The 115,343-nt window shown below is 43.7% G+C and carries 102 protein-coding genes and 2 pseudogenes (1 of these 104 running past the window's edge); 45 read left to right on the top strand and 59 right to left on the bottom strand.

All coding sequences use genetic code 11. The features are described 5' to 3' along the window. Both WIG73_RS07605 and WIG73_RS07600 read right to left on the bottom strand, forming a co-directional pair. Window positions 1–462 carry the 5' portion of a branched-chain amino acid ABC transporter permease gene (locus tag WIG73_RS07605; protein ID WP_337399972.1) on the bottom strand. 423 nt of this gene lie to the left of the window's left edge, so 462 of the gene's 885 nt are visible here — the first part of the coding sequence; the start codon lies at window positions 460–462; the stop codon falls past the left edge of the window. 19 nt (window positions 463–481) lie between these two features. Continuing rightward, window positions 482–1,645 (bottom strand): ABC transporter substrate-binding protein, encoded by a 1,164-nt coding sequence (locus WIG73_RS07600; protein ID WP_337399971.1) that lies wholly within the window; start codon window positions 1,643–1,645, stop codon window positions 482–484. A 124-nt stretch (window positions 1,646–1,769) separates the two neighbouring features. On the opposite strand from WIG73_RS07600, the gene WIG73_RS07595 reads away from it, so the two are divergent. Next, window positions 1,770–2,687: a nucleoside hydrolase gene (locus tag WIG73_RS07595; RefSeq protein WP_337399970.1), complete on the top strand. Its 918-nt coding sequence runs from the start codon at window positions 1,770–1,772 to the stop codon at window positions 2,685–2,687. 98 nt (window positions 2,688–2,785) lie between these two features. Beyond that, window positions 2,786–6,103: a DUF6273 domain-containing protein gene (locus WIG73_RS07590; RefSeq protein WP_337399969.1), complete on the top strand. Its 3,318-nt coding sequence runs from the start codon at window positions 2,786–2,788 to the stop codon at window positions 6,101–6,103. A gap of 67 nt (window positions 6,104–6,170) precedes the next feature. Here WIG73_RS07590 and WIG73_RS07585 read toward each other — a convergent pair whose 3' ends face one another. After that, window positions 6,171–6,473, bottom strand: coding sequence for a hypothetical protein (locus WIG73_RS07585; protein ID WP_337399968.1), 303 nt, complete (start codon window positions 6,471–6,473; stop codon window positions 6,171–6,173). Window positions 6,474–6,646: 173 nt separating this feature from the next. On the opposite strand from WIG73_RS07585, the gene WIG73_RS07580 reads away from it, so the two are divergent. Beyond that, window positions 6,647–7,408 (top strand): putative ABC transporter permease, encoded by a 762-nt coding sequence (locus tag WIG73_RS07580; RefSeq protein ID WP_177680358.1) that lies wholly within the window; start codon window positions 6,647–6,649, stop codon window positions 7,406–7,408. A 4-nt stretch (window positions 7,409–7,412) separates the two neighbouring features. Here WIG73_RS07580 and WIG73_RS07575 read toward each other — a convergent pair whose 3' ends face one another. Next, complete coding sequence (locus WIG73_RS07575) at window positions 7,413–8,234, bottom strand: AraC family transcriptional regulator (RefSeq protein WP_337399967.1); 822 nt, start codon at window positions 8,232–8,234, stop codon at window positions 7,413–7,415. Window positions 8,235–8,349: 115 nt separating this feature from the next. Here WIG73_RS07575 and WIG73_RS07570 point away from each other — a divergent pair, with 115 nt between their 5' ends. Both WIG73_RS07570 and WIG73_RS07565 read left to right on the top strand, forming a co-directional pair. Beyond that, window positions 8,350–9,156 carry a sugar phosphate isomerase/epimerase gene (locus WIG73_RS07570; RefSeq protein ID WP_337399966.1) on the top strand — a complete coding sequence of 269 codons (807 nt, stop codon included), beginning with the start codon at window positions 8,350–8,352 and terminating at the stop codon, window positions 9,154–9,156. A gap of 11 nt (window positions 9,157–9,167) precedes the next feature. After that, window positions 9,168–9,875, top strand: a complete 708-nt coding sequence (locus WIG73_RS07565) for a histidine phosphatase family protein (RefSeq protein ID WP_249311719.1) — start codon at window positions 9,168–9,170, stop codon at window positions 9,873–9,875. A gap of 336 nt (window positions 9,876–10,211) precedes the next feature. Here the strand turns inward: WIG73_RS07565 and WIG73_RS07560 are convergent, their stop codons facing one another. Further along, on the bottom strand, window positions 10,212–11,675 hold the full coding sequence (locus WIG73_RS07560) for a GntR family transcriptional regulator (RefSeq protein WP_337399964.1): 1,464 nt from the start codon (window positions 11,673–11,675) through the stop codon (window positions 10,212–10,214). 159 nt (window positions 11,676–11,834) lie between these two features. Here WIG73_RS07560 and WIG73_RS07555 point away from each other — a divergent pair. The 3 genes and pseudogenes from WIG73_RS07555 to WIG73_RS07545 all read left to right on the top strand — a co-directional run. Beyond that, window positions 11,835–12,948 (top strand): annotated as a pseudogene (locus WIG73_RS07555) (HD domain-containing phosphohydrolase); the annotation flags it as partial. 107 nt (window positions 12,949–13,055) lie between these two features. Continuing rightward, entirely contained in the window at window positions 13,056–13,418 is a 363-nt protein-coding gene (locus WIG73_RS07550) for an Hpt domain-containing protein (protein WP_177680364.1), read from the top strand. 5 nt (window positions 13,419–13,423) lie between these two features. Next, window positions 13,424–15,979: a response regulator gene (locus WIG73_RS07545; protein ID WP_337399962.1), complete on the top strand. Its 2,556-nt coding sequence runs from the start codon at window positions 13,424–13,426 to the stop codon at window positions 15,977–15,979. An 89-nt stretch (window positions 15,980–16,068) separates the two neighbouring features. On the opposite strand, the gene WIG73_RS07540 is transcribed toward WIG73_RS07545, so the two are convergent. Then, window positions 16,069–17,331 carry an L-rhamnose isomerase gene (locus tag WIG73_RS07540; RefSeq protein WP_337399961.1) on the bottom strand — a complete coding sequence of 421 codons (1,263 nt, stop codon included), beginning with the start codon at window positions 17,329–17,331 and terminating at the stop codon, window positions 16,069–16,071. Between the two features lie 146 nt (window positions 17,332–17,477). Between WIG73_RS07540 and WIG73_RS07535 the strand changes: the two genes are divergently transcribed. The 3 genes from WIG73_RS07535 (at window position 17,478) to WIG73_RS07525 (ending at window position 20,780) form a co-directional block, all read left to right on the top strand. Then, window positions 17,478–18,653, top strand: a complete 1,176-nt coding sequence (locus WIG73_RS07535) for a cation diffusion facilitator family transporter (RefSeq protein ID WP_337399960.1) — start codon at window positions 17,478–17,480, stop codon at window positions 18,651–18,653. A gap of 85 nt (window positions 18,654–18,738) precedes the next feature. After that, window positions 18,739–20,418, top strand: coding sequence for an ABC transporter ATP-binding protein (locus tag WIG73_RS07530; RefSeq protein ID WP_337400001.1), 1,680 nt, complete (start codon window positions 18,739–18,741; stop codon window positions 20,416–20,418). A gap of 122 nt (window positions 20,419–20,540) precedes the next feature. Then, window positions 20,541–20,780, top strand: coding sequence for an AbrB/MazE/SpoVT family DNA-binding domain-containing protein (locus WIG73_RS07525; RefSeq protein ID WP_337399959.1), 240 nt, complete (start codon window positions 20,541–20,543; stop codon window positions 20,778–20,780). Window positions 20,781–20,838: 58 nt separating this feature from the next. Here the strand turns inward: WIG73_RS07525 and rpsR are convergent, their stop codons facing one another. The 8 genes from rpsR to WIG73_RS07485 all read right to left on the bottom strand — a co-directional run bounded on the left by rpsR (window position 20,839) and on the right by WIG73_RS07485 (window position 31,290). Beyond that, a complete protein-coding gene (gene rpsR, locus WIG73_RS07520; protein WP_249311724.1) occupies window positions 20,839–21,078 on the bottom strand; it encodes a 30S ribosomal protein S18 in 240 nt (79 codons plus the stop codon). 40 nt (window positions 21,079–21,118) lie between these two features. Next, entirely contained in the window at window positions 21,119–21,568 is a 450-nt protein-coding gene (ssb, locus tag WIG73_RS07515) for a single-stranded DNA-binding protein (RefSeq protein ID WP_337399958.1), read from the bottom strand. A 29-nt stretch (window positions 21,569–21,597) separates the two neighbouring features. Then, complete coding sequence (gene rpsF / locus WIG73_RS07510) at window positions 21,598–21,909, bottom strand: 30S ribosomal protein S6 (RefSeq protein ID WP_249311726.1); 312 nt, start codon at window positions 21,907–21,909, stop codon at window positions 21,598–21,600. Window positions 21,910–22,061: 152 nt separating this feature from the next. After that, window positions 22,062–25,526 (bottom strand): hypothetical protein, encoded by a 3,465-nt coding sequence (locus tag WIG73_RS07505; RefSeq protein ID WP_337399957.1) that lies wholly within the window; start codon window positions 25,524–25,526, stop codon window positions 22,062–22,064. 146 nt (window positions 25,527–25,672) lie between these two features. Beyond that, entirely contained in the window at window positions 25,673–28,315 is a 2,643-nt protein-coding gene (gene alaS, locus WIG73_RS07500; RefSeq protein WP_337399956.1) for an alanine--tRNA ligase, read from the bottom strand. Window positions 28,316–28,332: 17 nt separating this feature from the next. After that, complete coding sequence (locus WIG73_RS07495) at window positions 28,333–29,127, bottom strand: endonuclease/exonuclease/phosphatase family protein (protein ID WP_337399955.1); 795 nt, start codon at window positions 29,125–29,127, stop codon at window positions 28,333–28,335. A gap of 78 nt (window positions 29,128–29,205) precedes the next feature. Next, window positions 29,206–30,156: a TIGR01212 family radical SAM protein gene (locus tag WIG73_RS07490; RefSeq protein ID WP_177679065.1), complete on the bottom strand. Its 951-nt coding sequence runs from the start codon at window positions 30,154–30,156 to the stop codon at window positions 29,206–29,208. Between the two features lie 81 nt (window positions 30,157–30,237). Then, window positions 30,238–31,290 (bottom strand): nucleoside recognition domain-containing protein, encoded by a 1,053-nt coding sequence (locus tag WIG73_RS07485; protein WP_337399954.1) that lies wholly within the window; start codon window positions 31,288–31,290, stop codon window positions 30,238–30,240. A 64-nt stretch (window positions 31,291–31,354) separates the two neighbouring features. Between WIG73_RS07485 and yqfC the strand changes: the two genes are divergently transcribed. Genes yqfC through fabG form a run of 3 tightly spaced genes read left to right on the top strand, consistent with a single transcriptional unit; the run spans window position 31,355 to window position 33,689 of the window. Beyond that, window positions 31,355–31,639, top strand: a complete 285-nt coding sequence (gene yqfC, locus WIG73_RS07480) for a sporulation protein YqfC (protein ID WP_177679069.1) — start codon at window positions 31,355–31,357, stop codon at window positions 31,637–31,639. Window positions 31,640–31,648: 9 nt separating this feature from the next. Then, the gene (gene yqfD / locus WIG73_RS07475) at window positions 31,649–32,893 is read left to right on the top strand and encodes a sporulation protein YqfD (RefSeq protein ID WP_337399953.1); all 1,245 of its coding nucleotides are present in this window, start codon (window positions 31,649–31,651) and stop codon (window positions 32,891–32,893) included. Between the two features lie 58 nt (window positions 32,894–32,951). Beyond that, on the top strand, window positions 32,952–33,689 hold the full coding sequence (fabG, locus tag WIG73_RS07470; protein ID WP_337399952.1) for a 3-oxoacyl-ACP reductase FabG: 738 nt from the start codon (window positions 32,952–32,954) through the stop codon (window positions 33,687–33,689). A gap of 160 nt (window positions 33,690–33,849) precedes the next feature. Here the strand turns inward: fabG and uvrB are convergent, their stop codons facing one another. Then, window positions 33,850–35,814, bottom strand: a complete 1,965-nt coding sequence (uvrB, locus tag WIG73_RS07465; RefSeq protein WP_337399951.1) for an excinuclease ABC subunit UvrB — start codon at window positions 35,812–35,814, stop codon at window positions 33,850–33,852. A gap of 25 nt (window positions 35,815–35,839) precedes the next feature. Then, entirely contained in the window at window positions 35,840–36,619 is a 780-nt protein-coding gene (locus WIG73_RS07460; RefSeq protein WP_249311734.1) for an AraC family transcriptional regulator, read from the bottom strand. A gap of 98 nt (window positions 36,620–36,717) precedes the next feature. Here WIG73_RS07460 and WIG73_RS07455 point away from each other — a divergent pair, with 98 nt between their 5' ends. Together WIG73_RS07455 and WIG73_RS07450 are read left to right on the top strand one after the other, a co-directional pair. Continuing rightward, entirely contained in the window at window positions 36,718–37,566 is an 849-nt protein-coding gene (locus WIG73_RS07455) for a glycyl-radical enzyme activating protein (RefSeq protein WP_337399950.1), read from the top strand. 13 nt (window positions 37,567–37,579) lie between these two features. After that, window positions 37,580–39,562: a pyruvate formate lyase family protein gene (locus tag WIG73_RS07450; RefSeq protein ID WP_337399949.1), complete on the top strand. Its 1,983-nt coding sequence runs from the start codon at window positions 37,580–37,582 to the stop codon at window positions 39,560–39,562. Window positions 39,563–39,669: 107 nt separating this feature from the next. On the opposite strand, the gene WIG73_RS07445 is transcribed toward WIG73_RS07450, so the two are convergent. Beyond that, a complete protein-coding gene (locus WIG73_RS07445; RefSeq protein ID WP_337399948.1) occupies window positions 39,670–41,034 on the bottom strand; it encodes a citrate/2-methylcitrate synthase in 1,365 nt (454 codons plus the stop codon). A gap of 377 nt (window positions 41,035–41,411) precedes the next feature. Between WIG73_RS07445 and WIG73_RS07440 the strand changes: the two genes are divergently transcribed. From WIG73_RS07440 to WIG73_RS07415, 6 genes are all read left to right on the top strand, one after another. After that, window positions 41,412–43,115: a proline--tRNA ligase gene (locus tag WIG73_RS07440; RefSeq protein WP_337399947.1), complete on the top strand. Its 1,704-nt coding sequence runs from the start codon at window positions 41,412–41,414 to the stop codon at window positions 43,113–43,115. A 17-nt stretch (window positions 43,116–43,132) separates the two neighbouring features. Next, a complete protein-coding gene (locus tag WIG73_RS07435) occupies window positions 43,133–43,585 on the top strand; it encodes a hypothetical protein (protein ID WP_337399946.1) in 453 nt (150 codons plus the stop codon). A 39-nt stretch (window positions 43,586–43,624) separates the two neighbouring features. Then, complete coding sequence (locus tag WIG73_RS07430; RefSeq protein ID WP_337399945.1) at window positions 43,625–45,229, top strand: ABC transporter substrate-binding protein; 1,605 nt, start codon at window positions 43,625–43,627, stop codon at window positions 45,227–45,229. Window positions 45,230–45,519: 290 nt separating this feature from the next. Continuing rightward, on the top strand, window positions 45,520–46,377 hold the full coding sequence (locus WIG73_RS07425; RefSeq protein ID WP_337399944.1) for an AraC family transcriptional regulator: 858 nt from the start codon (window positions 45,520–45,522) through the stop codon (window positions 46,375–46,377). A gap of 116 nt (window positions 46,378–46,493) precedes the next feature. Beyond that, complete coding sequence (locus tag WIG73_RS07420) at window positions 46,494–47,417, top strand: stalk domain-containing protein (protein ID WP_337399943.1); 924 nt, start codon at window positions 46,494–46,496, stop codon at window positions 47,415–47,417. 66 nt (window positions 47,418–47,483) lie between these two features. After that, window positions 47,484–49,295 (top strand): L-fucose isomerase, encoded by a 1,812-nt coding sequence (locus WIG73_RS07415; protein WP_337399942.1) that lies wholly within the window; start codon window positions 47,484–47,486, stop codon window positions 49,293–49,295. Between the two features lie 51 nt (window positions 49,296–49,346). Here WIG73_RS07415 and WIG73_RS07410 read toward each other — a convergent pair whose 3' ends face one another. The 7 genes from WIG73_RS07410 to WIG73_RS07380 all read right to left on the bottom strand — a co-directional run bounded on the left by WIG73_RS07410 (window position 49,347) and on the right by WIG73_RS07380 (window position 56,863). Further along, window positions 49,347–50,021 (bottom strand): CPBP family glutamic-type intramembrane protease, encoded by a 675-nt coding sequence (locus WIG73_RS07410; RefSeq protein WP_337399941.1) that lies wholly within the window; start codon window positions 50,019–50,021, stop codon window positions 49,347–49,349. Between the two features lie 95 nt (window positions 50,022–50,116). Beyond that, window positions 50,117–50,761, bottom strand: a complete 645-nt coding sequence (locus tag WIG73_RS07405) for a single-stranded DNA-binding protein (RefSeq protein WP_337399940.1) — start codon at window positions 50,759–50,761, stop codon at window positions 50,117–50,119. Window positions 50,762–50,846: 85 nt separating this feature from the next. Then, window positions 50,847–53,444, bottom strand: coding sequence for a DNA mismatch repair protein MutS (gene mutS / locus WIG73_RS07400; protein ID WP_337399939.1), 2,598 nt, complete (start codon window positions 53,442–53,444; stop codon window positions 50,847–50,849). A 20-nt stretch (window positions 53,445–53,464) separates the two neighbouring features. Next, entirely contained in the window at window positions 53,465–53,869 is a 405-nt protein-coding gene (locus WIG73_RS07395) for a YlbF family regulator (RefSeq protein ID WP_177680492.1), read from the bottom strand. 25 nt (window positions 53,870–53,894) lie between these two features. Next, window positions 53,895–55,310, bottom strand: a complete 1,416-nt coding sequence (miaB, locus tag WIG73_RS07390; protein WP_337399938.1) for a tRNA (N6-isopentenyl adenosine(37)-C2)-methylthiotransferase MiaB — start codon at window positions 55,308–55,310, stop codon at window positions 53,895–53,897. A 24-nt stretch (window positions 55,311–55,334) separates the two neighbouring features. Further along, window positions 55,335–56,276 carry an AEC family transporter gene (locus WIG73_RS07385; protein ID WP_337399937.1) on the bottom strand — a complete coding sequence of 314 codons (942 nt, stop codon included), beginning with the start codon at window positions 56,274–56,276 and terminating at the stop codon, window positions 55,335–55,337. 11 nt (window positions 56,277–56,287) lie between these two features. Continuing rightward, complete coding sequence (locus WIG73_RS07380; RefSeq protein WP_177680489.1) at window positions 56,288–56,863, bottom strand: hydrolase; 576 nt, start codon at window positions 56,861–56,863, stop codon at window positions 56,288–56,290. A 152-nt stretch (window positions 56,864–57,015) separates the two neighbouring features. Here WIG73_RS07380 and WIG73_RS07375 point away from each other — a divergent pair, with 152 nt between their 5' ends. From WIG73_RS07375 to WIG73_RS07365, 3 genes are read left to right on the top strand one after another with little or no spacing between them, the layout of a single operon-like run. Next, entirely contained in the window at window positions 57,016–57,738 is a 723-nt protein-coding gene (locus WIG73_RS07375) for a PrsW family intramembrane metalloprotease (RefSeq protein ID WP_337399936.1), read from the top strand. Further along, entirely contained in the window at window positions 57,725–58,945 is a 1,221-nt protein-coding gene (locus WIG73_RS07370) for a DUF1887 family CARF protein (RefSeq protein ID WP_337399935.1), read from the top strand. The genes WIG73_RS07375 and WIG73_RS07370 overlap by 14 nt, the downstream gene beginning before the upstream one ends. Before the next feature lie 17 nt (window positions 58,946–58,962). After that, window positions 58,963–59,625: a DUF2628 domain-containing protein gene (locus tag WIG73_RS07365; RefSeq protein WP_337399934.1), complete on the top strand. Its 663-nt coding sequence runs from the start codon at window positions 58,963–58,965 to the stop codon at window positions 59,623–59,625. Window positions 59,626–59,686: 61 nt separating this feature from the next. On the opposite strand, the gene WIG73_RS07360 is transcribed toward WIG73_RS07365, so the two are convergent. Together WIG73_RS07360 and kduI are read right to left on the bottom strand one after the other, a co-directional pair. Continuing rightward, complete coding sequence (locus WIG73_RS07360; protein WP_283245407.1) at window positions 59,687–60,472, bottom strand: gluconate 5-dehydrogenase; 786 nt, start codon at window positions 60,470–60,472, stop codon at window positions 59,687–59,689. Window positions 60,473–60,483: 11 nt separating this feature from the next. Continuing rightward, entirely contained in the window at window positions 60,484–61,314 is an 831-nt protein-coding gene (kduI, locus tag WIG73_RS07355; protein ID WP_337400000.1) for a 5-dehydro-4-deoxy-D-glucuronate isomerase, read from the bottom strand. 938 nt (window positions 61,315–62,252) lie between these two features. Here kduI and WIG73_RS07350 point away from each other — a divergent pair. Beyond that, window positions 62,253–63,143, top strand: a complete 891-nt coding sequence (locus WIG73_RS07350; protein ID WP_177678697.1) for a helix-turn-helix domain-containing protein — start codon at window positions 62,253–62,255, stop codon at window positions 63,141–63,143. Here the strand turns inward: WIG73_RS07350 and WIG73_RS07345 are convergent. From WIG73_RS07345 to putP, 3 genes are all read right to left on the bottom strand, one after another. Continuing rightward, window positions 63,138–63,299, bottom strand: coding sequence for a hypothetical protein (locus WIG73_RS07345; RefSeq protein WP_177678665.1), 162 nt, complete (start codon window positions 63,297–63,299; stop codon window positions 63,138–63,140). The two genes, WIG73_RS07350 and WIG73_RS07345, sit on opposite strands and share 6 nt — an antisense overlap. Window positions 63,300–63,401: 102 nt before the next feature. Continuing rightward, the gene (locus tag WIG73_RS07340) at window positions 63,402–64,574 is read right to left on the bottom strand and encodes a malic enzyme-like NAD(P)-binding protein (protein WP_337399933.1); all 1,173 of its coding nucleotides are present in this window, start codon (window positions 64,572–64,574) and stop codon (window positions 63,402–63,404) included. Between the two features lie 67 nt (window positions 64,575–64,641). After that, the gene (gene putP / locus WIG73_RS07335) at window positions 64,642–66,201 is read right to left on the bottom strand and encodes a sodium/proline symporter PutP (RefSeq protein WP_337399932.1); all 1,560 of its coding nucleotides are present in this window, start codon (window positions 66,199–66,201) and stop codon (window positions 64,642–64,644) included. 229 nt (window positions 66,202–66,430) lie between these two features. Here putP and ligA point away from each other — a divergent pair, with 229 nt between their 5' ends. Then, the gene (ligA, locus tag WIG73_RS07330; RefSeq protein WP_337399931.1) at window positions 66,431–68,419 is read left to right on the top strand and encodes an NAD-dependent DNA ligase LigA; all 1,989 of its coding nucleotides are present in this window, start codon (window positions 66,431–66,433) and stop codon (window positions 68,417–68,419) included. Window positions 68,420–68,460: 41 nt separating this feature from the next. On the opposite strand, the gene WIG73_RS07325 is transcribed toward ligA, so the two are convergent. From WIG73_RS07325 to WIG73_RS07305, 5 genes are all read right to left on the bottom strand, one after another. After that, window positions 68,461–70,194: a DUF6056 family protein gene (locus WIG73_RS07325; RefSeq protein WP_337399930.1), complete on the bottom strand. Its 1,734-nt coding sequence runs from the start codon at window positions 70,192–70,194 to the stop codon at window positions 68,461–68,463. Next, window positions 70,191–71,150 (bottom strand): glycosyltransferase family 2 protein, encoded by a 960-nt coding sequence (locus WIG73_RS07320; RefSeq protein ID WP_337399929.1) that lies wholly within the window; start codon window positions 71,148–71,150, stop codon window positions 70,191–70,193. Before WIG73_RS07320 ends, WIG73_RS07325 begins: the two co-directional genes overlap by 4 nt. A gap of 108 nt (window positions 71,151–71,258) precedes the next feature. After that, window positions 71,259–72,308, bottom strand: coding sequence for a site-specific integrase (locus WIG73_RS07315; RefSeq protein WP_337399928.1), 1,050 nt, complete (start codon window positions 72,306–72,308; stop codon window positions 71,259–71,261). Between the two features lie 211 nt (window positions 72,309–72,519). After that, window positions 72,520–73,857, bottom strand: a complete 1,338-nt coding sequence (locus WIG73_RS07310; protein WP_337399927.1) for a HAMP domain-containing sensor histidine kinase — start codon at window positions 73,855–73,857, stop codon at window positions 72,520–72,522. Next, window positions 73,850–74,554 (bottom strand): response regulator transcription factor, encoded by a 705-nt coding sequence (locus tag WIG73_RS07305; protein ID WP_337399926.1) that lies wholly within the window; start codon window positions 74,552–74,554, stop codon window positions 73,850–73,852. Before WIG73_RS07305 ends, WIG73_RS07310 begins: the two co-directional genes overlap by 8 nt. Before the next feature lie 155 nt (window positions 74,555–74,709). Between WIG73_RS07305 and WIG73_RS07300 the strand changes: the two genes are divergently transcribed. The 8 genes from WIG73_RS07300 (at window position 74,710) to WIG73_RS07265 (ending at window position 84,735) form a co-directional block, all read left to right on the top strand. Further along, on the top strand, window positions 74,710–75,372 hold the full coding sequence (locus tag WIG73_RS07300; RefSeq protein ID WP_337399925.1) for a response regulator transcription factor: 663 nt from the start codon (window positions 74,710–74,712) through the stop codon (window positions 75,370–75,372). After that, the gene (locus WIG73_RS07295; RefSeq protein WP_337399924.1) at window positions 75,360–76,283 is read left to right on the top strand and encodes a HAMP domain-containing sensor histidine kinase; all 924 of its coding nucleotides are present in this window, start codon (window positions 75,360–75,362) and stop codon (window positions 76,281–76,283) included. Before WIG73_RS07300 ends, WIG73_RS07295 begins: the two co-directional genes overlap by 13 nt. A gap of 10 nt (window positions 76,284–76,293) precedes the next feature. Beyond that, the gene (locus WIG73_RS07290) at window positions 76,294–76,986 is read left to right on the top strand and encodes a response regulator transcription factor (protein ID WP_337399923.1); all 693 of its coding nucleotides are present in this window, start codon (window positions 76,294–76,296) and stop codon (window positions 76,984–76,986) included. Then, window positions 76,983–78,209: a HAMP domain-containing sensor histidine kinase gene (locus tag WIG73_RS07285; protein ID WP_337399922.1), complete on the top strand. Its 1,227-nt coding sequence runs from the start codon at window positions 76,983–76,985 to the stop codon at window positions 78,207–78,209. Before WIG73_RS07290 ends, WIG73_RS07285 begins: the two co-directional genes overlap by 4 nt. A gap of 76 nt (window positions 78,210–78,285) precedes the next feature. Further along, window positions 78,286–78,954, top strand: a complete 669-nt coding sequence (locus WIG73_RS07280) for an ABC transporter ATP-binding protein (protein ID WP_337399920.1) — start codon at window positions 78,286–78,288, stop codon at window positions 78,952–78,954. A gap of 1 nt (window position 78,955) precedes the next feature. Further along, entirely contained in the window at window positions 78,956–81,412 is a 2,457-nt protein-coding gene (locus tag WIG73_RS07275; protein ID WP_337399919.1) for an FtsX-like permease family protein, read from the top strand. A 118-nt stretch (window positions 81,413–81,530) separates the two neighbouring features. Beyond that, window positions 81,531–82,208 carry an ABC transporter ATP-binding protein gene (locus WIG73_RS07270; RefSeq protein WP_337399917.1) on the top strand — a complete coding sequence of 226 codons (678 nt, stop codon included), beginning with the start codon at window positions 81,531–81,533 and terminating at the stop codon, window positions 82,206–82,208. Next, on the top strand, window positions 82,201–84,735 hold the full coding sequence (locus tag WIG73_RS07265; protein WP_337399915.1) for an FtsX-like permease family protein: 2,535 nt from the start codon (window positions 82,201–82,203) through the stop codon (window positions 84,733–84,735). The genes WIG73_RS07270 and WIG73_RS07265 overlap by 8 nt, the downstream gene beginning before the upstream one ends. 36 nt (window positions 84,736–84,771) lie before the next feature. On the opposite strand, the gene WIG73_RS07260 is transcribed toward WIG73_RS07265, so the two are convergent. Genes WIG73_RS07260 through WIG73_RS07250 form a run of 3 tightly spaced genes read right to left on the bottom strand, consistent with a single transcriptional unit; the run spans window position 84,772 to window position 89,490 of the window. Next, window positions 84,772–88,200, bottom strand: a complete 3,429-nt coding sequence (locus WIG73_RS07260; RefSeq protein ID WP_337399914.1) for an S-layer homology domain-containing protein — start codon at window positions 88,198–88,200, stop codon at window positions 84,772–84,774. Window positions 88,201–88,204: 4 nt separating this feature from the next. Continuing rightward, complete coding sequence (locus WIG73_RS07255) at window positions 88,205–88,936, bottom strand: hypothetical protein (RefSeq protein ID WP_337399913.1); 732 nt, start codon at window positions 88,934–88,936, stop codon at window positions 88,205–88,207. Then, the gene (locus WIG73_RS07250; protein WP_337399912.1) at window positions 88,933–89,490 is read right to left on the bottom strand and encodes a sigma-70 family RNA polymerase sigma factor; all 558 of its coding nucleotides are present in this window, start codon (window positions 89,488–89,490) and stop codon (window positions 88,933–88,935) included. Before WIG73_RS07250 ends, WIG73_RS07255 begins: the two co-directional genes overlap by 4 nt. Window positions 89,491–89,675: 185 nt before the next feature. On the opposite strand from WIG73_RS07250, the gene WIG73_RS07245 reads away from it, so the two are divergent. The 4 genes from WIG73_RS07245 to WIG73_RS07230 all read left to right on the top strand — a co-directional run bounded on the left by WIG73_RS07245 (window position 89,676) and on the right by WIG73_RS07230 (window position 93,148). After that, window positions 89,676–90,407 (top strand): ATP-binding cassette domain-containing protein, encoded by a 732-nt coding sequence (locus tag WIG73_RS07245; RefSeq protein ID WP_337399911.1) that lies wholly within the window; start codon window positions 89,676–89,678, stop codon window positions 90,405–90,407. Continuing rightward, window positions 90,404–91,156, top strand: coding sequence for an ABC transporter permease (locus WIG73_RS07240; protein ID WP_337399910.1), 753 nt, complete (start codon window positions 90,404–90,406; stop codon window positions 91,154–91,156). The genes WIG73_RS07245 and WIG73_RS07240 overlap by 4 nt, the downstream gene beginning before the upstream one ends. Before the next feature lie 3 nt (window positions 91,157–91,159). Next, the gene (locus WIG73_RS07235) at window positions 91,160–91,885 is read left to right on the top strand and encodes an ABC transporter permease (protein ID WP_337399909.1); all 726 of its coding nucleotides are present in this window, start codon (window positions 91,160–91,162) and stop codon (window positions 91,883–91,885) included. A 69-nt stretch (window positions 91,886–91,954) separates the two neighbouring features. Beyond that, complete coding sequence (locus WIG73_RS07230) at window positions 91,955–93,148, top strand: pyridoxal phosphate-dependent aminotransferase (RefSeq protein ID WP_337399908.1); 1,194 nt, start codon at window positions 91,955–91,957, stop codon at window positions 93,146–93,148. A 27-nt stretch (window positions 93,149–93,175) separates the two neighbouring features. On the opposite strand, the gene WIG73_RS07225 is transcribed toward WIG73_RS07230, so the two are convergent. Next, window positions 93,176–94,042, bottom strand: a complete 867-nt coding sequence (locus tag WIG73_RS07225; protein ID WP_337399907.1) for a DMT family transporter — start codon at window positions 94,040–94,042, stop codon at window positions 93,176–93,178. 124 nt (window positions 94,043–94,166) lie between these two features. Here WIG73_RS07225 and WIG73_RS07220 point away from each other — a divergent pair, with 124 nt between their 5' ends. Next, window positions 94,167–95,033 carry a LysR family transcriptional regulator gene (locus tag WIG73_RS07220; protein ID WP_337399906.1) on the top strand — a complete coding sequence of 289 codons (867 nt, stop codon included), beginning with the start codon at window positions 94,167–94,169 and terminating at the stop codon, window positions 95,031–95,033. A gap of 3 nt (window positions 95,034–95,036) precedes the next feature. On the opposite strand, the gene WIG73_RS07215 is transcribed toward WIG73_RS07220, so the two are convergent. Then, window positions 95,037–95,459: a hypothetical protein gene (locus tag WIG73_RS07215; protein ID WP_337399905.1), complete on the bottom strand. Its 423-nt coding sequence runs from the start codon at window positions 95,457–95,459 to the stop codon at window positions 95,037–95,039. A gap of 85 nt (window positions 95,460–95,544) precedes the next feature. Here WIG73_RS07215 and WIG73_RS07210 point away from each other — a divergent pair, with 85 nt between their 5' ends. Further along, window positions 95,545–96,648 carry a protein kinase gene (locus tag WIG73_RS07210; protein WP_337399904.1) on the top strand — a complete coding sequence of 368 codons (1,104 nt, stop codon included), beginning with the start codon at window positions 95,545–95,547 and terminating at the stop codon, window positions 96,646–96,648. 109 nt (window positions 96,649–96,757) lie between these two features. Next, window positions 96,758–97,183 (top strand): hypothetical protein, encoded by a 426-nt coding sequence (locus WIG73_RS07205; RefSeq protein WP_337399903.1) that lies wholly within the window; start codon window positions 96,758–96,760, stop codon window positions 97,181–97,183. Window positions 97,184–97,268: 85 nt separating this feature from the next. Here the strand turns inward: WIG73_RS07205 and WIG73_RS07200 are convergent, their stop codons facing one another. The 4 genes from WIG73_RS07200 to WIG73_RS07185 all read right to left on the bottom strand — a co-directional run bounded on the left by WIG73_RS07200 (window position 97,269) and on the right by WIG73_RS07185 (window position 99,889). Continuing rightward, the gene (locus WIG73_RS07200) at window positions 97,269–98,477 is read right to left on the bottom strand and encodes a DUF3578 domain-containing protein (RefSeq protein ID WP_337399902.1); all 1,209 of its coding nucleotides are present in this window, start codon (window positions 98,475–98,477) and stop codon (window positions 97,269–97,271) included. 199 nt (window positions 98,478–98,676) lie between these two features. Beyond that, complete coding sequence (locus WIG73_RS07195; RefSeq protein WP_177680513.1) at window positions 98,677–98,898, bottom strand: hypothetical protein; 222 nt, start codon at window positions 98,896–98,898, stop codon at window positions 98,677–98,679. Beyond that, on the bottom strand, window positions 98,891–99,520 hold the full coding sequence (locus WIG73_RS07190; protein WP_337399901.1) for a hypothetical protein: 630 nt from the start codon (window positions 99,518–99,520) through the stop codon (window positions 98,891–98,893). The genes WIG73_RS07195 and WIG73_RS07190 overlap by 8 nt, the downstream gene beginning before the upstream one ends. Continuing rightward, window positions 99,521–99,889, bottom strand: coding sequence for a hypothetical protein (locus tag WIG73_RS07185; protein ID WP_337399900.1), 369 nt, complete (start codon window positions 99,887–99,889; stop codon window positions 99,521–99,523). 131 nt (window positions 99,890–100,020) lie between these two features. Between WIG73_RS07185 and WIG73_RS07180 the strand changes: the two genes are divergently transcribed. Next, on the top strand, window positions 100,021–100,542 hold the full coding sequence (locus WIG73_RS07180) for a TetR-like C-terminal domain-containing protein (protein WP_177679498.1): 522 nt from the start codon (window positions 100,021–100,023) through the stop codon (window positions 100,540–100,542). Window positions 100,543–100,876: 334 nt separating this feature from the next. Here the strand turns inward: WIG73_RS07180 and WIG73_RS07175 are convergent, their stop codons facing one another. The 3 genes and pseudogenes from WIG73_RS07175 to WIG73_RS07165 form a co-directional block, all read right to left on the bottom strand. Beyond that, window positions 100,877–101,419 carry a GNAT family N-acetyltransferase gene (locus tag WIG73_RS07175; protein WP_337399898.1) on the bottom strand — a complete coding sequence of 181 codons (543 nt, stop codon included), beginning with the start codon at window positions 101,417–101,419 and terminating at the stop codon, window positions 100,877–100,879. A 269-nt stretch (window positions 101,420–101,688) separates the two neighbouring features. Further along, window positions 101,689–102,048, bottom strand: a complete 360-nt coding sequence (locus tag WIG73_RS07170; protein WP_337399897.1) for a hypothetical protein — start codon at window positions 102,046–102,048, stop codon at window positions 101,689–101,691. A 129-nt stretch (window positions 102,049–102,177) separates the two neighbouring features. Continuing rightward, window positions 102,178–102,264 (bottom strand): annotated as a pseudogene (locus WIG73_RS07165) (complexin-2); the annotation flags it as partial. A 115-nt stretch (window positions 102,265–102,379) separates the two neighbouring features. Between WIG73_RS07165 and WIG73_RS07160 the strand changes: the two are divergent. Continuing rightward, a complete protein-coding gene (locus tag WIG73_RS07160; RefSeq protein ID WP_337399998.1) occupies window positions 102,380–102,700 on the top strand; it encodes a tyrosine-type recombinase/integrase in 321 nt (106 codons plus the stop codon). 195 nt (window positions 102,701–102,895) lie between these two features. Here the strand turns inward: WIG73_RS07160 and rpsI are convergent, their stop codons facing one another. The 11 genes from rpsI to tig form a co-directional block, all read right to left on the bottom strand. Continuing rightward, a complete protein-coding gene (gene rpsI / locus WIG73_RS07155; protein WP_177679500.1) occupies window positions 102,896–103,288 on the bottom strand; it encodes a 30S ribosomal protein S9 in 393 nt (130 codons plus the stop codon). Between the two features lie 13 nt (window positions 103,289–103,301). Then, entirely contained in the window at window positions 103,302–103,742 is a 441-nt protein-coding gene (rplM, locus tag WIG73_RS07150) for a 50S ribosomal protein L13 (protein ID WP_177679502.1), read from the bottom strand. Window positions 103,743–103,917: 175 nt separating this feature from the next. Beyond that, complete coding sequence (locus WIG73_RS07145; RefSeq protein ID WP_337399896.1) at window positions 103,918–104,586, bottom strand: thymidylate kinase; 669 nt, start codon at window positions 104,584–104,586, stop codon at window positions 103,918–103,920. Next, entirely contained in the window at window positions 104,586–105,350 is a 765-nt protein-coding gene (thyX, locus tag WIG73_RS07140; RefSeq protein WP_337399895.1) for an FAD-dependent thymidylate synthase, read from the bottom strand. Before thyX ends, WIG73_RS07145 begins: the two co-directional genes overlap by 1 nt. Then, a complete protein-coding gene (locus WIG73_RS07135; protein WP_337399894.1) occupies window positions 105,347–106,246 on the bottom strand; it encodes a bifunctional riboflavin kinase/FAD synthetase in 900 nt (299 codons plus the stop codon). Before WIG73_RS07135 ends, thyX begins: the two co-directional genes overlap by 4 nt. A gap of 13 nt (window positions 106,247–106,259) precedes the next feature. Further along, window positions 106,260–107,153, bottom strand: coding sequence for a tRNA pseudouridine(55) synthase TruB (gene truB, locus WIG73_RS07130; RefSeq protein WP_337399893.1), 894 nt, complete (start codon window positions 107,151–107,153; stop codon window positions 106,260–106,262). A gap of 16 nt (window positions 107,154–107,169) precedes the next feature. Beyond that, window positions 107,170–108,447 (bottom strand): tRNA (guanosine(37)-N1)-methyltransferase TrmD, encoded by a 1,278-nt coding sequence (trmD, locus tag WIG73_RS07125; protein WP_337399892.1) that lies wholly within the window; start codon window positions 108,445–108,447, stop codon window positions 107,170–107,172. A 4-nt stretch (window positions 108,448–108,451) separates the two neighbouring features. Then, window positions 108,452–108,937: a ribosome maturation factor RimM gene (gene rimM / locus WIG73_RS07120; protein WP_337399891.1), complete on the bottom strand. Its 486-nt coding sequence runs from the start codon at window positions 108,935–108,937 to the stop codon at window positions 108,452–108,454. A gap of 54 nt (window positions 108,938–108,991) precedes the next feature. Continuing rightward, window positions 108,992–110,257 carry an ATP-dependent Clp protease ATP-binding subunit ClpX gene (clpX, locus tag WIG73_RS07115; RefSeq protein ID WP_337399890.1) on the bottom strand — a complete coding sequence of 422 codons (1,266 nt, stop codon included), beginning with the start codon at window positions 110,255–110,257 and terminating at the stop codon, window positions 108,992–108,994. Between the two features lie 181 nt (window positions 110,258–110,438). Then, on the bottom strand, window positions 110,439–111,035 hold the full coding sequence (gene clpP / locus WIG73_RS07110) for an ATP-dependent Clp endopeptidase proteolytic subunit ClpP (protein ID WP_177680182.1): 597 nt from the start codon (window positions 111,033–111,035) through the stop codon (window positions 110,439–110,441). A gap of 26 nt (window positions 111,036–111,061) precedes the next feature. Next, window positions 111,062–112,474 carry a trigger factor gene (gene tig / locus WIG73_RS07105; RefSeq protein WP_337399889.1) on the bottom strand — a complete coding sequence of 471 codons (1,413 nt, stop codon included), beginning with the start codon at window positions 112,472–112,474 and terminating at the stop codon, window positions 111,062–111,064. 388 nt (window positions 112,475–112,862) lie between these two features. Between tig and spoVAC the strand changes: the two genes are divergently transcribed. Further along, a complete protein-coding gene (gene spoVAC, locus WIG73_RS07100) occupies window positions 112,863–113,312 on the top strand; it encodes a stage V sporulation protein AC (RefSeq protein WP_337399888.1) in 450 nt (149 codons plus the stop codon). Between the two features lie 79 nt (window positions 113,313–113,391). On the opposite strand, the gene murA is transcribed toward spoVAC, so the two are convergent. Together murA and WIG73_RS07090 are read right to left on the bottom strand one after the other, a co-directional pair. Then, window positions 113,392–114,657, bottom strand: a complete 1,266-nt coding sequence (gene murA, locus WIG73_RS07095; RefSeq protein ID WP_337399887.1) for a UDP-N-acetylglucosamine 1-carboxyvinyltransferase — start codon at window positions 114,655–114,657, stop codon at window positions 113,392–113,394. 220 nt (window positions 114,658–114,877) lie between these two features. Next, the coding region (locus WIG73_RS07090) for a hypothetical protein (protein ID WP_337399886.1) at window positions 114,878–115,343 on the bottom strand (466 nt) is incomplete at its 5' end.

Here is a 115,343-nt window from a genome sequence, read left to right as displayed (position 1 = left end):
AGTCAGCAAAGCGGTCAGCACAGGCGTGATAACTGTCACCCGCTTTGTTACAACCCCGAAAACCGATATGGTGTCGCTGACCCAGGGAATCGCCGGATAGGTTTGGTTCAGTCCGCCAGTTGCGTAAAGCGCGACATTTTGCAGCAAGTAGCTGACACCGATTGCCGAAATCATAACGGACATACGGGGCGCTGACCTAAGCGGCCGGTAAGCGGCCTTTTCAATCAAAAATCCCAAAACCACCGTGGCGGCGGCCACCAGCGGCATCGCAATCCACATGGGCAGAACGGATGCAGCATAAACCATCATCAGGCCAGACGCCATGAACACGTCGCCGTGGGCGAAATTAATCAGCCTTAAAATGCCATATACCATGGTGTAGCCAATGGCAATGAGCGCATATTGGCCCCCCACTGATATTCCGGCGAAAAAATACGGCAAATTTTGTGTGACACCTCTCATACGCGGCCTCCCATTTCACTTATCTTACCGTCTGTTCGGCAACAAATTTCCAGTTTCCGGACACAGTATCCGCTGTTTTCACATATGCCCTGTCCCGAATTGCGTCGCCGTTTTCATCAAAGGCAATACTGCCCGAAACCCCTTCATACTCCACTGTTCCCAGTGCGTTTAAAATATCGCCGGGCTTGATTGAGTCTGCTTTTTTCATAGCCTCCAGCGCAACATAATATGCATCATAGCCCATTGCTGTCATGGCGGCAAGGCCAACATCTCCGCCGTTGTTTTTTATATACCTGGGGTCAGACTGCATCCACGCTTTCACCCCTGCGTCAAACTCCGGGTTTGCACCCTCCTGATAAAAGGTAGTTACATATATTTGAACGTTTTTGCCTTTGGCCGCATTTAAAATAACGTTGCTGTCCCAGGTATCGCCGGCCAAGATGGGAACCGCTAATCCCTGGGAGGAGGCCTGATCTACAAGCAGCGCCGCGGCCTCTGTGGAAACCGGGGCATAAAAAATGTCGGCGCATTCATTTTTCGCTTTTGTGATGTAGGAGGTAAAGTCGCTGTTACCCTCCTGAAAGGCCTCTGAAACCACTTCTCCGCCGGCTTTCTGAAAAGCATCAACAAAATAGTTTACCAGACCGCCTGAATAGTCATCCCCCAGTTTTGATAGGCAATATGCTTTTTCTGCTTTTAAATAGTCCCGGGCAAAATTTGCCAGCACCGTTCCCTGAAAGGGGTCTAAAAAGCAAATTCTGAAATAAGTTTCGTTCCCCGCCGTCACCTGGGGATTGGTGCAAGAAATACCGATTGCCGGAACGCCGCCTCTTGCAAAAATATCGGCCGCCGCAATGGACACGCCTGAGCCATAAGACCCCAACACCACCGAAACACCCCTGCTCAATAAATTCTGCGCCGCAGTAGGCGCTTTGTCTGTTGCAGACTCGTTATCCACGGTTTCCAGCTCCACACGATATGGTTCTCCGCCAATTTCAACGGTTTTTGTCTGGCTGTTGGCATATAAAATTCCCAGCGTTTCCTGTTTGCCCCCTGCGCCATTATCGCCGGAAGCAGGCTCAAACACGCCGATTTTCACAGTTTTTTCCGTTTTCTCTGCCGAACATCCCAAACAGGCAGCTGGAAAAAGAAGGGCCAACACACAAATTAAAAGCTTTTTCATTTTTTATGCCCGCCTTTTCAAGTCTTGCAATATATATTTGTTATCTCCAAAAAATCGTTATTTTATCTATTTACTTCTGAAATTATTTACTATATAATGAAAAAAAAAGAAAAGGAGCAGAACAATGACGTTTGAACAGTATGTAAAAAATTTAGAGGTTCCGCAAAATAATATTGACGTGGTATTAGACACTGACGCATATAACGAGGTAGACGACCAGTTTGCTCTGGCATACCTTTTAAAGTCGCCGGAAAAGCTTGCGGTAAAAGCAGTTTATGCCGCGCCATTTTTTAATGAAAACTCAACTTCGCCGGAAGACGGCATGGAAAAAAGCTATGATGAAATTTTAAAAATTATAAAACTTGCAGGCGCCGCACTGCCTGACGGTTGCGTGTTAAAGGGTTCCCGTAAATATCTGCAGGACGAACATACCCCGGTTCATTCACCGGCAGCACAGGATTTGGCGTTAAGAGCCACTGGTTATTCGCCGCAGAATCCGCTCTATGTTGTGGCAATCGGTGCAATTACGAATGTCGCTTCTGCCCTATTAATTTCCCCTGAAATTAAGGAAAACATAGTTGTTGTCTGGCTGGGCGGCCACGCTTTGGATTTTGGCAATTCCAACGAGTTTAACATGGCTCAGGACGTGGCTGCGGCCCGTGTTGTTTTTGGCTGCGGCGTTCCTCTGGTTCAGCTTCCCTGTATGGGAGTTGTTGATAAATTTTATCTTTCAGAGGCTGAACTTCGCTATTGGATTGACGGCAAGAACGCACTGTGCTCATATCTTACGGAAACGGTAGTTGAAGCCGCCGAGCGGTATGCAAAAGGCCGCGTTTGGTCCCGGGTGATATGGGACGTAACTGCGGTGGCCTGGCTGCTGAATGACAGCAACCGCTTTATGAGTTCCCGTTTAATTGCAAGCCCTATCCCAGAATATGACCACCACTATGGTTTTGACCCTAACCGTCACTTCATCCGCTATGTTTTCGAAATTTACCGCGACGCGCTTTTTGAAGACCTGTTTGCTAAACTGGTGAAATAAAAATGTTTTGTATTGATACTTGACATTTGATGTTTAATATCATATAATCAACGAGTAAGCAAACGCAATTTTCGTCGAATAATGGAGGATGATGACAAATGAAAAGAAAATTAATCAGCTTGTTTGCGTCATTTGCACTGATAATTTCACTGCTTGGGTCTGCGCCAATATATGCAAATGCCTGGGGAAACATTAAAATTGGCGACTACATTGAAATGGGTTCCTATTATGGCGAACGGATACTTTGGCGCTGTGTAGATATTGATGAAAACGGCCCGCTGATGCTCAGCGACAAAATTTTGTGTCTCAAGCCATTTGACGTACCAGGAAGCGTAACAACCGGATCCCACGGCAGAGGTTATGACAACGCTATGTGGCGTAAAGAAAACGGTTCAAATTATTGGGGCGATTCTAATATACGTTCGTGGTTGAATTCTAATGAACCGGCAGGAGCGGTCACCTGGCTGTGCGGAAATCCGCCTGCAAAAGAAAATATTGAATCAGGTTATAATGCCTATGCCGATGAAGCTGGCTTTTTAACAGGCTTTTCACAAACTGAATTAAATGCTATGAAAACAGTTACACAAAAATCTATCTTATATGGATTTGAATATGCAAAAGACAATTTCTCAATGGCCGGAACTTGCCATACCCCTAAAGCTGATATATCAAAAGTGCTCGCAAATTATGAACATGCATATTCTGAAAATATTGCCGATAAAATGTTTTTGTTAGACGTGAAGCAAATCTCTGCTGTATATAATAACAGCGATGTCTTAGGCGAAAACTATTACATCGGAACGCTCACAAACCAATGTGTTAAAAACAACGATGACAAAAGTAATCCATTAAAAGCTGGTCAAAAATATGGATCATGGCTAAGAACTCCTAAGGCATTTAATCATGGTGATAGTATGCGTTTTGTTAGTTCCGATGGTCAAGTGGGAGCTGTCGAGGGCGACGGGGCTAATACATATGCCTCAAGTGGCATACGGCCTGCGTTTTATTTTGACGAAATTACAACCATAGTCATATCCGGACAGGGATCGGCAAACGATCCGTATTTCATTGGTGAAGCTGAAACATTTGATGTAATCTTTAATGCAAACGGTGTTATTATTGACACGATAACAAAATTTGTCGGTCAAACGTTGACACCTGCAGATTTTCCATCTCCTCCTAAAAAAAATGGATTTGTCAGTAGATGGAGTGTCTCATCTGACATTAGCAGTGCCACGACAGTGACTGCCGTTTATGACAAAATAACAGCAAAATTAAATATCGGCGATTATGTGCAATTAGGCACCTATTATGAAGATCCGATTCTATGGCGCTGTGTTGATATTGACGAGAACGGTCCATTGATGCTCAGTGACAAGATACTCTGCCTGAAAGCATTTGACTCAGCAGGCAGCATGTCTTTAGGGTCACATCGTAAAGGTTATCATTATTCAAATGAAGAAGGCTATTACCGTATTTATTACGGTTCAGATTACTGGGCAGATTCAAATATACGCACCTGGTTAAATTCTGATAAATCTCCTGGAGATATTACTTGGCCATGCGGCAATGCCCCGGAATCTGACAGAATTTATCTAAGTTACAACAGTTATGACAATGAGGCAGGTTTTTTGACTGGCTTTACTGAGATGGAAATGAAAGCCATTAAAGAAGTTACTCAAAAAACAATTTTAAATGGTTATGATATGTCAATTGCAGGTAATATTCTAAACGACAATTATCATAAATATAATGATAATATATCTGATGTGGTTCAAAATTATGACACTTGCTGTTCTGAAAAAGTAACAGACAAAATATTTTTACCTGATGTAAAGCAAATCAATGCAGTTTACCGCAACAGCGAAACCTTAGGAAATAACTATTATATCGGTATTCCCACCGAACAATGTGTGGAGAACAGCGATTATAAAAATACCGAACTTTCTGCCGATCAAACATGGTATTCTTGGCTACGAACCCCAAAAGCAGATGGTTTTGGCTGCGATGTTCGATATATTGATAAAAACGGATCTATAAACATATACAACGCATATAAAGGTACCTGTGGTATCCGTCCCGCTTTTTATTTGAACCAAAGTACTATAAGCTTTACGACCGGAACAGGAACAGCAGTTGAGCCGTATGCGAGCACCAGTATTCCCGTTTCATTTGACAATGAGCAAGCAAAAATCATTGGCTCTGAAACAGCCCGTGTTGGCGACATATTCACATGTAATCTGTATTATATGGCTAACACAGCTGCAAACGCTGCTCTTTTCGAAATTCAATACCCTTTAGGTTTTAAGTTAAATTCAGTGCAGCCAATTGGGTTTAAATATGCATCAGTCAATGAAACAAAAACAATGGACGGCATGTCTGTTTCAACGGTTGTTTGTCAATATAGCACCGATACTGCAAATACTCTGCCAGGCAAAACTTATGTTCCATTTTCAATGGAATTCCAAGTATCGGAGCAAACAGCCCCCAGTATAAAACGTGTTGATATAAAATCTGCTGAAATTTATACTGATACCGGCTCAGTTTATCCTATTTCCGAAAAAACGGCATTCAATATAGAAATTATACCACGTGAAGTAGATGCAATTAAAATTGAAGGAGACGATAATATTATAGACTCCGCACAATATTCGGTTACAGTCACACCGGATTTTGCACAAAATAAAAATATAATTTGGTCTGTAAACGACGAAACTGTCGCGACCATTTCACAAACAGGTTATTTAACAGCGTTAAAAAACGGTAAGGTTGATATCACTGCAACAGCAGCAGATGGAAGCGGTGTTATAGATACCAAATCAGTTAAAGTTACCGCTCATGCTAAAATTAAAGAGCTAAAATCAGATATTGGTGCATGGTTCAACACATTTAATCCGCTTGAAAACAGCTATAAAATTTATGTACCGATAGAGGCAGCTTCCATTGGATTAACACCAACCTTCAGCGGCGGGACATTAACGTGCAATTCATCTAAATTAATGATTAATAATGTTAAAACAAAGATAGATTTAACTGAGGATATTACTACGATTGAATTAAGCAGAACAGGTGTAACAGATACATTAGACAATACTTATACAATTACTTTCATAAAAAGTGATTCTTCAGAATGTTTCAGTGTAATTGATGAAGTTAGGGCTGTAGACGATCATGTAATTATAACTATTTCAGCTTTGCAACCAACAGTTGGTTCGGTATTTGTTCCAATGTATTTTGATGGTCAACTAATCGATATTAGCGAAAGTAATATTCAATTAGCCGCTGGTGAAAAAACGGAATTAACATTTACCATTGAATCGAAAAATATTACAGATATTAAAGTATTAATATGGAATTCTTTTGATAAAATGGTCCCATTAACAAAACCATATAATAAAAGTATTACTGTAAAATGACATTCTTGCATAATAACAAAAAAAACAGACCCTGCAGTCAGGGTCTGTTTTTCCTTTAGTTTTTTAACTAGCAATCAAAATCGCGGTCCCAGTCACGTCTGCCGTCGCAGGGCCGCTTGTGTTCACAACCGCAGGGGCGTTTATGCTCACAGTCGCAGTCATGCTTGTGGTTACATCCGCAGTCCCAGTCGTCATCCATTCCGCACGGATGTGCTGCTTCGGTTCCCAAGCCGCTTGCACAATGAATCTTCATGCGAGGCTCTCTCCAGGTTGCGCGGCGGTCACATTCATTTTCATATGTTCTGCACCCACAGCCGCAGCCGTTTCTTCTGCCTGTTATGCACCTAACAATGTTACAGATTCCACACATAAAAAATACCTCCAATAAAAATTTTAAGATGCTTTTCATTCCATCTCACAACATTATATGTCGGGCGCTGTCGCATTGTGCGGAAGCAGGCAGATTATTGCAAAAAGAAATTGCATTTTTGCCATTCTTGTGATAAAATGGATAAAATAATCTTTTTTCTGGTGGTGTATGGTATGAACAAGTTTTTAATTCTTGCCTTTTTATTCTCTATTGGCTGTGTCATTGGCTGGGGACTTGAGGTTTTGTTCCGTCACTTTTTTACCAAGGAGGGCAAAAACCACTGGATTAACCCCGGATTTTTAGCAGGGCCCTGTCTTCCCCTTTATGGGTTCGGGCTTTGTGCATTGTACCTCCTGGCCGGCTTAGAGCCGTATATCGTGATGCAAAACCAAACGGCCGCCAAACTTGTTTTGTTTGTGGTTATGGCCGCGTGTATGACGCTGATTGAGTATATTGCAGGTGTTATCTTTATTAAAAGAATGCACGTCAAACTTTGGGACTATACCAATAATTGGGGTAATTTTCAAGGCATTATCTGCCCGCTTTACTCCTTTTTCTGGGCAGTTTTGGGAGCGGTTTACTACTTTTTTGTTCACCCCCATATTCTTTCTGCATTAAACTGGTTTTCACAAAATCTGGCGTTTTCCTTTGTCATTGGCATGTTTTATGGCATATTTGCAATTGATTTGTGCTATTCTTTCCGTGTTGTGAGCAAAATCAAGAAATTTGCAGACGAAAACGAAATTTTAGTCCGCTATGAAGAACTGAAAAGGCAAATAAAACAGGGGGCGGAAAGCAGAATGATAAAACCGAGGTTCTTGTTGGCGTTCCATTCTGATATTTCCTTACAGGAAAACCTGAAAAACTATTTGGAAAAACAGCGTGCCGCAGGCTCTGAGGCACTGCGGCAGCTGGTGAAAAAACGGAAAAAATAAAGAATTAAAACGTGGCTTTTTCCCGGAATTGTCTTGGAGAAAGCCCCGTGTGTTTTTTAAACATATTTGAAAAATAATAGACATTGTCAAATTTGAGCATGGCGGCAATTTCGTTAATTGCAAGGTCGGTATTTAATAAGTACCACTGCGCATCTTTTATAATAATATTGTTTTTATACCGCATGGGCGTCATTCCCGTATAATCGGTAAAGCTCCGGATAAACTGCGATTTGCTTAAGCCGCAGAGACTGGCATATTCCATAAGCGTCATTTTATTGTTTTCTAAACTGTGCATAAGGGAAATGACATAATCGAATTTTGCTTCTCCCTCTGTTTTCTTCTCCAATGCCCTTGAAATTGCAATTAAAATGGAAGCCAAATTGTTTGCTGCGGCGCCAAAATAAAGTTTCTTTTTAAAGGTGAGTTCATTTAGAATGTTTTCGAAATAAATGCTGATATTTGCCTCCGTGTGAATTTTCATGCTTTTTGTCAGTTTTAGTTCCTGTAGAAAGGGAGCCGCTTCAAGGCCGTTAAAATGTGCCCAATAAATTTGGGAGTGATACTGACACAAATGGGAATAGCTTTGTGAATCGTAAATATTATAAAAAACCACGTCGCCGGCTTCGGCAAAGCATTCCTCACCGTTCATAACATAGCGGCTTTTACCTTTTAACACATAGTAAAGAAAATAGTCGCTTCTCCCGTTTGGCCGGGTACAGGATAGGTTTTTTGTTTTTAAATTATAATATCCACTTGAAACAACAAACATATTTTCGTCAAAGGTCGTTTGGTCCGACATATCCGGGTGCGTTGTTCTGATAAACATGTTCATCACCTGCGACTTTTTTATAAATTTTAAGTAATAAATCGAATTGACTTTTTTGTATTATATCATCTATAATATTAACTGTCAATAAAAATAAATTTTGAGGTGATTCATTATGAAACTCAGTATGTGGTCGAGCTACTACATGGACTTATCGCCGGAGGACGCCATTTTAGAGTTTGAAAAGAACGGATATTCTTACTGTGAGCTCTCAGACGAGCACGCGGCAGTGCTTTTGGGCCGCGGGGATGCAAAGATAACCGGAACAAAATTTAAAGCGTTTTGCGACGCACACAATGTGTCGGTTTTGCAGGGGCATTTGTTTTTAACAATCCGGCTTTGTGACGAAAGCAAGCCGGTTGTTGAAACGCTGAAAAACTGGCTCGACTTGTTTGAAGCAATTGGTATTAAAAGCGCGGTTTTGCACTGCGACGGCATGTATGACAGCAACTTTTCATTAGAGGAAAAGCGAGAAAGGAACGCCGCGGTTCTCCGCCAGCTTACCGATTATTTAAAGGGTAAGGATTTGGTTATTTGTTTAGAAAATTTGCGGGAGTTTTGCGAAAATGCCGATGAACTTCTTTGGTACATCAATAAGCTCGGCAGCGAAAGCTTAGGAATTTGTTTAGATACCGGTCATTTGAACATATCGCAATTCGGCGATCAGGAAGCGTTTATAAAAACAGCGAGAAAACATTTAAAAGCTTTGCACATTGCCGACAACGAGGGCGAACGTGACCAGCACATGATGCCCTTTGGCCGAGGAACCGTTGACATTGAAACAGTGGTGTCGGCTTTAAAGGAAATTGGATATGACAAGCTGTTTAACTTTGAAATTCCCGGGGAGCGGAGCTGTCCTCTTGAAGTTCGGGGATATAAGCTCCAATACATCAAGCATTGTTTTAACTATTTAACGAGATGAGTGAATGAAAATTGAAATTATTAATTATCCGCCACGGCGACCCAGACTATGCCATTGATTCTTTAACGGAAAAAGGCTGGCGGGAGGCAGAGCTTTTGTCGCAGCGGCTTGTTAAACTGAACATTGACGATTTTTACTGCTCGCCGCTGGGCAGGGCAAAGGACACAGCAAAACCAACCATGGCAAAGCTCAATGGGAAAATAGAAATTCTTCCGTGGCTTGCAGAGTTTGCCGGCGTAATTTCTTCGCCCTATACAAATAAAAACCGTATTCCATGGGACCTTGCGCCTACCCTTTGGGCCGACGAAGCAGACTTTTACGACCGCAACCGCTGGATGAATCCTTCTTTAATTGCCTCAGGAAACGTAAAAGAGGTATATGACCAGACAACGCTGGGCTTAAGTGAACTGCTTAGAGAATATGGCTGGAGCCGAAACGGCATGCTGTATCGCTGTGATGCAGAAAGCGACAGAACCATTGCACTGTTTTGTCACTGCGGCATGGGGCTGACCATTATATCCTACCTGACAGGCACGTCCCCGTTTCTTCTATGGCACAACTTTTTTCTGCCAACCTCCTCGGTTTCCACCATCGTTACCGAAACGGACAGAAGCGGAAATGCACACTTTCGCTGTGTGCAAATTGGGGATACCTCGCATCTGTATGCTGCCGGAGAAGACATCTCCCAGGCAGGCCTTTATCCAGAATTTGAAAAATAAAAAAACAGGCTTAAACCCCTTTGGTCAACCGTGACCTTTACGGCGATAGACAACTGTTTTTTCATCATCACATCAAGGTGGCTGCACCAATTTCTGGGCAGCCACCTTGACTTATTATTGTAAACCGAAAAAGCCGCTTATGAAGATTTCAAGTGGCTTTCGCAAGAAAAAACTGGAGGTATTGCAATTTGCTTTGCATTACTTCCAGCTTTTCTTTTGATATTAAAGCGTGACGTAGCCACCACATTTTTGTGGTTTTCGGTCAAATATGCTATAGCACTCTTCTGGGGAACTCTCCAACAAACAGAAAGGGATAACCTTTCCATTGCTTGCTAACTAGTATTTTTCTGGAACTTGAATATTAGCTGCGTTATGAAACCTATATTTTTCTGCCATACGCTTCTTCATACAAACCAAATTATAACGGTAACAATCTGCTATGCCATCTGCAAAGGATTCTGCATTACCTTCACTTAACAGCTGAAGCGCTAGAATGACTTGCTTGTTGAGATGTGAAAGAGTATGTTTCCTGGACGAATAATAAGCAAAATGGTGTCCCCATTCGAGAAGATGATTGGTTTCAGATAATATAACATATAAAGGTTTTAACGTAATATGTTTCATTATCAATTCAAAAATATCCGCTAAATAAATAGAGTCAGAGGAAGTAAACCCGTCTGCTAATTCGTCCAATTCTGCTCTAGTAAACTGCGGAGCTGCAACCAAAGCTGCTGGACGAATAATTAATATCATTAGCTGTAAGGCATGAAGGTAACGCAATGCCTTTTCTACATGTCCGGAATTAAAAGTCAACTGATAAAGTTTCGTATCATCCGGTTCTATCACTATCGTGCCTTTACCATTTAACGTCTTTACGAAACCTCTCTGTTCGAGTTCTGACAAAGCCTTTCTGACTGTCGATAAAGAGACATCATACTGGATAGCCAATTGTTTTTCAAATGGAAGATACATTCCAACAGGATATTCTCCAAGGCCGATTTTTAGATTTATGTCATCAACAATTTTTGAATAATAATAATCCTGACCACGCATAGGGTTCCATGAAAACTTCAAACCAGTTTGTGTAAGACATTTTGGTGTTGTCTCTGACAGGTAATTTAACGTATTTTCAATGGAATCCGTAAGTTTTTGATATATATTCAATAACTGGTTGTACTTTGCGAGTGAATCATTGCCTTTTAAAATATCTATAATTACTCTGGTTACAGATACAGACCCCTGCAAAAAGTGCTTAGAGAAATAGGGACAATCTTCTGTAAAGAATGCAAGCTTATTATAAAGGCCAAACGTAGAATAGAGTTCGCTGAATAGGGAATTGCCACCTATTCTTAATATATCATATGCTAGTTTCGAAAGAGAACGCCATCCACCGGCGGCATATCCCAAACGCAATTCTTTCATAGCCTGTTTATAGTGAGGCATTATCTCCACATCACACCCTTGCAAGGCAAAAGCCATAAGTGAAGGCAATATTAAAGCAAAAGTCTGATATACCTGTAAAATACCTTCCTTTTGTTTTAAAATCTCGAAAACAGCATTTGATGAATGATAAGTATTTTTTGTTGAAACAACAATCGGCGCAAGACGAGGTTGAATATCAATCAGCCCTTCTTCCCGCAAGGCGTCTAATACGCGGTTAATCGTATATCTGCTTACATGAAATCGCTCGCAGTACATCCTTGAAGATGGCAAAGCCTTTCCCAGAGATATTTGGCCCTCCAAAATATTCTGTTTAATTTCGTTATATACAAAGGTAAATTTTGTTTCTTGTGGTTTCATAACTTGCCTCCTATCTGTCTGAATTATATCATGACGAACCAAATTTGTCATCAAAAATATTCACCTATTTGCACACCTTACCAATATGGATGTTGCCAACATGTAAGGAAAAGGGTTATAATTAAAATGTAAAATTATAGTGAAAGAGTTTAAGGAACAATGGAAAAACAAAAAATCTTAATTGTGGACGATTCAGAAATGAATCGCGCGCTTTTGGCAGATATTCTGGGAGAACAATATGACGTGGTAGAGGCTGATAATGGTGTGGAAGCAATTTCTCTTCTTTCAAGGCAAAGAACAGATTTTTCCCTTCTGCTTTTGGATATTATGATGCCTGAAATGGATGGATTTGAAGTGTTAGCTTACATAAACAAATACCACTGGAATGATAACTTCGCTGTTATTATGATTTCTGCTGATGATTCCCCTGCAAATATAAAGCTGGCCTACGATTTGGGAGCTTTTGACTATATCAGCCGTCCTTTTGATTCGGCCATTGTCCAGCGCCGAATTTCTAATACGATGTTTTTATATGCGCGCCAGCAGCATCTTGAGAAAATTATCGTAGAACAGGTACACAAGCAGGAAAAAAATAATGAGCTGATGATCTCAATCCTGTCTCACATTGTGGAATTCCGTAACGGCGAGAGCGGATTGCATGTATTGCGTGTGAATACGATTACAAAATATTTGCTAAAGCAGTTGGTTCAGCGCACAAATCAATATCCTTTGTCCGAGGCAGATATTTCTTTAATCAGTACTGCTTCTGCGCTACATGATATTGGGAAAATCTCAATTTCAGATGCAATACTGAATAAACCTGGACGCCTTACGCCAGAGGAGTTCGAAGTAATAAAAACTCACTCAATGGTCGGCGCCAATATGCTACAGGACCTGCCCATTGAGCAGCAGGAATCCCCGCTTGTCAAAGTAGCTTCTGAAATTTGTCGATGGCACCACGAAAGGTATGACGGCGATGGTTATCCGGACGGCTTAAAGGGGGAAGAAATACCCATAGCTGCCCAGGTGGTTGCGCTGGCCGATGTATACGATGCATTGACCAGTGAGCGTTGCTATAAGAAAGCTTATTCGCATGAAAACGCTTTGAAAATGATTTTAAAAGGACAATGTGGTGCATTTAATCCTACTCTTTTATTGTGTCTGCAAGAAATTGCGGATACACTTGAAAGTGAGCTTATGAATACCTCTTCTGAACAAGACACAAAAAATATACAGGATATTAAGAAATAAAATAGACTATGATAGGTTGTTTTAAAGATAAAATACACTTCAAAAAACACAAAAAATAACGTGACTATATGTTTTCCAAAATAGAAAGAGGGCCGCACAGACAATGTTTAAAAGGAAGGAATTATGATTATGAATCTAAAAGATTGTTATATAAAATTTGGCGGCGATTTTGATGAGGTATTGGATAGACTGCGGCGTGAACAAACCGTTGAGAAATTTGTATATAAATTTCTCGACGATAAAAGCTTTAACTTATTTGAATCGTCTATGGGTAATAAAGACTATGCTGAAGCTCTTAGAGCCGTTCATACACTCAAAGGAATTTGTCAGAACCTTTCTTTTACCAGATTGTTTGACAGTAGTAGCCTAGTAACAAAAGCGTTAAAGGAAAACGATTGGAATAGGGCTGTCGATATGATGCCGCAGCTATCAAAGGACTACCGTGAAATAATTGATGTTATTAAAGATTTCAAGAAATCCAAGGAGGAATAACATCTATGGTTATCAATAAAAAGAATGTTGCAACACGATTTCTTATATCTAGCTTCATCGGACTTCTGATCTTTAGTATTGCTGTTTTCAGTCTGCTCGGAATCTATATGAGCAGAAAAAGTAAAAAGACCGTTTATGAGATTGGAAATATTTATATGTCTGGAATGAATGAACAGATGTCCAGGCACTTTGAAACTGTGATTAAATTGCGTTTTGATCAAGTTAGCGGCGTTGTTTCTGTTGTCTCAACAGATAACAACGATATAGAAAATCTATATGAGGAACTTATTTACAGGGCACAGGTCAGGGGATTTGACTATTTAGCGCTTTGTTCTGCCAATGGTAAATTTCAGACGCTTTACGGACAATCCATACAGCCACTTAACCCAGAACCTTTTGTAGAAGCATTATTACAGGGGGAACAACGAGTCGCTGTAGGTGTTGACTCTGCTGGAAATGAAGTGGTATTGTTTGGCATTGACGCTGCTTATCCGATGCGCAATGGCGATAGGAGCACTGGTCTGATCGCAGCCGTTCCTCTGGATTATATTACTGATTTCCTTTCTCTAAAAGATGAGGGGCAACTAATGTATTATCATATAATCAGGCCAGACGGCAGCTTTGTAATACAGAACCCCAACTCTGAGTTGTTGTATTTCTTTGAACAACTACAAAAGCAGCTTGGGTTTACAGCAAATGAGTTAACTGTAGAAAATCCTATTGAAGAATTTGGTGCTGCACTAAAAAATCATGAAGAATATGCAACAACATTTGAAGTAAATGGCGAAGAACGGCAAATTTATGGTATATCGTTACCCTATTCTGAGTGGTATTTAGTATCGGTAATGCCTTATAGTATATTGGACGATGCTATAAATAATCTGAGCAACCAGCGTATGTTTATGACATTATTGTCATGTGTTTCTGTTTTGATTATTCTAACATTGATTTTTCTTCGATATTTTTCTATAACCCGTTCTCAGGTGCATGAATTAGAGGAGGCTCGGCAGATGGCTCTTGAGGCAAGCAAAGCGAAAAGTGAATTTTTAGCTAATATGAGCCATGACATCCGTACACCCATGAATGCAATCGTAGGCATGACCGCGATTGCCACAGCCCACATAGACGACCGGCAACAGGTGCAGAATTGCCTTAGAAAAATCGCAATATCGAGTAAACACCTATTGGGATTAATCAATGATGTTTTGGATATGTCTAAAATTGAAAGCGGCAAATTAACTTTAGCAAAAGAACAAATCTCATTAAAGGAAGTTGTTGAAGGAATTGTTAACATTATGCAGCCGCAGGTTAAAACTAAAAAGCAAACCTTTGACATACATGTTGAAAATATTCTAACAGAAAATGTGTGGTGCGATGGTGTGCGCTTAAATCAGGTTTTGTTAAATCTTTTATCAAATGCAACGAAGTATACACCGGAGGGCGGCTCGATACAATTATCCCTTTCTGAAGAAAAATCTCCGAAAGGAGAAAACTATGTCCGAATTCATATCAATGTCAAGGATAATGGAATTGGTATGTCACCAGATTTTCTGAAAAAAATATATGAATCCTATAGCCGTGCAGATGGAACCAGAATACATAAAACTGAGGGGGCCGGTTTAGGAATGTCGATCACAAAGTACATTGTGGACGCAATGGAAGGAACCATTGATGTACAAAGTGAGCCTGATAAAGGTACCGAATTTCTTCTCACGTTTGATTTTGAAAAATCGGTTGCAGTGGAAATGGATATGGTTCTCCCCTCCTGGAATATGCTGGTGGTTGATGATGACGAACTATCATGTACGACAACTATGGACGTACTAAAAGCCATCGGAATAAAAGCAGAATGGACATTAAGCGGAGAAAAAGCAATAGAACTGGTAATACGACGCCACAAAAAGAAAGATGATTATCAAATCATTCTATTGGATTGGAAACTGCCAGGTATGAATGGAATTCAGGTTGCAAAAGAAATCCGTCGTAATCTAGGAGATGAAGTACCAATTCTGCTGATGTCGGCATACGACTGGAGTGAATTTGAGGCGGAGGCTCGTGAAGCAGGTATTCGTGGTTTTATTACTAAGCCACTTTTTAAATCCACGCTTTATCATGCCTTGTGTCCGTATATGGACATGGAAACAGAACATGACCAGACAATGAACCAAAATATTAATCTATCCGGTTGTCGTATCCTGCTTGCTGAAGATAATGAGCTTAACTGGGAGATAGCAAGAGAATTGTTGTCCGACTTGGGCGTAGAGCTGGATTGGGCAGAAGATGGCCAGATATGCCTGGACAAGTTCCAAAAATCACCGGAAGGATATTACGATGCCATTCTTATGGATATCCGTATGCCGCATATGACAGGATATGAGGCCACAAAAGCAATTCGAGAACTGAATCGTTCTGATGCCTTATCTATTCCAATTATCGCTACGAGTGCAGATGCTTTTTCTGACGACATACAACATTGCTTGGAGTGTGGTATGAATGCCCATATAGCTAAGCCAATCGATGTTTTAGAATTAACTCGCCTGTTAAAAAGATATCTAATATAAATTCAGCCCTAAAAGCGCGTGACCGAAGGCACGCGCTTTTCTACTGATTTTCTCTACTGACATTGGCCTTTTGAGTTTAAGCCTATTTTTTATATCCGTTTTGCCAAAACGTCCCGTTCATAAGTTCTCACTTCATTCAGCCAGCTTTCCTTAACCGGAACGCCCATTGCCTGACAGTAATAATCCCAAACTGCCGAGAACGGATAGGATTTATATTCCTCCAAAAGCGCAAGCCGGGATGTGAAATCTCCTTCTGCTTCTGCTTTTTTCAGCGTTTCCACGGGCTCAAGCATTGCAAAAATCATAGCCTTAATGGTGTTGCGCATGCCAATCACCCAAGCCGCAATACGGTTAATGCTTGCATCAAAAAAGTCCAATGCAATGTAGGTTTTGCCAAACAGGTCGTTTCGGTTTAATTCCTGCATAATGGCACAAAGCTCATCATCAAAAATAACTACATGGTCGGAATCCCAACGAACCGGTCTGGAAACATGAAGCAGCAATTTGTTTTTAAATGTAAATATGGAAGAAATTTTGCCCGAAATCACTTCAGTAGGATGGAAATGCCCCGCATCTAACGTGAGCATTACATCGTCATGCTGCGCGGCATAGCCCATATAAAACTCGTGGCTTCCCACCACGTAGCTTTCTGAGCCAATGCCGAACACTTTGCTCTCCACCGAATCTATGTTATATGCTGAGTCAATCTTTTCTGCAAAAACTTCGTCTAACGATTTTTTCAACCGCATTCTTGGGCCTAGCTTATCCACTGTAATGTCTTTATAACCATCAGGAATCCAAAGGTTGGTTACGCAGGTCTGTCCTAGCTCCCGGCCAAAATATTCGCCGATTTTCCTGCATCGTTTTCCATGCTCTACCCAGAACCTGCGAATTTCTTCATCTCCGCTTGAGAGGGTTAAACCGCTTTCGCTTTTGGGATGGGAAAAATAGGTTTCGTTAAAATCCAAACCAATGCCGTTTTTTTTCGCCCACGCAACCCATTTTTCAAAATGGGCGGGAGTAAGCTGGTCGCGGTCTGCTTTGTTTCCGTCAAACTCGGCATAGCTTGCATGAATGTTTACTTTGTGGGTTCCGGGGATCAGCGACAGCGCTTTTTCCATGTCGCAGCGGAGCTCTTCTCCGTTTCTGGCCTTTCCGGGATAGTTCCCCGTGGTCTGAATTCCGCCGGTAAGCTCGCCCGCGCCTTCAAACCCCATCACATCGTCACCCTGCCAGCAGTGCATAGACACAGGAATTTTTTTAACCCGTTCCAACACCTCGTCCGTGTCAACGCCAATGGTTTCATACATCTTTTTTGCAATTTTATAGTTTTCTAAAATGATTTTTTCCAATTACGTCTGCCTCCCAAATATTTTCATTTTGTTTATCATATCATGTAGAAATGCAAAAATCAATATTTGATTTTTACTTCTTGCAAATGAAAGGAAAATAAGATATAATAGTATTTATGTAATTTTTAGCAAAACCGGGGGTATTTATGTTGATAAAACTGCTGACCAAAATCTTTATAAAAAACAGCGATGATGTGAAAAATCCATCTGTCCGCACAGCTTATGGCGTTTTCGGCGGAATTTTGGGCATTATTTGCAATGTCATTCTGTTTGTCATAAAAACCATTATCGGAACCGCCATTAACTCCATCGCCATCATTTCAGATGCTTTTAACAACTTGTCAGACATCGGCTCGTCTGCCGTAACCTTAATCGGTGCAAAACTCAGCAGCCAGCGGCCCGACAAGGAACATCCTTTTGGTCATGGGAGAATTGAATATATCAGTTCGCTGATTGTTTCGTTTATTATCATTTCGGTTGGCCTTGAGCTGATAAAATCTTCTTTTGAAAAAATTCTTCACCCTGTAGCGCCGGCATATAATCTTGTGATGATTCTCATTTTAATTATATCGGTGTTAATTAAGCTGTGGATGTTTTTCTCCATGCGGTATTTGGGCAACAAAATTGACTCTGAAGTTTTAAAAGCCACTTCAAGCGACAGCTTAAGTGATGTGGTTGCAACTAGCGCGGTGATTTTGTCCGTTATCCTGTGTAAATTTCTTCCGCCGGTGGTGGACGGAATTGCGGGCCTGATTGTGGCGGTTTTAATTTGTATTACCGGCGTTCGCGTGGCGTGGAATACCATAAGTACATTATTGGGCTCCTCACCCGATCCGGCCCTTGCAAAAGCCATTACAAAAATTTTGTTTTCCAACAGGGAGATTTTGGGTATCCACGATTTAATTATACACGACTACGGTCCGGGACGGATTCTTGCTTCTGTCCACGCAGAGGTCTCCTGTGAAAAGTCTGCAATTATGCTACATGAGATTATCGACGCGTTAGAGGTTCAAATTTTAAACGAAACCGGGGTAGAAACCGTAATTCACACAGATCCTATTTTGGTGGGATGTGAGAAAATCGACGCCGTTAAAGAAACTGTGAAGTCCATTATTGCCCAGATAAACCCTGAGCTTGGTATGCACGATTTCCGCATGACTGACGGTAAAAACAGAATCAATTTAATTTTTGATTTGGAAGTTCCCTTTTCACTGACAGATGAAGAGAAAAAAAACACCATCCGCCAAATCAGTGAAAATTTAAAACAGGAAAACCCAATATACTACCCTGTAATTCGGGTGGACTACAAACAGCAATACTAAGGAGGTTATAACATTGAAACAGAAGACAAAAAAACAAGGCCTTTTTAAACGATTTTTGCCTTACTATAAAAAATATACGAAAGTAATGGTCTTCGACCTGTTTTGCGCCCTTTTCACAACATTCTGCGAGCTGATTCTGCCGCTGATTGCCCGTTTTATCACAGACAAGGCGACCAACGATATTGCCGCCCTCACCACCAGAGCAATTCTTTCTGTGGGTGCAATTTACCTGGTGCTGCGCATTATCGACACCGCGGCAAATTATTATATGGCTTCGGTTGGCCACGTTATGGGGGCAAGAATGGAAACGGACATGCGCCGCGATATGTTTGCTCACCTTCAGAATTTGTCGTCTTCCTTTTACGACAACACAAAGGTCGGCCAAATTATGTCGCGAATCACAAACGATTTGTTTGACGTAACAGAGTTTGCCCACCACTGCCCGGAGGAGCTGTTTATTTCCACCATCAAAATTGTGGTATCGTTCATCATTTTAGGTTCCTTTAACATATGGCTGACGCTGATAATTTTTTCCATCATTCCGCTTATCATTATTAGCACACGATATTTTAATGTAAAAATGCGGACGCAGTTTAAGCGCCAGCGGACACAAATCGGCGAGCTTAACGCACAAGTTGAGGACGCGCTTTTGGGAATTCGCGTGGTACATTCCTTTGCAAACGAAGAATGTGAAAAAGAAAAGTTTGAGGGCGGAAACTCCAAGCTGCTGGACATAAAAAAGGTTTCTTATAAATACATGGCGGGCTTCCAGTCCTCCACAAGGCTGTTCGACGGACTGATGTATATCGTTATTGTGGTGGCGGGCGCATTCTTTATCAAGTATGGTAAAATCACCGCCGGGGACTTCACTGCATATCTTTTATATGCCTCTACGCTTCTTTCCTCCATTCGCAGAATTGTAGATTTTATGGAACAGTTCCAGCGCGGCATGACGGGAATTGAACGCTTTTTTGAAATTATGGACTCCCCCGTTGAAATCACTGACGCTCCAAATGCAGTAGATTTAAATGACGTTTCCGGCGATATTCAGTTTGACAACGTAACGTTTAGCTATTCGTCTGAAAATGAAAACGTTCTAAATAATCTGTCCCTTCACGTGAAGCCCGGCGACACAGTTGCGCTGGTAGGTCCCTCAGGCGGTGGGAAAACCACTCTTTGCAGTCTCATTCCGCGGTTTTATGATGTGACAGACGGGACAATTTCCATTGACGGTAAAGACATAAAATCGCTGAAATTAAAGAGTCTACGTTCCAACATTGGTGTCGTTCAGCAGGATATTTACCTGTTCTCCGGTACGGTGTATGAGAACATTGAATATGGCCGGCCCGGCGCAACCAAAGCAGAAATTATGGAAGCTGCAAAACTTGCCGGCGCTCACGATTTTATCATGGATTTAGAAGACGGCTACGATACATATGTCGGCGAGAGGGGAGTAAAGCTCTCCGGCGGACAGAAGCAGCGCGTCGGCATTGCCCGGGTGTTTTTAAAGAACCCGCCGATTTTGATTTTAGACGAGGCGACCTCCGCCTTAGATAACGAAAGCGAACGCATTGTTCAGGAATCGTTAGAACGCTTAGCTAAGGGAAGGACGACTTTCGTCATTGCACACAGGCTCACCACAATTAAAAATGCTTCTACAATTTTGGTGCTGACGGAAAATGGAATTGAAGAGAAAGGCACTCACAAAGAGCTTTTAGAAGCAGGTGGGCTTTATAGCCACATGTATAGTATGTATCGTTCTTAATTTGTATTTTTTTGTAAAAAGTTCACAGAAACTTCAAATTCTATTTGTTGACTATATTTATGGCTAGTGCTATAATAAGCGTAGAAGCTATAAATTATTCTAAATAACGAGGTGATTAGACAATGAAATCGACAAGAATTGTAAGAAAAGTGGACGAGCTTGGAAGAATCGTACTCCCGATTGAGTTACGGAGAACATTGGACATTGCAGTGAAAGACGCTTTGGAAATTTATGTTGATGAAGGAACAATCATTTTGAAAAAATATGAACCTTCCTGTATATTCTGCGGCAATTCGAAAGATGTTATTAGTTTTAAGGGCAAAAATATATGCCCGAAGTGTTTGGAAGAGCTTGGACGGTAAAAATGACATAAAAATAAAAACACTGTGACTCATATCACAGTGTTTTTTTATGTTTGAATTATTCTGCAGTGAAAGGCAAAAGCGCGATATGCCTTGCTCTCTTAATTGCCTCTGTAAGCTGTCTCTGATGCTTTGCGCAGGTTCCTGTAATTCTTCTGGGAAGGATTTTAGCGCGCTCAGAAATATATCTTCTTAACTTTGCAACATCTTTGTAATCGATATAATCAACCTTGTCCTGACAAAATGAGCAAACCTTTTTCTTCGCTTTGCGATTTCTCATCATTGGCCTGTCTGCCATTTAAATTACCTCCTTTACAGTTGACTGTTTCAGCTAAAAATTAGAAGGGCAAGTCCTCTTCTTCAATCGGCATAAATCCATCAATATCCCCCGCAGCCGGTGTTTGACTGCTCTCCTGCTGGGGCGGATATAGCGACGATGACGGCTGGTAAGACGCGCTGGCTCCATTTTCACTTTTGCTCTGTGCAAATTCCCACTGGTCTACCACAACTTCAGTTGAGTAGCGGGTCTTTCCCTCATTGTCTGTCCAGCTTCTTGTCTGGATAGAACCTTCCAGTGCAATTCTGTGTCCCTTTGCAAAATATTTTGAAATGGATTCTCCGGCCTGGCGCCAAGCGATGCAGTTAATAAAATCGGCTTTGCGCTCCTCTCCCTGTTTTACAAACCTTCTGTCGCAAGCAACCGTGAAGCTGCAAACAGGAATTCCGGATGTTGTTGCGCGAAGCTCCGGATCTTTTGTAAGTCTGCCTACCAAAATAACCTTATTCATAAGTCGTCAACCCTCCATGCCAATTTTAATTAGCTTCTGGCTTTTTTCTCAATCTTTCTAACGGTAATGCTTCTTAAAAGACCGTCTGTAATGTTGTAAATACGTTCAAGTTCAAGCGGAAAATCAGGTTTTGCGCTGAAATTAATCAGAACATAATACCCTTCTGTTTTGTAATCGATAGGATATGCGAGTCTTCTTTTTCCCCATTCGTCAACAGACTCAATCTCTCCTGCTTCACCGATTAATGTTTTGAACTTATCAACAATACCTGCGATTGCTTCTTCTTCCAAAGCCGCGTCAACTACAAAGATCGTTTCGTACTGATTGATTACTTCTGACATTTTTACACCTCCTTTTGGACTTTGGCCCTAAGCTAACACTTAGAGCAAGGATACACTGCTAAACGCAATGTTAACTACATTATTATATATAATAATACATAGTTTGTCAAGTGGTTTTTGCAATAATTATGTTTTCTGCAGAGAAGTTTCGTTTATTGGTGTAAAATCTCAACAACATCTTCAAACCTGCCGGTTTCACCAAGAATTGCAACTGCATAGTATTCACTTAAGCCATAAGAATCCCTAAGGTCTGCTGTTCCAGTCAGCATACGAACAGCGGAAGATTGATTCGAACCGGACAATTTCACTTCATCCAGCATTGCATAGGTGTTGCCTGGTGTCATATTCAATATGTATGTCAATTCATCCTCCGCGTCAATTGTCATTTTATTTGTTCTAACCTCTGTAACTTTGCCATATACGATTGCACTGTCATTTGCGTCATAATTTGCATATGTATAGTAACCAGCATCAAATTCTCTTGTTTTTGCAACATAGATCAAGTCTGTCTGAATAATTTCACCGTCGATGTTTGTAACATAACGAAACACATCGCCCGTATCCATTCTTTCAACTTTGTTTGCTTTATCATAGTCCACTGCCAAAGTAACCGTTTTACCGCTCTGAATAAAGGTATATTTATCAACAGCTGAACCATTGACATCAAGACCAGTTGAACGTGACTTAACAATTGCTAAATGTGCATTTTTCAAAGACCTTTCCACGTCTTCGCCAACAAGAGCTGCTTTCAGATAGCCATCATCCTCATTACCAAATAGAAATGCTGAGTAGGCTGCATTTTCATCCAAATATGAAAATGGCATGATTTCAAGGTTTTCTACGTCGACATTGTAACAAGCATCGTCAAATTTTGTCACAGGCGTAACAAACAATCTAGAGGTATCCTTAAACACATAGCCCCCAAATGTCTGCAAATCTTGATCGTATTTTGCACTGTCATTCGATATTACAGAAAATGATGCGTCCGCCGCAGGAAATTTAAGCTCTATGATTTCATTGACAGAGTTGACCTTAAAAGTAATCATTCTTCTGCCAAGCTTTGCTTTAGCAGCCTCAAGAGTGGTTTCGTCAGCTACTAAGTCAGCAACCGTCGCAAAAAATGCATCCTGCGTTTTGTCATTTCGGTTGTAACTTGTGTATGTATCCCCTTCATAAACCTTTACCGTTGGAGCTATTGCGTAAGCTTCCAACGCATTATCACCCGTAAACAGTCTGAGCTGATGTATATTAACACCAAAACTTGTATCGCAACCATACGCTTCTATGAAAGAGCAATCTTTGCTTACCTCAGTGTCAGGTCCGGGACCAGGAATATCTGCTAGCGCATCAACAGTTTCACAAACAAGCGCAGCGCCAAGATAAATCTCTTCGTCAAAGTTAAATAAATATGCCTTGTAACCTTCAGCCTTATTTTTATCTAAAGATGTAAACGGACCGGTACGAAGATCATCCTCTTCAACATTAAACTTACCAGCAACAACTTCTTTTACCGGGGCAACAAACAATTTTGAACTTTGGCCTAAATCGTAGCCGCCAAATGATTGCGCAGCTTCATTATATTTTGCATTTTCATTGCCAAGCACTGAGAAAATAGCGTCTTCTGATGCAAATCTGATTTCAGTTATTTTATTGCTGGAATCGGTTTTAAATGTGATTATTCTTTGGCCTAATTTCGATTTAGCAGCATCAAAAGTGGTTTCATCTGCTACTAAATCGGCAACGGTTTCAAAAAATTCATTTTGCGATTTGTCATTTCGTTTATAAATTGCACTAGAGTTACCGTTATAAACCCTGACGGAAGCAGCTACTGAATATACTTTAAATTCACCACTTTCAGTAAACAATTTAAGTTGGTGAACAATTTCTCCGAAGCTTGATTCACTGCCATAATTGGCAATAAAAGAACAGTTTTTGCTTATTGTAGGATCAGGTTCAGGCTCAGGTATGTTCACAAGCGCGTCAACGGTTTCACATACAAGTGCGGCGCCAAGATAATCCTCTCTGTCAAAGTTAAATAAATACGCTTTGTAGCCACCAACCTTATTCGCATCTAAGGAAGAGAATGAACCGGTTCGAAGGTCATCTTGATTAACGTTGAACAAGCCGGTATTCGTTCGTGTTACAGGGGCAACAAACAATTTTGAATTTTTGCTTAAGTCAAAACTGCCGAATATTTGCAAATCATCATTATATTTTGCACTTTTGTGCGATAGGACAGAAAAATCAGCGCCAGATGCCGCAAACCTCAGTTCAGTAATCTCATTTTCAGAATTTATCTTATAAGTAATCAGTCTCTTTCCAAGATTTTCTGTCGCTTCCTCTTCTGTTGCTGCATCTTCAACCAGGCTAGCAATTTTTGCAAAAAAAGCATCTTGCCCATTATCGGACCGTTTGTAAATTGCATAAGTATTTCCTTCATAAACCCTTAAGGTAGCGGCAACAGTAAAGTCTAGAAATGTGCCGTCGGCAGTAAACAGCCTGAGCTGGTGTTTGTTAACACCAAAATCTGTTTCACAGCCATAAGCGCTAATGAAAGAATAGTTTCTCTTAAGAATAGAAGCAGCATCGGAATCATATATTTTTTTGTCAATTGTAAGGTAAAATATTCCTTCATCTCCAACTTTAATATTCGCGTTAGGATCAATTATATATACTTCTCCATTAATGCTGTATCTGTAACCAGCCTCTATTTCTTCGTCAACAATGCCCGTAACAGTTTCCCGAGTAACATAAATATCCATATATGGAACAGTGTCAAAATCGCCTATTAGACCATTGTGCATCGGTGCAGCGATATTAAAGATATCGCCTTCTTTTACATCCGCTAAAGAAATGGTATTGCCTTCGGCATCAAATAAATTATAGGCAAAAAAGCGGTCGCCGCGATCATCCGGATTCAGAGAAAAGCCCCCGATTGTAAATTTTACATATAGGTCATTTAGGCTTACTCCCTCTACTTGTCTATACGCATAATCCGTCACATAAACTTTATTGAACTTCCCATTTTTTTGTTCTTTAAAGGTAATGGAATCCGCGCGTTCGACTAACATTGTTTTAAGACTGCCAAATGCGTCTTTAATATCATTTGTTGAAATCAACGAACCATTGTAAAATACTGATAAATTTTCGGTGTTTACACAGATTTTTGAAGTCTTTGCATCGTTGATATCGGCATAATATTCGAATATGCCAGTTGTTTCGTTATAGTCTTCAAAATCTTTTGTAACTGTTACGGAGTCTTGTATAACTAGGTTTCCGTTTTCCATCTTTAGCACAACTGTTTCAGCCATAGGTTTTAGTTCGCTGTCAAATAGAAAAACTTTACCGGAATCTGGTGTCATTTTTACCTCAGCCGACAAGGAAACAGAAGTGTCTTCTCTTCCCACATCTTTCGTGGTTAGGCTTATCATGCGGTTATTTTGATAAAGCGCAAAATAAACCGTACCATTCTTTCGAACGGCCATATTCGTATCCGAATAGGCCACTGTCATAGTGCTTGCATCATAAGATGCCTCTTTTTCTGCAAAAGCTTGAACAGCGCCGAAGATAAACATCGCCATAAACAGGAAACTAAAAAAAACAAATTTTTTTCTCATGAAAATTCCCCCTAATTTTTAAATTAGTGTTGTGTTTTTTATAACATTCTCCTATTATGTCGATTTTATCATTTAATTGTCGAATTTGCAATGTATATTTTAACTATATATATTTATTTTTTTAACAATATAATTGGTCGTTTTTACTAATTCAATTCCTCCATCATTTTGTAAACAGCCGCGAGAGCGTTGTCAATTTTAGACACATCTTTTCCGCCTGCCTGGGCAGAATCGGGTCTGCCGCCGCCGCCGCCGCCTGCAATTTTTGCTGCCTCGCGGACAATGTTACCGCTGTGGGCGCCTTTTGCGATTGCTTCTTTTGTTGCCATGGCAATGAAGGTTGCCTTGCCGCCGTCGGAAGATGCCAAAACAATTACACCGCAAGGGGTTTGGGCTTTAAAATCGTCGCCGATTTTTCGAAGCGCATCAACCGTCGCGCCGTCAATCCTGCCGCACACCACCGTAATGCCGTTAATTTCTCTTGCGCTGTTTAAGATGTCACCCTCAGAGCTTTTTGCAAGCTTTGCGTTTAAGCCTTCAATCTTCGCTTCGGCCTTTTTCAATTCATCCATAACGATTGCCGCTTTTTTCGCCAAATCCTTAGGGGCGCACTTTAAGGCCTCTGCCGTGGTGTTTAAAACTTCCTGCATTGCATATACCTCGGTTAAAACACCAAAGCCCGTTACGGCCTCAATTCTTCTTACGCCTGCTGCAACGCCTGTTTCGGAAAGAATCTTAAACAATCCAATTTCGGATGTATTTCCCACATGACAGCCGCCACACAGTTCCATGGAATAGTCCCCCATGGTAACCACGCGCACAACATCTCCATATTTGTCGCCGAAAACTGCCACGGCACCTTTATTTTTTGCCTCGTCAATCGGCATAGTTTCCCAAACCACCGGCACGGCCATTGCAATCTGGCGATTTACGTCCGCTTCAATTTCAGCCAGTTCCTCGTTGGATACCGGCCTGTCTAAAGTAAAGTCAAACCGCAGACGGTCTTTGTTCACCAACGACCCAGCCTGGGAAACGGCCCGGCCAAATTTATTTTTCAGCGCACTGTCCAGCAAGTGTGTTGCGCTGTGGTTTGCCTGGGTGCGTCTTCTCGTACGAATGTCAACCTTTGCCGTAACAGTTTCGCCAACGCCAAAGGTGCCCTCTTTCACTTCAACAATATGATAAAATTTTCCGTCGGGGGTCTTTTTCGTGTCTGTCACAACAGCTTCCGTAAACTCGCCGCACACTTTTCCCACGTCGCCCACCTGTCCGCCGCTTTCGGCGTAAAACGGTGTTTTATCCAAAACCAGAATGCCCGAATTTCCCTCTGCCAAAGCTTTGGCACTTCCGGCATCTGTTACAATAGCAATAATTTTAGCTTCTGATTCTAAACTGTCATATCCCACAAAGTCCGTAGGCGCAACATTCGATAACGCATCTGCAATGGTGTCTTCCCAGCCCACCTCGGTCATTTTTGCATTTGCGCGGGCGCGCTGGCGCTGCGCTTCCATTTCACGGTTAAAGCCTTCCTCGTCGATTTCAATGCCGCGCTCGGCCAAAATTTCCCGGGTTAAATCAATGGGAAATCCATAAGTATCATAGAGTTTAAAAGCATCATTGCCGGAGAAAATGGTATTTTTCTCCATGTTGTCTAACAGCTTATCGTCTAAAAAGCTGTTTAATATGGAAAATCCCGCGTCAATGGTCTGCGCAAACCGTTCTTCCTCGTTCTTAATTTTGCTTTTTATCATTTCACGGTTTTCTTCCAAAACCGGATATGCTTTTTCAGATGCGTCAATTACCGTGTCTGCCAGCTTATATAAAAACGTGCCGTTAATGCCCAAAAGCTTTCCGTGGCGGGCAGCGCGGCGCAGCAGTCTGCGCAGAACATATCCCCTGCCCTCGTTGGACACATTCACGCCATCGGAAATTAAAAATACTGTGCTGCGAATGTGGTCTGTCACCACGCGGACAGAAACATCTGTCTGCGGGTCTTTTCCATATTCCACACCAGCCATTTCGCACACCTTGTCACGAATGCTTTTAATGGTGTCTACGTCGAACAGAGAAAGCACACCCTGCATGATGCAGGCAATCCGCTCTAATCCCATGCCGGTGTCGATATTCGGGTGATCCAATTTTTTATATGTGCCGTCCTCTTGCTTTTCAAACTGCGTGAATACCAAATTCCAAAACTCAACATATCGGTCGCACTCACAGCCCACCTTACAGTCGGGCGAGCCGCAGCCGTGTTCGGGGCCGCGGTCGAAATAGATTTCAGAGCAGGGGCCGCAGGGGCCTGTACCGATTTCCCAGAAGTTGTCCTCCTTGCCCATTCTCACAATTCTGTCGGGAGATACGCCGACATTTTTCGTCCAAATGTCAAAAGCTTCATCATCGTCTTCATAAATGGTTACCCAAAGCTTGTCCACAGGCATGTTTAACACCTTGGTTACAAACTCCCAGGCCCATTTTGTTGCGTCGTTTTTAAAATAGTCGCCAAAAGAAAAGTTCCCCAGCATTTCAAAAAACGTGCCGTGACGCGCCGTTTTGCCCACACGCTCAATGTCCGGCGTGCGGATACACTTCTGACAAGTTGTAACACGCTTTTTCGGCGGCACCTGCCGGCCCGTAAAATAGGGCTTCAAGGGCGCCATTCCGGCGTTAATGAGCAATAGACTCGGGTCGTTTTCCGGAACCAGCGAAAAACTGGGCAGGCGCAAATGCCCTTTCGATTCAAAAAAGGATAAATATTTCTCTCTAATTTCATTAAGACCTAATTTTTCCATTTATCTCAACCTTTCGTTTATTCATTCGTAGTTAATTTTAGTTCAGCGCAAACCGGATAGTGGTCGGAAAGGTAAATCCCATTTACCTTGTCTTCCCATGCCGACGCGCCTGTAACATTGCCCAGCAGTTCTTCGGAAAGAAAAATATAGTCAATTTTCTCAAAACCACTGTTGTCCCGTCCAAAATTGTGAAACGTGCATGTTATTTTGCTTGTAACATCTGAAAGCTTTACACTTTTGCCTGATGCACAAAGCCGGATTGTTTCACTTTCCGGCGTGTCATTAAAATCGCCCAATAGCACAACAGGCGCACTGCCCTTTTGTCTGTCCTGTGCAATGCGTTCTAAAACGCACCGGATGCCCTGCTTTCGCGCGCCGCTTCCCTGATGGTCCAAATGGATGTTATAAACGCGGAAAAGCTGTCCGGTTGCGTTATGGCGCAACAGCGCGGCAACGCAAATCCGCGGGCAGATGCTTTGGTCTTCAAACCGCGACTCCGCTTCGTAAGGCTTTGGAGCAATCCAAAAGGTTTCAAAGCCAACCGCAGAAACGGCAGATTGTTTCACTGCCGTATAAAGGCCCTCTCCGCCAAAATCTGCGTTCCTTCCCTGACCGAAAAATTCGTAATCCGGCATCAGAAGCTTTAAAATTGCCAGTGATTTCGGCATAACCTCCTGAAGGGCCACGACGTCAGGCGCTTCCGCGCGCATTTTTTCCCAAATCAGACCAGCCCGGTGAACAAAGCTGTTCGCGCCGTCCTCCGACCAGGCGCACCGCAGGTTAAAGGTAACAATTTTTAGGGGTTTTATCATAAAAAACATCTCCCATATTTTGTATATCCACAATAGTATTATCATACTATAAAAATGCCTTTGCGTCAAGGTTAATTCTTAGAAAAATTCCCCCTGAACCGCGCCCCTTAAGCAAAGCTCCCTGTCTATCCCCGCCAGAACTGAAATTTTGTCTAAGCTCCAGCGCGGCGCGATGAGCTTGTCCTTAATGCCGTCGCCCGTAAGCCGCTCAATTACACATTCCGGCGGAAGATATGCAAGTTGACGGCAAACCGTGTCGATATACCGGTCTTTTTTCATCGGAGTTAGCTCTCCCGCTTCAAACTGCTGCTGGGCCTTTGTGCCCTTTAATATGTGAAGCAAATGAATTTTCACCGCATCAGGCCGTAGTTTTCCCAAAACAAACGCAGTCTTTACCATATCTTCCTGCGTTTCTCCATATAGCCCGTTAATAATATGCACGCACACGCGAATATTTTTTTCTTTCAGCAAACGAAAGGCCCGCAGAAATTCACAGAACCCATAGCCGCGGTTAAACCGTTTTGCCGTTTCGTCATGAATGGTTTGCAGTCCCAGCTCTACCGTAACATATGCCTTTTTAGAAAAATCCGCTATAAGCCCGGCGTTTTCTTCGTCAATGCAGTCCGGCCGGGTGCCGATGCTAAGGCCAACAACATTGGGAAATGACAGCGCCTCGTTATAAATTTTCTTGAGCATATCTAAGTCCCCATAGGTGTTGGAATGGGACTGAAAATAGGCAATCAGCTTTGCACCATTCCGTTTTTTATAAATTCGGTCCGCTTCCATTTGAAGCTGCTGGGTAACAGAAAACACACCCGATTGTGCAAAGCCGCCCGAGCCGTTTAAGCAAAAGCTGCATCCACCTGTTCCGCAGGTTCCGTCAATATTCGGGCAGGTAAAGCCTGCGTCAACCACCGCTTTTTCCACACGGCAGCCAAAGGTCTTTTGAAAATGGTAGCTTAAGGTGTGGTAGCGTTTGTTGTCCACAGAAAATGGAAAAGGGCTTTTATTCGGCTCTGTCTGTATCATTAATGCGCTTCCCTCCTGCAAAAAACAACTATCGGTTTCTTTCAAATTCGTAATAAATATATCACAAAAGCGCCTGTTCTGTCAATTTTTCTTTCGTGCGGCAGCATACGCGCAGGCGAAGAAAAAAGCGACTAACATGTAGGGCGCAACCTCCAAATAGCGGTGCGGAAGCGAAGAGATACTTGCAAAGGCCGCCTGAGTTTTCCACGAGCTCACCACACATGCTGTAATTACCATGGAAACAAGCATTTGAAAAATCTTGCCTATAGCATAGGTTTTAATGCCCAGCCCAGCCTGGGATACCACGCCGCAAACCTGGAGCAGTACGCAAACGCCGCCGAATCCAATAATGCCGGACAGCAAAATCATTGTGAAAGGAAGCGCCTGGCCGCTTACGCAAATGTCCTGTGCGCCCAGGGTCACCTCTGCCATTCCGGAAACGGTGAGGCCCAGCGCACCGGAGCCAAGCAGTTTAAAAATGAAGGGGGTTAAAAATTCCCGCAGGACGGAAAAAAACACGATAAAGCCGCATACATTTAACATGGTCTGCACAGCGCGGCAAACGGCGTCGGAAAACGCACGGCCAAGATGAATTGCCATAACCGTGCTGGTCTGATGCCCGTCGCTTTGTTTAGAAAAAAAGGAAAAGAAAATTCCGGTTAAAACAGCTGAAACCACATGCACCGCATAGAGGGTAACCCCTAAGCGGGTGCTTCCCAACATCCCTGCTCCCACTGCGCCGATAACGAACAGCGGGCCGGAATTGTTGCAAAACGGAAGCAGGCGCATTGCCTCATTTCGGCTGATTTCCTTGTTTTCGTACAGTTCTGAAACCATTTTTGCCCCTGTGGGATAACCGCATAAAATTCCCATTACAAATACCACCGCTCCGCTGCCGCTGACCTTAAAAAGACGTCTGGAGATAGGTGCCGCTATTTTTCCTGCACAGCTGACAAACCCCGTGTTCACCATGAAAGAGGATATAACAAAAAAGGGAAACAGCGAGGGAATAACCGTTTGAGCGCAAAGAACCAGTGCGCTTTTTGCCGCCTCCATAGACGTGCCTGCGCCGCAGACCACAAGCGCCAAACCTGCCGCAGACAGTATATAAATGACAATATGTTTTGCTTTCATCCTGCTCACCTCATGTAATTATTATGAGGCCTGCCGCATAAGTATTACATGAGGTGAACGCGATATGAAAAGGCGAAAAAAAAAGAGCGAGTCAATTTCTAAAAAAATCGTAGGCCGTTTTGATATTCCGGAAGACGTAGTCTTTGACATTCCACGAATCACGGTTTGCGACAACACGGAAATTCGAATTGAAAATTATAAAACCGTTTTAGAATATGAAGAAACAGCAATTAAACTTGCCTGCAAGGATAAGTTTATCAATATTAACGGCAAAAATTTAAACATTACCATTATAACCGATGACGAAATCAGCGTCAAAGGCATTATCACCGCGATTGAGTTTGCATAGGAGGTCGCCATGTTTATCCCGGCTTTATTTTCTTATTTCAGGGGGTATCTGGTTATCACAGTTACCGGAAACTTTACAGAACGTTTTTTAAATGTCTGCACCGCTCAAAACATTCTCCTGTGGGACATCACACGAATTTCGGGCAGAACCATACGGTGCAAAATTTCTGTGCGTGCATTTAAAAAGCTTCCGAAAATTGCATATAACACAGGTGTGAATGTAAAAATCAATGCCCGGCACGGTTTTCCCTTTATCCTTCAGCAATACCGCCGCCGGAAAATTATGCTGGCCGGCATATTTATATTTATCCTGTTCGTGGTTATGGCCAACCAGTTTGTGTGGGACATTGAAGTGCGCGGAAACGAAACGGTGAAAGCCGCCGACATTTTAGCGGTTTTAGAAGAAGAAGGTTTAAAATGCGGTGTTTTAAAATCGAAAATAGACCAGCGCACCTTAAAAAATAAAACCATGTTAAAAATTCCTGCCCTCTCCTGGCTGTGGGTTGACAAGCACGGCTCTAAAATCATTGTAGACGTCAGAGAGCGGGTTCCCGTGCCGGAAATTTTTAACCCCGACGACTACTGCAACATCATCGCTGCAAAAGACGCGGTAATTGACTCATTAATCGTGCGGGGCGGCATCCCGGTGGTTTCCATCGGCGACACAGTTTTAAAGGACACGGTGCTGGTAACGGGCAAAATTCCAAGCTCTTTAAAGTCTGAAATTCGATACGTGCAGTCTGACGCACAGATTTATGCCCGGGTATGGTATGAAAAAACACAGCAGTTTTCGCGTATTTCTACCATCCGCACCCAAACGGGTAACAAAAAAAAGCAGTATACGCTGAAAATTTTCGGCAGGGAAATTCACCTGTTCCATTCCGGCAACCCGCCCTATGAAAACAGTGACATAACAGAAAACAAACACGAGCTCTCTGTTTTTGGAAACTATTTGGGTGTCACGCTGATATCGCAGGAATTTAAAGAGGTAACACTTTCCGAAGAACTGCACACGGAAGAAAGCATCGCGGCCCAGGGCGCGCAAATTCTAAAAAACCAGATTGATGACGAAACCCTGCCGGACTCAGAGCTGCTTTCCGTTTCCGACTCGTACCGGGCCATTGACGATACCACCGTAGAGGTGACGGTGAAAGCTGAATATAAAGAGGACATTGCCGTAAAAGTGAAAGGCGAAATTGAAGCGCCTGCACCGGAAGAGGGCGAAAACGGAGAAGCTTTGCCACCCCAGGCTTGAAATAACCCAATTTGTTTGATATAATAAATTATAAATCTTTTAACGCAGGAGAAACGGAATGAAAAAAACAGTGTTAATTACAGGCGCTTCCCGTGGGATTGGCGCGGCAGCAGCAGTTTATTTTGCACAAAACGGGTTTGACGTTGGAATTAACTTTTTAAAAGAAGAAAAAGCTGCAAAAAATGTGCTGCAGCAGGTGACGTCTTTGGGACGAAAAGGCGTCTTACTGCAAGCGGATGTGGCTGATCCCGGCCAGGCCGCTGAAATGGTTGAAAGGGCCGCGTCTTGTTTAAAAGGCATCGGCGTTTTGGTGAACAACGCAGGGGTTGCGAAGCAATCGCTGTTTACCGACGTTACGTTTGAAGAATGGAACCGTATGTTTGCGGTAAATGTAGGTGGCATGTTTAACACCACTGCTTCTGTTGTGCCGCTTATGGTGCACGAAAAACAGGGGGCAATTGTAAACGTTTCCTCCGTTTGGGGCATTTGCGGCGCGTCCTGCGAGGTACACTATTCCGCTGCAAAGGCGGCAGTTATCGGCGCTTCCAAAGCGCTGGCAAAGGAGCTTGCGCCTTCGAATATCCGTGTAAACTGCGTTGCCCCGGGCGTAATTGAAACGGATATGAACAGCAATCTTTCACCAGAGGATTTGGAGTGTTTAAAAGAAGAAACGCCTTTGGGAAAAATCGGCACTGCACTTGATGTGGCAAAGTCAATCTTTTTTTTAGCGTCCGATACCCTTGCGCCCTTTATCACCGGGCAGGTGTTAAGCCCAAACGGCGGGTTCATAATTTAACCAAAAAGCGCGTTTCAAAAATGTGACAAAATTTTCACAAAAATGGCTTGAAATTTAAGGTGAATTTATGTATAATATGATTCGTTCCCCCGGTAAGGGAGTGAACAAAAGATGCAGCAAAACCAATTCCTGTGGTGCATGCTGCATCTTTCTTTTTTTCTTATTTTTTCTTGTTCTGCAAAAGCTTAATCCTGTCGCGGATTGAGGCCGCGTCTTCAAACCGCAGTTCTGAGGCCGCAAGTTTCATTTGTTCGGTTAAAATTTCAATCTGCAAATGAATGTCCATTTTCTTGGAAATTTTAACGTCTGCAATGGTTTCGTCCGGTGCCTCTCCCAAAGCGGAAATTACGCCTCTGATGTTTTTCTTTATCGACTGGGGCGTAATGTTGTGCTGTTCGTTATATTCCTGCTGTTTTTTCCGCCGCCTGTTGGTTTCAGTAATGGCGCGCTCCATTGAGTTCGTAATGGTGTCGGCATACATAATTACTTTGCCGTCTGCGTTTCTTGCCGCACGGCCAATCGTCTGAATAAGCGATGTTTCCGACCGCAAAAAACCTTCCTTGTCCGCGTCTAAAATGGCAACCAATGAAACCTCGGGAATGTCTAACCCCTCCCTTAACAGGTTAATTCCCACCAGCACGTCAAACAGGCCTTCCCTTAAGTCCTTCACAATTTCCATGCGCTCAATGGTTTTCACGTCGGAATGGAGGTATTTCACTTTAATGTCCATCTCACGCAGATAGTCGGTTAAATCCTCTGCCATTTTTTTCGTTAAAGTAGTAACTAAAACGCGGTTTCCCTTTTCCGTTTGGCTGTGAATTTCACCAACTAAATCATCCACCTGCCCTTTAACGGGACGCACAATTATCTCTGGGTCAAGCAAACCTGTGGGACGGATAATCTGTTCTGCAATCTGCACAGAGCGGCTGCGCTCGTAGTCGGCCGGCGTGGCGCTGACATAAAGCACCTGGTTAATCTTTCCCTCAAATTCGTTGAAGTTTAAAGGGCGGTTGTCAAAGGCCGAGGGCAGGCGAAACCCATAATCTACAAGGGATTGCTTTCTCGCCTGGTCGCCGTTGAACATTGCCCGCACCTGAGGCACCGTAACATGCGATTCGTCAATGACCAAAAGAAAATCTTTCGGAAAATAGTCCATTAAGGTAAACGGCGCCGAGCCAGGCGCCCTTCCGCTGATGTGGCGCGAATAGTTTTCAATGCCCTGGCAAAAGCCAATTTCCCGCATCATTTCAATGTCATAAGTGGTTCTTTGTTCAATTCTCTGGGCCTCGAGCAGCATATCATTTTCTTTAAAATACTTCACCCGCTCCGCAAGCTCTGCTTCAATGGTGCCGATGGCTTTTTCCATTTTTTCTTTTGTGGTAACATAGTGGGACGCGGGATAAATTGCCACATGGTTTCTGGTGCCCTTAATTTCACCCGTCACAACGTCAATCTCAGTAATGCGGTCAATTTCGTCGCCGAAAAACTCAATCCGAATGGCGCTGTCGCTGCTTTCTGCGGGGAACACCTCTAAAACGTCCCCCCGCACGCGGAACTTCCCGCGGACAAAGTTAATGTCGTTTCGTTCATACTGAATTTCAACTAATTTTTTTAATATGCTGTCCCTGTCGCGAACCATGCCCGGACGCAGGGAAATCACAAGCTCGTTGTAGTCGATTGGGTCGCCTAAGCCGTATATACACGACACGCTGGCAACAATGATAACGTCGCGCCGCTCGAAAAGTGCCGCAGTGGCACTGTGGCGCAACTTGTCAATTTCTTCATTCACTGCTGAGTCCTTTTCAATGTAGGTATCGGTATGGGGAATATATGCCTCCGGCTGGTAGTAGTCGTAATAGGAAACAAAAAACTCAACGGCGTTTTCAGGAAAAAAAGCCTTAAACTCACTGCAAAGCTGGGCGGCAAGGGTTTTGTTGTGGGCCAGCACCAGCGTGGGTTTTTGCACCTTTTCAATGACGTTTGCCACGGTAAAGGTTTTTCCCGAGCCGGTAACGCCCAATAGCGTTTGTTCCCTGTCACCGCGCAATATTCCGCCGGTCAGCTTATTGATCGCCTCAGGCTGGTCGCCTGTGGGCCGGTAGTCAGAATGTATTTTAAAATCCACAAATTTTCACACCTTTCTTATGAATTTAATCTTCTGATTGCAATTGTTTTCTATATTCCGTGGGGGTATGTCCACTAAATTTTTTAAATATTCTGTTAAAATTCCGAATGCTCTGAAACCCGCACTCCACTGCTAAAAACGCGATGTCGGCCTTGGTGTGCAACAGCATTTCACAGGCAAATTCAAAGCGGAACATATTAATAAACTCTTTAAAATGCATGTTAAAACAGCGGTGAAACAAGGCTGAAAAGTAGTGATATTCATAGCCCAAAGCCGCAGCCGTACTACCTAGGGTTATTTCGTCGCTTAAATTTTCTGATATAAATGCAATTACCCGGTTCCGAAACTCATCGGATGATTTCATGTCAAAAGCAACGGCATGTTTTAAACATTCACTGCACACCAGATAAAGGCAGGATTTGGCCAAATATAACTCCGGCTGTCCCTGAAAAAACAGATGTTCTTTTAAAAAGGCTTCCTGCTTTAAACCGCATTTAAATTTTGAATAGCTGATTTGACTGTTGGCTTTTGAGAAGCTTAAAACAAAATCTTCCGAAAACACGCCAACCCAAATTTTAGATTTCCCGTCCACAGCAAAAGAATGTACGGCATAGGGAGAAATAAGAATCATTTCACCAGGCTTTAGCACATCAGGCTTTCCGTTTACAGACAACTCCACCGTGCCCTTAAGAACGTAAATTAACTCATAATTTTTGTGAAAATGTGCGCTATAGGAAATATCTGAATATAAAAAGGCATTATAGTTATAGTTTCCGCAGGAATTTGATGTCTGGTGCTGAATCATGTTTACCCTTCCAAATCTTAAATTCTGTCTATAATTATATAACATATTGCTTGCTTTGTCAACCTGCGCTGATATAATGAAATATGTGGGGTGAGCAAATGACAGGAACAATATTTTCCATTGAAGAATTTTCTGTTTACGATGGGCCAGGAATCCGTTCAACGGTGTTTTTAAAGGGGTGTCCGCTGCGGTGCAGCTGGTGCCACAACCCCGAGGGACAGCTTAAGGAAAGCGAAATGATTAAAAGTCCAAACGGGTGCATTGGGTGCGGAGCCTGTTTGCAAACAAGCGTGCAAAAAGAAGATGGCAGCATTTCTTTTACTGAGGAAAGCATAAAAAATTGTCCAATCAATTTAATTCGGGTGTGCGGTGAAACCGTCAGCAGTGGTCAACTGTGTGAAACGCTGTTAAAAAACAAACGGATTTTAAATGCCGGCGGCGGGGTCACCTTTTCCGGAGGCGAGCCGTTTCTGCAAAGTAAATTCCTTTTTGAATGTATTATGAAGCTGAAAAACAAACTGCATACGGCAATTCAAACAAGCGGCTATTGCGACGCAGATACCTTTTGCAATGCATTAAATATAACAGATTATTTTTTGTTCGATTTAAAGCTGGCCGACGATGCCATGCATATCAAATATACCGGTGTCTCGAACCGGCCGATTTTACGGAACTTTTCGGCACTTGCAAAAAGCGGCGTACCTTATGTTGTGAGAATTCCGCTCATTCCCGGTGTAACTGATTCAACGCGCAATCTAACACAGCTTGCACAGATTTTAAACGATAACCATGTTTCTTACGCCGAGCTGCTGCCATATAACAAAATGGCTGGCGGAAAGTATAAAATGCTTCAAAGAAACTATATGCCGGGCTTTGACGAAACGGCGCCGCCCCAGCCCCGCCAGGATTTGTTTTGGTCGTTTGGAATACGCACAAAAATTATGTGAACGGAGTGATTGTATGACTGAAAAAATTGAACTTCAATTAAAACAGCTGAACAGCAAAGCTTATCAAACAAAGCGGAAACATATTGAGGACGCCATGTTTGACGACATTAAAAAGTCGGAAAACTTTATCAATAATTTTCAGAAAATCGTTTCATTTGAAGATCCTTGTTTCTTGGAAAACGACGAATTTGGTTTTAACAGAAGCACTGATTTGACCATCCCACCCTATGGCGGCAATGTTACGCCGAATTATTACCGCATTATCTCCCAGGGCTTTGATGCGGTTTTAGACCAAATTGGAAAAGCGGTTGCCAAAACTACAGATGCGGAGAAAAAAGCCTACGGCAAAAACATGGCAAAATGTATTCAATTGTGTCTGGAATTTTGCAGTCAATACAAAACAGCTGCCAAAGCAAGCGGCAATTTAAAGCTGTATGGCGCTTTAAAAAAGGTTCCTCACAAAGGAGCAGAAACGTTTTATGAGGCCTGTGTGTTTCTAAAAATCTGCATTTATTTCTTGCGGATTTCTTTTGTTGACCACTTAGGCCTGGGGCGTTTTGACCAATATATGTATCCGTTTTATCTGCATGACAAAGCTTGCGGTGTGCAGGATAATGAGATTTTTGAAACCTTAGAATCTTTTTTCATTGCAATAAACCAGGATACTGACCTTTACTCCGGCGTGCAGCAGGGGGACAACGGACAAAGCCTGGTGCTGGGCGGCTTTGATAAGGCTGGAAACAGCCAATTTAACGAATTGTCGCAAATGTGTATGCAATCCTCTTTAGAATTAAATCTGATTGACCCAAAAATTAATTTACGGGTTGGCAAAAACACGCCGGACGAAATTTTTGAGTTTGCCACCTTGCTCACCAAGCAGGGGTTAGGGTTTCCGCAATACTGCAACGACGACGTTGTCATTCCCGGCCTTTTAAAGCTGGGATATGAGCATGAAGACGCTGTAAACTATGTGGTAGCCGCGTGTTGGGAATTTATTATACCGAATTGCGGGGCCGATGTTCCAAACATTCAAACAATGGACTTTCCGGCCGTTGTGAATCGGGCAGTTGTTGCAAAGCTGACAGAGTGTAAACATTTTGATGAACTGATGGACTGTGTAAAAAAAGAGATTGAGATCGAATGTGGCATGTTAATTCATTCACGCCGGGAACAAAAAGTTGTTAAGCGTCCGCTTCTGTCCATTTTTATCGACGGCTGTATCGAATGTCTTGCTGATATGTATGACGGCGGGGCAAAATATCATAATTTTGGCTGTCATGGCGCCGGAATTGCTAATGTCGCCGACGCTTTGGCTGCGGTGAAAAAGAATGTTTTTGACGAGAAGACGATTGAAAAATCGGAGCTTTTAAACGCATTGGCAAATAATTTTCGTGGCCATGACGAGCTTCGTAATCAGCTTAGAAATAGTCCCAAAATGGGAAACAACGACGACTATGTCGACAGCATTGCCTGTGATTTAATGGACTGTTTCTCCAATCACTTAAACAACAAGAAAAACGGACACGGCGGAGTTTGGAGGGCAGGCACAGGAAGTGCAATGGAATATATCTGGAAAGGGGAAAAGTGTCCCGCCACCGCTGACGGCAGAAAGGCGAAAGAGGCCTATTCTTCAAGTTTTTCCCCCGCGCTGGATGCAAAAACGGCGGGCGTTCTGTCGGTAATGCAGTCCTTTACCAAGTATCCTCTATGCAATATTGTGAACGGCGGGCCGCTGACCATTGAAATACACGACACCGTTTTAAGAAATGACGTTGGCATCAAAAAGGTTGCAATGCTTGTGAAAAGCTATATCCTTTTGGGCGGCCACCAGCTGCAGCTTAATTCCATCAACAGGGAACGTTTGCTCGACGCCCAAAAGCACCCGGAGAACTATCCGAACCTAATTGTGCGCGTCTGGGGCTGGAGCGGTTATTTTAACGAGCTGGATTTAAGCTATCAAAACCATATTATTCGGCGCACAGAATATGGCAGTTAACGTTTTCTACTAAACAAAAAGGGGTGCGGCAAAATTTGCCGCACCCCTTATCTATCACGTTTTTATCGAATTCCTTTTTATGATCAAAAGAACGGCAAAGCTCATCGTTATGCTCGATCTTTAATGGGAACATAATCTCCCGCTCCGCAAACACTTTTATATGCCGGGCGGATAATTCTGCCGCCATACATCACTTCTTCAATTCTATGGGCGCACCAGCCCGCCATTCTCGAAATAGCAAACATGGGAGTATAAAGCTCCGGCGGAATGTTTAGGCACTTATAAACAAAGCCGGAATACAAATCCACGTTGGCGCACATGTGCTTTTTCCCTTTTTTCTCCGCAAAAATCTCCGGGGTGAGCTCTTCAATCAGGCTGTAGAGCTTAAATTCCTTCATGTTTCCCGTAACGTCTGCGAGCTCCTCCGCTTTTTTCTTCAGCTGAACGGTTCTGGGGTCAGACTTTGTGTAAATGGCGTGGCCCATACCGTAAATCAGACCGGAATGGTCAAATCCGTCTTTGTCCAACAGCTTTGCAATGTGGTTGGCCACAGCGCCGCGGTCGTTAATATCATCCACATTGGCCTTAAAGTCTTCAATCATTGCCATAACCTTGCGGTTTGCACCGCCGTGTTTTGGGCCCTTCAGCGAACCAATCGCCGCGGCAATGGCCGAATACGTATCCGAGCCGGTTGAAGAAACCACCCGGGTCGTAAAAGCCGAGTTGTTGCCGCCGCCATGCTCAGCGTGCAGAATCATGGCCAAGTCTAAAACCTTTGCTTCCAAATCGGTATATTGATTGTCCGGCCGGATCATATATAGAAAGTTTTCCGCCATGGAAAGCTCCGGCTGGGGGTTGTGGATATACAGACTTTTGCCGTCAAAATAATGGGCCTTTGCCTGGTAGGCATAGGCCACCATGGTGGGAACTCTGGAAAACAGCAGAATGGACTGACGGATGATGTTATATAAATCGGTGGAGTCTGGGGTGTTGTCGTAGGAATACATAGAGAGAACAGACCTTGCAAGCTTGTTCATAATGTCATTGCTGGGGGTTTTCATAATCATGTCTTCGCGGAAACCAAAGGGAAGCGGGCGCATTGCGCCGACCAACGCTTTAAAATCGTCCAGCTCCTTTTGCGTAGGCAGTTTTCCGAACAACAGAAGATAACAAACCTCCTCATAACCAAACCGGTTTTCTTTTTCGCAGGCCGTTACAATGTCAGTGACATCAACGCCGCGGTAGCTGAGCTTTCCGTCATCAGGAATCATTTCGTCCTCATACATGATGTAGCCGTGCACCTGGCCCACATTGGTGAGACCTGCCAAAACGCCTGTGCCGTCGCTGTTTCTCAGGCCGCGTTTCACCTTATAATTGTCATAGTAGCCGGGTTCAATTTGTGTGTTCTGTTCAATCACACTGCACCACTGCTCCAGCGCGCTTTTTAAATATTCCTTGTTTTCGCCTTCCATAACTTCACCTGCTTTGCATAATTTTTCTCTAAGCTTCTGCGGAATATTATACCTTATTTTCATAATAAAGTCAATAGATTTTGTTTTGTTTTATATATTTCATTTCATTTTAGGCAGATTGTTCTTTTATTTTCTCGGTTCAAACACTAATTTTTGCAATTTTCATTTTTGTTTATTTCATTTTTGTGAAAATCCAGCAGTACAGTGCCAAAATTTTTTTCGCCAAATTTTCTTAAAAACGGTTGACAGGCTTTACGTTTCATATTATTATATTAAGTAACTATTTGAAAAGATACAAGAGAAGTTGTTGTCATATGCCCGCGTATGGCAGCGCAGCAAACATTCATTTTAAGTGGGCAGAAAGGCTATGTTAGTTTATGAGAATGTCAGAATTGTTTTTAAGCACGCTCCGGGAGGTTCCTGCCGAGGCGGAAACCATCAGCCATCAGCTGATGCTTCGGGCGGGAATTATCAGAAAGCTTGCGGCCGGGGTATATTCCTATCTGCCGCTGGGTTACCGCGTGCTTAGAAAAGTTGAAAATATTGTTCGCGAAGAGATGGACAGCGCCGGCGCCCAGGAGCTTTTAATGTCCGCCCTGCTTCCGGCGGAATCCTATCAGGCTTCAGGACGGTGGGACGTATTCGGCGCCAATATGTTCCGTTTAAAAGACCGCAACAGCCGCGACTTTTGCTTAGGCCCCACCCATGAAGAAATTTTTACAGACACGGTGAAATCCTGCTTAAAATCCTATCGTCAGCTTCCTGTTACCCTATATCAGATTCAAAATAAATACAGGGACGAAAGCCGTCCCCGTTTTGGCATTATCCGTTCCCGGGAATTTGTGATGAAAGACGCTTATAGCTTTGACCGCACTTGGGAGGGGCTGGACGAATCCTACGACAAGATGTATCACGCTTACTGCAAGATTTTCGACCGTTTGGGACTTGACTATATCGTTGTTGATGCAGACTCCGGCGCCATGGGCGGTTCCGGCTCGCAGGAATTTATGGTAAAATCTGAAGTGGGTGAAGACACCATTTGTCATTGTCCTGCATGCCAGTATGCGGCAAATGTTGAAAAGGCGGAATGCATTGCGGTTGAGGTAGAAAAGGAAAGCGCACTTCCCCGCGAAAAGATTCATACCCCTAACGTAAAAACCATTGATGAGCTTGTGAACTTTTTGAACACAGACAGCTCAAAATTTGTTAAAACCTTAATTTATTCCGGCGGCGGAAAAACAGTTGCCGTAATGGTTCGCGGCGACCGTGAAGTGAACGAAGTGAAGCTTGCAAACCATTTAGGTGTTAGCTGCGATGACTTAGAGCTTGCCGCACCGAACGTTGTTTGGGAGGTAACCGGCGCTAACGTTGGGTTTGCAGGCCCCATCGGTCTTAAAATTCCCGTCGTGATGGACAAAGAGGTTTCGTTTATGTCTAACTTTATTGTTGGCGCAAATGAAACGGACTATCATTATATTAATGTAAATACAGAGGATTTTGAAGCCGAGGTTGCTGACGTACGCACCATTGAGCCCGGTGATCCCTGTCCGAAATGCGGAAAGCCCATTGTTACCACACAGGGCATTGAAGTGGGTCATATCTTTAAATTAGGCACAAAATATACGGATGCGTTAGACTGCACATACTTAGATGAAAACGGCACACCGCAGACCATTATCATGGGCTGTTACGGCATTGGCGTGAGCCGCACCATTGCAGCTGCCATTGAACAGCTCAGCGACGAAAACGGCATTGTGTGGCCGCTGGCCATTGCACCGTATCAGGCTATTGTGGTTCCGGTGAATGTAAAAGACGAAACCCAGGCAAAGCTTGCGGAAGAAGTTTATGAACAGTTAAAAGAAAACGGCATTGAAGTTTTACTTGACGACCGCCAGGAACGTGCCGGCGTGAAATTTAAAGATGCAGATTTAATTGGAATTCCGGTGAGAATTACTGTAGGCAAAAAAGCGGCTGACGGAATTTGCGAGTTTAAATTCAGAAGCGGCGGCGATGCTGAAGATGTAAGCGCAGACGAAGCAGTTTCCAAAACAATCGCATATATTAAGGAAAACTTATTATAATAAAAAGGAGTAAAGCAATGAAAAAAATTGTATTTTTATCAATAACACTCTTGCTTGCAGTTGGGCTTTTTTCCGCCTGCGGCTGTGCCAAAAAAGATAATAACAGTCAAAGCAGCGCTGCGCCCAGCCAGTCTGCGGCTGCGTCAACTTCACCCGAAAGCAGCCCGTCTGCATCTGCTGCCCCGGACAACAACAATAATGCAGCACCCGGCGACAGCGTTCAGGAAAACGACCTTCCCGCTGTTTCAGAAAATAAAGAAGTGGTAAAAGAAGAAAATGCACCGAAGATTTTTATGATTCAGGACGCAGAGTCTAACGTGGACAAGCTGACCTATCATTTAGAAAACTGCAAGCTGTTAGAGGGAAAAGAAACAAATGAAGTTTCGTGGGAATACATCAAAATGGTGGGATTCTGGCAGTGCCCGGAATGTAACCCGCCGCGGTATGAAGATTATGCTAATGCGCAGTAACGGCGCGTTATTTGGATTTGGAAAGGTGAAGGTGAAGCTTTGAAACGGATTGTCACAGCAATTTGTGTCCTGCTTCTTGCTGTGCCGCTTGCCTGTTCCTGCGCGCAAAATAACAGCGCAGGAACAGGAGCCGGCGAGGGCAGAAGCTCAACCGAAGCCGCGGCAAAAGCGGAGGCTTGGGTAGACAACGACATCTTAGACCTGTGCATTTATAATACCGACACGTTAAATCCGCTTACGACCTCGGTGAAACACAACGCCGAGGTCCTATCTTTCATGTACGACAGTTTATATACCGCCCAGTCGGACTTTTCCGCTGCTGCAAACCTTGCGGAAAATGCTTCTGTGTCTCCAGACGGTTTGACCTATTCGGTGCAAATCCGCAGCGGAGTTCAGTTTTCAAATGGCGAAACGCTTGCAGCTAATGATGTAGCCGCATCAATTAACACAATTATTGCGTCAAACGGGTATTATAAAAACCGGCTTACTATGATTAAAGGAGCCGCGGCGAAGGGAAACCGTGTAGAAATTTATTTAAAAAAACCCACAGCAAATTTAAACGTGCTGCTGGACTTTCCCATTTTGCCCAAAGGCGGTAAAGAGGAACACGCAAAAGGTGAAAATAACGACGTTTTGAGCTCCGTAATTCCCGGCAGCGGCATCTATCAGCTTTCAGAATATCAGTTAAACAAGGAGATACGGCTCAAAGTGAACCGCAGCCATCACAGCGGCGCCATGCCGTATATTGAAACTGTTGTCATTCACATGGCCGCTGACCGCGAAACGGCAGTCAGCATGCTGGAAAACAGCAGAATTGACATGCTTACCGGATATGCGGCAGACATTGAAACCTACACCCCCAGAAAAAAGCTAAATTATAAAACCTACAACGGCTGCAGGTTTGTTTTCTTGGGCATGAACACAAAAGAAAAGGAAGCCAACACACCAAAGGTGCGCAGCGCCGTTTCCGCCGCCATTCACCGGGAGGACATTTTATCCGCCGGAAACGTAAACGCCGTTATTTCGTCCCTGCCCGTTCACCCCGGAGCCTATCTCTACAGTTCGGATACCGACCTCTACGGCATTAATCAATCCGGGGCAGGCGGGCTGCTTGCGGCCGAGGGCTGGGCTGATACAGACAGCAACGGAATTTTGGATAAAACGGTTTTGTCGAAAAAATATGAGCTATCATTTGAACTGCTTGTGAGCGCTGACAGTCCCACAAAAACGCTGATTGCCGAAAGTGTTCGAAAAAGCCTGTCCGCACTGGGAATTAACATAAAAATTCGTTCCCTGCCCTATGCAGCCTATCAATCAAAAATTTCATCGGGTGATTATGAGTTGTTTCTTGGCGAAACAGAACTTTTGCCCAACTTTGATTTTGACGACATTTCAACGCTTTCAAAACTAAACCAGAAAGACATTGCCCTGTCAGACGAAATAAAAGACACACAAAGTGCAACAGATTCTATGACCCAAAAAGAAAACTATTCACAAATTTTAAGCCTTTACAGCGCCCAGCGGCCTGTGGCCGGGCTTTATTTTAAAAACGAGGTTTTGCTGTGTGATGAACGGATTAAAGCAGAAAACATTTTAACCCTAAATCCATACAAAAGCGTTCATACCTGGTCAATTACAGATTAAAAAATTCCCCAAACAATTGTTTGGGGAATTTTTGTTTTAGTAAAAAGGGACTTATCCGTATTTGTATAATGGTATATAATATATCAGGGAACGAGAGAGAGGCGGACAAATCCCTTAAAACACAATCTTTATTGATTCTTTACTTGTATTTTACACTAAAAATAACTTGCGTGCAATACATTTCTTGCGTTTTTCAACATTATTTTTATACAAATCTTGTGTTGACAAATGGTTTTTGTCCTGATATACTAAGGTAAAAGTAATATTTATTGCGCAGGAGGTGTTTTCCCTTGGAAATTTTTACCGAGGATTTGCTGGAAGATACTACCAGCTTGTTTGCCGTTGAAGAGCAAATTTACGACGGCGAGGTCAACATGATGTTTTACCATCACCACAACCACTATGAAATCATGTATATGACCCACGACAAACGGCTGATGTGCATCGGCGACAGGAAGTATGAGCTGAACCAGAACAACGTGGCGCTGCTTCCGCCCTATCTTGCGCATAAGGCCACCGGAATCGGATCCCTTACCAAACGCAGGATTTTAATTAATTTTAAGAAAGAATTTATTTCCGACATGCTGCCGGACGATTCCCTGTTCAGCATTTTCAATATGGAAACCCATGTGTTTGAATTTGACAATGAAACGCGGGAAAAAATCCGTAAATATTTTGAAGACATTCTCCAGATTTATTTATACGACAATTTTTATAAGGACTATCACTTAAAGCTGAAGCTCTGCGAGTTGATTCTGCTCCTCAACAAAAAGGGTGTGGGCGAAGAAATTGTTAAAATTGATGATGACATTGCCAAAAAATTTACATCCATTGCGCATTTTATCAACAACAACTGCCACAGCAAAATCACATTGGATATGATTTCGTCAACCTTTGATATAGACAAATATCAGCTTTCCAGACAGTTTAAGGACTATTTAGGCGCCTCCTTTGTCACTTATGTGAACACCGTTAGAATTACCAGAGCCAGAAGAATGATGCTGAACGGGTTAAACAATGTTACCGAAATTGCGTTTACCAACGGCTTTGATTCCCCGACACATTTTTCACGTGTTTTTAAAAATATGACGGGCAAAACGCCAAAACAATATATGAAAGAACTTCACGCCGTAATGCCTAAGGAATAGAGAAAATTTCTATATTCTTCTTACATATCTACATTGACTTTTGCGCTGGATTATAGTATAATAATTACGATGTGATTTATTGACTTTGTGTTACATAAGAAAGGATTGTAAATAAAATGATGAAAAAGAAGGTTCATTCATTTTTTAGTCTGTTTTTAGCAGTTTGTCTGCTTACCTGCTCATTTTCAGCTTTTGCAGCCGACAATGTGCTGGGCGGCAATATTACCTGGAAGGTTGACGGTTCTGTGCTCTATTTAGAGGGCAGCGGCGATATGACCTTGACGTATGAATATCTTACGGACATTCCCTGGTATGAAGAAAGAAACAATATTGACACCATAGTAATCGGCGACGGGATTACGTCGCTTGCGGAAGGCGCGTTTACCGCGTTTCGTAAATTGAAAACGGTTGAATTTCCTTCTTCTATGACCACAATTGGCTCCAGCGCATTTTTATCCTGCGAGGGATTAGAAAGCATTGTGTTGTCAGACCGTATAACACGGGTGGAAGGCGGCGCTTTTGTGGGCTGCGAGGCTTTAAAAACCATTACCGTGCCTGGAAGCGTCTATTATATCAGCAGCGACGCGTTTTATAACTGTTTCGATTTAACAATTGTCGGCATTCCCGGCTCTTACGCCGAAACCTTTGCCAAAGAACATGATATTCCATTTGACGGCTCTCTTCCTGTTCCGGAAGAAATTATGGTGAGCGTTAACAAATCGCTTTTAACATTCGACCAGCCTCCGGTAATTGTGAACGACAGAACGCTGGTTCCCCTGCGTGCAATCTTTGAGGCGTTGGGCGCGGTTGTTGACTGGGAGCCCACAACAAGAACGGTTACGGCGCGCCGGGACGATATTAACATCTCTTTGGTGGTCGACACGAATATCATTAAGAAAAACGGCGCAGACATTGAAATTGATGTTCCCGCGCAGATTGTAGGAGACAGAACCATGGTGCCAGTACGTGCAATTTCGGAATCTTTGGGCGCCAGCGTCGATTGGGACCCGGCAACCAGAACCGTTTTGATCGACGACTAATATATTTACATCAGGTTTTTATGGACAACCAATATATTCATTAATAAAACAACGGAGGTAGTATTTATGTCTAAAAGCGAATTAATCGGCGGTTATCCGGTAATCGGAATTCGTCCGGCAATCGACGGCAGACGCGGCCCCATGAAGCTGCGCGAAAGCCTTGAAGACCAGACAATGGCGCTTGCCATGGCCGCAAAAAAACTTTTTGAAGAGAATCTTTGTTATTCAAACGGCGAGCCCGTTAAGGTTATTGTAGCTGATTCTACCATCGGCCGTGCCCCTGAATCTGCTGCTTGCGCAGAAAAATTCCGCAAGGCCGGGGTTGATATTACATTAACCGTTGCTGCTTGCTGGTGCTATGGATCTGAAACCATGGATATGGATCCCATGACGATTAAAGGCGTTTGGGGCTTTAACGGCACTGAACGGCCGGGTGCGGTTTATCTTGCTTCTGTTCTTGCAACCCACGCGCAAAAAGGCCTTCCTGCATTCGGCATTTACGGCCATGAAGTGCAGGACAGGGATGATGTTACAAACATTCCTGAAGACGTAAAAGAAAAGCTTCTCAGATTTGGCCGTGCCGCAGTGGCTGCTGCTACAATGCGCGGTAAATCCTATCTGCAAATTGGTTCCGTTTGCATGGGTATCGGCGGTTCCATTATGGATCAGGCGTTTATGGAAGAATATTTAGGTCTTCGTGTGGAGTCAGTTGACGAGGTAGAAATTCTCCGCCGCATGGAAGAGGGCATTTACAATAAAGAAGAGTATGAAAAAGCCCTGGCCTGGACACGTGAAAATTGTAAAGAAGGCCGGGACGACAACCCGGATTTTGTAAAATTCAGCCGCGAAGAAAAAGACAAGCAGTGGGAATTTACCATTAAAATGTACTGCATCATCAAAGATTTGATGAAGGGCAACCCGAACCTTCCCGAAGGATTTGAGGAAGAAATGGTTGGCCACAATGCAATTTGTGCCGGATTCCAGGGACAGCGCCAGTGGACAGACCATTGGCCTAACTGCGACTATCCGGAAGCCGTTTTAAACTCTTCTTTTGACTTTGAAGGTAAAAAAGAACCTATGATTTTAGCCACCGAAAACGATGTGTTAAATGGTTTGGGAATGTTGTTCTGCAAACTTCTCACAAACCGTGCGCAGATTTTTGCCGATGTTCGTACATTCTGGTCTCCGGAAGCAACAAAGCGCGTTACCGGTTATGATTTGGAAGGACATGCAAAAGCAAACGGCGGCATTATCCACCTGCTAAACTCTGGTGCTGCCTGCCTTGACGCCTGCGGCGAATGCACAGACGAGAACGGCAACGCCATTATGAAAAAATGGTGGGAAGTTACCGATGAAGATATTAAGAAGATGACCGACGCAACCGTTTGGTGTGAAGCAGGCTTTGATAACTTCCGTGGCGGCGGCTTCTCTTCTCACTTTACAACAAGAGCGGAAATGCCTGTTACTATGATCCGACTCAATCTGGTAAAGGGCCTTGGACCCATGCTTCAGATTGCAGAAGGCTGGACAGTTAACCTTCCTGATGAAGTTTCCGACACGCTTATGGAACGCACAAATCCCACATGGCCGTGCACATGGTTTGCTCCGCGCTGCGACGGCAAAGAAGGCAGCCCATTTAAAACAGCTTATGATGTTATGAACAACTGGGGCGCGAACCACGGTGCAATTTCTTACGGACATATTGGCGCAGACCTTATCACACTTTGCTCCATGCTCCGTATTCCGGTTAGCATGCACAACGTGCCGGGCGACAAAATTTTCCGTCCTACCGCTTGGAATGCATTTGGTATGGACAAAGAAGGTGCAGACTACAGAGCCTGCGCAGCCTATGGCCCGATGTATAAAAATATCAGATAATTATTTGCATTTGAAAAGGGACGCCAAAACAGGCGTCCCTTATTTTTTGTTTTATTTCATAAAGATATAAAGACCAATTGCATTAATTGCCAGGTTTGCCGCGGCATGGATTATATAGGAACCAAAAATGCTGCCGCATTTGTCCGTGACATAGTTAAATATCAGCCCACCGGCAAAAAGGCCCGCCATGCAAAGGAAAAATATTGGCAGCGTAAACCAGTTCATAATCATAGTGACATGATAAAGCGCAAACAAAACGGCAGAAAACAGATATGCATACTGCTTTGTGCCAATCTTTAAACCACCACGGAACACAAACCCGCGGAAAAAAAATTCTTCAAAAAATGCGTTTACAAAAATGATATTTAAAAACACTGCAGGAAAATTGCTTTTTGTAATGCCCTCATTTTTTAGTGATCCTAAAATCATCTGGTCGTCAAAAAATTGTCTTAAAAGAAAATATCCCGTTAGAATAATTATAATTACGCCCGCACCTACTGCAAAGGATAGGGCCATCATTTTTTTACTTTTCACGGTTCCGAGATAACCTTTCACGTTCGTATGCTTTTTCTTTGCAAAAATAAACGGTACAGCCAAAAACAGCGCGATTTTCAGCAATGTAGTATAAACATAGCCGTTTAGCGGCGTCAGCAGCAGCAAACCGTATAACACACACACGGAGAAAGATAACGCCGCGTGTGTGACCAATCCTTTTCTGTTTTCCATGTAGCGTCTCCTTCGTGTTTTTAAAAGCATTTTATCTTAAAATTGTTTATTTGTCAATAGTAAAAAGCGTACAGACAAACCTGCACGCTTTAATTTTAAAGTTCTTCTTCCGGCGTTTCCACATCTTTCACCGCTTCTAATTTGCTGACAGAAACCTCATATGCTGTTTTGGTTACAGTTTCATCTTCAGAAACCCGTTTTTGATATTCACGGGACTGCATCCGTCCCCAAATTTTGATATTTGCACCAACGGCAAGGGTATTTACAAACTTTGCGTTTCTGCCCCAGGCAATGCAGGGGATATAATCCGATTTATTATAGGCGCGGTTAACCGCAACCAATATGTCTGCAATTTCCCTGCCAAACGGTGTAACCCTGTAGACCACCGGCTTACATATGTATCCGTTTAAATAAATTTCGTTTTCACATTTTTCGCAGTCGTCCGAAATGCGCAAATCCCTTGCAAAAAGGGTTAAAATCAGCTTGCTGCCTTCCCCGCTGTAATTATTGTAAGAACGAAACTGTCCGGTAACCTCCACCTTTGTCCCCGCCGGTATTTCAACATCTGCCAAAATCCGTTCAGAAATGGTAACAACGATTGTATCTTTATTTTCCGACAGCCTGTCGGACATGATGATAAACCTGTAAAAGCCCTCGGTGTGCACCTCGTGACTGAATTCTAAATCACTTGCCACATACCCCACAATTCTTGCTTCATTATCCTCCGCGCAATTTAACATACCGTATTTCTCCTTTCAAGTATTGATGTACGGTACATTATATGGGCAGATGATTCATTTAGAACAAAAAATTTTTGTTTTCTTCTTATTCATTTGCAATTTTCACCAGCTCATAAAGCTTGTTGAGCGCTTCTATGGGGGTTAGAGTGGTCACGTCAAGGCCGGAAAGCTCTTCCGTTAAACGGTTATTCTTAAGGTCGGTAAAACCAATTTGAAAGTCTGTGTTTTCCTCCTGCGGCTGCTTGGAAACGCCGCTTACGTCGGCTTCCTTCGCGTCAATTTTTGCTAAAATTTCTTTTGCACGGGAAACCACCTCTTTTGGCAGACCCGCTAAGGCGCTGACTTCAATTCCATAACTTTCATCCGCTCCGCCTTTCACAATCCTCCTTAAAAAGATGATGTCGTCGCCCCGCTTTTTGCAGGCAATACAATAGTTTTTCACGCCATCCAGCTTGTTTTCCAATTCCGTCAGTTCATGATAGTGTGTGGCAAACAGCGTGCGTGCGCCAATTTTTTTCTTATTCGAAATATACTCTGAAACCGCCCAGGCAATCGACAGTCCGTCGTAGGTGCTGGTTCCCCGGCCAATTTCGTCTAACACCAGCAGGCTCCGTTTTGTTGCGTGCTTTAAAATTTGCGCCACCTCGGTCATCTCCACCATAAAGGTACTCTGCCCTGCAGACAAGTCGTCCGACGCGCCAACACGGGTAAAAATTTTGTCGCACACGCCAATGCGGCAGCTCTCTGCCGGAACAAAGCTTCCAATTTGCGCCATCAGCACAATCACCGCCACCTGGCGCATATAGGTAGACTTTCCCGCCATGTTGGGGCCGGTTATAATTAACATCCGGTTGTCGCCGCAGTCTAACGACGTGTCGTTGGGCACAAACAGCGCATCGTCCAGCATTTTTTCCACCACTGGGTGCCTGCCGCCTTTAATTTCAATTTTATCCGAAGCGTCAACACAGGGCATCGTGTAGCCGTTTTTCACTGCCACCTCAGAAAGCGAACAAATCACATCAAGATGTGCAACAACCGAGGCCGATGTCTGAATTCTTGCCGCCGCCTCGGCTACCTTGTCGCGAATACCGCAAAACAGTTCATATTCCCTTGCTTTTAAAAATTCCGAAGCGCCCAAAACTTTTGTTTCTAACTCTTTCAGTTCCTCTGTGATATACCGCTCGCCGTTCGTAAGCGTCTGTTTTCTGATATACCTGTCCGGCACGCTGTCCCGGTAGGATTTTGAAACCTCTATGTAATAGCCGAACACCCGGTTATAGCCCGTACGCAGGGTTTTAATGCCGGTGAGTTCCTTTTCCCGCGCCTCAATTTTCGCAATTTCCGACTGCCCGTTTTCCGCCAGATTGCGAAATTCGTCTACCTGGCTGTCGTAACCCGTTTTAATGATTCCGCCGTCTTTTAGCGAAATCGGCGTGTCCTCCTCTGTTATGGCGGCATCTATCAGCTCCGCAATGTCCTCTAACGTATCAATCCGTTCATACATCTGGCGGAACAGCGGCGCTTTCAGGCCAGACAGCAAAAACTCCACCTGTGGCAGGTTTTGCAGCGACTGTTTTAAAGAAATCATTTCTTTTGGCGACGCACTTTTGCAGGAGATTTTTCCCAGCAGACGCTCAATGTCGTAAATCCCTTCCAAAACCTCCATCGCCTGCTCCCTTTTATCTGTAGCCTCAAACAGCTCCGACACAGCATAATGCCGTTTTGCAATTTGTGCACAGTCAATCAGCGGCTTTTCCACAAAGGATCGCATCAGCCTGCCGCCCATGGCGGTTTTTGTTTTGTCCAGCACCCACAACAAAGAACCTTTTTTCGCCTTGCTCCGCATGGTTTCGGTAATTTCCAAGTTCCTCCGGGTAAAAATGTCAATGTCCATAAACTCGTTTTCACTGTAGGCACAGACGCGCTTGATATGGCCAATCTGCATTTTCTGCGTCTCTTCAAAATGCATTAAAATCATGCCCAGCGCATTTACCGTGAAGTAGTCCTCCGAAAGATGCAGCTCTGATAAGTCGGTGATATGAAACCACTGGTAAATCAAGTGTTCGCAGCTGTCGCGGGTAGGCTCGGCTGAAATCATTTCAAGCGATGCGTTAAACCGGTATCTAAGCTCGTCCCGCAGCTTGGCATTTTTAAAAACCTCGCTGCTCACCACAATTTCGGTGGGACTATACCGCGCAATTTCGTCAATCAAACGCTGCCGTCCACTGACGCTGGTAACAAATACCTCGCCTGTGGTTAAATCGGAAAATGCTGCGCCAAAGGTTGTTCTGTGGCCATAAACCGCGCAGAGAAAGTTGTTCTTTTTTTCGTCCAGCATTTTCGAGTTGATCACCGTTCCGGGGGTAACAACACGAATTACATCCCGCTTTACAATCCCCTTGGCCGTGGCAGGATCTTCTAACTGTTCACAAATTGCCACCTTGTAACCCTTTGCAATCAGCTTATCGATGTAAGCGTCCGCCGCATGGTACGGCACGCCGCACATCGGGTTTTTCTCCCCATCCTCCCCTTTGGAACGGCTGGTCAGCGCTATTTCTAATTCTCTTGACGCTAAAATAGCGTCGTCTAAAAACATTTCATAAAAATCGCCCATCCGAAAGAACAAAATGGAGTCAGGGTAGTTCTTTTTCACGTCCAAATATTGGCGCATCATTGGTGTCATATAATAACCCCTCCTATTTGTTAGTGGCATCCCCCGCAGGAGCCGCAGTTGCCAGAGCAGCCGCCCTCAGAAGCCAGCTCCTGCTCCTCGCCCTGAATGCAGAACGAAATAATTGAATTTACTTTTTTAATAATATCGTTAAAATTCGACTTTGCTTCTAAATATTCCTTCACGGTTTTGTTTGCCATCAGCTTGTCCATGCTTTTTTTCATCTCGCTCTGAAAAAGCTTTAAGCTCTCCGGCGTCATTCCCGTTTCTTTCGCTTTTACGGTCATTTTTGCCCGCTCCGCTTCATATTCGTTCATCACCCGCTGGGCCTCTTCATCCTCATAAAATATTTTTTCCATCTCGTGGAACACTTTCATTTCTTCGGAATCTGCGATTGCCTGGCCCAAATTCTGTGCCATTTCTAAAATATCGTTCATATCTTTCTGCCTTTCTGTTATAGGTTTAAACACGTTCCCCTGTCAGGGACCATGTGCTTATTTTCGTTATTTTCACATGAACAAAATCGCCGACTGAAAGCGCGTCGTCTTTGGGAAAATTCACAATTTTTCCGCCGCTTGTTCTGCCGCACATCATAGTTTCGTTCGTTTTGCTTAAGCCTTCAACCATAATTTCAACGGTCTTTCCGTCATAGGTTTCATTAATTTCACGGGAGATTTTGTTCTGAACGTCTAACAGTTCGTCAAAATGCTTATGCTTTAAATCCTCCGGCACCTGATTTGGCATTTTGGCCGCCGGCGTCCCCTCCCGCTTGGAATAGATAAACGAAAACACGCTGTCAAACCGCACGCGCTTTAACACATCAATCGTTTCGTTAAAATCCTCTTTTGATTCGCCGGGAAACCCAACAATAATGTCGGTGGTAAACACGGCGTTTGGCATTGCCGTCCGAATTCTCTCCACTAAACGGATGTAGCCTTCTTTTGTATAACGCCTGTTCATCTTCTCTAAAATTCTGTCGCTGCCCGCCTGAAAGGGCAAATGGATTTGGTCGCACAGCTTTTTCACCATTGGCAAAGTTTCAATCAGCTTGTCCGTCATGTCCTTCGGGTGGGAAGTCATAAACCGGATCCTGCGTATGCCGGAAACCTTATCTGCCAGTAAGAGCAAATCTGCAAAGTCAACATTTCGGTCTAAATCCTTGCCATAGGAGTTCACGTTTTGACCCAAAAGGGTAATTTCTTTCACACCGTTTTGTGCTAAGCTTTTAATTTCCTCTAAAATTTTCTCCGGCTCGCGGCTTCTCTCCCTGCCCCGCACATAAGGCACAATGCAGTATGAGCAAAAGTTGTTGCAGCCATACATAATTGAAACCCATGCGCTGGCGGTATTTTCCCTATATACGGGAATGTCCTCGGCAATTCTTCCCTCGCTGTCAATCAGGCTAATCACGCGCTCATTTTTGCACACGGCTTTATATAGAATTTCGGGGAACTGGTAAAGCGAGTGTGTTCCGAAAATCACCGACACATGCTTATATTTCGACTTCAGCTTTTTCACCATGTGCTCCTGCTGCATCATACAGCCGCAAATGCCGACAATTAAGTCAGGCCGCTTTGCTTTTAAGTGCTTTAGCGCCCCCACGTTGCCTAAAACGCGCATTTCAGCGCCCTCCCGCACCGCACAGGTGTTAAACAGAATAAAGTCCGCGTCCTCCCGGCTGTCAGTAAAGGCAAAGCCCATCTCAGACAGCATGCCCTTAATGCGCTCGGAATCGTTTTCATTTTGCTGACAGCCATAGGTTTCCACAAGCGCTTTTGGCGTTTTGCCTTTTTCAGCATACAGCCCGCGTACCTGCTGCACAAATTCTTTCTGCCGTTTTAATTCCTCTTCCGATACGAAAACATCTTTTCTCTGCATCTATGAATAAACTCCTTTACTATTTTACGCCATAATTCGTTCCATTATGTAGTAGATCAGCGGCAGTGTCAAAAGACTTAAAAGCGTTGAAAAAAAGATATACTCCGCAGCATATTTTTCGTCGGAACCCGCTTCCATTGCCACAATAGACGCAACAGTCTGCGCCGGCATTGCAATTTCTAAAACCACTGCGCCAATGGTAACGGGATTTAAGCCAAAATGCACAAACAGCATGCTGACCAGCACCGGCACAATCACCATTTTAATGAGCGCCGGCGCAATCATAGACACGCGCTTGTAAAGGCTTTTAATATCAATGGTCACCAGCGTCATGCCGATAAACAGCATGGACATGTAAGTGGTGCAAGAGCCGATTCCGGTAAACGCGTCGTTTAAAACCGGCGGAAGCTTAACGCCGAAAAATAAAAGGGGAATTCCAATTAAAAACGCCACGGTGTTAGGATTAACCAATTTTTTTAAAGCCTGTCTGCCCACCAGCGAACCGCCGGAACGGTTGATTAAATAGACGCCTGCCGTCCAAAAAACAGCGTCGTTCACCATACCGTAAATCACCGCATAAAAAAGGCCCTCCGTTCCAAAAACCGCAAGGGCAACAGGATAGCCCAAAAAGCCCACGTTGCCGCTTCCGCTCAAAACTGCATGGAGGGTTTTTGTAGGTTCTTTTAAACGGAAAAGGTTTGCCGTGCCAAGGCCTAAAAAATATAAAACCGTCATCACCACCACGGCGGAAACTGCCGCAACCGCCGCATTCATTGCCGTGTCGCCGCTTAAATCTTTTGACAAAAGCGACGTAATAATCATCAGCGGCAGCGTAACCTTAATAATGATTTTCGACAGCACATTTCGCATATCTGCCGAAAGATATCCTGCTTTAACAGACACAAACCCGATTAAAATTGCAATAAACAGCTTAACAATCGGGTCTATGATCACTGACATATCCATCGTATAACCACCTATTCCAAAAAGTAAGTTGCTTCCATGTCTGACGTTGAGAGGGCAAAGGCAAGGGGATATTTTTCAAAGGCCGCTCCAATGTTGTTTTGCGGTTCGCAGCCGGAAAATCCCATGTGATAGCGAATGGCAAAGGCCTCTTCACGGGTGAGCCGCATAAAGCCAGAAATGATGTAAACAGATTTTTCCCCGTGACCGTAGGGCATGTCATCCGCATATTCAAAGGTGGGCACCGTTTGCCACACGCCGTGTTTGTCCTTTTTGTTCCTCGTTCCCTTCACATAACAGTTCACCTTGCATAAATCGTGCAGCAGGGCACAGATTGCAACCGACTCGTCGGGATAGCAGAGCTTATAGGTGTTCTTTACCCGATCCCGCGACAAATAGTCGCACAGGCAATGGTATACGTTTAACGAATGTTCCAAAAGCCCCCCCTCAAAAGCGCCGTGAAACCGTGTGCTTGCAGGGGCAGTAAAAAAATCGCTCTGAGGCGAATCTAAATATTCTAACAGCTTGTCGCCGCCTTCGCGTGTAATATTTGTTTGATAAAGATTGATAAATTCTTCTTTTTTTGTCAAATACAATCCCCTCTTATGGCATATTTTATATTATTATATCATAATTCCCCATGTTTTTCAAAGAAAAATTAATGCGGGGATTAATTTTTTTGACATTGCGTATGATTTATGTTAAAATTTAGAAAAATACCACTTGTAAAGGTTTCGATTTTATGAAAAGGCTGCTTTTAATTTCCCTGCTTCCAACCATTGTTTTAATGCTATATATGTATAGGAAAGACCGGGTTGAAAAAGAACCCCTCTGGGTGCTCTCCAAAATGTTCTTTTTCGGAACGCTGACCGTAATTCCCGCGGCAGTGATAGAAATTTTGGGAACGAAACTTTTAAATGCCGCGGTCATTCAATCCGTTGCTATTTATAATTTAATCGATGCGTTTTTCGTTGTGGCGCTGACAGAGGAGCTGATGAAACTAATTGCTCTTTATGCTGCCAGCTGGAGGCTTTCTGAATTTAACTGCACATTCGACGCGGTGGTTTATGCTGTTTTCATATCCCTGGGGTTTGCCACGCCTGAAAACATTATGTATGTCTTTGCCAATGGATTTTACACCGGTGTGGTTCGGGCGGTGCTTTCCGTCCCGGGGCACATGATGTTCGGTATATTCATGGGTTTGTTTTATTCCGCGTCGCGGCGGCATTTTTTAAACGGACGGTTTTTGCCCTTTAAATTAAACCTTGTTTTTGCCCTGGGCGTTCCTGTTTTGCTCCATGGTTTTTTCGACTTTCTGCTGTTTCAGGCAAATAAATTCTCCATGCTGATTTTTGCGGCGTTTATGGTTTTTTTATATTATTTTGCGTTTCACACAGTGCGAAATCTTTCAGAGAATGACCGATATTTTTATCAAAGTGCAGGTGAACCCTATGACAATTGTTGAATTTTTTGACCGCGAAATGCTGGAAAACATCATTGGCACGTTAATGTTTCAGCCCGAGCGCGTGGTTCTTTTCGGCAGGGACTTAAAAAAATTAGCGGCGTTTCAAAAAAACATGGCGCAGGTTTTGGCAAATAAGAATATTCACACTAAAATATTAATTGAGAGCGTTAACACCACGGAATATGCTTCAGTTGTGAAAAAGTTAAACGGGTTTATCGACGCTTATCCCGACTGTGTTTTCGATTTAACCGGCGGCGAGGAGCTGATTTTAGTGGCTATGGGTGCAGTGGCGGCCAAACGCAATATTCCGCTGCATTCCATCAATCCCAGAAGCGGCAGGGTGAAAACCATTCTCCATAATTCCGGGGAAACCAGGGAAACAAAAAGTACCTCGCTGACTGTTGACGAAGCCATTACCCTGTTCGGCGGCATGATTGAATACGGCGCGCCTGGGAGCGGAAAAACGGTTCCATTGAAATTAGACGGCACCATGCAGCGCGATGTCATCGCACTTTGGCATATTCTGCGCAAAAACTGCGGGGACTGGAACGCCGCGATTGAGGTGCTCTCCCCTTTAACCGACGTACAAAACCTGGATCGGGACGGCTTAACCTTTTCCGTTCCGCAAAACTACTTTAAGTCCGGCTTAAAAAACAGCTCCTATAAAATTGCCTGCATGGAATCGGTTTTGTCCCAGCTTACTGCAAAGGGCATTTTATTTGAAAAAAGAACTGGCGATATGCGTCGCTTCACTTTTAAGAATAAGCAAATGCTCCGCGCCCTGTCGAAATCTGGCACGGTTTTAGAGCTTTACACCCTTTTGTGCGTGCTGTCAGCCAAATCCTTAAGCGGCTCTTCCTTAGTCGGCAGTGCGGTAAGCGGCGCGGTGATCGACTGGGAAAACCCGCCGGACGAGTTTGACGACGTGAAAAATGAAATTGACGTTTTGGCAACTACAGGCGCTATTCCCGTGTTTATTTCCTGCAAAAACGGCGGCGTCGATTCCGGTGAGCTGTATAAACTAAGCACCGTTGCAGAGCGTTTCGGCGGCAAATATGCAAAAAAGATTTTGGTGATGACATATTACAACGTCCGGGAATCCTTTATACAGCGCGCCCAGGCTATGAACATTAAACTCATTCGTAATGTGCATGAAATGAGCCGCGAAGAATTTATAAAACGGCTTAGCGATAATATGAAAAATTAAAAAGGAGAGATTTTAGGATGAATTATGAAAATTTATCTAACACTGCAACCCCCGGGGCGTTAAAAAAATGTCCGGGATGCGGAGCGGAATGTGATTCGAAACAAAACTATTGTACCGCATGCGGTACTAGCTTGAATGTAGACCAGGAAAAATCGGATGCATTTCAAAATTGGGATCAAAATCAGCAATACACAACGCAAAATCCTAATGAGGCGCGGCTCGTTGTAAACGAGAATGATTTAGCTTATTTTATTTGTGATAACCAGGTATATTACAGAAACAAATTCCAAAAAATGAGGGTAACAAATTCTAAGATAAGCTGGAATTGGGCAGCTTTTTTGTTTGGAAACTGTTGGTTGGTTTATAGAAAAATGTATGGCATTTGTGCTATTGTTTATTCAACGAACTTTGTTTTTAGCCGTTTGTTGCCCTATCCAATTAACCTGGTTTTCTCTCTTGCATTATGGGTTTGTTATGGTCTATTCGGAAACTATGTTTACATGCGCCACGCGGAAAACGAAATTATCTATGGCAAAACCATGGATGATAATTCAAAAAAATATTATTACATAAAGAAAGGCGGAACCAGCGGCCGTTCTATCGCTGTTTATTTATTGCTTGAGTTTTTATTCGGATTTTTATTTGCGTTCATGAAAAACATGGTGAAAGCTTTAATATGAAAAAAGCGGAAACGTAAAGTTTTACGTTTCCGCTTTTTGATTGGATTTGAGAGTTCTTATCTTACGGCTGTTTGCCGATGTAAGCTAAAATTCCGCCGTCTACATAGAGAATGTGGCCGTTTACGAAGTTAGAAGCTTCCGACGCCAAAAATACTGCAGGGCCGGCCAAATCTTCCGGGTTGCCCCATCTTGCCGCAGGGGTTTTGGAGATGATGAACGAATCGAACGGGTGCTTCGAGCCGTCGGGCTGTTTTTCGCGCAGGGGCGCTGTCTGGGGAGTTGCAATATATCCGGGCCCAATGCCGTTGCACTGAATGTTATATTCGCCATATTCGCTGGCAATATTCTTGGTAAGCATTTTCAAGCCGCCCTTTGCCGCAGCATAAGCGGAAACCGTTTCACGGCCCAGTTCGCTCATCATGGAGCAAATGTTAATAATTTTGCCGCCGCCCTTTTTCATCATAGAAGGAATAACAGCTTTCGACACAATAAATGGCGCGTTTAGGTCAACGTCAATCACCTGTCTGAATTCGTCGGCTGACATGTCGCACATGGGAATTCGTTTGATAATGCCTGCGTTGTTCACCAAAATGTCAATCACGCCGACTTCTTTTTCTACGGCCTTCACAAATGCATTTACTGCTTTTTCATCTGTTACGTCGCACACATAGCCATGAGCCTCAATTCCCTCTTCTTTATAAGCGGCTAAGCCCTTGTCTACCAATTCCTGTTTAATATCGTTAAAAACAATGGTTGCTCCTGCGCCGGCCAAGCCTTTTGCAATTGCAAATCCAATTCCATATGACGCGCCGGTTACCAGCGCAACTTTTCCGTCTAAACGAAACATAAATTTGCCTCCTATCTTAAATCTTTTGTCTGAATATGGTCCATATCGTCAAATTCCTGATTTTCGCCGCACATTGCCCAAATAAAGGAATATGCCTTTGTGCCAACGCCGCTGTGGATTGACCAGCTGGGACTGATTACCGCTTCTTCGTTGTGCATTACAATGTGACGCGTCTCGCTGGGCTCGCCCATCATGTGGAACACGACGTTATCCTCATCCATATCGAGATAGAGATAAACTTCCATTCTTCTGTCGTGGGTATGGGAAGGCATGGTGTTCCAGTTTGACCCCGGCTCCAGCTGGGTAAGTCCCATAGAAAGCTGGCAGCTTTGCATTACCTCAGGGTGAATATACTGGTTAATCACGCGCTTATTACAGTCTTCCACGCTGCCGCAGGGCACCTTTTTCGCCTTGCTGATGTCAATTTTCACAATGGGATAAGACTTGTGCGCCGGGCAGGAGCTCATATAAAACTTTGCGGGCTCGTCTGGGTTTACGCTTTTAAAGGTAACCTCTTTGTTGCCCATGCCGATGTAAATACCGTCTCTGGGTTCCATTACATACTCCGTGCCGTCAACGGTGATAATGCCTTTTCCGCCGATGTTAATGCAGCCCATTTCACGACGCTGCAGGAAAAAGTCCGCCGCAAGCTCCTTGCCTGCTTCCAGCTTTAGCTCCTGGAACACCGGCATTAAGCCTGCTGTAATAATCCTGTCGATATGGCTGTATACCATGCGGATATTGTCCTTTGTGAACAGGTTTGTGATTAAAAATTCTTCTCTTAATCTGTCGGTTGTGTAAAATTTAACGTCTTTAGAATTCGATGCATTTCTAATTTCCAAAGTGTCCAACTCCTTTTTTATGTATTTTCCGTAAACCGCAACCTGCGTAAGCGCAGCCCACGAGAGCGGCTCGGATATTTGTTTAAAGTTTTTAAAGCGGACAAAGGTTGTTTTCTTTTTGTCAAACGTCACGGTCTGTCCCTCGGCAGTTTTACAAAACTCCGCTTTTACAACGCTTCCATCTGAAAATGTAATGTCTGCCGACTTCCAATAGGTATCGTGTGGAAAGTCAGCCCTTAAAAAAAACACCAGCTTGTCTACCTCTGCCTCTGCGCCAAACCAAACGGTAAACTCTAAGTCTTCTCTGGCGCCGCCTGCCCAGGAATGGTAAGGATATGCTCCGTGGGACGTGTTTTCACACACGCCGTCAATGGCGTTTCTGGCATAAAAGCACGAGTCTCCCCGGGTAACAAAATTTGCCTCCGCATGGGGAAACACACGAGCATTCTCCGGCCTGTCGCATGCGTTTAAGGCGATATTGCGGTATGCAAAGCTTTCCTCGTCATCCAATGCCCGCGCAAAAATTTTGTGCTCCGGACCACGGAACGCTTTTGGGTGATAACAAGTTTCGCTCTCTGACGGAATCCGAAATTCAAAGCTGCCGTTTGCAAGATAAACCACGCTTTTTGCCAGAGTTTCGTCAAACTGCACCTCGGCAAAGCCCTCGTTTCCGATGTTAAGAATCAGTTTGTCCCCTTCTTGATAAGAGTGTTTCAAAACCGTGTCAATCACATTGCCGCAAAATTCAGCCGCTACTTCGCCGCTTTTGTTTTCAACAGAAAGTTTTAAAATAACCACCAGCCTCCTCTCGCCTATTCTTATAATATCACACACTACATGCAATTTCTTTGCAATTATTGCATTTTTTATTGCAATTTCCACACAAACGTGATAAAATAAAAAAAACATGACAAATCTGAAAAAAGGGAGAAATGAAAATGCCGTTTTTGTTTAGCAAATGTGCGGACGCAATTTCCCACGCGTCAGACACCCGCACGTTCGGCGTCTACTATTCTGAGGAGCAAAATCCCGATTTAAACATCCATGTGCACGACTGCTGTGAAGTGCTTTTGTGTCTTTCCGGCGGAAAAAGCTTTTTGATTGACGGCAAGGCATATGACGTAAACGACGGCGACCTTTTTATTTTAAACCAGTTCGAACCCCACAAAATTACCGCAGACCCAAACCTGATTTTTGCCCGTTTTGTGTTGCAAATCCACCCGGAATATTTCATTGCCAACTCCACCGAAGAAACCGATTTATCCCGGTGTTTTTATACCCGCGGCGATGGCATTTCCAACAAAATTGCGTTAAACGACAGCGAAATTGCTGAAATTGAACAGCTTTTTATTTTGTTTCGCAGCGACAGCGGCTTTGGGGACGACATCTTGAAAAACGCCGCGGTGAATACCATTTTGGTGCTGGTAAACCAATATTTTATGAAGCGCGCAGAAACGAAAAAAGCAGTTTATATCGACGACGAAATGATTATGAACACAATTTTCTACATCAATGCCCATTTTTCTGAAGACCTGACGCTGGAACGGCTGGCAAAAAAGTCTTATGTTTCGGTGAACCAGCTTTGCAAGCTGTTTAAAAAGCGTTTTGGTACCACCGTTGCCAAATACATTATGTCGAAGCGTATTTCCGAGGCGAAAAAACTTTTGTCCCAGGGAAAAAGCGTTTCCGACACCGCTTTAGCCTGCGGCTTTTCCGACTATGCCAACTTTATCAGGGTGTTTAAAAAATTCGTTGGCGTGTCTCCGGGAAAGTATAACTTTTCCCACAAAAAATTTAACAGCGAAAAAAATCGTATTGCGAAATCATAAATCCATAATGACTTCGTCAATTTTTATTGCCCGCGACGCTGCGTCTGTGTCAATACACTTCCCGCAGTTGTCGCATTTTTTTGTTTTATCTAAATCGCAAAGGTCGCACTCCCCGCAGTTTGTGCACGGCCCATCTTTTAAAACACATTCTTTCAAACAAAATACCACCTTTCCTGCCTTTTCTTTTATTTTACTATAACAAGAAATAGATGTCAACGAAATAAAAAAATCCGGCGGAACCTCCGCCGGATTTTTATGCTAAATTCTTGCCGCGCCGCTTAGTCTTGCGGCTTTTGCCACAGCTTCTGCCACAGTTTTCCCCACACGGGGATCAAACGCCTTCGGCAAAATATATTCTGCGCAGAGCTCCCCGTCTGACACTAAGCCGGCAATGGCATAGGAAGACGCCATTTTCATTTCTTCATTAATATCTGACGCGCGGACATCTAACGCTCCCCTGAAAATTCCGGGAAAGGCCAGCACATTGTTAATCTGATTGGGAAAGTCAGACCGGCCTGTTCCCACCACGGCTGCGCCAGCGGCCAGCGCCTTGTCTGGCATAATTTCCGGCACGGGGTTTGCCATGGGGAACACAATGGGCTTGTCCGCCATTTTTTGAATCATTTCTTCGGTTACAATGTTAGGTGCGGAAACACCGATAAACACATCAGCTCCGTAAAGCGCGTCGGCCAGCGTACCCATTTGCTTTTCACGGTTGGTTTTTTTGCTCATTTCTTTGTGCGCGTCGTTTAACCCATCCATTCCCTCGCACAAAATGCCAAACCGGTCGCACATTACAAGATGTTTCACGCCCAGCCGAAGCAGATGGTTTGCAATGGCAGTTCCCGCAGAACCGGCGCCGTTAATTACCAGCTTAATTTCGTCCATCTTTTTTCCAACCACTTTTAATGCGTTTATCAGTGCCGCGGCCACCACAATGGCCGTGCCGTGCTGGTCATCGTGAAATACTGGAATGTCACACCGTTCCTTGAGCTTCTGTTCAATTTCAAAGCACCTGGGCGCCGCAATGTCTTCTAAATTAATACCGCCGAAACTGCCGGAAATGTTATAAATGGTTTCTACAATTTCGTCTACGTCCTGTGTTTTAATGCAAAGGGGAAATGCGTCTACGTCAGCAAACTCTTTAAACAGCACACATTTTCCCTCCATAACGGGCATACCTGCCTCCGGTCCAATGTCGCCCAGGCCTAAAACCGCTGAACCGTCGGTTATCACCGCAACCAAATTCCAGCGGCGGGTCAGTTCATACGACTTGCTTACGTCCGCTTGAATCGCCAGGCACGGTTCCGCCACCCCGGGCGTATAGGCCGTGGATAACTGCTGACTATTTTTCACCTCTGTCCTTGAAACAACCTCAATTTTTCCTTTCCATTCAAAGTGCTTATCCAGTGCTTGTTTTTTTATATCCATTCTAATTTTTCTCCTTATATGCGCGCATACGCTCCGGCAGAACCGCCGGAGCGCAATGTAATTTTTTTTACTTATTTAGCCGAACCTCTTCAAAATCTTTCACAATATCGTCTGACGGTGCCTTGGTTAAAAGCGACACCACAACAATGCAAAGGCTTGAGAAAATAAACGCCGGAAGCAGTTCATAAATAGCGAAAATACCGCCGGCCATCGGCGCAATCACTAACTTCCACAAAAACACCATGGCTCCGCCGCCGACCATGCCTGCCACAGCGCCGGCGCTGTTAATGCGTTTCCAGAAGAGCGAGAACACCACCAGCGGGCCAAATGTTGCACCAAAGCCCGCCCATGCAAAGGACACAATGCTGAAAATAACACTGTTTTCGTCTAAGGCAATGACAATTGCAATCAACGTGATAATAACCAACGTAATTCTTGAAACATTCATAACCTGTTTGTCGGTTGCGTTCTTTTTAAACAAACCGCTGTAAATATTTCGCGCCAGAGCCGACGATGCAATTAACAAATAGGAGTCGGACGAGCTCATGGTTGCCGCCAGAATTCCCGCCATGGCAAAACCTGCTAAAAGCGGCGGCAGCAAATTGGTTGACATTAAAATAAACACATTTTCAGCCGAGCTTTTTGTAAGCAAATCCGTAGGATACAGCGTACGCCCGATTAAACCGATTACAACAGCGGCAATCAGGGAAATAACGCACCAGATGATTGCAATTCTTCTGGACATTTTCAGCTCGTTTTCCTTGCGGATTGCCATAAAGCGCAGCAGTACTTGAGGCATGCCGAAATATCCCAGCCCCCACGCTAAAGCCGATGCAATTGTCAGCGCGCTGTAGGTTGCCCTTGGGCCAAACACAGGTGCGCCTGCCTGCACAGCCTGGACACCGCTTTCATTTAAAGCAGGGGTTGCCGTGCCGAAAAATTCTAAAAATCCCGGAATATTCTTTGAGTTTTCCAAAACCGCGTTAAAACCGCCGGCGCTTGCCGTGCCGACAGCTAAAACTGCCACTAAGGCAATAATCATGATTATGCCCTGCAAAAAGTCCGACACGCTCTCAGCTAAAAATCCTCCCAGGAATGTGTAGAACAAAACAAATACCGCGCCTAAAATCATCATCCAAATGTAAGATGTTTGAAACAGCGTGGAAAACAGCTTGCCGCAGGTAACCAGACAGCTCGCTGCATAAACCGTAAAAAAGATTAAGATAAACAGGGCGGAAATTGCCATGATAATGCCCTTCTTTTCTTTAAACCTGTTGGAGAAAAACTCAGGAAGCGTAATCGCCTCAACTTTAACGCTGTAACGCCTGAGCCTTTTTGAAATGATGAGCCAGTTTAAATATGTACCAACGGCAAGGCCGATTGCCGTCCAAACAGCGTCAGCCAGGCCACACCAATATGCAACGCCGGGAAGCCCCATCAAAAGCCAGCCGCTCATGTCGGAAGCCTCCGCACTCATGGCCGCAACCCACGGACTTAAGCCCCTGCCGCCTAAAAAGTAGTTTTCAGAATTTTCATTTGCTTTCTTGGCATAATAAACACCAATCAAGACAATGACCGCCATGTAACAGCACATGGCAATCAAAATTTGAATTCTGTCTGATGTCATGTTAACCCCTCCAATTTTATTTTCCCCCCGCATTAACCGAAAACGGGGCGCATAATATGTAAATTATACCATAAACTGACAGGTGTTGTGAATATTTTATGTAAAATCTATGTAAAATAAATATGAACATTTTGTAAACTTCAATCATTTATAATAAAATTTTGCTGCGTCTTGCTTTTTTTTCGCGGGTGGGATATAATAGAAATATGCTATGAAAAGGAGTAAACAAATGGAAAACGCCGAGAAACGAATGAAAGAGCTTACGGAGCTTTTAACATACCATTCCCACAAATATTATGTGGAGGACAGCCCTGAAATTTCTGATTATGAATATGACATGCTGCTGCGGGAACTGAAGGACCTGGAGGATAAATATCCCCACTTAAAAGACCCCGCCTCCCCCACTGTCCGGGTTATCGGCAGCGTAATCGAGGGCTTTGAAAGCGTCACTCACGAGGTGCCCATGCTCAGTTTGAACGATGCGTTTTCAAAAGAAGAAATTATAGAGTTTGACAAACGTGTACGGGAGGCTGTTCCGGGAAAAATTGAATATGTGACGGAATATAAAATTGATGGTCTGTCCGTTTCTTTAGAGTATGAAAACGGCTTGTTCGTCCGCGGTTCCACCCGGGGCGACGGCCTTGTGGGAGAAGATGTAACAGAGAACTTAAAAACCGTAAACTCCATTCCGCTGCGGTTAAAAGAAGCTGTGCCATATTTAGAGGTGCGGGGCGAGGTGTTTATGCCCAAAGCCACCTTTGACAAATTGAACGACGAAAAGCAGGCAAAGGGCGAACCATTGTTTGCAAATCCCCGAAACGCCGCGGCTGGGTCTTTAAGACAGTTAGACTCCTCCATTGCAAGAGAGCGCGGATTGGACATTTTTGTGTTTAACATTCAGCGCGAGGAGGGGCTAAACATCGCCACTCATCACGAGGGACTATTAAAACTCAAACAGCTGGGGTTTAAAACCGTTTATCAAAACAACGTGTCGAATTCGATTGAAGGTGCGTTTGCCCAGGTGGAAAAAATCGGCGCCCTGCGGGACGACCTGCCCTTTGAGATTGACGGTGCGGTAATTAAAGTAAACGACCTTCGCACCCGGGAGCTTTTAGGCGCCACGTCGAAATGCCCCCGCTGGGCGGTTGCGTTTAAGTTCCCCGCAGAGACGAAAAAAACAAAACTGCTGGACATTGTCGTACAGGTGGGCCGAACGGGAAAAATCACGCCCAACGCAGTTCTTGAGCCTGTTCGGGTAGCAGGCAGCGTAGTGAGCCGCACTACCCTTCATAATTTGGACTTTATCCGCGAGCGGGACATTTTAATTGGTGATAACGTCTATGTGCGCAAGGCCGGAGACATTATTCCGGAAATTGTCGGCGTTGAAAAAAAAGACCGTACGGGGGACGAGATTCCCTTTGAAATGCCAGCTGTCTGTCCGGAATGCGGCGCGCCGGTTGTGCGCGTTGAGGGTGAAGCCGCCCACAAATGCACCGGAGACAGCTGTCCCGCACAGCTTCTCAGGCGGCTGATGCACTTTGCCTCCCGGGACGCTATGGACATCGAGGGTTTAGGCCCTGCCATACTGGAAAAACTTTTGGATGTTGGCCACATCAAATCGGCAGCAGACCTTTATGAGCTCTCTAAAGAGGATATCGCCGCCCTGGAAAAAATGGGTGACAAAAGCGCGGAAAACTTGATTTCCGCCATTGAAAAAAGCAAGCAAAATGACCTTTACCGGCTATTGTTTGCGCTGGGCATTCAGTTAAACGGCTTGAAGTCCTCCAAAACCATTGCGGCGCACTTTCGGACTATGGAGAATATTATGAAAGCAAGCGAGGAGGAACTGACCGCTATTTCTGACATTGGCGAAAAAACCGCTGCAAACATTTGCGGCTTTTTCAGCCGTCCGGAGAACAAGGAGCTGATTTTTCGTCTGAAAGCCCTGGGGGTAAACCAGACTTCCTTTGCGCCTGAGCCGAAAACAGACAGCGCATGCGCAGGCAAAAAGTTTGTTATTACCGGAAAGTTTGAAGGCTTTAGCCGGGGCGACATTGTTCAAATAATTGAAGATAACGGCGGAACCGCCGCAGGAAGCGTATCGAAAAAGACAGACTATGTCATCGCCGGGGAGGATGCGGGTAGTAAGCTTGCCAAGGCGCAGGAACTGAACATTCCTGTTTTAACGATAGAGGAATTGCTCAGCATGACGAAATGAATGCCGCAACGACGGGCGCCGCAATTTGCGGCGCCCGTCTTTTATTTTATGGTGAGATTTAAGTGAAAAAGCCTGTTTGCATCTAATACAGAAATTTTCAAATCACTGTCCACAATTCTTACAGGGGCGGACAATTTTTGCGACCGTCCGCCAACATAAGACGTCAAAACGGAATGTGCGCCGTAGTGAAAACGGTAAAGCTCACCGCGGTGCCGGATTTCAGAAGTTTCATAGCGCCATGCGTGGGGCTCGTTTAAATATTCCGCCAGCCGTTCAAAAGAAATGTAATAATCATCATACCGCCGAATTACCTTATCTGTCACCACTGCATTCTGCTCGTCAACCGCCGTATAATACTGCTTCTCAATGGCATATGACTGCACCTCGTCATCAATGCCAAACTCCGCAAGATAATCGTGGCCAAAATTGTTGTCCACCGGTACGCCGCCCTGAAAATAAAATTCGTCAGGAACCGATTGAAGCGCAAGAGAGCCGCCATCGTAACGTTCAATGGTTTTCTGGTTTTCGTCCCACACAGCCGCATTCTTCTGGTTAATTTTAGCCAGACATAAAACCTGCACGCCCGAAACCACAACCATAATGGCACACCCCACAGATATTGCGCCCAGGCTGAGCTGTGCCAGGCTCAGGGCGCAAAGGCCAATGACGAGCAGACACATGGCAGGCAGAAACAGCATGCGAAAGCCCACAATCCCAGATGCGCACATAATTGCAAATGCGGCCGCAAAACATATGGCGGCAAGGAGTACCTTTGTTTCTCCCTGACGACATAGCAACACGCCGAACCAAATTAGTGCCGCAAAATAGCAAAGGTCGAAAACAATGTAGCACCGCGCAGAATACACAACGCCCAAATTTGTTAAAACCGCCATTGCAGCTATAAAAAACATGGTTCCGGATAGAAGTTTCCGTTTTAAAGTTTTGTAGGCGCATATTCCACAGGAGATTGCGGAAAAAATAAGCATACCGCCAATTCCCCCGGGCTCCCAGCACATTTGGGAAAACGTGGTGAAGTGAATGAGCATCTGCTTCATTTCTTGGGCCAGCGAGGAAACAGCAGCCGTCCTGGTATGCATTCCAGGCGAACAAACTAAAAATAAAAACCCAGCGAGGGCTGCTAACATGTTGGCCAGAAAAAATGGGGGAAACAGGCTGTTTTTTTTGTGACTGCTGAATAAAAGAACTACAGACAGCAACAGCGTAAGCGCACTTGTAATCTCGGTTGTAACAGAAGAAAGCAGGCAAAGCACAAACGCAAGTAAATAGCCCTTAGCATTTGTTGCATTTGTTAGAAAATATAGATAAGATATGAGCAGCAGAGCCGGTAATATGTAATTAAAAGAACCTGATACCCAGGTTACAGCCTCCGCCGCAGTAAAACCGCCCATCAGCCAGAAACCGGAAAGCGCCGTTAAAAACATGCTGGCGCGTCGGTTTACATCCTGTTCAAATAAGTTTACCAACAGCCATGAAAACAAAAGAATTGACGCAATGTTAAACAGGCGGAACGCCCACAGGTTATAATTTAAAAACGCGGCGCAAACACTGTGTACCAGCAGCCGCCCATTGGTGTTTTGATAGTGGAGCTTTAGCCTGTTAAAAAATTCTGTCATTCCGTGTTTTAAAAAGGGATAATAAAAAAAATCGTCCCGCGAAAGCCGGATATTTGCATGCAAAAAGAACATTAGCGCCAAAATAAAACCGAAACCGCATATCCCAAGTATTTTTAAAACCGCTTTTTTCCGCTGGTTCATCTGAAGCCGCACCTGCTTTCCGGCATGATTTGTTTTTGGTTGTTCAAATTGGTCTTTTTAATAATATAGTGCGGCCTCCGCTTATTTTCAAGCGCTATTTTCGACAGATATTGCCCCAAAATTCCAATTACAAAAAACTGCAGGCTGGCAACCGCCAAAATCAGCCCAGTCAAGGCGGAAAAAGGCCGCGTTGTGGGGCTAAACATGCAAAAGAGCATAAAAATTACAAAAGCGGCAAAAAACAAAACCGCAAAAAGCGTGGACAAGTGCAGCGGGGCAAACGAAAACGCCGTTAGTCCTTCAAACGCATAGCCCAGCAGCTTCATAAACGACCATTTTGTTTCGCCTGCAACGCGTTTTTTGTTTTCAAATTCCAGCCATTTTGTTTCAAAGCCCACCCACGCAAAAATTCCCTTGGAAAATCTGCCGTATTCGGGCATTTCGGCAATGCAGTCTGCCATGTTCCGCGTCATCATTCTAAAATCGCGCGCGCCGTCGGCAACCTTTAGGCCGGTGCATTTGTGAAACAGTTTGTAAAACCCGTGGGCAAACATGCTTCTTACAGGAGGCTCGTTTGTTCTGGTGCTTCGTTTTGTTGCAACACAGTCATACTGCCCGGTTTGAAGAATTTGATACATTTCCGGCAAAAGTGAAGGCGGGTCCTGCAAATCCACATCCATAACCACGACGTAGCTGCCGCTGACATGTTTGAGCCCGGCATAAATTGCTGCCTCTTTTCCAAAATTTCTGGAAAAGGACAAAAAAAACACGCGGGCGTCCTGTGCCGCAATGCGTTCAATAATTTCCCGGGTTTTGTCCGACGAACCGTCGTCAACAAACAATATTTCAAACTCCGTATGATTCATGCGGCAAATCACTTTGCACAACTCAATATAAAACAACATAACGCTTTTTTCCTCGTTGTAACAGGGAACAATCACCGACAGTTTATCCATTTTTCTACCTCCCGTTTCCAATTTGTCCGTAAACTAAATCTTTTCGGACAAAAGCAAAATAAAGCATGTTCACACGGCCATTTTACACTGCTTGACCACAAAAATTGACTATAATTGAAAAATTCCGCCAAGTTTATTCATTTGCTTTTTTTTATGCTCATTTAATGAATGGGCATATAAATCAAGGGTGATGGAAACGGTGGAATGACCCAATATTTCCGAAAGGGTCTTATAGTCCATTCCAACCTCCAACGCCCTGGTTGCAAAGGTGTGCCTCAGTGCATGAAATTTAATATCCGGCAAGTCTGCCTTATTTAAAATATGCTTGAAATGCCGCCGGTATGTGCGGATATCAAAAGGTCTGCCAAAGCGCGATATTACAAATTCGCCCGTGCGGGGCAAACGCTTAATTTTTTCTAACAGAAACGGCGGCAGTGGAATTTCTCTTTTTGCGCTTTTGCTTTTGGGAGAAATGATTTCAACACCCTTTTCTGTTCGGGCCTGGGTGCCGTTCACCGTTAGAACCGCACGTTCTAAGTGAATGTCCTCCCATCTTAAGGCGCAAAGCTCACCAATGCGCAGACCTGTGTAAAGGCAAAGGAATATTCCTATGTCACTGTCGTCTGAAAGCGCATTTTCTAGGCGTTTTTGTTCCTCAACAGACAAAACACGCGTAATGAACTTCTCGCTTTTAGGCATTTTCACACCGCTCCACACCTGCGGCGCAACGCCTCCAGCTGAAATTAACGCCGATTTTAACGTTGCAAAAATTGTTTTCACCGTAGCCGCGGACAAATTTAAGTCGTTTACAAAATTTTGTATCTGTTCCGCATTTAATTTTTTTAGCGGAATGGCTCCAAGCGCAGGGTTAATGTGGTTCTCAATGTGGCTTTTATAAACGCGCTGTGTTGTGGGCTTTCGCGTTGTTCCTAAGGAGCTTAGCCAGGTGTTCATCCACTCGCCCAGCGGGATATTCATACCCTTTGAAGCACCCCACTTTTCCGTTTTGCATGATTTTAGCCGTTCTTTTAAGTCCGTATAGCTTTTTGAATAGAGATATCCGTAAACAGCCTTGCCGGCAGAATTATAAAATTTTATATATCGTCCTTCATAGCGGCCGTCTTTTCGTTTATAAATATTTTCACCTCTTCGGGCCATGTCAACACTTCCCCTTTTGACTGTGATTTTGACGGCAAATAGAATAAAATATTTTAAATATCCCTTGATTTACCGCCGTTTTTGTGCTATTATGAATTATATCACAATTGTCGAATTTGATAAATTTGTCGATTTTTAGCGTGTCCGAAAAGATTTAGTTTACGGAAAAAAGCCTCCTGAGGTCTTCCCTCAGGAGGCTTTTTGATATTTCTTATTGTGCCAGCGGCAGCTTCATTTCCACACAAAAACCGCCGTCGTTATAGGCGTTAAAAACGCCGCCATGAACCTGAATAATTTTATATGCCATGGGAAGTCCTAACCCGTGGGCAGACTTGGGGATTGTGCCGATCTGCTCTAAAACCTTTGGGTCAACGCCTGCGCCGTTGTCCCGGATGGATATTACACACATGCTTTCCTCTTTTTTCTGGATAATTTGAATGGTGCAGGGGCTTTTATTGTGACAAACGGCGTTGTGAATCAAGTTAAACACCGCGCGTTTTAACAGCCGTTCGTCTCCAACGACAGCGGCCTTTTCAAAGGTTAAATCCAGTTCAATGTTAACCTTTTCATCCATCGCTTCGTTTAAAATTTCGGAAACGGCTTCCCGCAGCAAACTGCAAATTTTAATCTGCTTTTTTTTTGCCGGCTGCATGTCATATTCCAAAGAGGAAATTAAGTTTAAATCCTCCACAAGCGTTTTTATTTTCAGGCTTTGAGACATAATAATTTCCGCTTTTTTCTGCTTATTCTCATCTTTTAATGAGCCGGAAAGCTCCTCAGAATAGCCCATGATAATGGATAACGGCGTTCGAATGTCGTGGGAAATACCCGCAATCCAGTTGGCCCGGGCATCGTCTTGCTGCTTTAACAGCGCATTTTTGCGGCCAATTGCCACAGACGTTTCGTTTACGCTTTTGGCCAGCTCTTTAAAAATACCCTTTTCCTTTAAATTTGTCGGTTCTTCCTGTTTCAATGTCCGAATACCTGTCACCAGCTCTTTCAGTCTGCGGTAAAGAATAAGGCCAAAGCACAGGGCCAGAACCGTTGCCAAAACCGCATTGAACAGCAGCACCGCTATCAGCCGCGTGGGAAGCGAGCTGAACCACTCCATGGAATACTCCATTTGATATTTCCCCACCGTGTTTTTGGGATATCCCAACACCAAAAGGCCATCGTCTAAGGTGCGCACATAAACGGGATAGTCGTTTAAAAACCATTTGGTCATGGAAGCAACGTCGTTAATGGTGTAATGCTCCGGAATATCCGCAGGCTTATGCTCCTGCCAGATCACATTGCCCGATTCATCAATTAAAATGGCCCAGAGGTTTTCAGAAAGGGAATATTCTTCGCCGAACGCGAACCCGCTGTCTGTCTTGTTTAAGTGCTTCGCCACCTCACCTAAAACCGTGACAGGCGACTTTTGGTTTAAATTGCTTGTGTCGCTGGCCGTTATAGCAAAGGCAAGAAAGTTGATGGACAGAAGAATTAACGAAATCACAACAGCGCTTGCGATAAACGAAATTAAAATTTTAAATATAGTTTTATTCATCAGAAATCACCAGCTTATAGCCAATTCCTTTCACGGTAATTAAGTGCTTTGGCTTTCCCGGATTTTGTTCAATTTTTTCCCGCAGCCGCCTGATGTGCACCATCAGCGTGTTTTCATACCCGTAATAGTCGTCGCCCCAGGCGGCAAGGCACAGCGCGTCGTTGGTTACAATTTTATTTTTATGCGCAAATAGCTTTTTAAGCAAAATAAACTCCTTTGCCGTAAGCCGCACTTCTCCGCTGTCGGAGTTCACCGAAGCAGTTTCAAAGTCAATGGTTTTTCCCGATAGCGTAAAGCTGGAATCAGCGCCGCTGGTTTGGTAGGTTCTTTTTAAAACCGCCGTCACACGCAGCACCAGCTCTTTCATTAAAAAAGGCTTTACGATATAGTCGTCCGCACCCAAAGACAATCCGCACAGCCTGTCGTCTGCCTCGCCCTTTGCCGTTAAAAAAATCACGGGCGCCTGCGATGTCTTTTTAATGTCTTCAAACAGCGCAAACCCGTTTCCGTCCGGCAGGTTTACGTCTAAAATGCACAGGGCAATGTTTTGGGTTTGCACAATTTCCAGCGCCCCGCGGCAGTCCTTTGCCGTGTAAACGTGATAAAACCCCTCGTGAAACAGCGCGTCCTCCAACAGCTTCAAAAGCGTTGGTTCATCATCTACAACTAATATTTTTTTCGTTTTCAGTTCCTGCATTTTTAATCACCTGATTTTATTGTACCACACCTTTGCGTTTGTGAAAAGCAAATCAGAAAAAACTTAAGGTTAACGTAAGGTTGTTCTCCCTAAATTGACATTAACGGCGTTCTATAGTACAATAAAATTAAATGATATTAAATGAGGATAAGAATATGAAAACAATTTTAATAATAGAAGACGATTTGAGCTTAAGCAATGGCATAATGCTGTCTTTAAAAAGTCCCGAATTTTCCATTCTGCAGGCTTTTAACCTTTTAGAAGCGAGAAAATATCTATCAGAGGCGGACTTAATTTTAATTGACATTAACCTGCCTGACGGCAGCGGCCTTGACCTTTGCCGAGAAATAAAAGCACAGTCTTTTGTTCCCGTAATTTTTCTGACTGCAAACGACTTAGAGTCGGACATTGTAACGGGTTTGGAACTGGGCGCAGACGACTACATTACAAAACCGTTTAGCTTAGCAGTGCTGCGCGCCAGGGTAAACGCCGTACTGCGCCGCAACGACAAAGGAATGGCGCAATGCATTGGCCCTTTCCGGTTCGATTTTCAAAATATGGTATTTTATAAAAACGAAACGCCCATTGAACTGAGCAAAACGGAGCAGAAGTTGTTAAACCTGCTGGTTTCAAATGCGAACCATACCGTGACACGGGACAGGCTAATTGACTGTATTTGGACAAACGGCGCAACTTTCGTGGATGAAAACGCCCTGTCTGTTTCCATCAACCGGCTAAGAAACAAGCTTGAAGACAACCCCAAAAAACCGGAGTTTATTAAAACGGTGTACGGGCTTGGCTACCAATGGGAAAGTTAGGAGGTGCGGCTGTGATTGTTTCTGTAATTCTGTCGATGGCGGCACTTGGCTGCCTTTTATATGCTGTTGTCGTTCAGATAAAATCTGTTCAATTGGCCCAACGGCTGGAAACCATGCTGCAGGCTGCGATTTCAGGTAATTTTGTGAAACAGCATTTCGATGAGAGCCGGCTTTCAAAGCTGGAAACTATGCTGTATCACCTGCTGTCGGCGGGCAACGAGCAAAGGCAGGCTATTGACAAAGAGCGAAGCCAAATTAAAGTGCTCATCAGCGATATCTCCCATCAGACAAAAACGCCGGTAGCTAACATGAAGCTCTATTCCGAACTGTTATGCGAGCAGGAAACCCTTGATAAACCGGCGAAAGACCTGGCACGACAGGTACGTTTCCAGGCAGATAAGCTGAATTTTTTAATCAGCTCCTTAATTAAGACTTCGCGCCTGGAGGCAGGCATTATTGCCGTAGCACCGAAAATCCAGGAAATATCCCCGCTTTTGAAAGATCTTTTTATGGCTTATCGCCCCCTGGCTGAAGAAAAAAACCTTCGTTTTACGGTAACGCCCGCCGCATTTTCTGCCGCCTATGACCCAAAGTGGACCTTTGAGGCGGTTTCAAACGTGGTGGACAACGCAATAAAATATACCCCTGCAGGCGGCAGCGTATCGGTTTATGCAAAAGAGTTTGAGAGTTTTGTGTGTATCACAGTATCCGACACGGGAATAGGAATTCATGAGTCAGAATATCCCAAAATCTTTCAGCGGTTTTACCGCAGTCCGGACGTAGCCGCCGAAAAGGGCGTGGGCATCGGTCTATATTTAACAAGGGAAATTATCTCCAAACAAGGCGGATATGTAACGGTGAAATCTGCCAAAGGCCACGGCACAGAGTTTAACTTATTTTTAGCGAAGTGAGGTTGATGACATGAACAACGCCATTTTATTGATAGAAGACGACGACAGCCTGCGCCGGGGTATCTGCGTAAAGCTGAAAAAGGAAAGCTACGACGTGCTTTGTGCCGAAACACTGGCTGCGGCAAACGCATTGTTTTCTGCAAACAGAGTTTCGCTGATTATCTGCGACATTGGCCTGCCAGACGGCAGCGGCCTTGACTTTTGCCGTGAGGTAAGAAGGGAAAGCAACGTTATGTTCCTGTTTCTCACGGCGCAGGACACGGAAATTGACATGGTGAACGGCTATGAGGCCGGCGCAGACGACTATATTACCAAACCCTTTCCGCTGATGGTTTTAATTTCGAAGGTAAACGCCATAATGCGCAGAACCAAACCGGAGGAAAAATTTGTTATATGCTCCGGAGATATTATGTTCGATTTAAAACAAAACCGTGCAAAACGCAGTGGTGCATATCTTTCTTTAACCGCCAACGAGCAAAAGCTTTTGCACCTTTTTTTAAAAAATCCTATGCAGATTCTTTCCAAAAATCAGCTGTTGGAGTCCCTGTGGGACTCAGGGGGCAACTTTGTAGACGAAAACACGCTGGCTGTGAACATTCGCCGTCTGCGCGAAAAAATAGAAACCGACCCCTCCCATCCGGTTTACATTAAAAATATCCGCGGGCTGGGTTACATTTGGGAAAGGACGTGTGAAACAAAATGAACCGGCCGCTGAAACGCAGCCTTGCTGCCTGTCTGATTGCCGTAACCGTGTTCACCGCCGCATTTTCTGCCTTTGCGTTTTATTTTGTAAAAGAGGCCTACCGGCAGGAAATTAACACGGTAATTAACATTGCAGGCGCAGTTCTGCCCGAAAATTCAAATGCCGAGCAGCCGTTTCTCGCCGCGGCAAAAGGAGAAACTGACACTTTTGAAACAGGAAGCACAATTTTGGGCAAATATGGGTATAATGAACACATGCGCCTTTTAGAAAACAGCGGCTATAAAAAAACGGTTATCATTCTTTTTGCAGTGACCTGGGGACTGTGGGCAGTTTTAACACTTTTTATCCTTGCCTTTTTTATCAGTATCAAGCGCAGACAAAGCCGGCAGGAAAAAAGCATTGCCCAGGTGTTAGAGGGCTATTTTTCCGACGATTTCTCTTTTTTAAAAGATGCAGAAAAACAGCGTCTTTTGTTAAACCAGCAGTTTGCCGATACACTTTTCAAGCTGGGCAGGAACTTAGAGCATAAATCTTTGCTTCTGGCAGAGGAAAAAAACAACACAAAATCTTTGGTGACAGACATCTCCCACCAGCTGAAAACGCCCATTGCGGCGCTTTCCACCTGCTTAACTGTGCTTTCTGAGGCAGATTCCCAGGAACAGAAAACAGAGTTTTTAGCCCGAAGTTTGCTGCAGGTGGACAAATTAAGACTGCTTGCCGACGCGCTGATGAACGTGTCGCGCTTAGAAATCGGCATGATTTCCCTCCAAAAAGAAAGAGTGAACCTTTCAGATTTATTGGTTCGCGCAGTGAATGGCATTTACGACAAGTCAATGAAAAAAAACATTGCCATTGAAACGTCGGACTTTAAAGATTTGAACTTAAATCTCGACCCGAAATGGACGGCAGAGGCTATTATGAACGTGCTGGACAACGCTTTAAAATACAGCCCTGAACACAGCAAAATTTCAATTCATGTGCAACCGCTTTATTCCTATGTGCGGGTCGAAATAACAGACTGCGGCATTGGAATTGAAAAAAGCGAACAGAACAAAATTTTCAGGCGGTTTTACCGCGGCACGGCCCCTGAGGTAAAAAACAGCGAGGGCAGCGGCATTGGGCTTTATCTCACCCGCAGGATTTTAGAGGAACAGGGCGGCACCATTTCGGTGAAATCGGAACCAGGCAAAGGCGCCGCTTTTATTCTTCAGCTTCCGCTGTAAGCAAACTGTAAGGCAGTTTGTAAGAAAAATGTAAGATTCCCCTGATAATATGGGATTATAAAAAGGAGGAATCATCATGAATGTCATTTTAGAAACAAAAGATTTATGTAAGCACTACGGTGCTGGTGAAAGTCTGGTAAAGGCCATTGACCACGCCGACATTTCTATTTTCCAGCATGAATTTGTTGCCATTGTTGGAAAATCTGGCAGCGGAAAGTCTACGCTGCTGCACCTTTTGGGCGGACTGGACTACCCCACCTCCGGTGAGGTTTTCGTGGACGGCGAAAACATTGCTGCATACAGCGAAAACAGTTTGGCTGTGATCCGCCGCCGCAAAATTGGGTTTGTGTTTCAGGCTTTTAACCTGGTGCCCTCGCTGAACGTATGGGAGAACATTGTGCTTCCTTTAGGGTTGGATGGGCGCCGGCCGGACACGGCATTTGTAAAAGACATTATCAGCACACTGGGGCTTAACAGCAAGGTGAAAAGTTTGCCCAACACGCTGTCAGGCGGTCAGCAGCAGCGGGTTGCCATTGCCCGGGCCCTGGCGGCTAAGCCCGCCATTATTTTAGCGGACGAGCCCACGGGAAATTTAGATACCAAAACCGGCGACGAGGTCATTGCTCTGCTTAAAACAAGCGCAAAAAAATATGGCCAGACGCTGGTAGTAATTACCCACAATGAGGACATTGCCCAAATGGCAGACCGCACCATTATAATTGAAGACGGCAAGGTGGTGAAATAGCATGAATTCACTCACCTCTCTTGCAAAAAGCCGGATTAAATTCAACAAGAGCAGAACGGTGTTCACCGTTATTTCCATCATGCTCACCACCCTGCTGCTCATGAGCTTGGGCACCTCTGTAGTGGGGTTGATTAACAACCAGAAATATGCGGTATCGCACACCGCCAACCACCACGCCCGCATGAAAAACTTAACGGCCCGGCAGCTTAACCTGCTTACCAACCATGTGGATGTTGAAGCAGTGGAGGCCTCAGAAATATTTGCCAGAATTCAATATGAAAAAATGACCGGATTTTTAAGCCTCACAAAGGCCGTGAAGGGTTCTGTTTACCACAGTGCGGGAAACTTAACTGAGGGCAGGCTGCCCGAAGCTCCGAACGAAATCTGCGGCCCTCCTGCGTTTTTTGAGCGAATGGGCACGAGCCCTGAAATTGGAAACACGCTGTCTGTTACGTTTCGTCCCGGGGAAACTGAATATGTAACACGGGAATTTACCATTTGCGGACTCGTTTCCCAGGCGGATGTTTCAAAACTTAACGTGAGCGACGACAGGATCGCCTATGGCGCCAGCGTTTCAGAAGCATTAATCCGCGAGTTTTTCCCGGAGGAGGAACGCTCCTTTTCCGCTGCAATCCGCGTAAACGGCGAAAACAATTTAAACTACGACGCGATGAAAGCGCGGATTGCGTCCGTTGCAGAAGACATTGGGCTAAACAAAGACGATTTAGATTATAACACCGAATATTTAATGGTGATGACAGACCCCGGCCAGGATATTTTAGCAGGCTCGGCGCTGATCGCGCTCATCATTGCGCTCTTTGCAGGGCTTGTTATTTATAGCATTTATTACGTGTCTGTCATTACCGATGTGCAGGAAATCGGAAAGCTGAAAGCCCTGGGGGCGTCGAAAAAACAAATCCGCCGTCTGCTTCAGCTTGAGGGGCTGTTTGCCTCCCTCATTGCCCTGCCGGTTGGATTGGTGTTAGGATACTTAATTCCCAAGCTGGGGCTTCCCATGCTCATGGACGCCATGTCGAAATACAGCGTATATGCCGAGCTGCCCGAAGGCGGAATTTCCATGTTTTCTGTTCCCGTTACGCTGGGGGTTATCCTCGTTGTGCTTGTTACGGTGTTCCTCTCTCTTTTAAAACCGCTGTCAATGGCTTCAAAAATTTCACCTGTTGAGGCCATCCGGTATCAAGAAACCAGCTCAGACAAGCGGAAAGAGCGGGAGGGCTGCAACACCTTAAACTTAACCCGTTTAAGCTGGGCAAATCTTGCACGGAATAAAAAAAGAACCGTTGTTACCATTGTGACCATGGGGCTGAGCTGTGTGCTGTTCATCAGCCTTGCCGCGGTGGCAAACAGTATGAGCATTGACGACTTTGCCCGCAGAACGCTGCCGGAGGGCGATTTCATGATTTCATTAGACGCATCTTACAACGACAAGACCTATCCGGAAAATAATTTAGACCAGGTGCAGATGCACTCTCCCTTTGACGATGCTTTGCTCGATAAAATCAAATCCATTCCCGGCGTTACGGCTGTTGACACAGAAAACGCAATGCTGGCAGGCGCCGACTCAGACTCTGAAGTGTTTGCCGGCGGGACCCGCACCGGAATTGGCTGCTTCACCCGGGAGGACATTCCAAAGCTGAAAAAAGACTTAAAACGGGGCGACTTGGATTATGACGCGCTTTTGGCAAACCACGGCTTGATATATTGTTACGACACCATTTTAGAAAAAGAAGGATTTTCCATGAACCAGCGGCTGTCTTTGTCGTTTTTCCGCGGGGACAAGCAAATTCCTTTTAATGGTGAAATTGCTGCCAGCGGCTCTTGGGGAAAAATGAGTTTTATGCTGCCGAAAGAGCTGTTCGATCAGCTGGCCGGGGATTTAAACACCACCATAGCGCTATATATTCACGCAGAGCCGGAGCAGTTCGGCGCCGTGAAAGCACAGCTTCAGGAAATAACCGGACAAAACCAGCTGTTTAAGCTATATTCCATGGACGAGGAGCGGGACATTGCAAAGCTTTCCATTAACATGATAAAATATCCGATGTATGCAATCTTAATTTTAATTGGTATTATCAGTTTTATGAACCTCATCAATACCATGGTAACCAGCATTATAACCCGAAAGCGGGAGCTTGCCATGCTGCAGGCCATTGGTCTTTCCGACAAACAGCTTGTAAAAATGCTTTCTAAAGAGGGAATGGTGTTCACCATGGGTACGCTGCTTGCTGCGCTAACTGTGGGAAATCTTTTGGGCTATTTGGTGTTTTTATACGGAAGGAACACAGGCTTTATGGAGGTGCAGATTTACCACTATCCGCTGCTTGAAACCATTGGGCTTGGGCTGGCGCTAATTTTGGGACAAATGGCAATTACGTTCTTCATTTCCAAACGAATTCATAAAGAGAGCCTGGTTACGCGAATGAGAAGCGGCGAGTAAACCATAAATTCTTTCAAAACTGTAACCTTTTCGAAAGATTCTCGAAAGAACCGTTTGATATAATCATGTGCGAAGGATAAAAAATCTTTGCACATGATTTTTTTAGGAGGTTAAGCATATGGAAATTCTCAAAACCCACAATTTAAAAAAGTATTACGGCGAAGGAAGCACCGTGGTGAAGGCCTTAGACGGGGTGAACCTAAGCGCCCCAAAAGGCGAGTTTGCCGCAATTGTCGGCACTTCCGGCAGCGGAAAGTCTACACTTTTGCACATGCTTGGCGGTTTAGACCGCGCAACCGAGGGCAGCGTTACCGTAGACGGTACCGATATTTTTAAGCTAAAAGACGACGAGCTTACCATTTTTCGCCGCAGAAAAATTGGATTTGTTTTTCAAAGCTATAACCTGGTGCCTGTGCTGAATGTATATGAGAACATCGTGCTGCCAATTGAACTGGACGGTGAGAAAGTGGACCATCCCTTTGTAAACTCCATCATCGCGACGCTGGGATTAGAGTCAAAACTTACCAACCTGCCAAACCAGCTTTCCGGCGGCCAGCAGCAGCGGGTTGCCATTGCCCGGGCGCTGGCAACCAAGCCAGCCATTATTCTAGCCGATGAGCCAACAGGAAACTTAGACAGCAAAACCAGCTTAGATGTGCTGGGGCTTTTAAAGGTAACCAGCGAAAAATTTGGCCAGACCATTGTTATGATTACCCACAACGAGGAACTGGCGCAAATGGCCCAGCGCATTATCCGCATTGAAGACGGCAGAATTGCAGGTGACCGCAATGTATAAGGTAAGCAACAAAAAAGTGATTTCACGCATTGCAAGCAAAAGCTTTTGTGCCAACAAATCGCGCAATATCATTGCCATTGCCGCAATTGCCTTAACTGCCGTTTTGTTCACCGCCCTTTTCACGGTGGGCAGCGGGCTGGTAGAAAATTTTCAAAAGCAAACTATGCGCCAGGCCGGAGGCGACGGCATGGCCGTTATAAAATATATTACTGATGAACAGTTTGATACAATAAAAAAACACAAACTGATAAAAGAGCTTTCTTATAACAGAATTTTATGCGACAGCGTTGATAACGAGGAACTTTTAAAGCGCCGGGGCGAGTTTTATTACATGGACGACACTGCCTTAAAGCTTGGTTTTTGCGAGCCTACCACAGGCAGAAAGCCCGAAAAGGAGAACGAGCTGATTTTAGACACCAAGGCCATAAAAATGCTGGGGGCAAAACAGGAAATTGGGGCGCCGGTAACGTTAGAGCTTACGGTGCACGGCCAAAAGGTGACACGGGATTTTGTTATTTCCGGCTGGTGGGAACCAGACCCGGTGTTTAACGTTTCCATGCTGATAACCTCTCGTGCATATATGGAGGAACATATCGGCGAGCTGTATAACAGCTATAAAGAAAATTATGACATGACGGGTGTTATCAACAGCTACATGATGTTTTCAAACTCCCTAAGCTTAGAAAACAAGCTAGAGCGGGTACTCACTGAATCCGGCTATTCACAACGCGAGGAAGACCCCAATTACATTGCGTCTAACGTAAACTGGTCTTATCTCACTACGAACTTTTCCATGGACCCGCCTACCGTTATCGGCGTTTTAGCCGCTCTGCTTTTAATTATTCTTACAGGCTATCTGATCATTTATAACATTTTTCAGATTTCTGTAATTAAAGACATTCGGTTTTACGGACTTTTAAAAACCATAGGCACCACCGGAAAACAAATTAAGAAAATCATCCGGCGGCAGGCGCTGGTTCTGGCCGCAATCGGCATTCCCATCGGGCTGGTTGCAGGCTACTTTGTCGGCTGCTCTCTGGTACCCGTTATTTTAAACCAAACCTTTGCAAGGGGCGCGCAGTTTACCACCACCGCCAATCCGATTATCTTTATCGGCGCCCTTTTGTTTGCCCTCATCACCGTGTTTTTAAGCACAAATAAACCGGGCAAAATTGCAGCCAGCGTCTCCCCTGTTGAGGCGGTGCGGTATGCCGATGCCGGACATTCAAAAAAGAAAGGCAAAAAAACAAAGCGCGGTTCGCGCATTTCGGCAATGGCTGCTTCCAACCTGAGCAGAAATAAAAAAAGAACCGTTTTAGTGGTAATTTCCATGTCCATGAGCTTAATTTTGTTTAACACGGTTTATACCTTTAGCCGTGGGTTCGACATGGATAAGTTTCTTTCAAAGTTTGTAGACACCGACTTTTTAATTGCCCACGCTGACTATTTTAACTACGATTTCCACGGCCCGGAAAATGCTGTTTCTGAAAGCTTTATTGAGGCCGTGAAGCAACAGCCTGGATTTTCAGAGGGCGGAAGGTTTTATGCCAACATGGACGCAGAAATTTTTTCTCTCGAATATGCAACCAGTAAACAGTATAACGTAGACCCCGAGGGGCGGCCGATGTGCTTCGTGTATGGTGCAGATAACCTGCCCTTGGCCCGCTTAGACGTTTTAGAGGGTGAAATCGACATGGAGAAATTAAAAACCGGGAAATATATTTTAGAAGGCGTGGAGCTACATGACGACGGCAGTCCGGTGTGGGATTCGTCGCACTATAAAATCGGCGACACAGTAACGCTGCACAACCGCAAGGGCTTAAGCGACAAGCGGAATGACAATGAGCCGCAAACCCTCTCTTTTGAGGTGATGGCAAAGGTAGCTGTTGAAACATATACCAATTCCTGCGGCCGCGGGTCTGATTTTTCCTTTTACCTGCCGGCTGATACCTACAAAGAAATGGTTGCAAACCCGGGGGTGATGAGCTTTGTCTTTAATGTAGAAGACGAAGACGAACCCGCTATGGACGCATTTTTAAAACAATATACGGAAAACGCAGAGCCCGTGATGAATTTTAGCTCCAAGGGCACCCGCGTCAGCGAGTTTGAAGGGCTCCGCAGCATGGTGCTGCTGGTAGGCGGCGCGCTGAGTTTGGTAATTGGCTTAATTGGCGTTTTAAACTTTGTAAACTCCACCCTGACCAGCATTATTACAAGACGCCGGGAGTTTGCCATGATGCAGTCCATCGGCATGACGAAATCACAGCTTCAGAAAATGCTGATTTTAGAGGGATTTTACTATGCATTGGCCGCGGCTGTGGTGTCGTTATTGGGCAGCATTCTGTTCTCCGGCGTAATTATGAAAGCCATTTCGGGTAATCTGTGGTTTTTCTCTTTCCAGTTTACGCTGCTGCCGCTCATCTGCACCATTCCGCTTCTATTGATAATTGGCATGATTTTGCCGCCCATTGTTTTAAGAAACGTAACAAAGCAAAGCATTGTGGAACGGTTACGGGAAAACGAATAAGAAACGGCCGCAGCATGTGCTGCGGCCGTTTTTGCTTTATTGAATTGCGGCTAAAATGTCTGCATAGGCCCAGTGTATCGGCAACAGGTCGGAAAATGGGTTATTCGCTTCGCTGTCTGGTGCTTTTCCCAGCATTTTGTTCATCACCGTAACGGCTTCCGCCCGGGTGATGGGCTGGTCGGGCAAAAACATGCCTCCAGCATAGCCGTTTAACAATCCGCTGTCTGCCATTTTTGAAATGGCGTTATACGCCCAGTTGGTTTCGCTTACATCGGCGAATTGGGTGTTTCCTTTATTCACTGTGCCAAACAAAAACTTAGAAGCCGCCGCGGCAAACTCTGCCCGGGTGATGTTTTTATCCGGACAAAACGAGCCGTCGCCATAGCCGTTTAAAACACCCTTTTCCGTTACGGAAGCAACCGCATTGGAAAACCAGTCGCTGTCTGATACGTCTTGAAAATAATTTTTTTCTTCCGGCGAACGCTGGTCGGCCATGAGCCTTGAAAAGATTGCCGCCGTTTCCGCCCGGGTGATGGGTGCGTCCGGCTGGAACGTATTTTCCGTCTTCCCCGTCATATAGCCGCCGGCATTTCGTTTCAGCCTGGGCGAAACTGTGAGCGTTTTTGCATCGGCATAGTAGGGAAATTCAAATTTTGCCTTGTCCGCCGCATCTTTCCCCAACACTGCAAAAATTCTGTTCTGGGCCGCCATGTCCTCTACAAAGTCTGCATAGCCTTTTACGTCCTCCACCGTTGTGGATAGCATTTCGCTGCGCACCTCTTTTATGTCTTCGGCAGTTTTCCCTGAAAGAGCCAAAAATGCGCCGTTTTCCGTGTTTGCTTCCCATTCGTCAAACTCGTTAATTGCAGAGACAATCATGCCGTCAAGTTCCTTTTGTGTCATTTCCAGGTTCCTTAAAAAGTTTCCCATGCCGCTCCAAACCTGAACGGCCAGGTCTATGTCTTTCAGCCCCGCCACAGCGCACACCAGGGTGGTTCCGTCAACATTCATTCCAGCTCCATATGCGCCGTATTGCCCCCGCATCACAGGGTATAAATATTTTGAAGCAACTACTTTTGTCATAATATTCATTTTTCCTGAAAACGCATATCCGCCTTCTGTAAGAAATCCCGCCAGCATAAAGTGGTCTGCGTCGTCTAAGGTGGTGATGGTGGCGGCAGACGGATATCCCACCGGGAGCTTCCACTCCATAATGCTTCCTGCTTTCATTTCGCCAAAGCGGGCGGCAACCGTGGCTTTAAACTGCTGGCTGCCGGATTGCGAACCCACATACTCTGCAAACGGCGCGCAGGACAAAATGCGGTTTGCAAGCGTTTTCACAGTTTCAAACCGCCTGTTGGTTTCCTCAGGCGACAGTTCTGCCTGCTTTAAATAACGAAAGTATGCCAGCGATCCCTGACCAATGCTGCCCCGGGTAACGCTGTTAAATCGTTTCCCCATAGACTGGGCAGACTGCATCAATTCATAGGACACGAAGTATGGGTCGCGGTATCCGTTTTTCAAAATATCGTCTGCTGCGTTTTTTAAATATTCCTTAAAATCTTCCTCATTCCACAGCTTATCTCCCAAAAGAAATTCTATAGCCAAATTTAGCTTGCTTTCCATTTCGCCGCTTGGCGCATTCATTCCAACACAGAGCATAGGACGAACGACAGAATCGTCCTTTGCATTTTCTAAGCCGCAAAGCTCAAAATAAATCCCATTTAAACCGCTTTTTTGCAGCTGATAATTTAAAAATCCGTTCATCAACTGCAGCTCATTTAAGCTTTCGCCTTTCAGGCCAATGTCAAAAAACAGGCTGGCAGAGTCGGTTTCACGGCCTTCAAGCACCGTGCTGAAATAGGAAATTTGATTGATTTTTTCCTCCTCAGCCTGGGGCAAGTCAGGGGTGTGGTCAACCTCATCCAGGGTTAACGACGGAATCCGCGCCACTGCCTCCGGATCCTCCGGCGCGTTTACCCAGGCGTTAAAGTCTTCTGTGTCCTGTCTTATCTGCTCCAGTTCTTCTGCGGTTGCCGTAATGGCGTCGCTGACAGGCGCCTTTGCCCCGTTGCCCGAAACCACAATCACACTGTAAGGGTTTTTCGTAAAATAAGTTTCTAACACCGTGTTAAAATAATCCGGATTGTCCTTCAGCCAGCTGGCAATTTCCGTCATTTCCAGCCAGGAAAACGGGTCTTGGGTATATACCAGTCCGTTAAAAACGTTCAGTTCTGTGGAATAGCCGTATGGATTTTTTCTCTCCTCTATGTAACTGTCGATTTTACTGTTTAAATCGTCTTTTGATATGCCCTGTGTTTCAAAGTCAGATAAAATAGTTTTATAGTGTGCAATCATTTCGTCCTTTTGTTCAATGGGCACCTCCGAAACAAGCAGCGCTAGATTTGAAATGCCGCCGGTATTCCCGCCCGAAACATAGTTTTTGGAATTCACCTCATCCATTTTTGCCATCACGAGATTAAATAAAATATCTCTTGCGTAAACCTCTTTCACGTTGTGCATCGGCACGCCTGAGGACATGAAGCCAATGTCCACGGTTTTGGTATTCTCTGTAATGTTGAATTCACAAATTGGTTCAGCCGACGTCTGTTTTGTATCGGGAAATGCAATTGAAATGTTTTTTGGTTCCGAATCGTTAAAAAATTCGTTTAACAGGGTAAGGGTTTTTAAAATGTCCTGTTTGCCTGCAAGACAGGTCATGCTGTTAGACGGCGTGTAATAGGTGCGGTAAACCCTTAAAAGGTCTTCGTATGTAAGATCTTTTATGTCCTCCACCGTGCCACCGCTGTTAAAGGCAGGGGTTGTCTCGCCGTAAAGCGCGGTATAAAGCTTATCCGCTAAAAAATTCACAGAATTTTCTGAGCTCTCTAAGCTTTTAATCCGCAGCTCGTTATAAACCACACCGTTATATTGCACCGCCCCGTCTTGATATTCTTTGCGGATTCCCTGCTGGCGGAAAATATTTTCTTCCGTGAGCAAAAGTGGGTGGAAAATACCATTTAAGTAGACGTCCATTAAATTATAATACTCGGTTTCATTTTTTGTTTTCACCGTGTAATAGGTGCAGTCGTCAGACGTATAGGCGTTAATTTCCTCTGCCAAGGCATTCGCATTCAAGTAGCTCATAATATTCTTTACAGGATACTTTTCGCTGCCGCACAGCAGGCTGTGTTCCAGCACGTGGTTTGCGCCCTTGTTGTCCTTTGGCGGGGTTTTAAACCCAATGGAAAACTCCCGTTTTTCGGCGCCGTTGTCTACATAAACAACTTCAGCGCCGGTTTTTATGTGCTTAAAATAATATGCCGTGCCGCTTAAATTTTCAATATGCTGCTGGGAAACAAGCGTAAATCCTGTCTGATCATATCCTTCGTCCGCGAAGGCCACACATTGCATGTTAAATAACAAAATTGCAGCTGCAATCAAGGTCCAAATCTTTTTTACCATAAAATCACTCCTGACCGTCAATAAATTCTTTTGCCATTTCTACCAGTTCTTCCGCAGACAGTTCTGTATCCATAGCGCAGAGAGAGTAGTTTAATCCCCCATAGCTCCAGGTTACAATCTGCACCTGAACGGTTTCAATTTTGTTGCTGCCGTAGCTAAAAACATATTTGCCTGCGGCTTCGTCCAGTTTATCCTGCTTTGTCTTTTTATAATCTCCCGGCACCATCTTGTTTACATAGGCGTAATAGCCAATGTTACTGCCGCGGTGCTGTGCAACAGTTTCGCTTAAACTATTGCTTTCGCCTATAGCCGCGCCGTCGATATAAATAGAAATGCTGTCCTTCCCCCTTTTGTACCAGCATCCCAAAGATTTATACTGTTCAAGAACGTTTCCGTTTGCATCTGCGCTTTCATCTTCTGAAATATTTCCGGATTGAAATTGAAATCCGTTTTGAAACGCGGCCAAAATGTTGGCAGAAAAACCCAAATCCTTTTGCAGGGTTTGTGCGCTGGGCGGTGAAAAATAGTCGGGTATGCTGCTGGACTGGCCGGACCGCGACGCAATAATGCTGCTTGCCGCCCAAACAGAAAAACCGCAGATTAAAACAACCGCAGCGGCCAGCGCCGCAATTTTTGAAAGCCTGATTCTGCGTATTTTTTTTGCCGGGCCGCCGGCTTCTAAAATAAATTTTTCATCTATATTGCCAATTTCCTGAAATAAATCTTTATTTGTCACAATGTAACGCCTTCCTTTTCCAAATATTTTTTTAGCCCGCTGCGCGTGCGCATGAGCATGGACTTAACCTTGCTTTCACTGAAATGGTATCTTAAAGCGATATCTTTTATGGTATCGGAATACCAATATCTTCTGACAAACACAGCCCGCTTTGCGCTGTCGGTATGTTTTAAAAACCTGTTTATGTGTTCGGCCGTTTCTCCCTCTTCAAGGCTGCCCTCCGCCGTATCCCGCGCAGGGATACATTCCGAAAGCTCGGACAAAATCAGGTCGAAAGCACGGTTTCGCTTGTCCGCCGTGTAATAGTCATACCTGTTTAATGCATGGTTTCGCACAATGCGGCCTAAAAATGCCGCAAGCGATTTTGGCTGTGCCGGCGGTATTGCGTTCCACGCCGCAAAATATGCGTCGTTTTCACATTCCTCTGCATCGGCAGAATTGTTTAAAATGCGGTATGCAACCGATTTCAGCAGCGCTCCATATTTTAACGACGACGCATGAATTGCCTCCTCGTCCCGTTTCAAATATAAGCTTATGATTGTTTCGTCCTCCATGGTTTTTCAGTCTCCTTTGTGTAGCGGCCCTACATCTATACTGTAAGAAATTATTTGCGATGGTTGCATTTTATTTTTATTATACCACAAAATTTTATTTAAGGTTGCCGTAAGGTTTCATTCAGCTTGGCGAAAGGTAGCCGTGCTACAATGAAATCAGCTTAAAAAAGAAAGGAATGAAGTTTATGCAAGAAATCGTACATACAAACGGGTTGACGAAACGGTATGGCGACTGTTTTTCTGTAAACAATTTGGATATGGTGGTGTTTGAGGAAAAAATATACGGCTTTTTAGGCCCCAACGGAGCCGGAAAATCCACCACGCTGAAAATGCTTTTGGGGCTGGTGCATCCCACTCAGGGAGAAATTGATTTGTTTGGCAAACGAATTACAGCGAAAAACAGGCTGGAGGCGCTAAAACATATCGGCTCCCTAATTGAAACTCCCTCTTATTATGGACATTTGACGGGAAAAGAAAATTTAAAAATTCAACAAATGCTGCTGGGCGTGCCAAAAGAAAACATCGACGAGGTGTTATCTATTGTGCGTCTTCAGCGCCAAGCCTCAAAAAAAGTATCGGCCTATTCGCTGGGAATGAAACAGCGGCTCGGGCTGGCATCTGCCCTGCTTTCCTTCCCCAGGCTATTAATTTTAGATGAACCGACAAATGGGCTTGACCCCGCCGGAATTCAGGAAATGCGGGAGCTAATTTTAAGCCTTCCCAAACGGTTTGGCATGACGGTGATTGTGTCGAGCCACCTTCTATCAGAAATCGACCAGATGGCGGAGGATATTGGTATTATTGCGGGAGGAAAACTAAAATTTCAGGGCAGTTTATCTGCCCTGCACAACATGGACAGAACAAAAAATTTGGAAGAAATTTTCTTAGAACTTACAGGAAAAGAGGGAAGCTTATGATTTCCCTTTTGAAAACAGAACATAAAAAAACGAAAAAGAAATATCTCCTGCTCACGTCGCTTTTGATAACGGCTCTGGATTTGGCCTGGATTTTCTACGGCAACTTTTCTGAAGACGCAATTTTAAAGGGCTGGATGATGTTTTTATATCAGCTGCCGCTGACCAATGCCATTTTTCTGCCCTTTTTAATGACGGTGGTGGCCTCGCGCCTTGCCGACATTGAACACCGGGGATTCATGCTAAAACAGCTTTGCACCATTGTGCCCAGAGGCAAGCTGTTCGACGCAAAGCTTTTATACGGCTTTTCCATTGTTTTGGCATGCATGGTGATACAGTTTGTGTCGGTCTTTATATTTGGCTGTGTCAAAGGGTTTGGCGGCGTATATCCTTTCAGGCTTTACAGCATCTATTGGCTGTTCACCATTGCGGCAAGCCTTGCCATTTACATTTTTCAGCACACGCTTTCCATGCTGTTTCAAAATCAGGCAGTCCCTTTTTTTGCAGGCGTAATCGGGGAATTTTTGGGCGTGTTTTCCATGTTTCTGCCCCAGCTTCCGTGGCTGAGAAAATCTCTTTTATGGGGATATTACGGCGTTTTGCAGTTTGTGGGAAGCGACTGGAACAGTCAAACGCGCATCAGCACCTTTTATCTTTATGACTTTGACTGGCTCTCTTTTGTCATTTTGCTGACGGTGTGCCTAGTACTGTATGGAATCGGACGGAGCTTATTTATAAAAAAGGAGGTTTAACAAATGATTTTAAAACTCATTTATGCAGACAGAATGAAACTGAAACGCTCGCCAATTTGGCTTGCGTTTTTGTTCATGCCCATTGTTCCTGCCCTTTTGGGCACACTCAACTACCGGGCAAACATCGGCATTTTAAAAAACGGCTGGTATAGCCTGTGGACGCAGCATACGCTTTTTACCTGCTACTTCTTTCTCCCCATTATGCTTGGGATTTACTGCTCCTATCTCATGCGGCTTGAAAACAGCAACCACAACTGGAACAAACTGTTAACGATGCCGGTAAAGCCGTGGCAGGTGTTTGTTTCAAAGCTCGTCACCGCTTCACTGATGCTGGTGTTAAGCGAGCTGTGGATTGGGCTTTTGTTCATTGTATCAGGTAAAATTACAGGAATTTCAGAACCCATTCCGAAAGACTTAATTTTGTGGCTGGCCTGCGGAACACTAGGGGGCATGGTAATGGCATCGGTTCAGCTCATGCTTTCCGCCGTCTTAAAAAGCTTTGCGCTTCCTGTTGGAATTGCGCTGGCAGGCGGCATTTCCGGTCTTGTTGCGCTTGCAAAGGGGTTTGGCCATATCTACCCATATGCGCTGATGGCCTATGGCATGCGCTCAAATGCGCCCCAGGTGCTCATGGAAAACGGAAATTTGCAGTTTGTTGTCATTTGCCTGGCCTTTCTTGCTTTGTTCACAGCCGCCGGCAGCCTGTGGCTTTCAAAAAGGGACATTTAGGTCTTGCCCTGCTTTTCTCTCTGTGCTATAATGATTATATACGTTTTTAAAACACAGGAGGAATGACTTATGATTGCAAAGACATATAAAGACATGTTAAGCGCAAAATCGGTTATCCGTCAGCTTTCAGAATTTGCCACCGCAAGGGGCGCGGAAATCGGTTATGAAAATGTGTTCGATTTCAGTCTCGGAAACCCGTCAGTCCCGGTGCCGGCGGCGTTTACCGACACGATGATAAAGCTTTTGAAAGAAAGCAACCCCATTGACCTGCACGGATACAGCCAAAGCCTGGGAATCCCTTCCGTCAGGGCAAAAATTGCGGCGTCTTTAAACCAGCGGTTTGGCATGGACTATACGCAGGACCATATTTTTATGACTGCGGGCGCGGCAGGCGCCATTGCCCACGCATTGCGCTGCGTAACAGAGCCCGGCGACGAGGTGCTCACCTTTGCGCCGTTCTTTCCGGAATATAACCCTTATGTAAATTTATCCGGCGCAGTGTTAAAAGTTGTTCCGCCAAATACAGAAAATTTTCAGATTAATTTTGAGGCCTTTGAACAAATGCTTACCAAAAAAGTGATGGCCGTGCTGATTAACACACCGAACAATCCATCTGGCATTGCTTACTCCGAGGAAACAATAAAGAAACTTGCCGCTGTTTTAACAGAAAAATCGAAAGAGTTCGGGCACGAAATTTATATTATTTCCGATGAACCCTACCGTGAAATTACCTTTGACGGCAACGAAATTGTGTATGTGTCAAACTATTATGACTATACTTTAAGCTGCTACTCCTACTCAAAATCACTGTCCCTGCCGGGAGAACGCATTGGGTATGTGGCAATTCACCCCAAATGCCCCTATGCGAAAGAAATGGTGGTAATGTGCGGACAGATTTCCCGCGGAATTGGCCACAACTGCCCCGCTTCCATTATTCAGCTGGCCGTGGGCGAAACCTGCGGCTTAACCGCCGATTTGTCGGTTTATGAAACCAACATGAATCTGCTTTACGATGTTTTGATTGATTTAGGGTTTACGGTTGTTCGGCCCGGCGGAACGTTCTACATTTTCCCCAAGGCCTTAGAGGAGGACGCAAAAATCTTCTGCGAAAAAGCGCTGAAATATGATTTGGTTTTTGTGCCGGCAGATACCTTTGGCTGTCCCGGATATTTTAGAATTGCTTATTGTATCGACACTGAAAAGGTGAAGCGTTCCATTCCCGTCATTCGCAAATTTGTGGAAACGGAGTATCCCAACAGATAGACATAAATATAAAAAACAGGGACTACGTTATGTCCCTGTTTTTCTATGCCCAAAAATCTCGGCAAAAACCGCTCCGCCAAGAATGAAAACAGCTCCTAAAATGTGCATAGGCAGCAGCGTTTCTTTTAAAACAAACACTGACAGCAGCACTGCCGAAAGCGGTTCTAAATAGCCGCACACTGCAATTGTTTGAACAGGCATCGCTCCGATAGACGAAAAATAAAGGTAACAGCCCAGGCCTGTATTCACCAGGCCCAAAATGAGGATATAGACCCAATCCCCGCTGTTAATTTGTATAACTTCGTTTGTTTTGCAACCAACATACACTGCGGCGGTAAGAAAGCTAACAAACAGCTGTATCATTGCATTTTCCAGCCCTTTAACATGAACGCTTTTTTTATTAAAAATTACCATGACAGCATACATCACCGCCGACATACCTGCCAAAACAACGCCACCGGCGTTTCCCCTAATCTCTTCTGCTCCGCTGTTTATGAATAAAATTCCTACCAATACAACAAAAAAACTGCCTATTTTAATTCCGGTTAATTTTTCCCGGAAGAGGATTGGAGAGAGAAGCATAACTATTACAGGGCCGCAGTAATACATTAGTGAAGCCGTTCCAACTCCAATTTGTATGTAGGCCTCGTACAGCAGCATCCAGCTTGCACCCATGGCCGCGCCGGAAATTGCAATATTGAAACAATCCTTTTTAAATTGAAGAAAGCAAATTTTTCGTTTCGACAGCATAAACACCACAATTAGCAGCAAGCTGCCTGCAAACGTTCTAAGCAGCACAATGTTGCTGCTTTCAAGCGTGATTTTGCTTGCCACAATTCCGTTTGAACCAAAAAGCAACAGCGCTAAAATATATTTAATATAGTTCTTTGCCATTTTCATCGCTCCTATTGACAAATCTTTATGCATAGTATATCATAAACTTATCAATTACAAAAGCGAATGTTTTAAATGTTTATCATTACAGTTTAGAATGGATATAATTGGGGGAACTTACAAAATGGATATGAATTTATCAAAATATTTTGCGTTTGTTACAACTGTTGAATATGGAAGCTTTACAAAAGCAGCTGATGTTTTAAACTATTCCCAGTCTGCCGTCAGCCGTATGATAAACGATTTAGAAACGGAATGGAACACTACGGTTTTAGAGCGTGGAAAGACGGGTGTTAAGCTCACGTCAGACGGCTTGACGCTGCTTCCTTACGCAAAAAGCCTGTGTGCTGAATACCGCAGGCTTCAGCTTCAGGTAGATGAGCTCAGCGGTCTCAAGACCGGCCTGATTCGCATTGGAACATTTTCCAGCGTGGCAACCCACTGGCTGCCAAATATTATCAAAGCGTTTCAAAAAGATTATCCGAACATTGACTATGAACTGTTGCTGGGCGACTATACAGAAATTGAAACATGGATTTTAGAGGGGCGGGTAGACTGCGGATTTCTGCGTCTGCCGGCCTCCCCTGCTCTTGAAACATTTTTTTTAGAAACAGACAGACTCTTGGCTGTTTTGCCCGAAAACCACAGGCTGGCCGGCAGTGAAGCCGTTCCCCTATCGGAGCTCTGCAAAGAACCGTTCATGCTGCTCGAAAAAGGAGCCAAGGCCGAAGTATCAGAAATTTTTGAAAAGAGCGGCCTAACACCAAACGTACACTTTACCACCTGGGACGACTACGCCATAATGTCCATGATTGAAAGCGGTTTAGGATTAGCCATTTTGCCGGAGCTCATTTTAAAAAGGGTTCCCTACCGCATTGTGGCAAAAGAACTGGATGTTCCGGCTTACCGCAGTATTGGTCTTGCCGTGCGGGACAAAAAGTCAGCTTCCATTGCAGTAAAAAAATTTATGGAATATTTAAGCTATCGGTAACGGTCACTCTAAAATATCTTCTCCAAGTTCATACAGCATTTCGTTGCAGGTGAAAAGATCTGTGTGTTCCTTTATTGCAAACATAATGATGCTGTCGCGGCGTACCTTAGGATAAAGTGCTCCGGCGGCTGCAATTTTTAACATGCGCTGTGTTTCGTCTAAATTCAGTTTTAAGCCGAACGCAAGGCACAAAACCTTATCCCGCTGGGGTATCCGTTCACCGGAAAGTATTTTATAGCCATATACCTGCGTGAGGTTGGAGCTTTGAATAACCTCACTTTTGTTTAGCTGTTTTTGTGATAGGAAGGAATTGATAAATTCTGACAAAGTAATGTCGGCAAAATCGTCTTCATTTTCAATTAAAAAATTTTTAAGTGACGGACTTCTTTTTAAAACTTCCAGCAGCTCCTGCGTACTCTTTCTCATGAATAAAAAATCTCCTTTTAAAAATTTCGACATGTTTTGACTTTATTATAATAATATGGTAATATAATTGTCAAGGGGTGGAGGTATGAATGAATATACAAAAAAATTCATCGAGCAAGAATATGAAATTATTGAATTTTTATCAGCCGACGAAAAAACGGCATTGGTGCGGGAAAGCTCAACTGGCGGCATCTATGTAAAAAAAATTGTAGGCAAAGGCGCCGCCCATATCTACAAACGGCTGGTTGGCTTGCAAATTTCTGGGCTTCCAACCGTCTATAAAGTGAAAAACGACTATGTGATTATGGAATATGTGAACGGAATTTCTCTGAACAACAAATTGTCTCGCGACGGCGTGATGAGCATACAGGAAGCCAAATCACATATGATTACCCTATGCAACGGCGTAAAGGCCCTCCATGCTTTCGGCATTATACACAGGGACATTACAGCATCAAACATCATCATAGGACATCACGGCTGTTATTTAATTGATTTGGGAATTGCAAGGGAAAAAAAGGTAAATAAGGGCGCTGATACGCATATTCTTGGCACGGTTGGATATGCGGCTCCGGAGCAGTTTGGCTTTACCCAAACGGATGAACGCACGGATATTTACGCGCTTGGCGTGGTGTTTAACTATATGCTAACAAATGCTTTTCCCAGCGAAAAACTATATTCTGGAAAAGAGCGCTCCATCATTCAAAAATGCATTGAAATCGACGGTAACAAGCGGTATAAGAGCGTGAAACGGCTCAAAAATGCGTTAATGAATGGGCAAAATACAAGGCGAGATGTTTTCGTCGCGCTTAGCGGGACGCTATTTACGTGTATTGTCATTGCCACGCTGTCTTACTTAATCCCTTTACAAAACAAGAGCGCAAATAACGCGGCACCGGCCGGTGCCGCAGGAAACACGCCGGCTGCCGCAACAGTTAGCACAACGCCGCTGCCCTCATCAGGAAGAAAGCTGACTCTTGAAAAATTTAACAGCATCACATTAGGAATGCGTTATGAAGACGTTTTAAACCTCATTGGCGATAAGCCCGCTTCAGAATCTACCATGGAGCTGTTTGGAACAAAAACGCTGACATGCTCCTGGTGGGGCCAAGGAAGCATTGGTGCAAACGCCATAATCCAGTTTCGTGACGGCGCAGTGACAAGTAAGTCTCAATCAGGTTTAAAATAAATTATACTGACTGTATAACAAAACAGAGTAAACCCGTTGTATAATATATGCAACGGGTTTTTTGGGGATTTCTATTTATAAAACCGTGAAACAAAGGAGGAAATTTAAAATGAAAAAATCAGCAGCACTTTTATTTTTAAGTTTAATTGTAATGTCTATGGGCGGCTGTGGAAATTCGCAGAACGTTCCCACTCAGCAGCCAGTGGAAAACACGACAACTCAGACTGCGCCGTCGCAAAGCACTGCCCAAACCAGTGAACCGCAGTCCACAGCCCAGCCTGATACAACACAACAACAAAAAAATGCAAGCGGCAAAATTAGTCTTGCAATGTATGAGCAAATAGATACCGGGATGCGCTATGAAGACGTTATTGCGCTAATTGGTGCAAAACCTTCCTCAGAGTCGACCATGGATTTAATGGGTGCAACTACTGTTATGTGTTCCTGGTGGGGCGAAGGCGACATTGGTGCAAACGCAATGATTTATTTCCAGGATGGCGTCGTTTCAAGCAAATCACAGGCAGGATTAAAGTAGAGATTAATAAAAAAATATCCCCCGAAAACAACGTGTTTTCGGGGGGAACCTAAATAAAAATAAATTATTTCCTGTAGAATTTATATCAAATTACACAATCAATACTTGCTGAAACATAATGAACAGGGTTAAATTGAAACGTCTCAAATAAATTTCCTTTCACAATATAAAATGATGCTGACTTTTTTTTCGCACTTAAATTATATACCCGATATAAATAGTAGTTAATACTATTTTTCTTTGAAAAATCTAATTCGTTTTGCGAAATAAAAAATGGAGTATCTTCCGCCCCCGTAGTGGTTTTCACCTCAATGTATATTTTACTTCCATTTTTGTCAAAAGATAAAATATCAAAACCCGCCTTATCCCCTTCTTCCTTGGATATATGTTTTATGTATTTAATCAAATCAGAACGCCCAATACTTTCCAAACGTTCTTTTTCATATTCTAATACCATAAGCTCGCCAATAAGTCCTAGTTTGGTGTCTCGAATTTGTTTTTTAATAAAATTTACTTTTTTCCCACTTTTTTTAGAAATTGTCTTATTTGTTTTTAACTTTAAATCTTGTGGTTTTTTTAACGCAAGAGTAAGGCAAGATGTATCAACTATTAAGCTATTTAATGGGTCTGTTTTATCTTCAAATTCAAAAAAACCTCCAATTTTGTCTCTTGCTAAAATATAATCATTTGTATTTTGTATCGACAAATCACACATTTTACCTTTAAGTTCTTGCAAAATTGCTAGCATACTTCGTAAATCATCAATGAAAACTTGATCTGATGGAAGTGCAGATGCATTGTAAAACTTACCACATATATGGCCCAATTCATAACCAAGCGGTAAATCTGAGGCGTTACCGTTATATTTCAAATCAATCGGTTCAAAAGAAAAATTATTTAATGACGACGATAGTATCTTTTTCCACGAAGTAGAAACTTTTTGTATGTTTTGCTTTCCTATTCTGCTACCATATTGTTCTTTAAAATAGGTCCATCCTTGATTGAGTGATAGATACACACCACTCATATCTGCGCAAAAAAGATATACTATGTCATATCCCTTTGCTGCAGATATTGATATATCCCTATCAAATATACCAATCCAAGGTATATTACCCCATACCCCTTGACCTGGAGATGCTTTAATGAAATAACTACTTTCATTAAGTTGTAACTCCTTATAAATTGTTTGCGGAATATCATTTCGAATATATTCCGCTAACCTATTATTTTTTAAATCATTTTTAGACTCTAAAATATAGTTCTTACACACTCTTTCAAATATATCTTTCATAGCAAAACCTCTTTAACCCTTGCTGATTTTTAGAATATTCAAAGTATACCATTTGCTATAATTTCTTGTCAATAAACTTTTCTTTTTGAAACAAAAAACAAGATAAAATACTTAAAAGAAACAAAAAATTATCGTTTTGAGAATTTTCATCACCTCAAAAAGCCCTATTTTACGGGATTTCTCGGGCATCACACAGATTTTAATTACTACCCTTTAATCTCTTTTTTGCTTCCTCAACAGTTTCGCCGTCTTTGGTTAAAAACGCATCTACAAATTTATCTTCCATTTTGGTGTAACCCTCAACAGCACCTGTTTCAATTTTTCTATATCCGTCAACAACTCCGGTTTCGATTTTTTTGTAACCATTGACTACTCCGTCAGAAATTTTCTGAACTCCTTTTACTATTTTTGATTTAGCCATTTTTAATCTCCTTTTTTGATTTTTTTAACAATAACACACCAAGCACGACAACTATGATAACCACGCTGGCACCAGTTAAGATATTCATAAGACGAATATCATTTACAGTCATTCCCTCAAATGAAACAAGCATTGATTTTTGCAAAGAATATAATGATGCTGTCGCATCGCACAATGCTATACATCTAATCGTAGATATAATATGCGAATTGAGTTTGCTTCTTTTTACATAGTTTATAATAGCAAGTGTAATTTTAGTAAATGTATATGTTGCTATTGTTATCATTATAATTTCGTGAAACTTATGTGCAACATCAAAATTGATACTTAAATATACACTACCGCATAATATACAGCCAAGCAAAATAATCATTACTCCAATAAACCTTTGAATAAAAATTTCCGAAATATTTTTTTCATTCTTCTTGTTAGACAGCACAACAGAAACACGCATTATTGCCAATATCAGATTATATGCTCCCATAGTTAAAAACCAATATGATTTGCTCCAAATTCCAAGAGCAAAGTTTCCAAGAGCATACAGAGAATTTACAATAAAGTTTAACAAAGCAACTTGAAATATCTGTTTCCTGCTGCCTTTGAGCATTCTTATGATTTTCATTTATTTAATGCCTTTTGTTATTGGTATAAGCATTAAGAGAGCTATTATTCCTGCAAGACCGATAACTGTACCCAGCACGATATTTTCCCATACCATACAAAAGCACATACCAACTCCTAATGTTAATGAGCCTATAATTGCAAGTATGATGATACCAACTGTTCTGCCACTTATCTTGATAGGTGCTTTACGCTCCATTTTCCTCCACACGAATACAGTTATAAGTCCTAAAACTATGCCGACTGCACCGAATATAATTCCCGGCTTGAATGCATTCCAGTCAGGAAGAAGAGCCATACACATTCCAAGTGCGAACAGTACTCCGCTTACAGTGCCTAATACAAGGGCTACAAAATTACTTTTTTTCATAAGAAAAACCTCCAAAAATTTAATTTATTAAAACAACAGTTGTGTTTTTAAAGTAATTATAGTATAATATAATTTATTATAAAAAAACAATCATCAATTTTTTAACATTTGTTGGTTTAATGGAGGATATTATGAATACACCAAATAATAAAAGAAGAAAAGAAAGTATTGACAAAATAGAAAAGGCGTTCATAGTGCTATTGCAAACAAAAGAGCTTGATAACATTTCTGTTTCCGAGATTTGCAAAATTACAAGTCTAAACAGAAGTACATTCTATTCAAACTATATAGACATATACGATCTTGCTGATAAAGTGTGTAAACATCTTGAAGAAGAATTTTTATCATTGTATGCAAACGAAATTAAAACAGAAACACGAAGCAACGATTTCTCGCGTCTGTTTCATCATATAAAAGAAAATCAGCTATTTTATAAAACCTATTTTAAAATAGGAAATATCAATATGAATATTACAGGTTTAGATACCGAGATGGCTCAAAAATATTTTGATATGAAATATATTGACTATCACATAGAATTTTTTAAAAGCGGACTTAATGCAGTATTAAAAAAATGGCTGAACAGCGGTTGCAAAGAAAGTCCGGAAGAAATCACAGAGGTTATTAAAAGTGAATACAGCAGAAAATTCTAATTTTTCCATATTGATAAAACTGCCCCGGAACCATTTGTGGTTACAGGGCAATTTATTATACAAAAAAAGAAAACCCTTGAAAACAAAGGTTTTCTGAATGTTTGATTATCTCTTTGAGAATTTTCATCACCTCAAAAAGCCCTATTTTACGGGGTTTTCTCTGTTTTTTGTTGCTTGTGTGTTATTTATGCAGGGCTGCTCACAACAACATATTACTACTTATTTATCAAAGCCACAATAATATCAATACTTTTTTATATACTTTCCTAACACTCTTTTTTGCGCTGTTATGTGGAACAATAGAACTTGATTAAATTCGTTTATAAACTAAAATTTAGTGCATAGCATAATTTATTTTTACCATATGGATATGGTCTTCCCAAATCCCATTGATATTAAGATAATACTTTGAAATTCCTTCGTTTGTAAAATGATTTTTTTCAAGCACTCTCAATGAGGCTTGATTTTTCGGCATTACATTTGCTTCTATTCGATGTAAACCTAATTCCTTAAACGCATATTTTGTCAACATTTCTACCGCCATAGACATATATCCTTTATTGAGAAAATCTTTGTCTAATTTATATCCCAAGAAAGCAGAACAAAAAGCTCCCCATATCACATTGTTTAATCCAATTATACCTATAATTTCCGTAGGTTGTTCTATCGGTATAATATAAAAACGAAAGGCTGTCTTTTCTTCATACTCAAACATTTCTTTTTTTAAGACTTCTCGCTGATGTTCAAGCGAAAAAAATTCCTCATTTCGTACAGGCTCAAAGACTTCTAAAAAATCTCTGTTTCTCTTATAGTAATCAACTACTTGTTCTGCAAGAGATAAGTCAGCCGGAACAAGCTGAATATATTTGTTTTTCATCTTATTTCACCATAAAAAATTCTGATTTATATTATTATATCATACATATGTCATTTTTTCAAATATCAATATAAACAAAATGCAACAGAAAAATGTCACGCAATAGAGGTTGAAAAATGCCCATTTTATGCGGTCTGCAAACTACAAATTGGGTAAGGGAGTGGTTTTTTTATTCCCAACCGCAAAAATGGGCTTCTATTGCATTACATTTGTAACCACCCACACGGGAATGTGCCACATTCCCGTACAGGTTATTAAAAGAAAATATTTTATCTTTCAATATCTCTGTTGCTTTTACTTCTGTTTTTGCCAAGCCTTATAATTTCTTTTAGCCATTGATTTATTGTTTCTCTGCCGAAATGTTTTTGAATTTTATTAAAATCTCTGGCTTTTACCTCTGCTTTTGAAAGTGCTAAATTTTTATTCCAAAGCATACTTTTAAGCCTTTCGTTATCTGCCTGCAAGGGCTTGATTTTTGCTTCTGCTTGTTCTGCAATTTTCTCTGCTCTATAACACCGTCTTGCAAGGTTTTCAATTATTTTCATAATACGGTTTATAAAAGGCTCAATATATTTTGTTTTATATGTCTTTGTTCGGCTACAGCCGAAGTGTGTGCAGCTTGTAGCCACACACGCCGCAAATCAATAAATTTTCTGCCGTAAAATTTACTGCTTTGCATTTCGGTAAATCGTCAATTTCTTTCCTCATTACCGACACAGGAATGTGCCACATTCCTGTAAATATCTCTTAAAGAGGAATTACCACCTGAAACTCTCAGGTACACCTCTTTCATCAAGATATTTTTTGCGTGCTTCCTCACGCTCCTGCTCAGTGGGAGCAGTTTTACACAGGTGTCAGAATATCCGAACTGCTTGACCTTAAAAAAGAAAATGTTTATCTTGATGAACAGTATTTTGATGTTTTAGCCAGCAAAACAGAAAACGGCATAAGAAAAGTCCCATTGCCGACAAGGTATTACCATTCTTTAAGGCTTGGTATAATGATACCGACAGCGAATACCTTTTACATACTGAAAATGGGGAACAATTCAAATACCGCAATTACTATGATAGTTATTTCTTACCGCTTATGACAAATCTGGGACTTGAGCAAACTCCGCACTGCTGCCGACATACTTGTATATCAATGCTTGCGGAAGCCCACGTTTCCCAAACTACAATTAAAAAGATTGTAGGACATTCCGGTGCTATGACGCTCACCGAAAGAATTTATACTCATTTGGACATTGAGGAGCTTGTAAATGCAATCAATAAAATTTAAGATAAAAAAGAAAGAGATGTCTTTCTTTTGTGGAGAAAAACATCTCTTTTTAAACCCTTGTTAAATTGAGAATTTTGTTGCTTGTTTGTCGCTTGTGTGTTACTTGTTGCACACTTTTGACTGCAACTCTGTCCAACTGACAACTCCAAAAACCCCGTAAATAAAGGCTTTCGATAGTCGTGAAAAGTTCGCAGATTATCTCTTGGAGAACTGCGGAGCACGACGTGCGCCTTTGAGTCCGTACTTCTTTCTTTCTTTCATTCTTGGGTCACGGGTTAAGAAACCTGCTTTTTTCAGAAGCGGTCTGTAGGTTGCTTCATCAGCTTCTAAAAGTGCTCTTGAAATGCCGTGACGAATCGCACCCGCCTGACCGGTAAAACCGCCGCCTACAACGTTTGCATAAACATCAAACTTGCCCTCTGTTTTTGTCAAAACCAAAGGCTGGTTTACAATAATTTTCAGTGTTTCAAGACCAAAATAGTCATCTAAAGGTCTGCCGTTTATAATAATATCGCCTTTACCGGGCAAAAGTCTTACCCTTGCGACGGATTTCTTTCTTCTTCCTGTACCATAGAAAAAGTCTGCCATTTATTTCTCCTCCTTATTTAATCTCTAAAGCCCAAGCTTCAGGTTTCTGTGCTGCGTTATCATGTTCTGCACCGGCATATACTCTAAGTCTTGTTAAAGCCTTCGCGCCCAGTGTGTTGTGCGGAAGCATGCCTTTTACAGCTTTCATCATTGCAAATTCAGGTTTTTCCTGCATGAGCTTGCTGTATTTCACTTCTTTTAAGCCGCCCACATAACCTGTGTGTCTGTAATAGATTTTCTGGTCCAGCTTTTTGCCGGTGAGCACGGCTTTGCCTGCATTGATGATGATAACAAATTCGCCGCAGTCGACATGAGGAGTAAATTCAGGCCTGTGCTTTCCTCTCAAGATGCTTGCTGCTTGTGTTGCTACTCTGCCCAACGGTTTACCGTCAGCATCTATAATGTACCATTTTCTTTCCACTTCATTGGCTTTCGCCATATAAGATGTACTCATATTTTGCTTAACCTCCTAAATTTAAACAGAATTCATCTGTCTTTCTATCGCAACGTTAAATATTATAAAACAAATATTTACATTTGTCAAGTACTTTTTTTATAAAAATCAAAATAAGTTTTACAAAGTCCGTTTTTCTCTCATTTACTTTCATTTGCTTTCAAATGCTCAAACTCTATTTTAACTTTTTTTCTAAAAAACTCACAATTTCGCTGTGAATTTCTGTAATTTCTTTTATTTTACCATTCTCAGCGCAACAAACTCTGTTCCAGCCCAAATGGCCGCACACATGCAACGCATTTTCGTATGCTGCTTTTAAATATGTCTCATTTTTTTCGTGAATATCCTTTTGCGCTTCTCCCGTGATTTTATTTTTCCGGTTTGCCATGAGCATTTTCGCATATTCCGGAGGCATGTCTAAAAAAATCACCGCATCGGGCACAGGCAGCCCCAATCTGCCATATTCAAAATCGCACAGCCAATCGATAAATTCTGTTTTATCACCATCAATTTTCATCGCCTGGTGCACAATGTTTGATGTGACATACCGGTCGCAGACAATCGTGCCGCCCTCTTCATAGAAGGCGCCCCATTTCATTTTAAAGCTTGCATACCGGTCAATTGCATAAAATGCAGACGCCGCATAGGCATTCACATCTCCTGGGTTTTCACCCAAATCGCCTGCCAAATACCGTTTCACCGGCAGGCAAAAATCGCTTTCATAGTCTGGGAAAGACACCAACTGCACCTGGCTCCCCTTTTTTTTCAATGCTTCATACAACAACTTTGCCTGGGTTTCCTTGCCGCTGGAATCAACGCCCTCAATTACAATCAGTCTGCCCATTATTTTGCCTCCGAAAGATAGGTTTTGCGCATAAGCTCCGCCTTGCCGCAGCTCATTTTCCCCTCGGGGCACGGCCCGCTGACGCAGGACGGCCCTGCTTTTTTAAACAGCGTCGGCGCAACCTCTTGAACCAGCTTCAGCATTTCGTTTGCCAGAGCGCGAATTTCCCACTGCGCCCTGCTGCAGCAGCGGTGGCGGAAAAAGTTCATCAGGCTCCTTGCGTTCATAGTAACGACCATTTTTGTCTCGCAGGCGTTGGGCAGAACAAAGCGTGCATCTTCAATTGCCGCCTTTTCTGCCTTGGTTTTGGCCTGTTTTTCATCCATTCCCTGCTCTCTCAATGCTTTAAAGTGTTTCTGAAACAGAATTTCTGTCAGCTTGTCATAGGCCGCCTGTTCCTGTTCCATAGTTTCCAAAAACACTTTTTTTGCCTCTGGAATCGCCTCAATTTCCGGCGGAATTATGTACTCAAACATGCCTTCTTTTACATAGCGCTGAGATTTTACGCTATAGCTTGCGAGTCTGTGCCGGGTAATTTGCGCAAGCAGACTGCGGCTTACCCCCTCGATGCCAAAGGTAAACGAAACGTGTTCAATGGGGCTTTCATGGCCTAAATTCATCAGCATATTTAAAAACTTATCAGTTTTTTCGTCTGTCAGCCCGTCTAAAATGTTGTCCACACCGCTGTCGGAATAGCAGAGTTTTGCAGCGGCCGCTACAATTTTCTCCGGTTCGCCTGTGTGCTGTAATAGCGTTACTCTCATGGTTCTACCTCCGTAATGTTCAGTCGGTCTTCTCTATCTGATTTTAATTGCTTTTCTAAATCTTTTACACTTTGATAAGAAACAAATCCGCGCATCCAGCGCAAAAAATCTATGGTGATGGTCTGCCCGTATAGGTCGCCGTCAAACCCGATGAGATGGGTTTCCACCCGCTCGATTTTCACCTTGTCAAAGCTTGTGGTTCCCACGTTCGTAATTGCCTGATATGGCACGCCTGCAACATATGCTGTGGTGGCATATACGCCGTATTTCGGTGTTAAGCGCCCCTCGGGTACAAGGATATTGGCCGTTGGAAAACCATAGGTTCTGCCCAATTTTTTTCCGGTAATCACGGTTCCGGTAAACCTGTATGGCCTTCCCAAAAGCTGGTTTGCCAGGCCGATGCTGCCATCTATAACCGCATTTCTCACTTCAGAGCTCGAACAAACCACGCCGTTCATTAAAAGCGGCTTTACAACATGGACAGAAAATCCATACTGTTCACCCAACCTGCACAAAAGGGCGGCATCTCCGGCAGAATTTTTGCCAAACCGGTTGTTTTCTCCTACAACCGCAAGCTTCATGTGCAGCTTGTCCACCAAAATTTGCTTCACAAAGTCCTCCGGCATTCGGTCTTTCACGTTTTCAAATGCTTCAAAAATGACTGTATCAAGGCCAAGCTCTGAAAAAATTTCTTTCTTTTGCACCTTGTCTGTAATGGTTTTCAGCGTGCCTTCGCCTTTTAAACAGTTTAACGGGTGCTGTAAAAAGGTGTAAACCACCGGAGTGAGATGTTCTTGTTTTGAAAGCGTTTTAAGATTTTGCAAAAGCTTTTGGTGACCCTTGTGAATACCGTCAAAATTGCCGATGGTAACGGCAGTTCTGTCTGTGTTTTCCAAGCTAAAACGCCCCCTAATAAAAACTTTTGTCCATTGCCAAAACAAACTGGCTTCCGTCTTTCATCACTTTTAAAATACACAGCAGCTCACCGCCGCTGTAAATCCGAAATAATTCGTTTTCACAAAAATCGCAAATGTGCAATTGTTCCGGTCGAAGCCTTATCCCGTTTTTTAGCTTTGCCGCGCTTGCCTCGTCTGCTTGAACCAACTTTAAGCCAGACAGCGCCTCGTCTGGTGAAATCAGCAGCTGTTCGGCGGTTCCGTTTTTCGCAGCCAGCTCAATTTCTTCAAGGGTGTGGGAATTTCCTAAGCAAAATATGCCGCTTTGCGTCCGCAGCAAAGACTCCATCGCCGCCCCTGTGCCTAATTTTTCACCGATGTCGCGGCACAGCGCACGTATGTAAGTGCCTTTTGAGCAGTGAACCGCAAGGTCAAAAGAGGTTCCGTTAAAATTAGACACATCAAGGGAAAAAACAGTAATTTTTCTGGGGCTGCGCTGGGTAACAATGCCCTTTCTTGCAAGCTGGTAAAGCTTTTGACCGTTTACCTTTATGGCGGAATACATTGGCGGAACCTGCTCAGTTTCGCCTGCAAAGCTCTGCACCGCTTGAATTAGCTCTGTTTCTGTAACCGCAACGTTCTTTGTTTCAAGCACCGTTCCGCTTAAATCGTCGGTATCTGTCACCACGCCTAACCGAACGCGGGCCGCATAGCGTTTTTCTTCCGCCATCACCAGGTCGGAAAGCTTGGTGGCTTTTCCCATCAAAATGGGCAAAACGCCTTCCGCATCCGGGTCTAATGTTCCCGTATGCCCCACCCGTTTCATTTGAAACGTCCGCCGTATGAACGACACCACATCATGAGATGTCATGCCTTTTGGTTTATAAACGTTTAAAATTCCAAACAACGAAATTCTCCTTTATTTAAAGTAACTTATTTTTCGTCATTAAAATACCGATTACCGTTTTTGCGTCTTTCAGTTCCCCTTCCGCTGCCATTTCTGTCAGCCTATCCAGCGTAAATTTTTCACACGTTAAAAACTCGCCGTCGTCAGGGGTGGCCTCTCCTTTTTCTAAATCTGTAGCCAAAAAAACTGAAATTTCCTCGTCGCAAAAACCCGGGCTTGCGTAAAACGAGCCCAACAGCTCCATGTTTCCGGCGGTTAAGCCGGTTTCCTCCATCAGTTCCCGCGCTCCGGCCTCCTTTGGGTCTTCCCCCTTGTCCAGTTTTCCGGCCGGGATTTCCAGCGTTTCCTTCATAAACGGATATCGAAACTGCCGAACCAGATAAACAAAACCTTCTTCGTCCAGCGCCACAACGCCAACGCCGCCCGGATGACGCACCACCTCCCGGGTGGCCTCGCGCCCGTCAGGAAGCAGAGCCGTGTCTTTTTCCAGCCGGACAATTTTACCGTCGTATATGGTTTTGCTCGATTTGCGTTTTTCAATGAGGCTCATGTGTTTTCCTTCCATTTCCGATTTGATATCGTCAAGCATGCGCTTGTCACCTTTGCTCAGTTCTGCTGTTTCCAAAAGATCAGGACGTTTAGAAAGTGTACGTTTTAACGATTCTTTCCGTTTCCATGCCTCAATGTTCACATGGTGGCCTGAAAGCAGCACCTCCGGCACCTTTTTCCCTAAAAAGTCCGGCGGGCGCGTATATTGGGGATGCTCTAAAAGCCCGCCATATAACGACTCGTTTTCAAAAGACTCGTTTGAAGCCAAAACACCCGGAATCATTCTTGCCACTGCATCTACCACCATCATGGCAGGAAGTTCGCCGCCCGTCAGCACATAGTCCCCGGCTGAAAGCTCCTCGTCCACAATTTCTTCCAAAACCCGTTCGTCCACGCCCTCATAGTGGCCGCACAACAGCACGATATGGTCTTTTTTAGAAAGGCGCACCGCATCCGTTTGGTGGAACACCTTGCCCTGGGGCGACATATAAATCACATAAGGCTTTGCATCGGTTTCGTTTTTAATACTTTCAAATGCACGGTACACCGGCATGGGCTGCATTACCATTCCGGCGCCGCCGCCGTAAGGATAATCGTCCACCCGGTTGTGGCGGTTGTTTGCATAGTCGCGGATATTTATGTAATTTAATTCAATCAGTCCACTTGCCTGTGCCCGCCCAATGATACTCTCGCCCAAAACAGCTTGTACCATGCCGGGAAACAGCGTTAAAATGTCAAACCGCATTTTATCAGTCCTCTAACCCTTCGGGAATTGTCACATAAATTTTGTTCTGCGTCAGGTCCACCCTGTCGATAACGCCGTCAATAACCGGCAGATAAAGGGTTTTGCCGTCTATGGTCTTAATTTCATAAATATCGTTGGCGCCGGTGTTAAAAACCTCGGTAAGCTTGCCGAACACAGACCCGTTCGTCACCGCGTCAAGACCGATTAAGTCTTTAATATAATACCGGCCCTCCGGCAGCGGTAGCTTTTCAGTAAACAAAATCTTGCCCCTCTGCATCTCTGCCTCGTTCATGTCTGCCACTTCCCGGAACTTCACAATCAGTGTATTTTTATGCACACGGGACAGCTCCACGTGAAGAGGCGTTCCGTCCTGCAAGTAGAATTCTTCCATATCTAACAAATCATATAAATCGTCGGTCCAGGGAGCAAGCTTTACTTCGCCTTTAATGCCGTGGGTACCAACAATTTTTCCAATTTCAATCAGTTCCATTTTCATCCCTCTATTAAAAAGAGGCTGTCTTATAAAAGGCAGCCTCTTTATATTTTACGACGCTGCCGAGTCGCCGTCTATCAGCGCTTGTTTCCGGGAAACCACCGGCGGCTTGTGCTCCGTTACGCATTCTTTCGTAATGGTGCAGCTTTCAACGTCTTCCTCCGACGGAAGTTCGTACATAATATCCAGCATGGCCTCCTCGATGATGGAGCGCAGTCCCCTGGCCCCTGTCTTTCTGTCAAGGGCTTTCTGGGCAATGGCTTCAATGGCGTCTTCTTCCATGTTCAGCGTAATTCCGTCTATCTCAAACAGCTTTTTATACTGTTTTAAAATCGCATTTTTGGATTCTTTAATAATGCGCATCAACGACTTTTTGTCCAGCATGTCAAGCGATGCAACAACCGGCAGTCTGCCAATCAGCTCCGGAATAATTCCGAACTTCAGCAAATCCTGGGGTTCAATTTTTGCCAAAACCTCGCCCACGTTATAGTCGTTTTTACTTTTAATGTCTGCGCCGAAGCCCATAGATTTTGACATAGTTCTTCTGCTGATAATTTTTTCAATGCCGTCGAACGCGCCGCCGCAGATGAACAAAATGTTGGTTGTGTCAATCTGCAAAAATTCCTGGTGCGGGTGCTTTCTTCCGCCGGTGGGCGGCACAGAGGCAACTGTTCCCTCCAAAATTTTAAGGAGCGCCTGCTGAACTCCCTCGCCGCTGACGTCGCGGGTAATGGACGTATTTTCAGACTTTCTGGTAATTTTGTCAATTTCGTCGATATAAATTATGCCGCGCTGAGCGTCCTCAATAGAACCGTCTGCTGCCTGAATGAGCTTGAGCAAAATGTTTTCAACGTCCTCACCGACATAGCCCGCCTCGGTTAAAGTGGTGGCGTCTGCAATTGCAAACGGAACGTTTAAAATTTTTGCCAGCGTTTGTGCCAGCAGTGTTTTGCCCGAACCGGTAGGGCCAAGCAGGAGAATGTTGGACTTTTGAATGTCCACGTCGTGTGCCCCGCTTTTATTTTCAATGCGCTTATAATGATTGTAAACCGCCACAGAAAGCGTTTTTTTCGCCTTGTCCTGACCGATTACATATTGGTCTAAAATTTCTTTAATTTCTTTTGGCTTCGGAAGTCCGCCTAAACTTACCTCCGGCTCGGAAATGTCAAAATTTTCGCCCAAATAACGATTGCAAAGCGCAATGCACTCATTGCAAATACAAACGTTTGGGCCTTCAAACATTCTCAGAACTTCGTTTTCATATTTCCCGCAGAAGCTGCAGCGAATTTTCAAGTCTTCATCATTTCTCGTTGCCATATGAAACACAGCCTTTCTGCCCGCTTTTTTTCTGTATACAAATTTCGGGCAGAATTTGCACACAACAAAAAGATAATACTATTATACTTTTATGTATCACGGGTTGTTTTGTTACCCGAAAGGTTCACTCTCTTAAAAAGGGGCTGTCATAATAACAGCCCCTTTTTGTAAGACTCACACTTTATTTTTGAATTTCTCTTCCTGAAACAATGACTTTGTCGATCAGGCCATAGGCCGCGGCCTCGTCGGCCGACATGAAGTTGTCGCGCTCGGTGTCCTGCTGAATTTGCTCAATCGGTTTTCCTGTCCGCTCGCTTAAAATTTTGTTCAATGTTTCTTTAATTCTGATAATTCTGTCGGCATGGATTTTAATGTCCGTCGCCTGGCCCTGCATGCCGCCTAAGGGCTGATGAATCATAATTTCACTGTTGGGAAGGGCAAATCGCTTTCCGGGCGCCCCAGCCGCCAGCAAAAACGCACCCATAGAGGCCGCCATGCCAACGCAAATGGTAGACACGTCGCACCTTATGTATTGCATCGTGTCATAAATTGCCATGCCGGAAGTAATGGAACCCCCGGGGCTGTTGATGTAAAACTGAATGTCCTTGTCAGGGTCTTCACCTTCCAAAAACAACATCTGTGCAACCACTAAGCTGGCGGTTACATCGTTTACTTCCTCGCTTAAAAATATAATCCTGTCTCTTAAAAGTCTGGAATAGATATCGTAGGAACGCTCACCCCTGCTTGTCTGTTCCACAACCACCGGTACTAAGCTCATTAAAATTACCTCCGTAGGCTTAAAATTTATTCTTCGCTTTTTGTTTCTTCCGTTTTCTTCTTTCTTGTGGTCTTCTTGGGCTTTTCTTCCGCCGTTTTATCGTCTGCTTTGTCAGTAGCCGCCTTTTTTGCTGCAGGTTTCTTTGCCGCAGGCTTCGACCATTTCGTGTTTTCCACAATAAAATCTAACGCTTTGGAAATTTTAAGGTCGGCTTTGATATTCTCTAAGTCCTCTTCCCGCATGAATTCCTTAACCTTCTCCAGTTCCATGCTGTAGGCCTCTGCCATTTTTTTGAGCTGTTCTTCTAAATCAGCTTCGCTCACTTCAATGTTTTCTTCCTTGGCGATCTGCTCTAAAGCAAGTGTACCTTTAACCTGAAGTTCGGCGTTTGGCTTAACCTGTTCTTTAAACTGGTCTAAAGTCGTGCCCATATACCCTAAATACTGTTCAAAAGAAATTCCCTGCTGTGCCATGCGCGCGTTGTTTTCGCGAATGGTGCTTTCAATCCGTGTGTTCACCATGCACTCAGGAACGTCTACCGTCATGTTTTCTACAACCTTATCCACAGCGGCGTTTTCCTTTTCCCGTTTTGTACGTGCGTCAGCACTCTCCTGCAATTTCTTTTTAATATCTTCTTTTAACTCCGCTAACGTATCGAATTCACTCACATCTTTTGCAAACTCGTCGTCTAACTCAGGGAGCTCTTTATAGCTGATTGCGTTGACCTTTGTTTTGAACACAGCCGCTTTTCCCTTGAGTTCTTCCGAATGATAGTCTTCGGGGAACGTAACGTTAACGTCAAATTCGTCACCGATAGACTTTCCAATAATCTGTTCTTCAAATCCGGGAATAAACTGACCGCTGCCGATTACCAGTTCAAAATTTTCACCTTTGCCGCCGGCAAACGCTGTGCCGTCGATAAAGCCTTCAAAGTCGATGGTTGCCGTGTCCTTTTCCTGCACTGCACGGTCTTCTACCGTAACCTGTCTTGCGCCTTTTTCCTGGCGTTTTGAAAGCTCGGCATCAACATCGTCATCACTTACAGTATGTACAATGTCGTCCAGTTTTAAACCCTTATATTCACCAAGTTTTACCTCAGGCTTTACGGTAACGCTTGCAGAAACAACCAAATCCTTGTCTTTTCCGATTTCTTTAATGTCAATTTTCGGTGTGTCAACAGGCTCTAAATTCAGTTCTTTCACCGCATCATCATATGCTGCGGGCAGAACGGAATCAACCGCTTCGTCAAAAAATATGCCTTCTCCATAAGTTTTTTCAATCAGTTTTCTTGGCGCTTTTCCCTTTCTGAAACCGGGAACCGAAATTTTCTTAACGTTCTTTTTGAATGCCTCGTCCACGGCAGCTCCAAAGGTTTCTTTTGAAACCGTAATGGTAAAGTCTACCGTATTGTTTTCTTTCTTTTCTAATATTGCTGGCAATGTCTTTATCCTCCCTGTTAAAACTTCTCATTTGTGTATTATAGCACACAGGCTGCACTGATTTCAAGTCTTTCCTCAAGAAAAACTTAAAATTGTTAAAAATGTAAGTATTTGTTCATATTTTAACAAATGAATTATGATTTATTTTTAAAGAAAGGAATAAAATATTTCTTTTTTTCAAACAATACCTGTATACAAACGAAAAGAAAGGAAGGGACTTAAAACTATGACTTTAAAAAATTATGCCAGGATTCTTGCTGCTTTATTCATTATATGCGCTTTAAGTTTCGGACTTTACATGAATTTTTCCGAAAGCGGTCCCAACGCACTGTCCAGCCGGGCAGTTATGGTTTGTGCATATAAATAAGGTAGGAAGGAACTTTTGTTTATGAAAAATAATATGACGGATAAACAATATCAGGATTATGTAGATAAAAAAACGCCCAATTCACCAATTGTGAAAGACGTAATTTTGGCCTTTATCGTCGGCGGCCTCATCTGCGTGATCGGACAGCTCATTTTAAATGGGTATCAGGCAATGGGTTTCGATGAGGAGGGCGCCGCCATGGGAACCTCAACCACGCTGGTGTTCTTAGGTGCATTTTTTACGGGTCTTGGCCTTTACGACCGGCTTGCAAAGTTTGCCGGCGCAGGAAGTATTGTTCCTATAACGGGATTTGCAAACTCCATTGTTTCGCCGGCCATGGAATTTAAAAGCGAGGGACTGGTTTTAGGCTTAGCCGTTAAAATGTTCACTGTCGCAGGCCCCGTTTTAGTCTATGGTATCACCTCATCGGTGGTTGCAGGTATTGTATATTATATTATGTCGTTCTTTTAACCAGAGCGCCATCCGTCATAATGCCGGATGGCGCTTTTTGCAAAAAACAAACGGCTGAGTGCTTGTCTCAGCCGTAAATTTAATAGGATACCCGCTGAATGTCTGCACCTAAAGACCGAAGCTTTCCGTCTAAGTTTTCATATCCCCGGTCAATGTGGTAAATGTCTAATACCTCTGTTGTCCCTTTGGCGTTTAATCCTGCCAGCACCAGCGCTGCACCGGCCCGCAGGTCGCTTGCAACAACCTTTGCTCCTGTAAGCTCCGGCGTTCCTTCAATTACAGCACAGTGTCCTTCCACCTTAATGTTTGCACCCATTCTGCACAGCTCCTGCGCATGCATAAAACGGTTTTCAAAAATCGTTTCTGTCACAATTCCCGTGCCGTCAGATACCGACAAAAGCGACATCATCTGTGCCTGCATGTCGGTTGGAAAACCAGGAAACGGAAGGGTTTTTACGTCTGTTGCGGTGTAGTGCCCGTTTCCCCGAATTCTTAGAGAGTTGCCGTTTACGTCAATTTCAGCGCCGATTTCGCACAGCTTTGCGGTTAGGGGTTTAATATGCTCGGGGATAACACCGTTTATGGTAATATCTCCGTTGGTAATTGCAGAAGCAATCATAAAGCTGCCCGCTTCAATTCTGTCCGGCATGATGGAATATTCCACCGGCTGAAACGTTTTCACTCCGTGAACGGTGATAGAGTCTGTGCCCGCGCCGCTGATATCAGCGCCCATAGACGTCAAAAAGCACGCCAAATCGGCAATTTCAGGTTCTGCCGCAGCATTTTCAATGGTCGTTGCGCCTTCAGCGGCCACAGCAGCCATTAAAATGTTTTCTGTAGCGCCAACGCTGGGAAAATCCAAATAGATTTTATTGCCCACAAGCTTTTTACATGTGACCTCAACAAACCCAAAGCCTTTTGTTATCTCAGCGCCAAGTGCGTCAAAACCCTTAAGATGCAGGTCAACCGGCCGCGAGCCGATGGGGCATCCGCCGGGAAGTGATAAGCGAACCTTTTTCATACGGGCCAAAAGGGGCCCCATGACCAAAAACGAGCCTCTCATTTTCGATGTCAGGTCATATGGTGCAACGGTGTGGTCTAAATTTTGCGCATCCACGGTTACGTTGTTAGCGCCGTCAAAGCTAACGCGGGCGCCCAAGCAATTGAGAATTTCACACATCACTGTAATATCAGTAAGACCGGGCACGTTATTTAAGGTAGATTTTCCCTCTGCCAAAAGCGTGGCGGCCAAAATTGGAATGGCCGCGTTTTTCGAGCCCGATACTTCAACTGTCCCGCAAAGCCTGTCTGTTTTTTGAATGATAAATTTGTCTTTTTTCCCCATTTTATCCCCCCTGATTTTCTTCTACATTAAAATTATAACCTTTTTTACGGGATAAATACCAAACATAATTAGAACAGGGAGGATTAAACTGGTAAATTAAAATATAAAATTTTCCATTTTAATATGTTTTAAATTACCGCTACACAATTTCTGCTGTATATTGCTTTTGCACATTAACACAGCGGGATTTCGAATCCCGCTGCATCATTTGCTTATATTTTTAATTTGCCATTTCTAACGGCACAGCCCCAATAGTGGAATCCACCTGAATTTCAAGCCATTTAACGCTCTGTGTTTTTCCCGATGGATTGGTAATTGTTACGGTGTTTTCGCCATTGCGAATTGCGGAAAGATCATCAACCACAAACTGCATAACCCGCGGTGCCGTTTCTGAAACGTGGCTTGCGGCCGGCTCACTTGACGTTGATGCACTCCAAATAAATCCCGGAACATGAGACACATCGCCGATTTGCGTTGCCGAAGCACCATTTACTGTTACTGTCAGAAGGTTTTCTTCAAAGCCCTCCATTGCGTCTATTCCAACCAAAACTGTGTAATAACCGCTTTCCGGCCTGCTTCCTGTGTTTATCACAAAGCTGAATGAGTCTGACAGTGCGATTGGATAAAGCGTATTTGAATAATCTCTGCAGGTATTAACATAGGCCCGCATTCCTGTTTCTGCTTCT

This window comes from Congzhengia sp. (assembly GCF_037235575.1).
Classification (GTDB): Bacteria; Bacillota; Clostridia; order UBA1381; family UBA9506; genus Congzhengia; species Congzhengia minquanensis.
The sequence above is the reverse complement of the archived record's forward strand: the minus strand, read 5'-3'. Positions and strand labels throughout refer to the sequence as shown.

Excerpts from the sequence above, each read along its gene's own strand:
- WIG73_RS07460 (WP_249311734.1), bottom strand. The coding sequence starts at position 36,619 with ATGATTCAGCACCAGACATCAAATTCCTGCGGAAACTATAACTATAAT.
- WIG73_RS07245 (WP_337399911.1), top strand. The coding sequence starts at position 89,676 with ATGCAAGAAATCGTACATACAAACGGGTTGACGAAACGGTATGGCGAC.
- WIG73_RS07325 (WP_337399930.1), bottom strand. The coding sequence starts at position 70,194 with ATGAACCAGCGGAAAAAAGCGGTTTTAAAAATACTTGGGATATGCGGT.
- WIG73_RS07305 (WP_337399926.1), bottom strand. The coding sequence starts at position 74,554 with ATGCAGGAACTGAAAACGAAAAAAATATTAGTTGTAGATGATGAACCA.
- WIG73_RS07360 (WP_283245407.1), bottom strand. The coding sequence starts at position 60,472 with ATGTTTCGTTTAGACGGAAAAGTTGCGCTGGTAACCGGCGCGTCATAT.
- WIG73_RS07235 (WP_337399909.1), top strand. The coding sequence starts at position 91,160 with ATGATTTTAAAACTCATTTATGCAGACAGAATGAAACTGAAACGCTCG.
- WIG73_RS07525 (WP_337399959.1), top strand. The coding sequence starts at position 20,541 with ATGAAATCGACAAGAATTGTAAGAAAAGTGGACGAGCTTGGAAGAATC.
- WIG73_RS07435 (WP_337399946.1), top strand. The coding sequence starts at position 43,133 with ATGAAAAAAATTGTATTTTTATCAATAACACTCTTGCTTGCAGTTGGG.
- WIG73_RS07205 (WP_337399903.1), top strand. The coding sequence starts at position 96,758 with ATGAAAAAATCAGCAGCACTTTTATTTTTAAGTTTAATTGTAATGTCT.
- thyX (WP_337399895.1), bottom strand. The coding sequence starts at position 105,350 with ATGAGAGTAACGCTATTACAGCACACAGGCGAACCGGAGAAAATTGTA.
- WIG73_RS07215 (WP_337399905.1), bottom strand. The coding sequence starts at position 95,459 with ATGAGAAAGAGTACGCAGGAGCTGCTGGAAGTTTTAAAAAGAAGTCCG.
- WIG73_RS07495 (WP_337399955.1), bottom strand. The coding sequence starts at position 29,127 with ATGATAAAACCCCTAAAAATTGTTACCTTTAACCTGCGGTGCGCCTGG.
- WIG73_RS07200 (WP_337399902.1), bottom strand. The coding sequence starts at position 98,477 with ATGAAAGATATATTTGAAAGAGTGTGTAAGAACTATATTTTAGAGTCT.
- WIG73_RS07405 (WP_337399940.1), bottom strand. The coding sequence starts at position 50,761 with ATGTTAAATTGCGCGGAGGATAATGAAGCAAGAATTGTGGGGTATGTG.
- WIG73_RS07320 (WP_337399929.1), bottom strand. The coding sequence starts at position 71,150 with ATGGATAAACTGTCGGTGATTGTTCCCTGTTACAACGAGGAAAAAAGC.
- mutS (WP_337399939.1), bottom strand. The coding sequence starts at position 53,444 with ATGACACCAATGATGCGCCAATATTTGGACGTGAAAAAGAACTACCCT.
- WIG73_RS07455 (WP_337399950.1), top strand. The coding sequence starts at position 36,718 with ATGACAGGAACAATATTTTCCATTGAAGAATTTTCTGTTTACGATGGG.
- WIG73_RS07180 (WP_177679498.1), top strand. The coding sequence starts at position 100,021 with ATGAATACACCAAATAATAAAAGAAGAAAAGAAAGTATTGACAAAATA.
- WIG73_RS07285 (WP_337399922.1), top strand. The coding sequence starts at position 76,983 with ATGAACCGGCCGCTGAAACGCAGCCTTGCTGCCTGTCTGATTGCCGTA.
- WIG73_RS07230 (WP_337399908.1), top strand. The coding sequence starts at position 91,955 with ATGATTGCAAAGACATATAAAGACATGTTAAGCGCAAAATCGGTTATC.
- clpX (WP_337399890.1), bottom strand. The coding sequence starts at position 110,257 with ATGGCAACGAGAAATGATGAAGACTTGAAAATTCGCTGCAGCTTCTGC.
- rplM (WP_177679502.1), bottom strand. The coding sequence starts at position 103,742 with ATGAGTACATCTTATATGGCGAAAGCCAATGAAGTGGAAAGAAAATGG.
- WIG73_RS07440 (WP_337399947.1), top strand. The coding sequence starts at position 41,412 with ATGAGAATGTCAGAATTGTTTTTAAGCACGCTCCGGGAGGTTCCTGCC.
- WIG73_RS07600 (WP_337399971.1), bottom strand. The coding sequence starts at position 1,645 with ATGAAAAAGCTTTTAATTTGTGTGTTGGCCCTTCTTTTTCCAGCTGCC.
- WIG73_RS07265 (WP_337399915.1), top strand. The coding sequence starts at position 82,201 with ATGTATAAGGTAAGCAACAAAAAAGTGATTTCACGCATTGCAAGCAAA.
- WIG73_RS07590 (WP_337399969.1), top strand. The coding sequence starts at position 2,786 with ATGAAAAGAAAATTAATCAGCTTGTTTGCGTCATTTGCACTGATAATT.
- WIG73_RS07310 (WP_337399927.1), bottom strand. The coding sequence starts at position 73,857 with ATGAATAAAACTATATTTAAAATTTTAATTTCGTTTATCGCAAGCGCT.
- WIG73_RS07505 (WP_337399957.1), bottom strand. The coding sequence starts at position 25,526 with ATGAGAAAAAAATTTGTTTTTTTTAGTTTCCTGTTTATGGCGATGTTT.
- WIG73_RS07280 (WP_337399920.1), top strand. The coding sequence starts at position 78,286 with ATGAATGTCATTTTAGAAACAAAAGATTTATGTAAGCACTACGGTGCT.
- WIG73_RS07270 (WP_337399917.1), top strand. The coding sequence starts at position 81,531 with ATGGAAATTCTCAAAACCCACAATTTAAAAAAGTATTACGGCGAAGGA.
- WIG73_RS07315 (WP_337399928.1), bottom strand. The coding sequence starts at position 72,308 with ATGGCCCGAAGAGGTGAAAATATTTATAAACGAAAAGACGGCCGCTAT.
- WIG73_RS07450 (WP_337399949.1), top strand. The coding sequence starts at position 37,580 with ATGACTGAAAAAATTGAACTTCAATTAAAACAGCTGAACAGCAAAGCT.
- WIG73_RS07220 (WP_337399906.1), top strand. The coding sequence starts at position 94,167 with ATGGATATGAATTTATCAAAATATTTTGCGTTTGTTACAACTGTTGAA.
- WIG73_RS07275 (WP_337399919.1), top strand. The coding sequence starts at position 78,956 with ATGAATTCACTCACCTCTCTTGCAAAAAGCCGGATTAAATTCAACAAG.
- WIG73_RS07595 (WP_337399970.1), top strand. The coding sequence starts at position 1,770 with ATGACGTTTGAACAGTATGTAAAAAATTTAGAGGTTCCGCAAAATAAT.
- WIG73_RS07580 (WP_177680358.1), top strand. The coding sequence starts at position 6,647 with ATGAACAAGTTTTTAATTCTTGCCTTTTTATTCTCTATTGGCTGTGTC.
- WIG73_RS07250 (WP_337399912.1), bottom strand. The coding sequence starts at position 89,490 with ATGGAGGACGAAACAATCATAAGCTTATATTTGAAACGGGACGAGGAG.
- WIG73_RS07370 (WP_337399935.1), top strand. The coding sequence starts at position 57,725 with ATGACAATTGTTGAATTTTTTGACCGCGAAATGCTGGAAAACATCATT.
- WIG73_RS07575 (WP_337399967.1), bottom strand. The coding sequence starts at position 8,234 with ATGTTTATCAGAACAACGCACCCGGATATGTCGGACCAAACGACCTTT.
- WIG73_RS07145 (WP_337399896.1), bottom strand. The coding sequence starts at position 104,586 with ATGGGCAGACTGATTGTAATTGAGGGCGTTGATTCCAGCGGCAAGGAA.
- WIG73_RS07385 (WP_337399937.1), bottom strand. The coding sequence starts at position 56,276 with ATGGATATGTCAGTGATCATAGACCCGATTGTTAAGCTGTTTATTGCA.
- WIG73_RS07445 (WP_337399948.1), bottom strand. The coding sequence starts at position 41,034 with ATGGAAGGCGAAAACAAGGAATATTTAAAAAGCGCGCTGGAGCAGTGG.
- WIG73_RS07340 (WP_337399933.1), bottom strand. The coding sequence starts at position 64,574 with ATGGATATAAAAAAACAAGCACTGGATAAGCACTTTGAATGGAAAGGA.
- WIG73_RS07350 (WP_177678697.1), top strand. The coding sequence starts at position 62,253 with ATGCCGTTTTTGTTTAGCAAATGTGCGGACGCAATTTCCCACGCGTCA.
- WIG73_RS07550 (WP_177680364.1), top strand. The coding sequence starts at position 13,056 with ATGAATCTAAAAGATTGTTATATAAAATTTGGCGGCGATTTTGATGAG.
- fabG (WP_337399952.1), top strand. The coding sequence starts at position 32,952 with ATGAAAAAAACAGTGTTAATTACAGGCGCTTCCCGTGGGATTGGCGCG.
- WIG73_RS07195 (WP_177680513.1), bottom strand. The coding sequence starts at position 98,898 with ATGGCTAAATCAAAAATAGTAAAAGGAGTTCAGAAAATTTCTGACGGA.
- rimM (WP_337399891.1), bottom strand. The coding sequence starts at position 108,937 with ATGGAACTGATTGAAATTGGAAAAATTGTTGGTACCCACGGCATTAAA.
- WIG73_RS07545 (WP_337399962.1), top strand. The coding sequence starts at position 13,424 with ATGGTTATCAATAAAAAGAATGTTGCAACACGATTTCTTATATCTAGC.
- spoVAC (WP_337399888.1), top strand. The coding sequence starts at position 112,863 with ATGAAAAATAATATGACGGATAAACAATATCAGGATTATGTAGATAAA.
- WIG73_RS07530 (WP_337400001.1), top strand. The coding sequence starts at position 18,739 with ATGGTCTTCGACCTGTTTTGCGCCCTTTTCACAACATTCTGCGAGCTG.
- WIG73_RS07375 (WP_337399936.1), top strand. The coding sequence starts at position 57,016 with ATGAAAAGGCTGCTTTTAATTTCCCTGCTTCCAACCATTGTTTTAATG.
- clpP (WP_177680182.1), bottom strand. The coding sequence starts at position 111,035 with ATGAGCTTAGTACCGGTGGTTGTGGAACAGACAAGCAGGGGTGAGCGT.
- yqfC (WP_177679069.1), top strand. The coding sequence starts at position 31,355 with ATGAAAAGGCGAAAAAAAAAGAGCGAGTCAATTTCTAAAAAAATCGTA.
- WIG73_RS07560 (WP_337399964.1), bottom strand. The coding sequence starts at position 11,675 with ATGAAACCACAAGAAACAAAATTTACCTTTGTATATAACGAAATTAAA.
- WIG73_RS07485 (WP_337399954.1), bottom strand. The coding sequence starts at position 31,290 with ATGAAAGCAAAACATATTGTCATTTATATACTGTCTGCGGCAGGTTTG.
- ssb (WP_337399958.1), bottom strand. The coding sequence starts at position 21,568 with ATGAATAAGGTTATTTTGGTAGGCAGACTTACAAAAGATCCGGAGCTT.
- WIG73_RS07585 (WP_337399968.1), bottom strand. The coding sequence starts at position 6,473 with ATGTGTGGAATCTGTAACATTGTTAGGTGCATAACAGGCAGAAGAAAC.
- miaB (WP_337399938.1), bottom strand. The coding sequence starts at position 55,310 with ATGCAGAGAAAAGATGTTTTCGTATCGGAAGAGGAATTAAAACGGCAG.
- WIG73_RS07490 (WP_177679065.1), bottom strand. The coding sequence starts at position 30,156 with ATGATACAGACAGAGCCGAATAAAAGCCCTTTTCCATTTTCTGTGGAC.
- yqfD (WP_337399953.1), top strand. The coding sequence starts at position 31,649 with ATGTTTATCCCGGCTTTATTTTCTTATTTCAGGGGGTATCTGGTTATC.
- WIG73_RS07410 (WP_337399941.1), bottom strand. The coding sequence starts at position 50,021 with ATGGAAAACAGAAAAGGATTGGTCACACACGCGGCGTTATCTTTCTCC.
- trmD (WP_337399892.1), bottom strand. The coding sequence starts at position 108,447 with ATGCGGTTTGACATTTTAACGCTGTTTCCCGGCATGGTACAAGCTGTT.
- WIG73_RS07290 (WP_337399923.1), top strand. The coding sequence starts at position 76,294 with ATGAACAACGCCATTTTATTGATAGAAGACGACGACAGCCTGCGCCGG.
- WIG73_RS07175 (WP_337399898.1), bottom strand. The coding sequence starts at position 101,419 with ATGAAAAACAAATATATTCAGCTTGTTCCGGCTGACTTATCTCTTGCA.
- WIG73_RS07225 (WP_337399907.1), bottom strand. The coding sequence starts at position 94,042 with ATGGCAAAGAACTATATTAAATATATTTTAGCGCTGTTGCTTTTTGGT.
- WIG73_RS07395 (WP_177680492.1), bottom strand. The coding sequence starts at position 53,869 with ATGAACGATATTTTAGAAATGGCACAGAATTTGGGCCAGGCAATCGCA.
- WIG73_RS07210 (WP_337399904.1), top strand. The coding sequence starts at position 95,545 with ATGAATGAATATACAAAAAAATTCATCGAGCAAGAATATGAAATTATT.
- rpsF (WP_249311726.1), bottom strand. The coding sequence starts at position 21,909 with ATGTCAGAAGTAATCAATCAGTACGAAACGATCTTTGTAGTTGACGCG.
- WIG73_RS07300 (WP_337399925.1), top strand. The coding sequence starts at position 74,710 with ATGAAAACAATTTTAATAATAGAAGACGATTTGAGCTTAAGCAATGGC.
- WIG73_RS07240 (WP_337399910.1), top strand. The coding sequence starts at position 90,404 with ATGATTTCCCTTTTGAAAACAGAACATAAAAAAACGAAAAAGAAATAT.
- WIG73_RS07295 (WP_337399924.1), top strand. The coding sequence starts at position 75,360 with ATGGGAAAGTTAGGAGGTGCGGCTGTGATTGTTTCTGTAATTCTGTCG.
- WIG73_RS07185 (WP_337399900.1), bottom strand. The coding sequence starts at position 99,889 with ATGAAAAAAAGTAATTTTGTAGCCCTTGTATTAGGCACTGTAAGCGGA.
- WIG73_RS07535 (WP_337399960.1), top strand. The coding sequence starts at position 17,478 with ATGTTGATAAAACTGCTGACCAAAATCTTTATAAAAAACAGCGATGAT.
- ligA (WP_337399931.1), top strand. The coding sequence starts at position 66,431 with ATGGAAAACGCCGAGAAACGAATGAAAGAGCTTACGGAGCTTTTAACA.
- WIG73_RS07190 (WP_337399901.1), bottom strand. The coding sequence starts at position 99,520 with ATGAAAATCATAAGAATGCTCAAAGGCAGCAGGAAACAGATATTTCAA.
- WIG73_RS07415 (WP_337399942.1), top strand. The coding sequence starts at position 47,484 with ATGTCTAAAAGCGAATTAATCGGCGGTTATCCGGTAATCGGAATTCGT.
- putP (WP_337399932.1), bottom strand. The coding sequence starts at position 66,201 with ATGACATCAGACAGAATTCAAATTTTGATTGCCATGTGCTGTTACATG.
- WIG73_RS07365 (WP_337399934.1), top strand. The coding sequence starts at position 58,963 with ATGAATTATGAAAATTTATCTAACACTGCAACCCCCGGGGCGTTAAAA.
- WIG73_RS07420 (WP_337399943.1), top strand. The coding sequence starts at position 46,494 with ATGATGAAAAAGAAGGTTCATTCATTTTTTAGTCTGTTTTTAGCAGTT.
- rpsR (WP_249311724.1), bottom strand. The coding sequence starts at position 21,078 with ATGGCAGACAGGCCAATGATGAGAAATCGCAAAGCGAAGAAAAAGGTT.
- alaS (WP_337399956.1), bottom strand. The coding sequence starts at position 28,315 with ATGGAAAAATTAGGTCTTAATGAAATTAGAGAGAAATATTTATCCTTT.
- WIG73_RS07260 (WP_337399914.1), bottom strand. The coding sequence starts at position 88,200 with ATGGTAAAAAAGATTTGGACCTTGATTGCAGCTGCAATTTTGTTATTT.
- murA (WP_337399887.1), bottom strand. The coding sequence starts at position 114,657 with ATGGGGAAAAAAGACAAATTTATCATTCAAAAAACAGACAGGCTTTGC.
- rpsI (WP_177679500.1), bottom strand. The coding sequence starts at position 103,288 with ATGGCAGACTTTTTCTATGGTACAGGAAGAAGAAAGAAATCCGTCGCA.
- WIG73_RS07570 (WP_337399966.1), top strand. The coding sequence starts at position 8,350 with ATGAAACTCAGTATGTGGTCGAGCTACTACATGGACTTATCGCCGGAG.